Source organism: Cohnella baijiui (assembly GCF_020731285.1).
In the GTDB taxonomy this organism is placed as follows: domain Bacteria; phylum Bacillota; class Bacilli; order Paenibacillales; family Paenibacillaceae; genus Cohnella.
In genome coordinates this window covers 57,672-173,014 of sequence record NZ_JAJFOW010000008.1, presented here as the reverse complement: position 1 = coordinate 173,014, position 115,343 = coordinate 57,672, and the positions used below count along the sequence as shown (strand labels likewise).

The following is a 115,343-nucleotide window of genomic DNA, read 5'->3' as shown; positions in this document are numbered from 1 at the left end:
GCTTTCCGTTCATGTATCACTGGCGGGTGTTGCCAAGGATGAAGAGATCTTCGACCATGGATGATCCCCAGATGATTGCGTTTTGGGGTTCCGATGCAGTGCGGGATCGTCTCGAGAAAATGAAGCAATCCGTGGATTGTGTCGTACTTTTTTGTGAGTACTTCCCCTATAACCTTCATGAATGGCTTATCGAACAGGTCCAGATCGGTGAGGATGCAGCCACCTCGGCGTTCGCCATGGTGGAGTCCAACCTGCGATCCGCTGTCTCCTTTATGAATGCGAACGAGTTGCAGCATTTCGATGCTCACTTTAGAAATATACTAACCGACGGAAATCGTGTTTATATTTCGGACTTCGGTCTTGCAACATCTTCTCGGTTTGAGTTGTCAGATCGTGAATTGGCGTTTCTCGAATGGAACAAAACGCATGATGGGTGTTATGTGGTAACAGAGTTGGTGAACTGGATGGCAAGGGTTTTAGGTGGCGCGACGAAGCAAACAGAAGTGATAGACTTCATACGCCAATATGCGGATGGTGCGAAGTCCCCGGAAATAATTGAATCCGCAACGGCCATCATCAAGAGGTATGCTCCCATCGCCATGGTCATGAATGAGTTCTACATGAGTCTGGTCGAGAAGAGCAGAGATACGCCATTTCCAGCCGAGAAGATTCAAAGCATCTGTGAGAAAACGGGTTTCAGGCCCTGAGATCAAAGGGCGGTATGTGGGGACGGTGAGCCGTGCCACAAGTAACGGCAAGTATTTGACAGAAATTTACTCGTGGCGACAAGGAGTTTTGTTACCGAGGCCAAATTTTATAGAGAAAAGCGAAACAGCAAGCGAGGTTGGCGGAATGTTCGAACATTTGGTCGCGAAATTTGAAAGCGAATTGCGCAGCTATTGCCGGATGCTAACCGGAACACCGTGGGACACCGACGATTTATTCCAAGATACTTTACTGAAAGCGTTTAAAGCAAGGGAAAAGCTTTATCAGCACCCATCGCCAAGGGCGTTCTTGTTTCGAGTCGCTTCGAATGCCTGGATTGACGAATGCCGAAAAAGAAAGGCAGATGTGGGTCTGCCGGAAGGTTACGAGACATTCTCTTCAAATTCCGATGAATATTTGCTTGATATCAAGGATTCTCTGAATCTCTTGGTTTCCGCAATTCCGCCATTCCAAGCAGCCAGTGTTTTATTAGCCGATGTTTTCGGTTATCGTTCCCGGGAAATTGCAGACATGCTGGACACCACGGAAGGAGCGGTGAAAGCCGCGCTTCACCGAGCGCGCAAGCGATTAAATGCTCTCGCGCAAGATGTGGATTTGAGAGATACATACTCTAATCATAAAAATACAGAAGAACAAGATTCATTGATTCAACGGTTTTTGGAAGCGTTTCGAATGCAACAGCCCATGGCAATTGCCGGAGCGTACCGTCTCCTGATCCAGGCCGGGATTCAGGTAGTGCGTCATTCGCTGCAAGGCAAGCTGTATTTTACATTTCATGATCCTGAAGGAAATGCCTTTTCGGTATTGGCTAATTAGTCCAAATTTTTTATTTCCCTGCTGTATCATTTGTTCAAGTTCATTCGTGTATGAAGTGGAAGATCAAAATGGAAGGGAGTTTGGCGGATGAACATCAAAAATCGAATCAACACCTGTTTCATTCATTTGAAAGACTTAAAGAAAGGTAAAGAATGGTACAAGATGGTGTTTCCATTCGAGGTATCGGCAGAGGGCGATGACTTTCTTGAGTTCAAGATGGAGGGCTCAGGTCTGATTTTACTACAGTCGCATCACAAGGACATTACACCACTGCCGTATTCCGTATTTTTCTTCGAAACATCTGATGTTGAACAGGCTTTTCAGGAATTAACGCAAAAAGGCGTAAAAACAGACGGAATTCAGCCGTTTCCGGATGGGATGCGGGGTTGCCATATCTACGACCCTGACGGCAATATGTTGCTTATCTGCACTCCGCCCAAAGTATGACCGAGCAAGGCGAATAAAAATCTATGGCCATCCGTCGCTGGATGGCCATATTCATAACTTGCCGCTACAGACAGCACTGTGAACCGTGTCAAAAGTAGCGGCAAGTTTTATTGGTAGTGGACTGTCATCGACTGAACGGTTCAATTCTAGTGATGAAGCAATCGAGTCAGTCCCTCTTGGACCGTTTGAAATGGCAGATCCGGATAAAGTTCCTCAGCCGCTTTCGAACGGGTGGAGTGCTTGACCGACTCGCCGCGAATCCAGTACGACCTTTTGAGTTGGGCGACGCTGAGAATAACCTTCTGGTCTTGAGAGACGGAGCTTGCAATGATGTTCTCAATATCGTCGGACATCACCGAAATCTTTCTTACCGATCGGCCGCTCATCTTCTCCCACATCTCGATCATTTCGTTCTGAGTGATCGTGTTCGCACCGATATGGATCGCCTGATTCTCCATTTTCGGATCGTTCAGTGCACGGACGGTAACGGTTGCGACGTCCGATTCGCTCACAAACGAGCCTTTAACCTTCCCATCGCCGTACAAGTTGACTTCCTCGGGCGGAAGCGGGCTTCCGAGCTTCGTCATGTCCCCTAATGTAGCTACCCAGTAAGTAAAGAAACCGCCTGTGTGTATGAGTGTGTATGGAAGACCCGCTGCTAGTAAGGATGAGTACACGGCTGAAAAGTTGTCGATAATCAAACTTGAACCCGGAGTCGCCACGGTAAAATCCAATCCGAACGCAGAAGGTATGAAGCGTTTCACGCCAGCGTCCTTGGCCGCTTGAATGAGTGTCCTCTCGTCACCGGACTGCCAATTCACCGATGAAATGACGCAATCGACCGCCTTGCACGCCTTTAGAAGACTATCGTAATCGTCTAGATCGCCCACGTGGATCGTTGCGCCGACTGCTTCCAAAGTCTTCATCTTCTCCGCGTTCAGACGTGTCTTCGATCGTACCAACGCATGAACCTCGTTCCCATACTTCTTACTCGCTCTTAGCAATTCATTCCCAAGCAGCCCCGTAGCTCCCACGATCAACGTTTTGGTCATGACGGTTCCCCCTTTCCGATTAAACGTGTCAAATAGCCCTCTGTTATTCTTCGTACTCGTCGTGTAGGCGCCACCACGTGTACGGCGGGGTTTGAGGCCAACCTTCAGGGGAATCTTCCCAGTCCTCTTGGCGGCCGAAGGGGGTAAGGTCCAGGAAATTGAAATCGACTCTGAGTCTGTCGACGCCGCGCGACGTCGTAAAATAAGTACGAAAGATTCTGTCGTTGTCGCGAAGGAAGACACTAAGGCCAAATCCTTTGCCGACACCGCAGGCTAAGTTGAAATCGTAGCCGTTCGATGAAAACCAAGGCACACTCCAGCCCATGCGTTTCTTGTACGGTTCGATTTGCGACAGCGGCGCGGGGGAGACAAGAACGAAGGTGGTATCACGGGCGTGCAGATGGGCGAGATGGCCGATGTTGTCGACGAAGGATGAGCAGCCGCGGCAACGGTGATCGGAGCCGGGATCCATCATGAAGTGATAGACGATGAGTTGGCGGCGTCCGTCAAAAAGATCCAAAAGGTCCTCGGTACCGTTTGGACCCTCGAAGGCGTATCCGTTGTCGAAGCGGACCATTGGAAGTCTTCTACGCTCAGCGGCAAGCGAGTCTAACGCTCGTGTGAGCTCCTTTTCTTTGACAAGCAGCTTTTCGAGGGCATTCCGCCATTCGTCTTCTGGAACGACTGGCGGAAGCGCCGTTTGATCCGTCGTCATTTCTTTCTCCTCCAATCGATTGTAAGTGCTGGATCAAATACCATCTGAGACGACCACAGCATAACACTATCACTTTTGTAATGCAAGTTAAATTGCTTTTATCATGCAAGCATGATATGCTGTGGTCATGAAACGTTCAGACAATAAATCACATTGCCCGATTAACTTTTCTTTGGAGACCTTTGGCGATACTTGGTCACTGTTGATCGTCCGGGACATCGTCTATTTTGGCAAGAAAACGTATGGAGAGTTTATGGAATCCGAAGAAGGCATTTCGTCAAACATTCTTGCCAGTCGGCTTCTTCTTTTGGAGCAGAAAGGCATTCTTGTCAAAAAACCTCACGAATCCGATAAACGGAAAGAGGTTTACTTCCTGTCCGAGAAAGGACTCGACGTCATCCCGATTTTGCTTGAAATGGCCGGGTGGGGGGCAAAGCACGATCCGGAGACTGACGCGCCGCAGGATTGGATTTCGATCGTGAATGCCGATCGTGCAAAGATAATCGGTCTGATTCGCGAAACCGTGCAAGATGGAGGTTCCATTTTTACGGGCCCCAATAGCGTCATCAGTAAATTAGCTTTGATTTAAGAAGGTTTTTCAACGTTAATTCAACGACCAATCAAAGTCACTCCTACGCTGGGGTGGCTTATTGTTGTCGGTAAGCCGAATATTCCGGTTCGAAAGGAAGTACGCAGAACGTAGAATAAGCTGAACGACTGCCGTACATTCTACCATCCGACAATGGTGTAAAAAGGAGAAGATCATCGATGTCAACCTTTAAGTTTTCCGTTGGTCCCTGGAATGTTCATGAAGGTGCGGATGCTTTCGGACCCGAGATCCGGTCATCATTGACGTTGGAATCTAAGCTATTAAGGTTTAAGGAGATCGGCTTCTCGGGCATTCAATTTCATGATGACGATGCGGTGCCGGAGATGAACGATTTGTCGGAAGACCAAATCATCGCCAGCGCAGACGAACTCAAAGCGCATCTCGACGGGCTGGGACTCGAGGCGGAATTCGTCGCCCCTCGGCTTTGGATGGATCCAAGAACGGCAGCCGGGGGCTTCACGTCCAATTCCCGGGAAGACCGGGAATTTGCCCTATGGCGCTCGCTGCGCTCGATCGATATCGCCAAACGCCTCGGTACGAACCGCATCGTCTTGTGGTTGGCGCGCGAAGGCACGCTTTGCGCGGAAAGCAAGGATCCTGTCGAAGCTCTGGGAAGGCTGCGAGAGGCGGTAAACGCCATGCTGGCCTACGATCCGGAAATCCGGATCTTGATCGAGCCCAAGCCCAACGAGCCCATCGATCGCAGCTTCGTCCCGACCGCCGGGCACGTATTGGGATTCGCGAGCGGCACGACTGACCCATCCAGGGTAGGGGTTCTGATCGAATCCGCTCATGCCGTGCTCGCCGGATTGGATCCCGCGTTCGAAATGGCGTTTTCTCTGGCTCACGGCAAGCTGTGGGGCGTCCATCTGAATGATCAAAACGGCTTGCGATACGATCAGGATAAATCGTTCGGCGCCGAAAATCTCCGTTCCGCCTTCAATCAGGTCAAAGTGCTGATGGAGAACGGCTATGGAGGCGCCGGGGAATATGTCGGATTAGACGTCAAAGCGATGAGAACCCAAACCTTGGAGCACTCCTACCAACATCTGGAGAACAGTCTGCGCATGGTGAAGCTGCTGGAAGACAAGGTCAGGAAAATAGACAGCGTCCGCGTGGGGGAGCTTGTGCAGGCGCGCAATTACGAGGCGGTCGAAATGTACATGCTGGAATTGTTGCTCGGTGCGGCGGAAAAGTGATTCGTTGTGTTCATGAACGGCTGTACCCGGGCGAGGGCTTCATCGACTTGCCAACCTTAAACTGATCACCAACAAACGCAAGATCATCGACTGATTTAATCGATCATAAAGAAAGAAAGTTATTTTGTGGAAAACCATCTTCAATTGGGAAAGGCAATTGTAATTGAAGGCAGTATGGCAGGTTTGATGATTGCTCGCGTAATGGCGGACGTAAATCACAACAAGATGATTACGGAAAATCTGTTTCCTGGCTTCGAGGAGGAATTGGCTGCGCTTGGCTCGCCTTCCTCTCTCAATAAGACAGTGCATATTGTTAATGAAACGAATCCATTTCCTTCCACGTAAACTGTCCGGGGCGGTTTGTCGCATGTCCACAAGCGCCGCGCGGAAAAAAACGGATTCCCTTTACAGAATGCGTTCGACGGGTTTACACTTGGATGGAAATTCGACCGACAGGAGAAGTGGCAATGAACATCCGCTTAGGCATCCTCTCCCGAAAGATCTCGATTCGAAACCAAATCATTTTCCTCATCACGCTCATTTTGATTCTACCGTTTTTATTCACGTTCTATTTTTTGGACAAGCCCTTGGAGAAGACGATCAAAACGAAGATCGGCACTTCCGCCCAGGAAGCGCTCACGCTGGCGGGCCGAAACATCGAATACGCGACGGAAGAGATGTTCGCGGCTTCCAACGAGATCGTCCAAAGCCCGCGCGTCCTTCAATTGTTGCAAGAACCGGAAGCGCTTACGCCTTATGACGTCTATGTGCTGCAGCATACCGAGTTGAATAAAGTATCGAGATCCAACCATACGTCCTACGTCGCGGTACTGGATTACAATGGCGGCATGACGACGTCGAGGTATACGGATCCGCGCGTCTACGCGGATATCATGCGGAGCGACTGGATGGCGCGATTGAACGAGTCGCCGGATTTGCTGCTATGGGTGTACCGCAGCTCGAATTATTCGTTCGCCGACAAGCGCCCGACGATCTCCCTCGCGCAGATCATCCGGGAACCGCAGACGCACCGCAAGCTGGGCGTGCTGCTCTACAGCAAAGCGGAAGAGGACGTGTACAGCTACATGACCGGGCTGGAAGGGGAGGTGTACCTGACCGATGCTTCCGGCACGATCATTTCCGGCGGCGACAAAACGAAGCTGGGCTCCAACTTGCCGAACGCGTATGCGATCATGGACCGGCAGGACGTTTCCCGCGGACAAGCGACGGTCGGAGAAGGCGCGGACAAGAAAATCATCAACTATTACAGAGTGAGCCAGACCGGCTGGACGATCGTGCAGATCATTCCTTACAATACGGTGTTCAAAGAAATTTACGATCTTCGCAAAAGCAATTTCGCGGTGTCCGGCGTGATCGTCGCCTTGTTCGTCCTGCTCACCGTCGCGATCGCCAACGGCATTTCGCGGCCTCTCGTCGTGATGGTCAAGAAGATGACCAGCATGGAGAACAATCAGTTCAACAGTCCGATCACCGTCAACGGGCCCAAAGAAATTTCCGTGCTTCAAATGACGTACAATCAGATGCTCGGGCAGCTCAAAGATTTGCTGCATCGCGTGAAGGACGAATACAAGCAAAAGGAGGAGATGCGTTTTCGCGCGCTGCAGGCCCAGATCAACCCGCACTTTCTCCTGAACACGCTGAACAACATCAAGTGGACCGCCTACATCAGAGGCGAGAAGGAAGTCGGCCAAATGCTGTCGAGCCTCGCGGGACTGATGGAAGGCAGCATCGTACGGGAAAGCAGCATGAACACGCTCGGGGAGGAAGTGGAATACGTCCGGAACTATGTAACCCTGATGAAGCTGAAGTCGGGGGAAAAGCTGCAAGCCGTATTCGACGTGCCGGATGAGCTGCTGCAAGCCGAGACGATCAAGTTCATGCTGCAGCCGATCGTGGAGAACAGCATCGAGCATGGCTTGGAAAAGGCGCCGGGCAAAGGCAGGATCGAGATCAAGGCGACACAGGAAGCAGGTTTGCTTGTGCTGACGGTGATGGACAATGGCGTGGGGATCGACGAACGGCGCTTGGAGGAAGTCCGATGGTGGTTGTCGGAGGACGAGAAGAAAGCCGATCTGGAAGGTACAGCGAAACGAATCGGGCTCAGCAACGTGCACGATCGCATCAGGCTGCAGTACGGCGACGGCTTCGGTCTGTCGATCGACAGCGCCGCCGGCGAAGGAACGACGGTCGTTTATCGGCTGCCGCTTCTCGACGGGAAGGAGGGGACATACGGTGCCGATTAACGTCATGGTGGTCGACGACGAGTTGATCGTCCGCATCGGCATGAAATCCGTCATCGATTGGGAAGGAAACGGATTCCGATACGCGGGAGAAGCGAGCGACGGCTTGGAAGCGCTAGCCATACTCGACGCGGTGAACCCGGACATTCTGTTGACGGACATCAAAATGCCGAACATGAACGGGATCGAATTGATCGAAACCGTCAAGCGAAGCAAACCGGGCGTCCGGATTCTCGTGCTGAGCAGCCACGACGAATTCGACTATGTGAAAAACGCGATGAAGCTGGGAGCCGACGATTATGTATTGAAGGCGTCGGTCGACCCGGACAAGCTGATCCGGCTGCTGCGCGAAGCGGCGGGCAAGCTGAAGCCGGAGCGCCATTTGGAGTCGGTGTCAGTTGCTGCGACATCCGGAGGAGAAAGCCGTACGCAGTCGGCGCCTCAAGTCCTTGCGTCGGAGGCGTTGATGCTTCGCGCCATCGAAGGGCGGCTGGAGCCGGATGAACGCAACCTGCCTTCGCTGGCAGAGGCCTTTTCCGGGCGGTTCGCGTACGTGACGGTCGCGCGAATCGCGGATGACGAAGCCTGGACGGGAAATGGACATGGAGACGAATGGGCGTCATCTCCGGCGGCGCTGGAGACGCTGGTTCACGTGCTCGAACTGAATGCCCGCAAATGGGCACAGGCTTCTTCGGTGAAAGCTTCGGAACGCGAGGTCGCGCTCGTCCTCTGGTTCACCGAGCAACAACCGCGGGACAGATTCGCCGAGATCGGCTCAGACTTGGCGATCGCGGCTGCCCGATTCGCCGGCGCCACGATCGAAGTCGGCTTCGGCGGGCACTGCCGGGAAGCGGGGGAGCTGGCGAGAGGGTACGCGCAGGCCGTGCAAGCGTTGGAGGGCGGCTTTTATGGCGGAGGCGACCGGGTGTTCGTCTTCGGCATACCGGAGCCGGTCGCCGACGCCGGGGTCCGTCTTTCGCTTTCCAAGACGCAGGAGAAGGAACTCGCGCTCGCCGTCGAGCGATTGGACGAGAGGGACATCGCCCGTCTCGTCGGGACGTTCTTCGCGAACCTGAAGGCCATGAAGCCTCCGGTAGCCCAAGCGATCCAAGCGTGCTTGGATCTTTACTACGCGCTGAAGGGCCATTTTCGCAAGCTCGGCGTTTCCGGGGAAGATCCGAAATTCGAAGTCGAAAGGCCCGACTATAGGGCGATTATCGGTTTCTCGAAAGTTTCGCAAGCCGAGCGCTGGTTCGACCGTTACGTCTCCGGCAGCCTGCAGGCGGTTCGTTCCCTATCGCGCGACCGGGGACGGGAAGAAATTCAGTCGCTCGTCGCCTATATGAGGGAACATTATGCCGAGAGTTTCACCTTAAAACAGGCGGCGACGATGACGAGAATGAGCGAAGGGTACTTGAGCTTTGTGTTCAAGAAAGAAACCGGCACGGGCTTTGTCGAGTTTTTGAACGAACTTCGGATCGAACGGGCCGCCCAGCTGCTCAGAGATACGCATCTGCCGAGCTATGCGATCGCGGAGCGGGTCGGTTACGACAATATCAACTATTTCGGCCGCATTTTCAAGAAAGTAAAAGGCATGAGCCCGAAGCGATATCGAGCGAACTATACGATCGGATCGGCGACCTCCATTCCTACGGAATAGGAGGTTTTTTTCTGAAAACGCATGATTGTGAATCAACGTCTAAAAATCGTGAACATAACGCTCCTAGCATCAAGGAATCGTGGTGGTTGTTCGGAATAGCGTTCCTGTTTCTGTCCATCCGGGCTTCCTATACTGAGGATGTAAGCGTTACATCAATCGCTGACATTCAGTCGAGAGAGCGAGGCAGACGATAGTGGGAAAGATCAAAGTAGCGGTTATCGGCCTGGGCGTGATGGGCCAGACGCACGCGCGGATCTATTCGGAAATGGCCGGCGCGGAGCTGGCGGCGGTGTACGACATTTACAGGCCGCACGCGGAAGAGACGGCGAAGAAGTACGGCGCCTGGGCGGCGGACAGCCTGGATGCCTTGTTCGGAATGGCGGAGCTGGACGCGGTAAGCATCTGCACGTCGGATGACCAGCATTACGAGCTCGCGATGCTCGCCTGCAAACACGGCAAGCACGTGCTGATGGAGAAGCCGCTCGCGACCGACTTGGACGAAGCGAAAGCGATCGTCGAGCAGGCGGAGGCTTCCGGGATTAAGCTCATGGTCGGACATACGCTTCGTTGGGACCCGCGATATTACCACGCCCGCGAAACGGTGGCGTCCGGCAAAGTCGGCAGCCCGCTTCACCTCTATGCGAGACGGAACAATTCGTACCAGAACGGGCTCAGACTGAAAGGCCGAACCTCCGTGCTCATGTTCCTCGGCGTGCACGACATCGACGCGATCGAGTGGGTGACCGGGGACCGCATCGTCGAGGTCTACACGGCGGAGGTTCGCAACCGCTTGAAAGAGTTTCAGGTGGGCGATGCCGCGATCACGACATTCAAGATGGCTTCCGGCGCCGTCGGCAGCTACGAGACGAGCTGGGTCATGCCGGATCATTATTACGAGCTGGACGCGAAGCTGGACATCATCGGAACGGCCGGCGCAATCAACATCGACATCACGGGTCAAAACGTACAGCGCCACGCGGACGGGCGGTTTTCCTACCCCGACACGATGTACGGCATGGAAATGTACGGCAGGCTGACAGGCATCATGAAAGAGGAGTTGACCTCCTTCGTGCTCGCGGTGGCCGAAGACGCGCCGCTGCCGATCTCCGCCAGGGAAGCGTACCGCGCGGTGCAAATCGCGGCCTGCATGGAACGATCGCTGTCGACCGGGCTTCCGGTCGCCGTGCCGGCATCCAACGATTCATTCCAAGAGGGGGAGCAATAGATGAATAAAGGGGCAAAATGGGGAGCGTTCTCGCTGCTGGCGGTTTCGGTGCTGGTCGGGGGCTGCGGAAGCAACGGAAGCAATTCAGGCGGGAATGCCGGGGCCAGCGCGAGCGGTTCCGCTGCCGGCGGGGATATGCCGTACAAGGGGAAAGAAATCACCGTGCTGCTCGAAGGACATTCGACGAGCAACGCGATCCAGAAATTATTGCCGGATTTCGAAAAGAAGACGGGCATCAAGGTCAATTTGGAAATCGTCCCCTACAGCGACCTGACCTCCAAGGCGCTGATCAACTTCTCGAGCCGGTCCGGACGATACGACATCGTCATGGACGATATCGTGCATGGCTACGGATACGTTAATGGGGGATATGTCGAACCGCTGGATTCGCTCGCTTCGAACGCATCGATCAGCGGGGACTTTGACCAAGCAGACTTTGTTCCGGAATACTTGAACGCGATGAAGATCGACGACAAGCTGTACGGACTCCCGGTCTACGGCGAGAGCACCTTCCTCATGTACCGCAAAGACCTGTTCGAGCAATACGGCATTCAAGTGCCGAAGACGTTCGACGACCTGATGGAAGCCGCGAAGACGGTCAAGGAAAAGTCGAACGGGGAAATCGCAGGCATCACCCTTCGGGGAGAGCAAGGCATTCAAAACGTCTACGTATGGGCGACGTTCCTGTGGGGCTTCGGCGGCCAGTGGCTGAACGAGCAGGGGATGACGGATCTCGAATCGCCGGAAGCGGTCAAGGCGCTCCAATTCTACAAGGACATTCTCAACCAGTACGGCCCGACCGGCGTGGCGAACTTCGGCTGGCAGGAAAACCGCCTGTTGTTCCAGCAAGGCAAAGCGGCGATGACGATCGACGCGACGGTAAACGGCGCGTACAACGAAGATCCGAAGGAATCCTCGATCGTCGGCAAGGTCGGATACGCGCCCGTGCCGACGCAGACCGACCATCCGAAGGGCGGCGCTTCCTCGCTGGCCGTCCACGGCATGTATTTGTCCAAGGAAAGTCAGAACAAAGAAGCGGCCTGGTTGTTCATGACATGGGCGACCGCCAAGGAACAGCAGATTCAATCGATGTCGATCGACCCGAACTCCGGCGTGTCATCCTTGGCCGCGATGAAGGACGAAGCGTTCCTGACCAAGTTCGGCGCGTTTAAGGACACGATGCTGGAAGCGATCGCGAACGGCAACACGCAATATTTGCCGCAAATTCCGCAATCGAACGAAATCATCAACAACACGGGCGTCGCCATCTCCAAGGCGCTGCTCAACAACAAATCGCCGGCGGACGCGCTGAAGGAAGCCAACGGATTGAATAACAAGCTGCTGTCCGCGAAGTAAGGCGGACGGGAGCGGGAAAAACGGGCCGGGCCTCCGGCGGGCGCCCACGTGGCCCGCGCCGGAAGCCCGGTTCTCTTGAGGGGTGAACGGATGATTCGGCAACTGGTAAATAGATCCCAAGCCTGGATCCTGCCGACGATGCTCGTGCTTGGCGTCATGTCGGCGATCGTCATGGGATATTCGATTTATATGGCCGTGCGGGACATCAATTTGATCAAGTCGGCCAGCTCTTTCGTCGGCGCCGACAACTTCTCGGCCCTCTTTCAGGACGCCAGAGCCTGGGGGTCACTGAGCCGAACGGTCGTGTTCTCCGTGTCGGCAACCGCGGTCGAGCTGCTGTTCGGCCTCGGACTGGCGCTGTATCTGAACCGTCCCTTTTTCGGGCGCAAGCTAGTCCGGACTCTGCTGCTCATTCCCATGATCATGACGCCGGTCGTCTCCGGCCTGATCTGGCGCGTCTTTTACGATCCGAACAACGGCATCGTGAACTATTACTTGGGCCAACTGGGACTCGGCGACAAGCATAATTGGCTGGGCAGCACGGATCTGGCCATGGTGTCCGTCATCATCGCGGATGTGTGGCAATGGACGCCGTTCGTGTTCCTCATTCTGGCGGCCGGCCTCGACGCGATGCCGAGTGAGCCGCTGGAAGCCGCGGAAGTCGACGGCGCCTCGTCCTTCCAGCGATTCTACCACGTTGTGCTTCCGCTGCTCGCGCCGTCGCTGATGATCGCGTTCCTGCTGCGGATCATCGATAGCGTCAAGACGTTCGACATCATCTACGTCATGACCCGCGGAGGTCCGTCGCTCGCGACGGAAACGACGAACATGTACGCCTACATCCAAGGCTTCAACAATTTCAACATCAGCTACGCGACGGTCATCAACCTGACGATTACGGTGATCATTACGTTTCTATTCACGACGTTGTACGCGCGGCTGTCGAAGGCGAGAAGGTGAGGGTGGCGATGAGAAAGAGGAATGCCGCGAGATCGGCTTTGTTTTACGCTGGCGTCGCCTGTCTGCTAGTCTTTTTCATGGTGCCGCTGGTTTGGTTGATATCCACTTCGTTCAAAAACAGCCGGGACGCGTTCGCGATTCCGCCCAAATGGTTGTTCCAACCGACGCTGGACAATTACGCGAACGTGTTCGACCGTTCGGACTTTTTCAAGGCGTTCGGCAACAGCGTGTTCGTTTCGCTCGTCTCCACGCTGCTATGCCTGTGTCTGGCCGCGGTGACGGCCTACGCGCTTGCGTATTTTCAGTTTCCCAGAAAGTCCAAAATCATGACGTTCATTTTGAGCTCCAGAGTCGCGCCGCCGATCCTGATGCTGCTTCCGGTCTATTTCATCTCCGTGCAGCTCGGCGTCAACGATTCGTACGCACTGCTCATTTTCATGTATATGCTGATGAACCTGCCGTTCGCCGTTTTGATGCTAGTCACGTATTTTGAGGATATCCCGTCGGAAATTCGCGAGGCGGCGTTCGTAGACGGCTGCTCGGAGACGAGGACGTTTTTCAAAGTGATTCTCCCGCTGGCCCGGGGCGGGCTGGCGGCCACGTTTATTCTGTCGATGGTGCTGGCGTGGAACGAGTTTCTGATCGGGCTCGTCATGACGGGCAAAATGACGCAGACGCTGCCGGTGCTCGTGACCTCGTTCATGACGTTCCAAGGCACGGAGTGGGGACCGCTCTCCGCCGCAGGCACGTTTATTATGCTCCCGATGCTCGTCTTCGGCATTTTCGTGCAGAAGCACCTCGTAAAGGGCATGACGATGGGAGCCGTGAAATAATGAAACGGGAGGAATCAACGATGAACCAATCCACATCTCTTTTTCCGGACCGGGGCTTGATCGTCTCCGCGCAGGCGCTCGAGGACGAGCCGCTGCACGGCGGGGACGCGATGGCGAAAATGGCGATAGCCGCGAAAGCGGCCGGGGCGATCGGGATCCGGACGAACGGCGTTCATGATATCCGCGCGATCAAGGAAGCGGTGGACTTGCCGGTCATCGGCTTGATCAAGAGAGTCATTCCGGGGTCGGACGTCTTCATTACGCCGACGGCGGACGAAGTGGCCGCGATCGCGGACGCGGGAGCGGAGATCGTCGCGATGGACGTGACGGACCGCGAAGGCCGTCTCGAGAAGGTACGGGAACTGTTCGCGATCGCGCATGGGCGCGGCATGGCGGTCATGGCCGACGTGTCCACATTCGAGGAAGGCGTGGCGGCCGCCCGGCTGGGCGCCGACTTCGTCGGAACGACCCTCTCGGGGTATACGTCCTACAGCGCACAACAGGAAGGACCGGACCTGGAATTGATTCGTCGTCTGAGCACCGAGTTAAGCGTGCCGCTCGTCGCGGAAGGCCGCATCTGGACGCCGGAAGAAGCGGTTGCCGCGCTGAACGCCGGCGCCGATTACGTTGTCGTCGGCAGCGCCATTACCCGACCGCAGCTCATCGCCGCCCGATATGTAAGGGCGATTCGGCAGAAGCTCGGCTAGGAGGGATCCGGCGATGAGGACTTCCATATACGACCCGGGCGCCGATTACGCGATCGGCATCGACGTCGGGGGCACGAAAATCAACGCCGGCATCGTGGGCAGCAACGGCGAAACGCTGTTATCGGTCAGTCTGCCGACGAAAGCCGGATCGAGCACGGTCGGCGATCGGATCGCCGTCGCCGTCCAGCGTCTGCTGGACTGGGTGCGGGAGCAAGGGGAAATCGAGCGCAAGGGCAAGGAAATGTCCATCAGGGGGATCGGCATCGGAACGGCCGGCCAAGTCGACTGGCGGACGGGAGCGATCCGATATGCGTCCGATCTGTTGCCCGGGTACACCGGTACGCCGTTAAAGTCCGACATGGAAAAACGATTCGGCTTGCCGGTCGTCGTCGATAACGACGTAAACGTGCTGTCGCTGGCCGAAAAGCATGCCGGCATCGGGAAAGGCGCGAAGCAGATGATCTGTCTCGCGCTCGGAACCGGAGTCGGCGGCGTCCTCGTCAACGACGGCAAGATCGTACACGGCGTGTGGGGAGGCGCCGGCGAAATCGGGCATCTGAGCGTCGATTACCGCGGTCTCCCGTGCATTTGCGGCGGAAGAGGCTGTCTGGAAGCATACGCTTCGGGCACATCGATCGCCAAGCGGATGAACGAACGGTTGGCGGAGGCCGGCGCGGATTCTCTAGGCGGCCCGCTTGATACGCGGGCTACCGTCGACCGATGGCAGGCAGGCGATCCGCTGGCGACGGCTGTCATGGATGAAGCGATCGAAGCGCTCGGATCGGCCATTTCCGGTTTGCTGCACGTCTTCAATCCCGAGCTGGTCGTGATCGGGGGAGGACTCGCGGACGTTGGGGAGCCCCTGCTTAGTCGAATCCGTGAGGAGACGCGTAAGCGGACGATGCCGTCGTTTTATGACGGGGTGCGGATCGTGCTTCCGAGCCACGGAAATTACGGCGGGATGATCGGGGCGGCGATGCAGCTTTGGGAATATAGATAAACGATGATGAACCTTTCTATTGAATATTAGCGTTTGAAAGCCTGGTTCCAGCTTGTTTGGATTCAGGCTTTTTGCCGTCGGCCGCCGCTATTCGTATGGTGCAGATGAAGGTGGGGAAACTTAAGGGATGGCAATATAGCGACGGAGGGAATTCGATCGTGGATTTTTTCAAAGGCCAAGACACATTAACGGCAATAGAATGGGTGATACGAAGCGTTGTCGGATTTGGATTTCTGATCATCGCTGCCAAACTGATGGGTCAGCGTTCCATCTCTCAACTTCGATTTCTTGATTTCATTATCGCGCTTACGCTCGGCAATATTATCGCCCATCCGCTCTCAGACCAGCATCTAGGGTTAAAGGGCTCCATCATTTCGACCTTTTCGCTTGTTATTCTATACATAGCCGCCATCTGGTTCAGTCTGAAAATCCCGCTGCTCAAACATTTATTTGATCCGCCGGCGATAACCCTTGTTCTGGACGGAAAGCTTGATTATCGGAACCTATCGAAAGCAAAGCTGTCCATTGAATTCTTATATTCCGAACTACGAAAATCGAATGTAGAAGACATCTCGAAAGTCGCCTATGCAGCATGGGAACCGGGCGGTAAACTATCCGTGATCCTAAATACAGCTTATCAGCCTGTAACTCCAGCTGACTTGAAGCTGAACACACCCCCCTTCAATCTAACGAAACCGATCATTACGGACGGCCACATGGCGCATGCGCTGCTGCGCGAGCTCGGCAAGGACCGAACGTGGCTGGAAACGGAAATACGTCCCCATGAAATCAATCGCATCATTTTGGCAACGGTTGACAGCAAGCTCACTGTTCAGGTTCATGTGGTTCGGCAGGAAGGAACAACATGAAGGAATCGTGTCACATTTACGAACAAAGCTATCCATAGACTGGATAGCTTTGGGTCCGGTTATTTTTTGGCGGCTAACCAGGAGACGACCGTGTTAATCTGTTCGTCAGTCAGTGTCCCCTTGAAAGCGGGCATGCCGCCGCCTCCGTTGCTAATCTGCTTGCGAATGTCATCTTCGGACATCATCGAACCGACCTTTGTGAGAGCCGGCCCCATCGCTCCCTGTAACTGATCGCCGTGGCAAGACAGACAATTGCTTTTGTAGATTGCCGTCGCCGCTTCGGTATTGACCCCCGGTGCAGCTTCGCCGGAAGCTGTCGCTGAGGGGGCGGGTTCGTGCGGAACGGAAGGCGTTTCGTCTTTTCGGAGGGAGTTGTACATCAGTAGGACGGCGAACAGACAGCAGGCTGTCAAAAGGCTGGGTACGATCCATTTTCGCATGTTTGATATCCTCCTTCGATGCATCGTCTGAATTAGATTACCCATTTTGATGAAGTTTAAGTTGGATGCCGTTTGTTAACGAGCACTCCATAATCCATCCGAATTAGAAAGTTAATGAGATTAAATATACAATTTCATTGATAATTCAGACTTGTCGAAGAAGACGGCGCCAAGGCGATGAAAGACGATTTGAAAAGTTGGAAAGACGTTTTGGAAGCCGCGCTTTCATACCGTTTTGACTATTCGTTTCGCACTTTTTAAGATTTGGTTGATTGTATTAATCAATCATCGAAACCGTACCTCCGGGTTGGACTCGGGGTAGAGGGCGAGCGTGCGGGAGGGGGGGGTGATGTTGAACTTGCATCGCGAACAATTATGGGGGGGCGTTACGTGCAAGAAATCGGAGGCTACCGGATTCCTTCGATCGATATGCTCATGGGGCTTATCGTATCTCCTCAATAAAACACAGCGTCTTTGGGCGGAGGTTCTTTTCGTGAAGTGAACCTTCTAGATTCCCCATCTGCGACCTTATACATTGATTTGATCATTTGGAACTAGGTGGAAATACAAAATGAAGTAAAAGTGCATCGAATTCTTCATTGAATCAGGCGAAAATGCTCATTTCTTTCCAGAATTCTCCTGTGTTACATTAGGGGCGCCAACCAGTATTGCGGCGATCTGTCGCACAGGAGGGGAACGATGATGAAACTGGCGTTTCGCAAGGCGGCGTGGTTGTTCCTTTGTTTCACGACGTGCTTCATGGTTCCGGCGATCGCTTATGCCGATGATGGCGCACCACAGGCTCGTTTGAAGGAGGTTTATCGCACCGATGGGCAGATACTTGACTTCAACACGGAAAAGGCGCTCGTTTACAAGCCGCAAACTCAGCAAGTCCTGATCGAGCCGTTGGACGGGAGCACAGCGTTTGAGATTGCAACAGGGATTGAAACGAAACCGGATCAGGCTGCACTTACGACGGAGGGAGCTATTTTTCACCTGCCGGGAGTGAAGGGGGAATCGATCGAGTATCGCAACGGTACGCTTCAGAGGCTGCAAGCGTATTATTGGACGGTAAACGGTCCATATGTGGCCTATTATGACAGCTCCGGTACGAACGGCTCTATGGACGGGCCGGGGACGAACGGACTTCGGCTGCGCCACGGCGATACGGTGGAGACAATTGTTAACCCCATTAATCATTATTGGCCGCTTGGAGAGGCAATGATTCTGGATGATGGAACCGTTCTATATTCCTTCGTGGAGCAATTGTTCCGTTACCGGGCTGGCGAGAGTTCGGCCTTGACGGAAAAGCCCGCCTCTCTAAACGAGATGGAGACGGACGACAACAAAATCGCGTCGGATGGCCAATCGATACTATATTTGAACTTGAATCCCGACCCTGTCATTCAACTCCTCACCGATTCGGAGCCCATCACATTATCCGGCCCTTATTCAGACCTCTTCGGTAAATATGCGGATGTCCTTCGCCAGCAGAATCTGGCTATCGCAGGAGGTTGGGCCGCATTTCCGCGATTGGACGAAGATCGGCAGGTTACGCTCTGGCTTCGCTCTCCGGAAGGCGAAGAAAAACAGATCGGTTCAGGCAGCGCCGGGTACAAACTGCAAGCGCTGTCTCCTGCCGGGGATGTGGTCTACAGTCTGACGCAAGCCGGGTCGACCCACTATTTCCTGAACCGCGCGGACGAGGAGAGAGGAGCGCGAGTCGAAACGGAACTTCCGACAGGCGAAGCAAGATGGCTGAATGATGCCTGGTGGTTTTCGACGGATACCGGCGTATATCAACTGTCCGAGGAAGAGCCCTCGATCGAAGCGTTGACGGCTGATCCTGGCGAGCTTCGACTGCTGGCGGGCGAAGAACGGCAGCTTGCCATTACGGCTCATTCCGCAGGCGGCCAGGTGATGGAGGTCACGGAAAGCAGCGGGTATCTATCTTCCGATCCAACGGTTTGCACTGTCGGTCCGGGAGGACTCGTCAAAGGCGTGGCGGCCGGTACCGCTCAGATCACCGCATCCTATGGAGGGAAAGAAGTAAAGGTAGCGGTCCAGGTTGAGAATGCCGCTCCTGCCGTGGAGAGCTTGCACTTCACGCCAAGCGAACTCCAGACCGAAGTCGGCTTAACAAAACCGTTCCAGTTGTTTGCGAAATACAGCGACGGAACGGAGAGGGAAGTGACTGCCGAATCTGAACTAACCTCTTCCGACGCTTCAATTGCAGTCCTGTCTGCGGCGGGGAACGAAGTGAAGGGCGTTGCGACGGGTACTGCGATCATCCATGCCTCCTTCGAGCGTGCTTCAGCAGCGCTGACCGTGAACGTAGTAGCTCCCGGCGGCTACGTGAAGGAACTGTTCACGCTCGGCGAGAAGTGGAAGCTGACGGTAGGGCAGTCGCGAAACCTTGTGGTCTATGCGGACTATAGCGATGGACGTTGGGAGGATGTGACGAGTCGTTCTGCCTATCGCTCCTCCAATCCCGCCGTTGCAAGCGTGGATGCCGAAGGGAGGGTAACAGCGATATCTCCTGGCGTTGCCAATGTGAAAATTACGTTCAATGGCGTGCAGAAGCAAATCAAGATCAAAGTATCAAAATCATGAAAACGAGAACAGGATCCGACCCGCGCACTGATCGCGGGTTTTTCTTTTGGAGGGACGCCCATAATCTTGCCACAAAATCCCTGATCTTGTATGCTGATTCCATTGCGATTCTTGCAGCGTCGTTTCGCCTGCATGTTCGCGAAATTCTCTCTAAGATGAGCAGGTGAATGTATGAAAAGAAGTTTGGTTATCGCGATGCTTGCGATTCTCGCCATCGGCTTCATTTCCGTCCCGGATCAGGCTGCCGAAGCGGCGTCGCCTGCCGTGGCCTCGGGGGATCTGAAAGCGAGCAAGCTTACTTTCGCCTATGCGGATCTAACCGGACAGCGGCTGCTCGGGTTTGAGAGCTCGAAGCCGAAGCGGTTCGTCAAGGCGGTATTCGCCCCGGGCACAACACTCGACACGAAGTATGTGAAACACCAGAAGGAGAGCGACAAGAGCAACGGCCGGCAAACGGCGTGGAACTTCGACGATGACGAAGGAGAGCTGTATTCGATCGCCAAAGGCAAGGTCGCGCCAAACGATTCGGTGCTGCTGGCCGAGAAAGACGCTTTTGAAGACCACGTCTTTCTGAGCTACAAGCCCGTATCCAAAGGTACCTTCTCCAAATCAGTCATTACGCAAATCGAGAAGCAGAAAAAGCGCAAGGTCGCGAAGCAAGGGCTGATCGGGCAAGTTAAACCGGACGTGTCGATCGGGCTCGTCGAATATGTGAAGGCGAAAGGGCAGAAGCCGCTGGCCAGCCTCGTTCTTTCGACAAAAAAGGGGCCCCTGCTGCTCGATTTCGTCGGCAACGACGATCCGAATTCCACCTGGCGGGTGGACGACGGCGGCACGATCACGCCGGACATGTTCCGCATTTTGTTTGTAACCGAGTCCAAGCAAGGTTACAGCTTCGCTTACGAGTGGAGCGGAGCCGAAGGCTACTCGCTTGAGGTACTGCAGCAGCAGGGCGGTAAGTTAAGGAGCGTGCTGCACGGCAGCCGGTACGCCGCGCCGATTTGATCTAGATCTTCAACATTGGGCTCATGACCATACAGTGGAAAGCGATCTTCCAATGCGTACAAAGCGACGAGAAGCTTGAGAAATCAAGCTTCTTTTGTTTTGTCCAAAATCGAAATTTATCATTGACCGTACGTTCAGTCATAAAGTATGATACAGGAGAAGCAAAACAATGAAACACGAGAAGGGAGCAGATGATGGATGAATTTGAGCTATACGACTTATGGAAGCGGCCCTGTTATCGTTTTAATCCACCCCGGCGGCGTTGATTCGAGAGAATGGCAAGGTCTTGTGCCGTTGCTTGCAAAGACCCACCAAGTCGTGATCTTTGACGCTCGCGGAACCGGTCGTTCTCCTGCCCCGCAAGAACCAATGCAACCCGTAAAAGACGTGCTCGAGTTGTTGGATCATCTGAAGCTGGATCGGGTTACGCTCGTCGGCCATTCCATGGGCGGGGAGCTCGCCACGAACTTAACATTGTCCTACCCGGAAAGGGTCGATCGTTTGATCGTTGTCGCCCCTGCATTGACGGGTTTTTCCTTTTCGGACACGTATACGGGTTGGATGCAGGAATTAAATTCATTCGCTCCGGATATCGAGAAAATGACACGGTTTTCATTGGATGCAGCCATCTACAAAAACGTTATGGCGAGCGACTATCGAGATCTTTTTATAGACATGCACACGCAGTACTTTAAGCGCGTCTTTACGGAGTGGCGCAGTTTCGAAGTCATCTGGCCGCAGCCTCCGGCGATTGAACGTCTGGAAAACATTAAAGTGCCTACACTATTCGTATACGGGTCGGATGAATGGAGCGATATGTCCGATATCGCGGCGGAATTCAAGCGTGTCCCCAAAATCTCTTTTGCGAAGCTTGAAGGCGCGGACCACATGATTCCTTTGACGCATTTTAAGGAGCTTTCTTCGCACATTCATTCTTTTTTACACGACCATTTTACCCATTCAGCAGCGTATCAACAGGAGTGATCTTTTCATGCCTCGCAGCCGCGAAGAGAACGAACGTATTCGCCAATTGACGATGACCAATATAGGCGCAGCAGCCATGGAAATCTTTCTGGAACGCGGTTATCATGCTTCTACGATCGAAGACATTGCCAAGCGGGCCAACGTGGCCAAAGGATTGATTTATCATTACTTCAAAGGGAAAGAAGGGCTGTTGGCAGAAATCGTTCGCGGTCGAATGAACGAGATCGCCGAGGTCGTCGAGGCCGCATCCTTGCTGCCGTCAGCAGAAGATCAACTTAGGGGGATCGTCGATGGAGCGCTGGGACTTGTTGAACGGAATCCCAGGGCATATCGCTTCTTCCTTCACCTGCAGACCCAGCCCGATGAAGATGTTGTTTTAGCCAAGTATAGCGAAATGTTAAATCGAGAGATGTCCAAACAGTTCGAAGTCCAGTGCGAAACGTTCAAGCGTATGGGAAACGAAAACCCAGAACTTCGCTCCTTATATTTTTCCTCCGTGCTCCATGGCATCATGCTGTTGAAATCAATCTATCCCGGTTATCCGCTGAAGGAGATCAAGGAGCAAACGATTCGGGATTTCTGCGCGAATGAATCGTGACGGAATCGCACGCGACGGCAGCCGGTCATCACGACCGGCTGCCGTTTGCTGCGTTTCCATCCCTGCTGTCCATACCGCCATCCCATGCTTGACGGGCTTGGGTCCGGGAAGCCGGCGGGCGAAGCGGGCGACTTGTTTTGCAATTTCCAAGGATTGTACTATGATGAATTTGATAGCTTGTAAACCGCATTCGAAGGAGTAGTTTCAATGGCGCGCGTTTTATTTATCAATGGCGGATCCGAAGGACATCTCAACCCCACGGTCGGCGTCGTGCAAGAGCTGATTTCGCGCGGTGAAGAGGTCGTTTACTTTTGTATCGAAGCATTTCGGGAGCGGATGGAGCAGACAGGGGCTACCGTACGCACCTTTGACGATCAAAAATTGATAAAAGCGTTTATTTCGGGCGGGAGAGAGCATGTCCTCCAAAGAATCAACGGTCTATTGCTCACGGCCGACATCGTCATCCCCGACGTGCTGGAGCAGATCCAAGGCAATCGTTTCGATTACATCATCCATGACTCCATGTTCGGCTGCGGACGTTTGCTTGCGCAAATTTTGAAGATTCCCGCCATCAGTTCCTGTACTTCTTTTGCGCAGACTCAAGCATCGTTCGACGACATGTTGAATGCCTTCTATTCGAATGTTCCGGCAGAAATCGCGAAGCCCATTCACGATCAATATGAGAGCCTGGCGAAATCGGTGAAGGAAAAATACGGTGCGGATGTCCGTTCTCCCTACGAAGCGTTTTGCAATCCCGCGCCGCTGACGATCGTTTATACGACGAGGGAATTCCAACCCGACGGAGAAGCCTTCGACCGTACCTATAAATTCGTAGGCCCATCCATTTCTTCGCGCCACGCGCCGGGAAGCTTCGACTTTTCGGCCATCCATGGGAAACACCCGATTTACATTTCGCTGGGAACCGTCTTTAACCGTGCCGCCCATTTCTATAAGCTTTGTTTTGAAGCATTCGGGAACACCGATCATACGATTGTCCTGTCGATTGGAAACAAAGTCCAGCTTTCCGAGTTAGGGGAAGTTCCCGACAACTTCATCGTCCAATCTTACGTTCCGCAAACCGAAGTGCTGAAGTTCGCCAAGTTATTCATTACGCATGGCGGGATGAACAGTACCCACGAAGGCCTCTATTACGGAGCTCCGCTCCTTGTCATTCCTCAAAGCGCGGATCAGCCGCTCATCGCGAGACAAGTCGCCGAACTCGGTGCTGGCCTCGAACTGCAAATGCACAGCTTGACCGCCCATCAACTGCGAGAGGCCGCAGACCTGGTGCTAAGCCAATCCTCCTACAAGAATGCTGCCGAAAGAATGAGCGATTCCTTTCGCCAATCGGGCGGGTATCGGCAAGCCGTCGACGAGATTTTCGAATGGACAAGAGGGAGTTCCATTTCCGGTTGACATGACACCAAATGGTGACCTATAATCAAAGTGTCACTAAATGGTGTCTAATCAACAAACCATGGATGAGGTGACGGGAAAAAATGCCGCCCCCTGTTAATCCTTAGGAGAGGGTGCTGTGAGCGAGAACAACCCGTTGCGGGACGTGTTTGACGCGATTGCGGATCCAACCAGGCGCCGACTGATTCATCTGTTGTCGCAGGCAGAGGAAATCCCGCTTCATGAATTGACGGAACAGTTTTCCATGGGTCGTACGGCGGTTTCCAAGCATCTGACCATCTTGAAAGAAGCCGGACTGGTTCTGGATCGAAAAGTCGGCAGGGAAACGCGATTCAGGCTAAACGCCGCTCCGCTCAGAGAAGTGCAAGATTGGATCGCGTTCTACAGCAAGTTCTGGAGTACGAATATGCTGCGCCTGAACCAACTTTTGGAGGAGGAAGAAGAATGAGTTTGACTTTAAACCTGGATTTTCAGTACAAGACCACGATCGAGAAGCTTTGGTCCGCCATCACCGATTCGAACAAGCTGTCCAAGTGGGTGGTCGACAATCACACCGGTCAGGCGATGGAAAATGATTTCAAGCCAGTCGTCGGACATCGTTTTCAGTTTCGCGCGCAGCCGACCGAATGGTGGAACGGCATTATCGAAGGCGAAGTGCTGATTGTGGAGGAACCGAACCGGTTGTCCTATACGTGGGCCAGCGGAGAGCAGCATACAGTCACCTGGACGCTGCAGGATCTAGGGGGCGGGAAAGTAAACCTTCATCTCGAACAAACCGGCATCTCGAACGAGCAGGCGCTTGGCGGAGCCAAGTTCGGCTGGACGAAATGGTGCGGCGGGCTTGAAAAAGCGTTGGAACAATAACCGCGTGCGAACCTCGGTTGCCCTGCTTGAACCAAACCGGCTGCATCTTCATGCAGCCGGTTTATGCCGTCTTCGATCCGTCTGCCAAGCGCTAACCGTTTCGAATAGATCATAATCGGAAGGATGTCATGCATGAGCGAAGCGAATCAGGAGTACATCGTCATCTCGGGCGCAAGGGAGAACAATCTCAAAAACGTCTCTTTGCGCATTCCCAAGCGGAAGATAACGATCTTTACCGGCGTATCGGGATCCGGCAAATCTTCGATCGTGTTCGATACGATCGCCTCCGAATCCCAACGTTTGCTGAACGAAAACTTCAGTATGTTCGTCCGCAACTTTCTGCCGCGTTTTCCGCAGCCGGACGCAGACGCGATCGAGAACCTGAGCATGGCCGTGATCGTGGATCAGAAACGGTTGGGCGGGGGCTCGCATTCCACAATGGGCACGATTACCGATATTTCTCCCATTCTCCGTCTGCTCTTCTCCCGTGTGGGTCACCCCCATATCGGACAAGTCAATATGTTCTCGTTTAACGATCCTCAAGGCATGTGCCCCGAGTGCAACGGGATCGGGCGCAGTCTGGGGGTCGACATGAGCAAGGCGGTGGACCTGTCGAAGTCGTTAAACGAAGGGGCCATCATGCTGCCAGGCTACGGTGCGGACGGCTTCGATTGGACGATGATCGTGCAATCTGGACCTTTCGATCCCGACAAGAAGCTGAGCGATTATTCGGAGGAAGAATTGGAACAGCTGCTGTACGGAAAAGCGAAAAAAGTGGGGACGCAGTTCGGCGGGAAAACCATCAACATAACGGTGGAAGGCTTCATCGAAAAGTTCACCAATAAATACATCAAGCGGGATTTGAAAACGATGTCCGAGCGCACGCAACAATCCGTTGCTCCATACATCACTGAGGGCCCCTGCTCCAGCTGTCGTGGGGCAAGACTCTGCCAGGCCGCTCTCCATTGCAAAATCCAGGGGCGCAATATTGCGGAGCTGTCCTCCATGGAGGTCGGACAACTGATCCGGGTCATTCGGGAGATCGACGACCCCATCGCCGCCCCGATCGTCCGGACGCTGACGGAACGGTTGCAGCATCTGGTGGACATCGGACTCGATTACTTGACGCTGGATCGCGAAACGGATACGTTGTCCGGCGGCGAGTCGCAGCGCGTCAAGATGGTCAAGCACCTGAGCGGCAGTCTGGTGGACGTCACGTACATCTTCGACGAGCCCAGCGTCGGCTTGCATCCCCGAGATGTGCACCGGTTAAACGAATTGCTGCAGAAGCTGCGCGACAAAGGCAACACCGTCATTGTCGTCGAGCATGATCCCGATGTGATCAAGGTGGCGGACCATATCGTCGATGTCGGGCCTTACGCCGGCAGCCGCGGCGGCAACATCGTGTTCGAAGGAAGCTTCCAAGGCCTGCTTGCGGCCGATACGCTGACCGGCACCCATATGAAGCGGCCGCTCGTATTGAAGCACGATTGCAGGCAGCCGTCCGGCAAGCTGTCCATACGGGATGCCACCTTGCACAACTTGCGGAACGTTAGCGTAGATCTTCCGACCGGTGTGCTTACGGCCGTTACCGGGGTCGCCGGCTCGGGCAAAAGTACGCTGATCAACGATGTATTTCTCAACCAGCATCCGGACGCGATCGTGATCGACCAATCGGCGGTAGGCGTATCCACACGCTCGAATCCCGCGACCTATACGGGCATCATGGATGATGTGCGCAAAGCTTTTGCTTCCGCGAACAAGGTGAACCAAGGCTTGTTCAGCTTCAACTCCAAAGGGGCTTGCGAGAACTGCCAAGGACTGGGCGTCGTGTATACGGATCTTGCGTACCTCGACAGCGTGAAGCTGCCCTGCGAAGTTTGCGGAGGCAAACGGTTCAAGGAAGAAGTGCTTGCGTACAAGCTGAACGGCAAGTCCATTGCCGAGGTGCTGGAGATGACGGTGGAGCAGGCATTGAAATTCTTCGAGCTCAAAGAAGTCGTGCGCAAGCTCCAGGCGATGAGCGACGTAGGGTTGAACTATATCACGCTCGGCCAACCGCTCAGTACCCTCTCGGGCGGGGAATGCCAGCGCATCAAACTGGCTAGCGAGCTGCACAAGAACGGCAGCATCTACGTGATGGACGAACCGACGACCGGGCTGCATATGTCGGATATCGGCCACCTTCTTGCGATCATGAACCGTCTCGTAGACGCCGGCAATACGGTGATCGTCATCGAGCACAACCTCGAAGTGATCAGCCAAGCGGATTGGATCGTCGATATGGGGCCGGATGGCGGCAGCAAAGGCGGCCAGGTCGTGTTCGAGGGCACACCGACGCAGATTATCCATGCCGAGCAGTCGATTACGGGAAAATATTTAAGGTAAGAAGAAAGATATGTTCGCGTTGCGCACGCTGCTTCTTCGAAGAGCCCCTTACGCAGGGCTCTTTTTTATTTCCGAAAAGGAGGTGTCCGCATGGCCAATACCTATTAACGCTTGTGCATGACGTGGCGTCATGCTTTATAATGGACTCACTTGGATAGGTAAAGGAGGAAGGATCGGATATGTCGGAAAACATCGGGACAAACAACGAAATCGGCGCGGCAGAAGCAAACGAATTTGTCGCGACGCGCGAGATCCATGCAACACCTGCTCTCGTTTATGAAGCCTGGACAAACCCCGAGCATTTGGCGCAGTGGTGGGGTCCGAGCGGGTTTACGAACACCTTTCAACAATTTGATTTGCGGCCGGGTGGGGTATGGGAATTCGTGATGCATGGTCCGGACGGGGTCGATTATCCCAACAAAAGCGAATTCGTCGAAGTCAGCCCTGAAAGGATCGTGCTGCGGCACACATGCGCTCCCTATTTCCAGCTAACGGCAACTTTCGAGGATCTTGGCGGCAAAACGAGGCTGACTTGGCGCCAGCGCTTCGAATCGGCCGCCGTGTTCAACTCCGTCCGGAAATTCGCGACTTCGGCCAACGAGCAAAATCTGGACCGGCTCGAAGCGCAACTGCAGAAGATGTCCGTCTAACATTCGGCATTCCCGTTCCGCGGGTTCGCGGCCAGCCGAAAGGGAAGCTGCTTCATTTCAAACCGGAGTCCCGCCAACAAAACGCGGAAATCGAAAGTAAGTAAAGGGGATGAGTTTGATGAAGGTCCATTTTATAAAAGTTCAGGACGTGCTAGAAAATTACAAGTCTTCCGTTTACGATAAAAATGTTGAAGGATTCTTATCGTCCTATGCACCCGAAATACATATTTATGATTGCTGGGGGAACTGGGAGAGCGAGGGTATCTCTCCCTGGAAGGCAAATGTTGAAGAGTGGTTTAACGGATTAAGGGCAGAAGGCGTTTCGCTTCATGTTGATTTCAATGACTTCGTAGTAAAAGAAAACTTGAATCTTGCATTTGTTCATTGTGCCGTTACCTTTGCTGCACACGATATAGAATCAGGAGAGAAGCTTCGTCAAATGACCAATCGTTTCACATTTGGTTTAAGAAAAGAAAATGATTCCTGGCTTATCACTCATGAACATTCATCTTTACCAATCGATATGAAGACTGGAAAGGGTCTTTTTAATTTAAGGTAAGAAAGAAGGATCTCCGGTCCAGGAGATCCTTCTTTGGTTTGCTTCAGGTCGCGCCGGGATTCGACTTGACATCCGGCATCGTCATTTCTTATCGTTTTAATTATGCCGCTTCATCGCAGCTTCACATTCGAAGGAGGCCGTTATGATGGCAAGGCAGGGCAGAAAGCGAATGGACTGGAACGCAGGCGTATGGCTCAATCCCCCGCAGATTTCCCGGGAGGAAGGCGATACGCTGAAGATAGTGCCAGAGAAAGGCAGAGATTTCTGGAAAAGGACGTTATACGGCTTTGAATTCGAAGACGGGCCGGCGTTGTTGGCGCAGTGGGACCGCGACACGGCAGTCGAGGTGTCTTTTCGGCTCGGATCCTTTACAGAGCTGTACGATCAGGCGGGCTTGCTGTTGTATCACGGTCCGGAGCATTGGATTAAAGCCGGCATCGAAATCAACGACGGCATGCCCCAACTTGCCGCGGTCGTGACGGACGGTTATTCCGACTGGTCGCTTGCGGCCGTACCGGAGTGGGCGGGGGAGGAAGTCACCCTGCGCGCTTCGATCATGAAGGATGCCGTGATTATTCGAGCCCGGAGCGGACGACATGTGTGGCGGACAATTCGGGTCGCGCGGTTTCCGTACCCTTCGGGCAATCAAGCCGGTCCTTATGCTTGCTCGCCTACCCGGGAGGGCTTTGAAGTCACCTTTACCCGCTGGGACTTCACCGCGCCGGACCAAGACCTGCATATCGATCCCCCGACGGAATAAACGCGCAATCCGAAACCCGGCTAAGCGATAGGGCTGAAGCCGGGTTTGTGGCTAGTATTCGGAAGAGGACAAGGCGGACATGATATCTCTGTTTTGATCATGATTAGATGCTTGCGTGTTCTCCATACGCAATCTGATCGTGATGTTACCGTTTGCCGGCGTTTAGCGAAGGGCGTTATCGACATGGCCCGAATGGAGGCGCAATTGCGGCGTTCAGGGCTGGACTGGACCGTCGTTCGCCCTCCGCGGCTGACGAACGGACAGAAGACGGGGGCGTACCGGACCGCGATTCATCAACATCTAACCAAAGCGCAGGGCATTACGCGGGCGGATTTGGCCGACTACATGATCAAATCGATTCCGGACGAGGCGACCTATCGAGCCGTCGTGGAAATCTCCAATTAACGTGACCGTCTCTATTTTTCGTGTCGTTTCGCTTCCGATTCATTGCGGCTTGCCGGCCGTTTGCAGAAATTGCTTTAACCCGTTCACGATGGCTTGGGCGGCTTGATCCTGCGTCTTGGGCTCCAGCAGCTTCGCCTCCTCGGCCGGATTCGTCAGGAAGCCGATTTCCAGCAGGGTCGCAGGTACTTGGCTGGTCGTGAGCACCTTCCATCCTTCCTTCTTGACGCCCCGGTCGCGGAATCCGAGCGCTTCCAGCAGGGGGCCATGGATCGCTTGGGCCAGCGCCTGGCTCCCGCTATCGTAATAATAACTCTCCGTTCCGGATACCTTCGGGTCTTCGACGAAGGTGTTGCCGTGAATGGAGATGAAAGCATCCGCATCGATCGCGTTGGCCATGCCGGAGCGGTCTTCCAACTCGATGTACGTGTCGTCCGTTCGGGTCATGTGGACCTCGAACAGCTCCGGTTCCCGGCGGAGCAGGTCGGCCACCTTCGTCGCCAAATTCAGCGTGAAGTCCTTTTCTTCGTCTCCGCTAGCGCCTTCCGCGCCGGGATCGAATCCGCCGTGGCCGGCGTCCACGACGATCTTGTAGCGGCCGGTTCCTGTGGCCGGCAAGGCCGAGCCGTCAGGCCGATCCGCCGAGCCCCCCGGCAGCAAGGCCCGGGACTCGCTGGCCGACGTGGTCGGCAGCACCCGGTTGGAGAAAGACCAAATCAACGCGACAAGCGCGACAGCTGCGAGGAGGAAGAGGAGACGGCGGGAACGGATCCGGGAGCGATTCCGAAGGCGGGGGCGGTGAGCAGGGTCTTGTGTCCATCTATCGCTCATCGCTGGATCCCCCGTCCATTTGCGCCATCGTATCCTGGTATGACCGCTGCATTCGCTGCTTATAAGCCGCGGACAACTCATCGTTCTCAAGGAAGTCGGTGATCGGCAGAATCTTGTACGCATACGTGCTTTGGCCTTGCTCCTTGTCTCTATACACCCAGGTTGGCACATAGTCGACCTTCCGGATCGTCGTTTCGTTCGAGGCTTTGTTTTTCCGGATGCGGAAGTTTAGGATGATGCCGTCTTCGGTGTACGCATTGTCCAGCGTCTCAAGCCGCTGATTGGAGATGAAGTTCCCCATGGAGTAAATGACGAAGCCCTCGTGTCCGCCCGCCGACGAGCGCTCGGACTTCTGAATGACGTGCGGATGGCTGCCGAGGATGAGATCGACACCTTCGCCCACAAGCTGCTTGGCGAGATTCTGCTGCCTGGCGGCGGGTTCGCGCTCGTATTCGTTGCCCCAGTGCATGACGGCGATGATGAGGTCCGCCTTTTGGGCTTTGGCGTACGCGATATCTTCTTTGATCTTGCGCTCGTCGACCACGTTGATCATCGTATCGAGTTCTTCCGGCGTCAGGGTGTTTTCGAGGCCGTTCGTACTCTCGGTGTAGGAGAGGAAGGCGAGCTTGATGCCTTGTACGTCCTTCATCAACACGCGCGTATCCGGCCGTTTGGCGTAGGTGCCGACCGTGTCGATGCCGCGCTTGTGAATCTGTTCCAGCGTGCGGACAATCCCTTGGCTTCCGGTATCCAGGGCGTGATTGTTCGCGGTCGTCAACACGTCGAACCCGGCGTCCCGGACGGCGTCGATCGTCTCGTCGGGCGAGTTGAAGCGCGGATAACCCATGTAGGGCATCGCTTCCAGGCCGCCCGTCGTCGTCTCGAAGTTGGCGATCGCGAGGTCCGCCGCGCTCAGGATGGGCTTCACGTCGGCGAAGAATGAACGGAAGTCGTAACGCTTGGTCGTCTTGTCGTACCCGCTCTTCAGCTCGGTGTCGTGGAACATGATGTCGCCCGCGGCCGCCAGCGTAATCTCCGTATAGTCCTCGCTGGCAGACGAGGGGGAAGGAGGCTGCTCGAGCGGATGCTTCGCGTCGGGAGAGGCGTCTCCCAGACCCTCGTTCCATGCGAAAACGGCCCATCCGGCACAGACGGCGACCAGGAATAGGACGATGGCGACGCGTCGGCTGCTTCGACTTCTCTTTCTCGCGCTCATGCCGGATTCCCTCCATTTTCGGTCTTGGCCACGTATTCGTCGTAGGTCAGGCCGCTCCGGGCGACGTCAGTCGCGAGTTTCGCGCCGAGGTAGCGAAGGTGCCAAGGCTCATACATGTAACCCGTAACATCCTCCTTGTCCTTCGGATAGCGGATGATAAATCCATACTCGGGGGCGTGCTCGCGCACCCATTGGCCTTCTTGGGTGTCGTCGAAGTCCTCGGAGAGCTGGAGCGAGACACTGTCGCTCGTGATATCCATGGCGAGGCCAGTCTGGTGCTCGCTCTGGCCAGCCTTGGCGCTGAAGCGGTTCGCTTCCTTCTCCCCGTGATTTTTTACGTAGCCCGCGAAGAGCGCGGTCTGCGTCTGGTACGATCGGTACCCCGAGCGAGCGTACAGCTTGAAGCCGGCGATTTCCGCTCCGGCAAACAGCGCCTTGAGCGCATCGGCCGCTTCCTTTCGCAACTGGTTCACTTCCTCGTTCTTCAGCACGGTCGGAACGTCGACCCGGACGAGATCGTCGGGCGCATAGTCGGCGTCGAGGCTCCTCATCTTGTTGACGAGGATGCGAATCGATGGATCGGACGCAGGATCATCTGACGATAGGGGCGGCTTGGACGGAGAAGCGGGAATCGCTTGACCGGAAGCGGAGGGAGACGCCATGTTCGCGGCGGCCCGGGTTTCTAGCAGCGGGGTGCAGGCGGATAGACTGAGGGAGAGGGCCATGAGGCCGATGAAAGTATGAATGCGTTTAGGCAAGGCTAGGACTCCTTATCTTCGAATCGAATGGAATTGATAGATTCAAGTGTAGGATAAGGATATATAGGAAGTGCGATCGAGTTGTAACGAAGTTGTAAAAGGTGGGGAGGGGGAGCGAGTGTGTGGCCAAAGCATCGTGCACCGCACGACACATGGTGCTACATCGCCGCGCGAACGTGCGCAAACGCCAAAGAGGGAGTCCAGGACTCCCTCTTCGAGGCGAATTATCGCGCGAACGCCAAAGCGGGAGTCTCGAACTCCCTCTTCGAGACACTTCGTCGTGCGCGCGCCTATACGCGTCCGATTGTGACGGAGCGCGTCCGCGTCATTCGCGTATTTATTTCTTCAAGTATGGATTGTAGAACTGCAAGCCAACCATTTCGTCCTTCATGAAGCTGATGACCTTCTGCGACCGCAAATCCACAAGCAGGTTGACCACGATGTGCTTGCTATCCTTGGCCCGGTAAAAAAATCCCGATATCGTCCCGTAGTAGGCGTAAACGTCATCCGTCTCGAGCTTGGACATGTCATAGCCGATATTTCTCAGATAATCGTCGGCGATCTGCTTGATCTGCGTCTCGCTCAGCTTGGACGGCGCCTGAATGACGCTTGCCTGGGAATCGTGCAAGGCGATCCCGAGCACTTCGCCCGTCTCGGCCTGCAGAATCACGGTGATCCGCTCGGTGTCATGCTCCTTGTAGTTGATGGTAACGAAGTACACGGGACTTTTCATGAGCGATTCCGCCCCCTCGCCGCGAGCCGCGAACTTTGTTCTCGCGTCGTCTTGCAGGCCGTTCAAATTCGCCATCGCTTGATTGATGGACGGCGCGTCGACGGACAGCACCTCGAACGAGAGCGCCTCTTTCTCCGCATGCAAGTCCAGATACTTCGCCATCGCGTTGACGCTAACATTTTTGGCCGCCTCCGTCGAAAGGATGCCTTCGTAAGCGGCGGGCGGATTCGGCTGCTGCTTGTTGATCTTGCGCGCCATGACCGTGTCCTTCTCGATCGGCTGGTAGAAGGCACCGCAGCCCGCCGATAGAAGTGTCAGCGTAGCGCAGCAGGCGAGCAACATGATTTTCAGCATAGTCTTCGTCACGCTTCCACCTCCTGTCGGGATTGCAGAACTCCCTCGAATACGACTCTGATCGTCGTCCCCTCGTTTTCGGTGCTGACCGCCTTCAGCGCGGCATGGTGGATCTCCGCGATGCTCTTGCAGATCGACAGCCCGAGCCCTGCCCCTTCGCGGCTTCTGGTCCTGGACTTGTCCGCCATATAGAAGGGCTCGAAGATCCGTTCCAGATGCTCCTGAGCGATGCCGGCGCCTTCATCGCGCACTTCCAATACGTGAGTAGCGCCGTCCCGATAGGCGCAAATCTCGATGCGTCCACCTTCGGGCGAAGCCTTGATCGCGTTGTCCGCCAAATTGAAGACGAGAATCTTGATCAGGTCCTCGTCCATCGGGAGCTCGCCGTCTTCGGCGGTGATCAAGACCTGTATCCGCTTCTCCTTCGCCCTCATCGCCAAGGCGGGCTCCATTTCGTCCAGAACGGCGGCGAGTCGGCCCGGCGCCAACGGGAACTCGTCGCGGCGCAGCAGGACCAGATCCATGAGCTTGGTCGACAGGGACTCCAATCGCTTGGCCTCCGAATAGATGACTTCCAGGCCGTCGAGGAAAGTTGCCTCGTCGTACTTGGTCAGTCGCAAATAGCTGGAATAGCCGATAATCGAGGTCAGCGGCGTCTTCAGCTCGTGCGCGATGTTGTTGATGAACCGCTGTTTCTCGTTGTTGTTCCATTCCAGCTCGTTGATTTTGCCCTCCACGACGGCAGCCATCTCATTAAAGTTGCTGGCGAGCACGCCGAGCTCGTCCTTCGACTTCAGGGCGACGCGTTCGGAGAAGCCGCCCTTGGCGATGACCCGGGCCGTGCCGACCATATGATCGATGGGCTTGGTCAAGCCGCGGCTGATGAAGTACATCGCCAGTACGAAGAGGAGGCAGGCGCCGATATCCACCTTGACGAAAAATTGATACTGATCTACCCGTTCCGCGTACAAGGAGGTCACGTCCTTGATATAGGTGAAGACATAGTCCTTGTCGTTCACGGTCTTCTTGTTCGTCGTGAAAAGCAGTGTCCGATGGCCGAGATCCCGTAGAATGTACTTTGTCTCGTCGGTCGTTAACCCGGTTAATTCAGCCCGATCCTTCGGCATCGCGAAGTCGAGGTTGCTGTAGACGACGCCTTGAGCGGCGTTCGCGATCTCCAGATAGTTGGCCGCGTCGCCGCTCCGCGCGACGAAGGTGCTCGCGATGTTGGAGAGCACCGTCTTCTCGTAGTCCAGGGAGTCGTAGATCCGGAGCACAGGCACGACCGCGTCCACGCCGGAGAGGATGTTCAGGTGCTCGCTCAGCGTATTGTCGATCACTTGCTGCAGCAGCTTGCTGTGATTCCGTTCGATGACCATGATGGAGGCGGCATTGAAGACGATGACGAACGCGAGGATCGAGAATAGACAGATCTTCTGCCAGAACTTCATGTCGTTAATCCTCCAGCCGGTAGCCAATCTTGTAGATCGTCTTGATTTGCTCCTGCCAGTTGAGCTTTTTGCGGAGCGACTTGATATGCATGTCCACCGTTCTCGTCTCGCCGTAATAGTCCGCGCCCCACACCTTGTCGAGGAACTGCTCGCGCGAGAGGGCGATGTTCTTGTTCTTCAGCAGCACGACGAGCAGATCGAATTCCTTAGGCGTCAGATCTACCGGCGAGCCGTATAGCGTCGCCTCGCGCTTGTCGAGCGACACCCGAACGTCCTGAAAGGCGAGGACGTTCTCTTCCTTGCCGTAGCGGCGGAGCACCGTCTCGATCCGTGCCAGCAGCTCGATCGCTTCGAACGGCTTGACCATGTAGTCGTCGGCACCGAGCTTCAGCCCGTTCACCTTGTCGGTGACGGCGTTCTTCGCGGTGAGGAAGATGACGGGGATGCCGAGCGGCCGGATCTTCTCCATGAGCGCGAAGCCGTCCAGACCGGGAATCATCGCGTCGAGCAGGACGAGATCGAATTTGCGCTGCCGGACGGCGTCGAGTCCGGTCAGCCCGTCGTATGCTTCTTCGGTTTCGTAGCCCACGATATTCAAGTTCATCTTGATCATTTTCGAGATATGAATGTCGTCTTCGACGATAAGAATGGTTCGTCCCACGCGATCACCCTCCTTCTCCAAGATAACCGAAGACGCGCCACATTGCCAAAAATAAAACTGTTTCAAACTTCGCCCTCGTGTTTAATAGAGGGTAAGCACGTCAATTCTGTCCCCTCAATGGGGATAATCAAAGGAGGACATTCATTTATGCAAAGAGCGGTGGATGTCAACTTGGATGCGACAGAAATGGTGCTCATGTTGGAGAAGGAAAAGTCGCCCAGAAAGATCGAGTATATGAAGATCGACCGGTTGGAGAAGGTGAAGGAACCGGTAAGAAAACTGCTGCGGACGGTCGAGGTAGAAGGGATCAAGGTCTCCGTCAGAGGGATGGAGGAGCCGATCGTCATCTCCAGCGACAAGCTTGGGGATTTCGAGAATATCGAGAATTACCTCTTTCATACCGTCGCCGAGAAATATGATGTCGTCGTCGAGCAATAACCGGTTCCCGGTTTCGAAGGAGTCACCGCCCAAGCCGTTTCAGGCTTGGGCTTTTTGTATACGAAAACCCCCAGTTCGACTGGGGGTTCCAAAAGCTTATAGCTATGAGTAAAAATCCCTTGAACTCCATGCTAAGATGATAGCCGGTCTGCCAACCGCTACATCAGTCAAGGAGGACAAGGGAATGGACAAGAGCAGTCTAGCACACACCAAATGGAACTGCAAATATCACGTCGTATTTGCACCAAAGTATCGAAGACAAGTGATATACGGAAAGTTAAAGAGAGAAATCGGAAAGATACTTCGGGAGTTGTGTGAGCGAAAAGGTGTTGAAATCATCGAAGCTGAAGCATGTCCCGATCACATCCATATGTTGGTGAGCATTCCGCCAAAATTGAGCGTGTCGGAATTTATGGGCTATCTGAAAGGCAAAAGCTCACTAATGATTTTTGATAAATTCGCCAATATGAAATATCGATATGGGAGCCGACAATTTTGGTGTAGAGGATACTTCGTAGATACAGTGGGGCGAAATAAAAAGGTAATAGAAGAGTATATCCGTAACCAGATGGTCGAGGACAAAAATTATGAACAACTAACGATGAAAGAACTGATCGACCCGTTTACGGGTGAGTCGGCGAAAAAGGGCAGGTAACGAGGCCCCTTTTCAGGGGCTCGCCCGTGGCAACACGCGGTTGGCAGATCTTCAGTGCGCCTTTTAGGCGCTTGCTTGTAACATGCCCTTATAGGGCTGATGGAAGCCACCGGCTAAGCCGGTGGTTATGACTCTTCTGACCGCATCGAGGGGACCCAACTTGCAAACCATCCGCTTTTCGATCGAATAAAGTATCGTGAAAGGAGTGGATGGGTTGACGAAAATCACCATCGCTGCAGTCGGGGATTTGTTGATGAAAAAGAAGATGATCGCTTCGGCCGCACGGGAAGGCGGATTCGCCCCTATTTTCGCCAAAGTGAAACCCTATCTGCGCAAACCCGATTTAACGATAGGCAATTTGGAGACGACCTTTTCCGGCAGCCATTTTCGCGAGAAACCCGGAAAACTGTTGTTCAGCGCCCCGGACAAATTCGCGGCCACGATCCGGAATCTGGGCTTCGATGTATTAAGCACGGCCAACAACCACTGCATGGACGGGAAAAAGTCCGGATTGAAACGGACTTTAAACGTCCTCGATCGACACGGCCTGCGACATACGGGGACGTATCGTACCGCCCGGGAAGCCCGCCGGCAACTGATCGTAAACGTAAAGGGAATCAAAATCGGAATATTGGCTTATACGAAAGGAACGAACGGGATCCCCGTACCGGAGCCGTGGTCAGTCAACCGTCTAAACCGAAAAAAAGTGATAGCGGACGTGCGCAGCATGAAGAGCAAATCGGATTTTATCATCGCTTGCCTGCATTTCGGGAAGGAATTTCGAACCTCTCCCGACCGCAACCAAATCCGGTTCATGCAGCTGTTGTTCCATCATGGCGTAAATGTAGTGCTGGGGGCGCATCCCCACGTGCTGCATCCGATACGAATGTTTAAGGTGAAGGATGTCGACGGCCAGATTCGAAATCGGGTAGCGGCGTCTTCGCTTGGAAATTTCGTATCCACCGAACTCCCCCGGCATACCGCAAGACTGCGAGGCACCATCTTGAGGTTAACGTTGGTGAAAAACGCAAAAGGAATCACGGATGTGGTGGAAATGTCCCGTGTGCCCACCCGCATTTTGCAAAAGATAGGCAAGAAAGGCGTTTACCGGGTCGTAGCGCCCTGCGATTTGCGCCACTGCAGTGGCGTCATGCCGGTGAGACGCTTGAACGCCGTAGCAAAATGCTGGCTGGATGCATAGCCCAATTCGCCCGATATGACGGTGACCGAATCGTCCGTGCCTACGAGCCGCTCGCACGCTTTCTTCACGCGCGAGCGTTCCAGGTACGCCATCGGACTGAACCCGGTGTAGTCCTGAAAGCATCGGAAAAAGTGCGACGGGCTGATCCGGATGCAAGCGGCCATCTCATCGACGGAGGGGCGCCACTCCGGCTCCGCTTCGATACGCTGAATCAGCGCGGACAGCGGCTGACGCAGGTCGTCGGCGATGCCGGCAGCCAGCTGCTTCGGATGTACGATTTGCAGCAGCAGCCCCAGCAGGGCGTTTCTAATCATCGTCGATTGGAGGAGCGTCGCAGACATCAGCGAACGGCGCAATTCCCCGAAGGAGACAACCGGGTCCAGGCCGGTATGAACGACCCGAGGCAGAGCGGCAAAGGCGCGCGAGAACTGCTTGATCTCTTTCGGCGGCAGGCGCAGCCAATGGTCCTTCTCGGGGGGCGTGACGATGAGCCACCAGAAGCGGCTCGGCTCGATCGCATTGTAGCCGGCGCGATGGAGCTCCCCTGGCGCGGTATGGAACACGTCGCCGGCACCGGTCTCATAAAGGCTTCCGCCCAGCTCCCAGCCGACGCGGCCGCGCTCGACCAGTACGAATTCAAAACCGTTATGCTCATGATAAGGCAGCGGCAATGCCGTACGCGGTTCGTCGAATCCGACGACCAGCAGCTCCGACACGCCGTCGATGATGCCATCTCGATTGCAATCGAACGTCCATCTAATTTGCTGCTTCTCCGTCATCCCGCTCACCTTGATGTATGGATTCATACCATTTGTTTCTGATACTACTCTGCACTCGGATGATCGTCAACGGTATCGGCGATCGATTATGATGAAACCAATCTAACCGAGGAGGTCATCAGGAATGAAGGTAGACGCACAACGTCAATACAAAATTACGCAGCAAGACAAGGAGATTTTCGATCGGGACGGCTATTGGATTTCGCCGAAGCTGATCGACGACGATCAAATCGAGCGGCTTCGACAAGCGCACGAACGCGTCTGGTCGGGCGATTATGACGGAGACGGCTTGACGATGTACGAATATCGGCCGAATCCGAACCCGGATGCGTTGCGGAAGCTCGATAACGGGTGGTGGATCAACGACGAGATTCGCAGCGTCGTGACCGATCCCCATATCGGGGAGCTCGCCGCCGATTTGCTCGGGGCGAGCGAAATTCGCCTTTGGCACGATCAGGTCATCTACAAGCCGGGAGTCGGCGACAAAGAAACGAAGTCCGGCAACGTCGGCTGGCACCAGGATTACGGCTATTGGCAGTGCTCCGACAATCCCGATATGGTCACGGTTTGGATCGCGCTGCAGGATACGGATCTTACGAACGGCGGCATGATGACGATCCTGGGCTCTCACAAGTGGGGGCTTATTCCCGACAGCAATACCTTCTTCAATCCAAATATGGAGGAGCTTAAGAGCAAGTATGCGGGGGGACGCGATTGGGTGGAGGAGCCGTGTATCCTGAAAGCGGGCCAAGCCAGCTTCCATCACGGACTTACGTTCCACGGTTCCGGGGCAAACCGGACGAGCGAGCCGCGTCTGTCCGTGGTCGCCCATCTCATGCCGGGCGGCACGAGCTACCGGGCCGGCGTGCAGCGGCATGACAACATCCGGCTGCTCGGCCCGCGCCCATACAACGGCCAGCCGTTCGCTAACGATTACTTTCCTCAGCTATTCAAAAAGTGATTCGGAAAACTTGATCCGATTCGGGTAAAGCCTCGGCATAGCCGAGGCTTTTTTCGATTTGAAAATGGCCGGCAAGTATTTTCTGCTTCTAAAAAGTCGATTATAATGAGATACATTTGAAAGATTGTCAAATCCGAAGAGGTGTACGTTGATGACCATAGAGAATAGAAACCCCAAGATAGACCCGTATTTTAGCAGGTCCAAAAAGTGGAAGGGAGAATTCGAGAAGTTAAGAGAAATCGTTCTGGACTGCGAGTTGAACGAAGAATTCAAGTGGATGCATCCTTGTTACACGTTTCAGAATAAAAACGTCGTTTTAATCCATGGATTTAAAGAGTACTGCGCGCTTCTGTTCCACAAAGGCGCCTTGTTGAAGGATCCTCATGGGATTCTCATCCAACAGACGGAGAATGTGCAGGCGGCACGTCAGATTCGGTTCACCAACGTTCAAGAAATTGAAGAGATGCAGCTTATGATCAAAACCTATATCGATGAAGCCATTGAAGTTGAAAAAGCAGGTTTGCAAGTGAACTTTAAAAAGGATAAGGAATACGTCATTCCGGAGGAATTGCAAGACAAATTCATGGAAATCCCTGACTTGAAATCGGCCTTCGAAGCCTTAACGCCTGGACGGCAAAGAGCATACATTCTATATTTCTCCGCACCCAAGCAATCCAAAACTCGAACGTCCAGGGTTGAAAAGTATTTGCCGCATATCCTCGATGGAAAAGAAATGGACGACTGACAAGTAAAAACGGCTTTGCCGTCTTCCTAGACGGCGACACGTTTTTATCGTCGGTCATACAGAAATGGAAAGACGTGAAAACTTATAGAATCTGTATGACTCGAAAAGGGGCCGCTCCAAAGCGGCCCCTGATGCAGGCATACCGTTCAATCCGGCCTGCCCGTATACCGTTCAATTGGATGATTTAAAACAGTTCATTGCCGGTCCTTCCATGGTATGCATGAGAATGCGGGTGCCTTCCGTTAACCGTCGTATAACCTTCAAAATAATGAATATGACCGCCCCCCGGAAGATCGACCGCTCCGCCGGTGGTCCCGCGGATGAAATGCGTATGTCCGTCGTTAAAAGTCGTTTCCGCCTGATATTCATGCACGTGCGGAACGCCTGTCGGCGCCGGCGCGGTAACGCCTGCATATTCATGGGAATGACCGACATCGAAAGAAGTAATTCCGGCAAACGCGTGCGCATGCGCATGAACGGCTCTGCCATCCCAAGAAGTAATGTACAACATATGAGAGTGATTGCCGTCCTGATCATCGGATTCATAGAGAAGACCTGTGATTGGGATATCCATAAGCATCTCCTTTTGACGGGGTGAAGTGACGTCCTTTTCCACAGTGTATGGTTAAGAGATGCTTGTGTGCTTGACCCTAAGCCCACTTTACGTGCGCACGATTTTCCACAGGCTGCCCGTGTGGGGTTGAGGCTTCTTTCCTGTGCGGGGGCTGCCCATCATCCCTAAATCAACCACATAGAGCGTTTTCCCGTCCGAGCTGAATTTCACGTCTATGGGACGAAACGGTCCTTCGGCAGCGGACGCTCCATTAGGGTTCACCAGGAAGTTGGAGATTTGCCCCGAATCCGGCTTTACCCTGACGACTTTGAAACCGGGCAGTTCTTCCGTTTTCTCGAATCCGGTTTCTCCGAATTGAGCGACGAATATTTCTCCGGCATGACCGAAGTCGGCATTCGTACAGAAATCGAATTTCATCGAAGCGCTGTGCGGCTGAAATCGTACCATCGGTTGACAGGCGAGCGGGGGATGATCCCGAAGCAAAAAGGTCGGTTTTGCTTGCTCCGATACATGAAAGTGGGGAAGGGTAGCGGGCAGGCCGCTAAAAAAATCCGGAAATCCATACCAACCGCCTGGCGTCACCTCCCACATTTTATCCCAATCCAACCGAATTTGACGGCTTCCTCGCGGGTCTGCTCCGTGATCGATGACAACCAGCTTTCCGTTGAACGGCGAAAACTTTAATCCGAACGTATTCCGGAACCCATCGGCGACGATTTGCAGCTGAGATCCATCCGGATTGCAGCAATAGACGACACCGTTGGCCGACAGTTGGCCGCGAACGATCTCGCCATCATGACTTGCTTTTCCATAGGGCTTGTATGCGCCGGTAACCGCCACATCCGATTGCTCGGCCGAAGGATTTCGCGTAATAAAGTTCGTGCCTTTCAGTACCATGTCGCGGGACGGCATATCGTGAAATGCCGGATGGTATTTCAAAATGAGCGTATTATCATGACCGACGACGGCAGAATTGGTCGCCGTCCCAACCGAGAAATAAAGTTTACCGTCCAGACCGAACAGGATATCACCGGTATAGTGATCTCCGCATGTTCGAAGACCGCTTACGATCGTTTCTCTAATGCCGTCTCTCGAAATGCGAATGATTTGACCGCAACCCTGTCCATGCTCTTCCCCAAGTGCACCTGCAGCGATATACAGATCACCCTTATGCCAAGCCATACCCGTTACGGGGCCGCCGAAACCGCCGGCATATTCGGTTAACGAACCGTCGTTCTCGAGACGCAATACGCGGCCTTTTCCCGGTTCGGTACCGTAAGCGAAGCCCGCTTCCGCGATGTAGATCGTGCCATTCGAATCGAATGCCATCACGGTGGGAAAGGATAATCCCGCGGCGACCCGTTCTAAGCGATACCCTTTTTCCAATGCGTAGCTATGTTTTTCTTTTTGATCTTCCTCCGACTTTTCGGAGAAGATTTGCTTCAACTCTACAAGCGTATTAACTTGATCGATTTGAAGATCGATCAGTTTTTCGATCCCAAGGCGCTGAGCCGATACGGGCATAAAATACGCTTTGTAGCTCAGATACTCTTGCAGCAATTGATATTCCCGGTCATACAGCTCTTTGACACAATCAAGCCTATTTCTCAATTCCACTTTGAACGTTGCCGAAGGGATGCTGATCTCTTGAGCAGCGGCAAGCTTTTGCAGGATAGTCAGTTGCGCTTGTTGATCGTTCAACAGACCGGCTATTACGTCATGTAGTTTGGGAAACGGATTGATCCGCTGAAGGTGTTGGTACAGATAACCATTCACCCACTCCCAACGATATTGCTTTTGAACCATGCCGTTCGGGATATACTCCTTCATGTCTGCCGCCTCCCCGTTCCTGAACGCTTTTAGGTCATCGCTTTGCTTATCGGTTCCGGGGCAACGCCGATATGGAATAAGCCGAACGCCGTATCTTCGTGTACGGTCATCCCGACAATTTGATTTTCTGCATTTTGGAATGCCATATCTCGAAGCGACCAATCCCGACTCGAAGAGAAACGTAAGCAAACGTCTTTCAGGGAAATGACGAGATCCATCGTCCCTCCTGCGAGCCCTACAATATTTGCAAAATATATTCGTGCATCGCGTTCACTAGAACGCGGAAGGCGGCATGAAATGATTCGGCGCGCGATATGCTGAATAAAATCGAAAAAAACGACGAGGATGAGAGCGCTTATGAGAGATGGAAGGCCGTTGAAGTCGGAAGATCTCTTCGCCTTGAAGGCAGTAAGCGATCCGCAAATTTCGCCTGACGGGTCGAGCGTTGTCTATGTAGAGACGACCATGGACCAGACGACGAACCAATACAATAGCCGCATTTGGCTTGTTTCCACCACTGGACAAGAGAAACCGCGCCCCCTAACTTCGGATTCGGAGTTAAACTTTGCGCCGCGATGGTCGCCCGACGGACAATGGTTGGCTTTCATTTCCACCAGATCGGGATCGCGCCAATTGTGGCTCATGCCGGGAACCGGAGGAGAGCCGCAGCAGCTGTCCCGCGTTCATCACTTTTCCGGCGGTCCGGTATGGAGTCCCGATGGAAGGGCGATCGCCTGTATCGTTCGGCTGCGTTCGGACGACAACGAATGGGAAGCGGAACAAGAACCAAGCCCCCAAGAACGATTTTCCAAAGATGTGCTCGTCATCGACCAACTCAGATACAAGCTTGATAGCGTAGGATTTCTCGTGAATCAAAATTGGCATTTGTTCTCGATTCAGGTCGCCGGTCCGGAGAGAGGCGCGTTCCGCCAATTGACCTTCGGCAATTACAACTTCTCTTCGCCGGCCTGGTCGCCAAACGGCCAGTACATCGCGGTATCCGGCAACCGGATTGGGGAGAGGACGGACTTGGAGCTGATCAACGATATTTGGATCGTACCTTCTGCCGGAGGGGAGCCGCACCGAATAACCCGAAGTGCGGGGCCAGCCACGCTTCCGTCTTGGTCGCCGGACGGGCGCTTTGTCGCTTATACGGGTCACAATCGAAGATCGGGCTATTATACCAATCAAGGCATTTGGATCGTTCCGACTGCTGGGGGGGAGCCTTGGGAACTGACGGCCGGATTCAAATATCCGGTAGGCGATTTTGCGATCAAAGATTTCCTCGGGTTTGAGCAACCGGACGTAACGCCGCATTGGTCCCTGGACGGGAGATCGATTTATATGAACGTCAGCGCGATGGGGGCTGTTCATCTGTGGCGCTTTTCCGTTCCGGACGGGCGTGCGAGCCAATTAACGTTCGGTTCGCTGGTGATCTACAACTTGAATATCCATCCCGGATCGCGATGGATAGCGATGGCTGTGACTAGTCCAACGCTGCCTAACGATATCTGGGCGGGAGAGATCGCCGGGGAGGCCGTTCACGAACGTCGGCTTACAAACGTGAATCGCGAATGGTTGGGACAAGTTGCGCTCTCGCAGCCGAATCGATTTACCTTTCGTTCGCGCGGCGGTCCGGAAGAGGAAGGATGGATTCTCCCTCCAACCTTTTCAAAGACAGATAAACCTCCGGCTATCTTGGAAATTCACGGGGGCCCGACTGTGATGTACGGCTATGTATTCTTCTTTGAATTTCAATTGCTCGCGGCGAACGGGTTCGCTGTCCTTTATTCGAATCCGCGGGGCAGCAGGGGTTACGGCGAGGCGTTTGCCAGTGCGATTCGCGGGGATTGGGGGAATCATGACTATGCCGATCTCATGGCGGCAGTAGACGCTGCCTTGTCGCAGGGCACGTTGGATCCGGGACGACTAGGCGTGGCAGGCGGAAGCTATGGCGGCTACATGACCAATTGGATCGTTTCCCAAACCAATCGATTCAAGGCAGCGGTCTCGATGCGGGGAATCAGCAATCTGTACAGTTTCTTCGGCACCTCTGACAGCGGATTCCTGCATGCGGAGGAATACGGGGGTGCGCCCTGGGAACTTCCGATGAGTTATCTTGGGCGGTCTCCGATCAGTTTCGTCGACCGGGTACAAACCCCGATGCTGCTCATTCATAGCGACCGCGATTTCCGGGTTCCCATCGAACAAGGGGAACAATTCTATACCGCTTTGAAGTTTTTGCGTCGCAAGGTCCGCATGGTTCGTTTCCTTTCGGAAACGCATGAACTTTCGCGCGAAGGGAAACCTTGGCATCGGGTGATCCGGTTCGATCATATTTTGCACTGGTTCAGAGCGCATTTGAGTCCCAAGTAACATATGGGCGAATGTCCCTTGGGGGCTGCAGAGCTTTTGGCCACCGGTCAAGGTCGATTCTCCCATTTTCCGTTGGCAGTCGGCTGCATGCTTTCCATCATTCGGTTATGGCAAGGCTTTCCTGAAGCCATTGCCAATCGAAGCGTGCCGCAGGTCCTCGTTACGCAGCCGTCATTGACCAAGCGGAAACCACCTTAAGACAAATGGTGCCATCCACCCAACAAGCATTGTGCATTTGTCAATCGGCGGTAGATCCCATGATTTGGGATGCGACTGTCCGAGCTTCTCGATTGGCGTACGAGGTTCGGGGAAAAGTCGCACAATCGATGGGATAATATCGCCGCCTCATGGCGAATGCCGACTTCGCACATGTCCCTATTTTTGCCGGATTAGGACGATTGTACAGGAGCATTGGCGGTTAGACGCATACATTGTGACGTAACTCAATACCACATGAGGAGTGAGAAAACGATGGGATACGGTGTAGGAGGTAGCTGTGCAGGCTACGGCGGCGGCAGCTCCGCAGCATTTGTCCTGGTACTGTTCATTCTGCTGGTTATCATCCTGGCTAGCACTGCCTTCATCTAATCAGATGACATGGCTTTGAGGTATTGCACTTCTCAGAGGCTTTATCCTTGGGTACCCCAAGAGATAAAGCCTTATTTTTGGTCTTAGAGACGTAGACGACTCACCGAAACGCGGGGTGCATTAGAGAGGACGAGGCTGTCGGAATGGGGCGGCAGTCCATTATTTCAACTACATATGTTCTTCTACATTTCCTGTGAGAGAAAGGAGGAAGGATATGAATCAAAATTGGCGACGGTCGGCGGCTGTGTGGTCCCGAAAATCATGGTTCCTCGGCCGCCCTTAGGCGTCAGCTCGTATTCAATGGTAGGGGGACGGTTGCGAGAACTTCCCGACGCACGACTTCATGATCCTCTAAATGCCGCAGCGTTTCCGTAAGCGATTTGGAGCTAATGCCGTTAATGGAGCTTTTTAGCTCGACGAATCGTTTCTTTCCATGAAAGAAAAGGTAACAAACCATCGATAAAGTGCCTACTCCCGGTCTCTCTCCAAATCCATTATGATAGCAGCAGATCCTGGTTTTACAGAAAAGGAGGCATGGAAGAATGAACGTTCTAGTAACGGGAGCATTCGGAAATGGCGGTCAAGCGGTGAGCCGCGCGCTGCTGCAAGCGGGCCATAACGTTCGTATGGCGGATGTCGTGCGGACGGAGACGGCGGAGTTCGTCGAAGCCGAGTTCGTCCGGTGCGATACGCGTACGGTCTCGGACGTGCGTCGAGCCGTTCAAGGGATGGATGGCGTTATTCATCTTGCGGCCTGGCATTGCGCCCATCAACCGCCGGTTAGCGACGACACGATCTTCGCCGTCAACGTAGACGGCACCTACAACGTGCTCGAAGCTTGCCGACAGGAAGGGATCCGGTCGATCGTTTACGCCTCGTCCATGGCTTGCGGATGGGGTTCCGTGTATGGCGTCAGCAAGGTGATCGGCGAAGAGCTATGCAGAGCCTACCAGGAGATGACAGGGGCGTCTATCGCGATGCTTCGCTATCATGAATTCATCCCGCGACCTTATCTCGAGTTCGGCGCCCGTCTGCTGCGTAACGGCGTCGACCGCAGGGACGTCGCTTCCGCGACCGTTAAGGCGCTTGTTGCAGCGGACAGGCAAGCGTTTAAGCTCTTCCGGACGATCGTGCATACCGATCATGGGATGCCGGAGCCTGTAGTCGGCGACTTTGCCCGCCTGGGACCCGAATGGTGCGAGAGACAAGTGCCCGGGGCCATGGCCTTGCTCGATAAATACGAGATCGCGCTGCCCGAACGAGTGGAGCAGCATGACCTGTCGGAAGCCAAAGACGTGATCGGTTGGCAGCCTCGAGTCGGCTTTGCGGATTTCTTAAGGGATTTGAAAAGAAGGGAGGAGCTCGGACTGGACGTCCGCGGCCTGATCGTTCCCTCCGAGCTTCCGCAGGATAGTCATCTTAACGTATAAAACCATGGGACCCGTATGCTTTACAACTTCTTATAGACAGTCCGGGGCTCGATTCCATCTATCGTTGACTTGACGAATTCCTCTCTAAGACTCCGGAAATAGAGGCAAATAAACGGTAAAGGTCGTGCCCGCATTCGGCCTGCTTTGAACACGAATGAATCCTCCGTGAGCTTTGACGAAGTGATGGGCAATGGAAAGGCCCAATCCCGTCCCCCCCGAATGCCGGGATCGGGCTTCTTCCACCCGATAGAAACGATCGAAGAGATGAGCAAGATCTTCCTCAGGTATGCCAATCCCGGTGTCTTTAACGGATACGCATGCATAAGACTTGCCCTGATCGACGACATGGTCTTCTATGATCAAGGAGATCGTTCCTCCACTCGGCGTGTAACGAATGGCGTTGGTCAGCAAATTAAAGAAAACCTGCGTGATTCGTCTCGCATCGGCCCGCACCAAGACCGGCATGGAGGCCGAAACCAGGCAAACCTCGAGCCCATTTTCCTCCGCCTCGAATTTCACATCCTCAACAATGTGTTCTACGTGCATATTCAGATCCAGCGGTTTCAGATCCAACGAAAGCCGCCCAGCCTCGGCGAGCGACAAGACATGAAGATCCTCGACCAGCAGGTTCAAACGGATGACTTCGTCATGCAGTCGGAGCAGCGTTTCCGGAGAAGCCTGTTGACCGGCGTGTTGCGAATTTTCCAATTTCAGTTGCATGATGGCCAGAGGCGTACGGAGCTCGTGAGCGACATCGGCAACCAAGCGTTTGCGGGCGTCTTCGGCCTCCCGCAGTCGAAGCGTCATTTCATTGAAGGTTTGGCTCACCTTGCCGTATTCATCATTGGTGTTCACCGGAACTTTCACATCTCGATCGCCTTGCGCCACGCGTTCGATGGCGGCAACGAGTTTTCGAAGCGGGAGCGTCAGCATCCCCGAAATCCACAAACTGAAGAGAAGACCGAGAATGAGGAAAAAGACGCCGTTACCAATCCCAATCGGCTTCATTCTTCCCGTTACGTACGTCTTCAAAATCTCGATTTGCTCCCCGGGCGAGGCGTTCAAATAGGAAGCGTCGATTTCCTTGTTGCGAAATTCATTGAATAGAGAGTCCATGTACATCTGATTCGTGATGGCGTGAGAAAAACCAATGATCAGAAGCAGCCCCATAAAGATGAAAATTTTCAGGCGGACGGTCATGACTGTTCACCGAAGCGATACCCAAAGCCATAAACCGTTTGGATATAACGGGGGTTCACTGCATCGTCTTCCAGTTTTCGGCGGAGATTTCGAATATGGGAATCCATCGTCCGATCGTAGCCCGCGTATTCGTCTTCAAGAGCCGCCTTTAACAACTGCAATCGGCTGAAGACAATTCCCGGTCGAGATGCCAGCGTGAACAGGATTTTGAATTCAGTCGGCGTCAATTGGATTTCTCGGCCGTCCTTGAACACCTGGCATTTAGCTTCAAAGATGGAGAGGTTATCCCGCTCCAACACCTTCGGTTGATCATCCGGTCCCCGAAAGCGGCGAAGAACGGCTCTAATCCGAGAAGCGAGCTCGCGTAAACTGAACGGCTTCGTCAAATAATCGTCGGCACCGATCTCTAAGCCTACGATTTTATCCGATTCGTCCGATCTGGCCGTAACCATAATAATTCCGCATTGCGAGGTTTGCCTTAATTCACGGCATACTTCAATGCCGCTTTTCTCGGGGAGCATCCAATCGAGCACGACGAGATCTGGCTGTTCCGAGCGGGCAATCGCGAGCGCTTCCATGCCGGTTCGGGCGGACAATACCCGGAACCCTTCGCGTTGCAGAAATGACTGCATTTCCTCCAGCATGCCGGGTTCATCCTCCACAAGCAACAATTTCGTCTCCATCTCCTCGCTCGCTCCTTTCCGCATTTTTAATTAACCCCATTATAGCTCGATTTATATAGGTCGACGAGGAAATCGATGCAAAGAGAGGAAGATCTGCATAAGTTCTCGACATTTATTTTGTACACTGACGGGGAAAGAGAGAAGGCGGAAGAACAACGAGCTCGGGAGGAAACGATTGATGAAAAGCACTGAGGAGGATTCAAAGATGAGTAACACGGTTCTGAAAGCACGTTTCGTCTTTAAGTTGCTGGCTTGGCTTTTTGCGGTTTGCATTGTGCTGCAAGTGTTTTTCGCGGGTCTTGCCTTGTTTTGGGATTCGGCCCAATGGGCGAGCCACACGGGATTTGCCAAATTTCTGATGATTCCCCCGGTCCTGATGCTGATTACTTCCTTCTTTGCCAAGCTGCCACTGTCCCGACGTCTGTCTAGCGCAGGTTTGATCGTCTTGATTATTCTGATGTTTGTCAGCGCTAAAATGGCGTCTTCCATCGGTTATTTGTCGGCTCTTCATCCGGTAATCGCGCTGATGTTGTTTATGGGAGCCGTGTCAAACGCTCGGAAAACCAATGCCACCATCGAAGCCAAGCAGCAAGAATCAACGGAGCAAGTTGTGATGAAATCTTGATCACCATGCGCAACAGGGTTGGTGAGGCAGTCCTAATCTATTAGTTAACTGCACAAAGGAGGAGAAACCATGTCCCCGATCAGGGTACGATACATTGTCGACGATGTAGATGCGGCAATCGCATTCTACACCAAGCATCTGGACTTCATTGTCAAAGCACATCCTGCACCCGGCTTTGCCGTTTTGCAGCGAGGTGACTTGCATCTTCTTGTGAATGCCCAAAATGGGCCGGGCGGAGCCGCCCAAGCGATGCCGGACGGACGAAAACCGGAGCCCGGCGGCTGGAATCGAATTCAAATCGAAGTCGATGACCTAGGCGCCGTTGTCGAGACCATGCGTATTGAAGGACTACGATTCCGCAACGAAATCGTAACAGGTTTTGGCGGCAAGCAGATCTTGCTGGATGACCCGGCAGGCAACCCTATCGAACTCTTCGAGCCTCCGAAAAATGGATAGGCGTAAGAGATTCGATTCAAAAGGAGGATCGGGAATGAAAGCTCGATGGGGCATTGAAAAATGGGTGGCGGGCCGAACAACCAGATGGGTTACGCTGCTGATTTGGTTAGTCGCCTCATGGCTGTTAAACGTGCTGGCGCCGTCCATTGGCAATGAAGTCGTCAATAATGCGCAGCCCTTGGCCGACACCAAACCATCCGTGCAAGCTCGCGAATTGGTTACGAGAGAATATCCGAATGCGGAAGATGCCTCCGCGCTGTTCGTATGGCACCGCCAGGGAGGACTTACCGACACCGATCTGCAGCGCATCCAACAATTTACCGAACGATTATCGACGCATCCGGTACCGTATCAGACATCCGTACCGCCATTGCATCAAATGCCGCTACAGGATTTGAAAACGAGACTGTCGGAGAACGGGAGCACCATCGTCTCGCCGGTATTCTTCAGCAAAAGCGCGCAATCGAATGAGTGGAAGGAAGGCGTAGATCAAGCGAAAGATGAAGCTGCAGCGCTATTCGGTTCAGATCCGTTCGCCGTCGCCATCGATTCCCCGACGGACTTGAACGCAAGAGTTACAGGTCCGGTCGGCATACAGATCGACGCAACCGGCGTATTCGGACAGGCCGACAAAACATTGCTCTTTGGCACCGTACTACTTGTGCTCGTGCTGCTGCTGCTCATTTACCGCTCGCCGATTCTGGCTATGCTCCCGCTGGTTGCCGTAGGCATCGCATACTTCGTAATCAGTCCGATTTTGGGCTGGATGGTGCACAGCGGCATGATAACGGTGGAAAAGCAAGGAACCAATATCATGACGGTATTATTGTTCGGCGCCGGCACGGATTATTGCTTGTTCCTCATTTACCGGTTCCGTCAATTGCTCAAGACCGAACCGGACAAGGGCAAGGCCCTTCGCGGCGCCATTACCGGATCCTCAGGTGCGATCGCGATGAGCGGTCTAACCGTTATTCTCTCACTCCTTACGATGCTCGCAGCGGAGTACGGTTCGTTTCGATTGCTCGCCGCGCCGTTTGGGATTTCCATCTTCATAATAGGACTGGCCAGTTTGACGCTTGTACCTGCCTTGCTCGCCATTATGGGGCGCGCTTCCTTCTGGCCGTTCATTCCGAGGACGCCGGACATGCTGGCCGAACGAGCCATGCGCAAGGGACGTGCGGCCCCGGCTTCCAACAAGCGCTCGCGCAATGTGATCGGTTCTCTTGTTGTAAGCCGACCTTTGCTCATTATCATCCTGACCTGCATCGTGCTTGGCGGATTTGCCGTATTCTCAACTCAGGTGAAGTTCACGTTCGATAAGCTGGCCATGTTCCCGAAGACGATGCCATCCATAGAAGGATTCTCCGTCCTCGGCGAGCAGTTCACGCCCGGCGATCTCGCTCCCGTTAAAGTGATCGTAGATACCGACGGGAAGGATCGGGACGTTGCACAGACTTTGGCCGCGCTTCCATACGTGTCGCAAGTATCCGAGCCGCAGGCAGGGAAGATGAACCCTGCAATGATGGCGTATGACGTACGCCTAAACCTGAATCCTTATTCCATGGAAGCGATGAATTTGATTCCGGAACTCCGCCAATCGATCGAAGGCGCGCTGATTCAGTCAGGCGACACGAACGCTGCGAACCATGTATGGATTTCCGGAGAGACAGCGGAGCAATATGACACGAAAGAAACAAACGTACGGGATATGAGCATCATATTGCCGCTGATCATTATCATGATCGCAACGCTCCTGATCGTGTATCTACGTTCTTTGGTCGCCGCGGCTTATCTTATTTTAACCGTGTTGCTCTCTTATTTGTCGGCTTTGGGATTAGGGTGGCTCGTCTTGCACAACTTCATGGGCATGGATGTGATTCAAGGGACGGTACCGCTATATTCGTTTGTATTTTTGATCGCGCTGGGCGAGGATTACAACATTTTCGTGATCTCTGCCATATGGCAGAAGAGCAAGCGCATGCCGCTCAAACAAGCGGTCTTGGAAGGCGTGGGGGAGACGGGATCCGTCATTACCTCGGCAGGCCTCATTCTTGCGGGTACGTTCGCTGTTCTGATCACGATGCCGGTTCAGTTGATGATGCAAATGGGAGTCATCGTCTCGCTCGGAATTCTGCTCGATACGTTCGTTGTGCGTCCATTCCTCGTGCCGGCCCTTACGCTGGTCTTGGGCAAGTGGGCTTTCTGGCCCGGGCGGCGCAACACCGATATAGACACTGATCTTACATTTATCGAAAAACCTAGCGAGGTTGTTTGAATCCCATGCGACAAAGACGAGGCTGCCGATCACGATCGGCAGCCTCGTTGTTCTATCGGAAAGTCTGGGACCTGTTCCGCTCCCGTTCAGGGAGTTTGCCAATCACGATGGATGGAGATTGAGCAGCCTCGCCGTCCGCTCAGGCAAGCGCTGCCGCTTGACCGCGGATCGTCAACACCTGACCGGGCTCCCACGCGACATTGGCCGAGAACTGCAGCTCGAGCGCTTCCCCGTCCAACCGGCACACAAAATCATAGGTGAAAGGCGTTTCCACAAGCATCAGCCGAATGAGGAGCTTATCACGGTCCTTCCACGTAAAGCAGCCTTCCAATCGCTGCGAAACGCCTCCCTTGACGCTATCGATGCGAATCCGATCGGATTTCCACGCGCCGCGACCCAATTGAACGACCTGATCTCCGAGGCGGTCGTTGCCGAGCACAAGCTCGGCGCTCTGGTCCGCGAAGCGTACCGCAAACGACGAGAGATCTATTTCATTGGAATCCATACGGAAGGTCTTGCCTTGCATCTTCGCCTCATTCGGAGAGGAGGGATCATCCTGCGGCGGATCGATCCGAAGGTCATCCAGGCGCTCGGCAAGCTCCATCCGGGCTGCCTCGTCCTGTTCCAACTTACCGATTGAAAAGGCCGGCAGCAGCTTGCTCCATACGATATCCAACACGGCCTGCATGTCGGCTACGCCGGAAGTGATGGCCAACACCGCCTCCTGCTCCGGCATGACGATGCAATACTGGCCGAATGCCCCGTCGCCTCGGTACGCGCCGTGACGGCAGCGCCAGAACTGATAGCCGTAGCCCTGCGTCCAATCGTTCGCCCTGCCGTCGTCGTTGTCGATCTGAAAGCTCGTCGCCTCTTCGACCCAAGCGGCCGGAAGAATCTGCTCGCCTTCCCATTGCCCGCGCTGCAAATACAGTTGGCCAAACTTGGCGATATCCTCGGTCGTCAAATTCAGACCCCAGCCGCCGGTCGCGATCCCGCGCGGACACGTTTCCCACGTGGCTTCCGACAGACCGAGCGGAGCGAACAGACGCGGCTTTAAATAGGCAAGCAGAGACTCGCCGGTAACCCGCTGAAGAATGGCGGCAAGCATATACGTCGCAGCGCTGTTATAGGCGAAGTGCGTGCCCGGGGCATGCTCGACCGACTCGCTTAGAAACCCCTTGACCCAGTTGTCTTCTTTTTGCACGCTGTCGGTCACGTCGGCGGCATGCCCGGTTCCCATCATGAGAAGATGCCGGATCTGCATCGCGGCCAGGTTGTCGGATATCGTCTCGGGGACATCCTCCGGAAAGAAGCCAATGACCGGATCGTTCACGGACAGCAGCCCTTCCGCCACCGCGAAGCCGATCGCGGTCGACGTGAAGCTTTTGCTTAACGAAAACAGCATATGCGGGTATTCCGGGCGATACGGTGCCCACCAGCCTTCGGCTGCAACCTGACCAAACCGAAGCAGCATAAAGCTGTGCAATTCCAATTGTCGCTCCCGGACGGCGTCCAGGAATTCGATGACAGCTTTGGACGAAATCCCTTGCGCCTCCGGCGTCGTTCTTGGCAGACGAACCAGTTTTTCCATTGCCCGATTCCTCCAGAATGAGATGAAGTATGAATGGCATTTCGTGAATCCGCTTTCAAAGCGAGCGATTCCATGATGGAAACTTCCTGTCGGAATGGATCTCTCGCATGCGGGCTCTAGCATGAATATTACAGGAATTGGATTTTTGGTGCAAATCTATTCGAACCCAGTCCGTTCATGAGAAACGTGAACATCCTCTCATTTAAGCTTCCTTTAAGGTTCGTTTAAGCTAACGTTCAGCCTCGATGCGTAATTTAGGAACCTAAGAAGGGAGGAGAGAGACCCTGTAAGGGGAGAACATTATTCAAATCGCTTAAGGAGGTTTCTACACATGAAACGAAAATATTCGATTATGCTCGCAATGGCGCTTAGCGTCCTACTGCTGTTCGCTGCCGGATGTTCCAGCAATACCGGAAATACGCCTGCTGGAGACGGTACGAGCGCGGATAACATACAAGGAGATGCGCCTGCGACTCCGGCTGCGGGCGGAGACGATTCGGTCGATCCGGGAGCGTCGCAGGACGGCGCCGCATCGGGAAGCGCGGACGAAGACGGAAGCGGCACGGCGGACGAAAGCGGCGCAGCCGACGGCTCGTCTCCGGATGCCGGTGCCGATGCGAGCCCGGACAGTCCGTAACGTCATTTTGAATTGCTCGTAAGGTTCAAAAGAAATCGCTGAACAAAAGCCGACCCTGCTAGTAGGGTCGGCTTTTCGGTGTTCCCAAAAGGACAATTACCAAGGTTCGATCGTAACGGAAACCGGGGAAAAAGGAGACGCGATGTACGGGATCGCAGTCCTATATGAGAACAAGGGCAGTCAGCTTGTCGCCCAGGAAGATAAACGTCGCGTTAGACGGCGACCGGCGCATGTCCCGATCGGAGCGGGCCGGACAACTGTTCTGAGCTGCGCAAGAAGAGCAGAAGCGTAGAATCAAAAAGAACCTGAGCAATGTACTCAGGTTCTTTGTATTGCATATCGACAGAGAGAATGATACAATCGGATTACGACTGTCGCAATTTCATGGACATAAATATCTTATCTTACACTTTAAGTGTACCATGCAGGCGGAATCTTGTCAAATGTTTTTCTCAATTTATTTGGTGAGGAGAGAGATGGCATGGGCGATTTGGTTCTCGGTTTTCAGGAAATGGAACAAACGCAGATTTCGCTTGTCGGCGGAAAAGGGGCAAATCTAGGGGAATTATCAAAAATGGAAAGCGTGCATGTGCCCGAAGGATTTTGTGTGACAATCGTAGGCTTTCAAAAAGCCATTGAACAAAACGAAACGTATCATGCGCTGCTAGATCGGTTAACCATGCTTAAAGCAACGGATCGAGATCTAATTGGCGAAATCAGCGGGAAGATCCGACAAGTCCTTATGGAAGCAGAAATCTCTTCCGATGTGGCGAAAGCAGTTACTCGCTATCTTTCCCAGTATGGCGAGGAACATGCTTATGCCGTGCGTTCCAGCGCGACTGCCGAAGATTTGCCGCATGCCTCTTTTGCCGGTCAACAAGACACCTATTTAAATATCATCGGCAAAGAAGCGATTTTGCAGCATATCCGCAAATGTTGGGCTTCTCTATTTACGGATCGAGCGGTCATCTACCGTATGCAAAACGGATTCGACCACAGCCAAGTTTATTTATCCGTCATCGTTCAAAGGATGGTTTTCCCGCAGGCTTCGGGGATTTTATTTACCGCCGATCCGATGACCGGAAGCCGAAAGCTGCTTTCCATCGATGCCAGTTTTGGACTTGGAGAAGCGCTGGTCTCCGGCTTGGTATCTGCCGATGGTTATAAAGTGCGGGAAGGGGAAATCGTCGATAAGCGGATAGCCACCAAAACATTGGCGATCTATGGAAGGGAAGAAGGCGGAACGGAGACCCGGCAAATCAATCCTGATCAGCAAAAGACGCAAACCCTTGCGGATGAGCAAATTTTACAATTGGCGGGTATCGGAAGACAGATCGAAACTTATTTCGGCCAGCCGCAAGATATCGAATGGTGCTTGGCTGATGATACATTTTATATTGTCCAGAGCCGTCCCATCACGACTTTATACCCGATCCCAGAAGCGAATGATCAGGAAAATCACGTTTACGTATCTGTCGGTCACCAGCAAATGATGACAGACCCCATGAAACCATTGGGATTGTCTTTTTACCTGTTGCTAACTCCTGCGCCCATGCGTAAAGCCGGCGGAAGGTTGTTTGTTGATGTTTCACTTATGCTGGCTTCACCTTCCGGCAGGGAAACTTTAATAAATGTCCTGGGAAAAAACGATCCGCTCATCAAAGACGCATTGACGACCGTCATCGAGCGGGGGAATTTTATAAAGTCGGTACCGGATGATAAGAAAGAACAGAGTTACGGTAAAGACAATCAAGGTCCGGCGCCTGCGGATTATCAAACACTAAACGATTACGATCCGACAATCGTTTCCGATTTGATTAAGCGAAGTGAATCATCGATCGAGGAGTTAAAATATAAGATCCAAACGAAATCAGGAGCCGATCTATTTGATTTTATTCTGGAAGATATCCAGGAATTAAGGGAGAGGAAGAGCGTATCGGATCCACGAAGCTTTGGTGTGATTATGACTGCTATGAATGCTTCGTCATGGATCAATGAAAAAATGATGGAGTGGTTGGGTGAAAAAAACGCAGCAGATACGCTGTCTCAATCCGTACCAAACAATATCACTTCGGAAATGGGTCTGGCTCTAATGGATGTCGCAGATGTGATACGTCCTTATCCGGAAGTCATTCATTATTTACAACATGTAAAAGACGATCGCTTTTTGGATGAATTGGTTACATTCGACGGCGGACAGGAAACCCGAGACGCGATCCGTGCTTATCTCAACAAATACGGAATGCGATGCGCCGGAGAAATCGATATTACCAGAACCCGTTGGAGCGAAAAACCAATTACACTTGTCCCCATGATTCTGGGTAACATCAAAAACTTTGAACCTCATGCCGGAAAGCGGAAATTTGAGCAAGGGCGACAGGAAGCTTTGAAAAAAGAACAAGAGTTATTAGATCGATTGAAGCAATTACCGGATGGCGAACAAAAAGCCAAAGAGACAAAACGAATGATCGACCTGGTCCGGAATCTCATTGGATATCGGGAATATCCCAAATACGGTTATATTAATCGCTACTTCGTTTATAAGAAGGCGTTGCTGAAAGAAGCCGAACAACTCGTACAAGCGGGCGTTGTTCGTGAAAAAGAAGATATCTATTACCTCACTTTTGAAGAGCTTCACGAAGCCGTACGCACCAATAAATTGGATGACAAGATTATCGGCAAACGAAAGGACGAGTACAAGTTGTATGAAAAACTAACTCCACCACGTGTTATCACGTCGGATGGCGAAATCATTGCAGGCAAGTACAAACGAGAAAATCTCCCAGCTGAGGCTATTGTAGGTCTGCCTGTTTCCTCCGGAATGATCGAGGGGCGAGCACGTGTCATCTTAAATATGGAAGATGCCGATCTCGAAGAAGGAGATATTTTAGTCACCTCGTTTACTGACCCTAGCTGGACACCGTTGTTTGTATCCATCAAAGGCTTAGTCACCGAAGTTGGCGGGCTGATGACCCATGGAGCCGTTATTGCTCGTGAATATGGCTTGCCGGCCGTAGTCGGAGTGGAGAATGCTACCAAGCTGATTAAAGACGGGCAGCGCATTCGCGTGAATGGAACGGAAGGGTATATCGAGATCTTGTAAAGTAAATGCATCCAATGTTCAAAGCCCCAAATCGATGGATCAGATTTGGGGCTTTTAATTAAATGTATATTCAATTAATGAATTGAATAAGTATTGACGAAACGAAGTGATCCTGATTATAATTCAAGCAATACATTGAATAGTCAAGAAAGGGTGGGGGACATGAAGCAAGAACTTCCCGTTCGCGATTTTAAAGACGGCGTGTATCGGCAGTTTGCCCGGATAGGGAAATGCTTGTCCAGCGATAAACGATTGGAACTCATGGATTTGTTATCCCAAGGGCCGAAATCCGTGGAGAAAATGGCCGAGGCCACAGGAATGAGCGTGGCTAACGTTTCGCGTCATCTTCAAATCATGCTGGATGCCAACCTGGTGAAGTTTAACAAGAAGGGAACGTATGTCATCTACTCTTTGGCCAGCCCAATTATTGAGGGCTTTTTGAATTCCCTATGGCGAATTTGCGAAATGCAGCTTGGTGACGTAACGCGAATCAAAAACGACTTTTTAAGTCAATTCGAGGATTTACAGACGCTTTCTATGGATGAAGTGCTAAGCAAAATGGAGGAGGGAAGTATTATTTTGCTGGATGTGCGCCCGGCCGATGAATATGAGGCGGGTCATATCCCGGGAGCCATTTCCGTCCCGATGGAGGAATTGCATCATTGCATGGATCGTCTCCCCAAAGGAATTCAGATTGCCGCTTACTGCCGCGGACCCTATTGCGTCTATGCGGCTGAGGCGGTGGAGACGTTGCGGAGAGAGGGATTTACAGCTTTTCATATGGAAGAAGGAGTGTTTGAATGGCGGGCGTATCAAACGCAGCGGTCATGAAGTTGGACCGGTACACGTCAATGGAAGAAATTCAGCGAATGATTCGTTTCATTAAAGGAGAATCCTTATGGCAGAAGAACCCTTGCCGCTCGCACATCAATCGAAATTCCTCCCCGATCCGATAGAGGAGTACGCGGCGAACCCCGAGAAGCAACGGCAGTTGTACAAGAGAACGATGATAATCGTCATGGTTTCGCAAATTTTTGGCGGGGCGGGCTTGGCTGCGGGAATTACGGTGGGTGCGCTGCTTGCCCAAGAGATGCTCGGCACGGACAACTATGCCGGAGTTCCTTCCGCTCTGTTTACGTTAGGCTCCGCTGCCGCAGCGTTATTCGTCGGTCGCCTTTCCCAGCGTTTGGGACGACGGACGGGGCTTGCTGCCGGTTTTTTGGCGGGGGGGATCGGTGCTGCAGGTGTCGTCCTGGCAGCTCTCCTTCATAGCGTACCACTTCTCTTTATTTCCTTGATCGTCTACGGTGCAGGTACGTCAACAAGCTTGCAGGCGCGATATGCCGGTACGGATCTGGCGCTGCCTACGCAGCGGGCAAAAGCAATTAGTGCTGCCATGGTCTTCACGACCTTTGGTGCGGTAGCCGGACCGAATCTAGTCAAAGTCACAGGTGTTGCTGCGGTTTCCATGGGCGCTCCTGCGCTGTCGGGTCCATTTATGCTGGCTGCGACAGCCTTTATTTTGGCGGGAATGGTGATTCTCTTGTTTCTCCGTCCCGATCCGCTCGTGGTCGCCAAGGCTATTGCAGATGCAACGCGGGCTAAGGAAGGGCAAAGCAGCGGCGCGGGGACGCATGAGGCTGATCTGCGCGTCCACAAGCCAGGAATCATCGTAGGCGCAACTGTCATGGTGTTAACCCAAATCGTCATGGTTGCCATTATGACCATGACGCCGGTTCATATGAAGCATCACGGGCATGGCCTAGGCGATGTGGGCATCGTAATCGGCATCCATGTTGCCGCGATGTATTTGCCCTCACTCGTTACCGGCGCTCTCGTCGATAAATTCGGGCAAATGATGATGTCCTACGCCTCCGGCGTTACCTTGCTCTTGGCAGGCTTATTGGCCGCATTTGCTCCTGGCGATTCAATGGTTCTGCTCATTTTGGCGCTGACTCTGCTTGGTTTGGGCTGGAATTTCGGCTTTATTAGCGGGACAGCGGCCATCGTCGATGCGGCGCCGCCGCAACTCCGGGCGAAGACGCAAGGCACGGTAGATGTGCTAATCGCTTTGGCTGGTGCCTCCGGTGGCGCGTTGTCCGGCATGGTCGTGGCCCAATCCAGTTATTCCACGCTCTCTCTGGTCGGAGGGTTCTTGTCCTTGCTTTTGATTCCGGTTGTCGTTTGGTCGCGGAGTCAGCAGAAGGCATGACTTTTGGCGGCTTATGATTCTTCAAAAGACCGTTTGTGATTTGACGGAAGTCGGCCAGATACCTCTGTCGAAGCTCTCGCATTACTTGAAGATCGAAGATCTTGCTTGAAGCAGGCTTGAGTTGTTCATAAAAATAAACAGGTGGAACGAAGACAACTGAAAGTTAAAAAATGCCAATCCCGCCCTGGAGCGGAATGGCATTTTTTATGATTAGATATTATGGACTTATCGGTTCAGAATGAGTATACGGCTGTCCAACTACATTTTACAAAACTGCGAAACTCCCTCAAACGTGCCATTTATAAATCTATGATAGATTGAATCGTAGACTGATGCAGCTTGAGGGGGAACGCTCCATGGATATCAAAATCGAAGCAGCCGATCGGGAAGATTTTCTTCAAATGATCGAATTGGCGGATCTCACGATGCCCGACCGCATGAATTTGCACGAATTGAAAAAGTATTTTGAGCTGTTCCCCGACCTCATCTTTAAAGCCACACATCGCAATCGACTAGTAGGTTTCAGCTGCGCGGGAATCGACATGCATCAAACGACGGGCTGGCTGCTGTTCAGCAATGTAATCGAGGAATACAGAGGCCGGGGCATCGGCAAAATGCTGATCCAAGCCCGTCTGCAAGTTCTTCAGCAATTTCAAACCCTAGAGCAGGTACTCGTTACGGTCAATGCAACGAATACGGCTTCCATTAGCGCCTTGCGGTCGGCCGGATTCGAAATGAATCGAACGGAACCTGATTATTACGGCCCGGGCAAGCACCGAAATATTATGCGATTGACCGTTGCGTCCAGTTCTTCTCCAAAGAAAACGGAGCCTCCCGTTGATATAACAAGATGACGTTCCCTTTGTCGATTAATGCCGTTAACAATTGGGTCGGATCATGCGCCGTTCTCAGCGAAGCGAACACGATATCTCCACTGCGTCGGAATCCTTAATCGCATGAAATAGATGTCTCTTAGCATGCACCGGATCGCTCTAGGGGGCTTTCCAATGTCCATTCTATGGGATGCACTTTAGTTATATCGACTGACTTGATCAATCATTATTTAGCTATCGACACAATGGACTAGGGTTAAGACCCGTAATCAATCGCTATTTAGCTATCGCCACAATGGACTGGGGGTTATGACCCGTAAGTACTGTACAATCGTAAAGTGATGCAGGCGGAAGAAGGGGCGGTGAAGCTCAGCAACGGCAATCGACTGCCGTTCGGTCTTTGTATCTGGACCATTGGACTAATTCCGAATTAATCCGTTCGGGGAACGAAACGGTAGCTGTTTTGTTCATGCAACTCCGGCGCGGTAAGCTTGCGAGAATGTATGCCCTGCGTAACCCGGATAAGCTGGCGGGTTTAGGTAGTTAAATCAACAGGCCGCGAATGGCATTTTGCGCCATTTGCGACCTGTTTTTTAGTCACTCCAAATTGTAATTCAATCTAGACATCACTTCTTTTCCTTCGCTTGGCTTCGCGGCCTTTGGATGGCCGCCGGGCAATCAACAGGATTAATTCCACAAGAAGAATGGGGAGCGCCACGCGCCTGGGATATGCCAGGTAACGAGGCTCCCATGTCGGATGGTATTTATCTTTATATTTACGAAGACCTTTAAAGCCATACCACTGCCCTCCGTATTCATAGACACGGTTCGCCAACTTTTCCTCACGCATGGCAGACCGTGCCTCGCCGACGCTGGATAGCGGGGCCATCCCCAGATTAAAGACGGAATATCCCTGGTCGCGCGACCATTCCAACAAACGAACGAACAGAAAATCCATCGTTCCGTTCGGGGTACCGGCCAAATGGCGCATAAGGTCGACAGACATGGTGCGGCAGTCGTCATAACCGGGCGCAAGCGAAGCGAATGCGACCTCTTGACCGTCAGGAGCAAGAAGAACCGCAATCGGGGATTCCTGCAAATAAGCCGGCTCAAACCATCCCAGCGAAAACCCTTTTTCCCGCCGCATCTTAAGCCAATCATTCGAGATTCGGCGCAGACGATCGAGAATTGGCATGTCATGCGGAGGCTGAAGGACCTCAAACCGATAGCCGTCGCGTTCAAAGCGATTTTTGACATTGCGAAGACTGGTATTGGGTTTTCCGGATAGCGTAAAGGTCGACAGGTTCACGAGCGCTTCTTCCCCCAGCTTGAAAAACCGGTAGCCGTTTTCGTGATAAATCGGAAGATGCGCCGGAGATACTTGGTAGAACACGACCTCCAGATCGTATAAATCGGCCTTGCGCTGGCACTCCTGAATACCGTCGCTAATTAGCGTTGGATCGCCGATCGGATCGCCAAGCACCACAAACTTGTTACGGATCACCGAATAGGGAAAGAGGACTCGCTTGTCGCAAGCCCAGAAAAAGCTTTTGTCGCCGGCAAATAGCATGTGCGTCAGCAAATTCCCGTGTTGTGTTTTCAAAAAGCCGCGTACTTGATCCAGGTCGTCTGCCGAAGCTCCGCGTACAACAAGCCTGTTCGGCCGAAGCAAGAGAGCGAGCGATAATAGGAGCCAAGTCACACCGAGTCCCGTTGCAACTGCAACGGTATGTTCAGTCGGGTTCAAGAAAAGGTGAAGATGGCGATTTGCCGGAAGGCGATGCAAAAATGGGGGCACGGTGCCGGCGGCAATGACATCGTAGATATAAGCAATAACAAGGGTGGTCGCGGCCCAAGCGGCAATGCGTTCGCGGTTGAACCTCGCCCCTAATCGGTAAAAACGCGCCCGCGATAAATAAAGCAAAACGGCGACAAGGAGCAGAAAGATCCCTTCTTCGAAATCAAAAGCTTTGGTGAATGTAAACAAGGCGCCGGCGCACAGCAGACCCAACGTCCAGTGGTATGCCCGTTTGATCCGGCGGGAGATGCCCCACGATAGCACGATCAGCATAAGGCCGATAATGACGCTCAATTGATGGGACAAGCGCATGAGCGGCGCGGATAGCAGCTCCTCGGCGAAACGCAGCCGATGAAGAAGGCCGGGAGTCGCGGCGGATATAAGCAGGACTACTCCGCTGAGGAACACCAGTTTACCGAGCGCCCATGCGCCGAATTCGGTGATCCAGGCATACTGGCCGGGAAATTCCCAGAATCGCTGCCAACCGTTTAGCGACTTATCAACGGTCTCTGTATCGGTCTCTGTATCTGTCTCCGTGTCTTTGCGACGGTCCTGCGTAAACTCGAAGGCGCCCATACCCAGTCCGATGATCCAAGGGACCAGATAATACATCAAACGAAATAATACAAGCACCGCGGCTGTTTTTTCAGGCGGGTAGCCCAGCGCCTGAAGGCCCAGCAACGCAATCAGATCAAAGCCGCCGATTCCGCCGGGCGCCAGGCTTACAAGGCCGGCTGCGGCCGCGACCGTGTAAATGCCCAATGCCGATCTGACCGGAAGATCCGGAAGCAGGGTGGACGCGATCATCCAGAAGGCCATGCCGGACAGCGCCCATTCCACGACAGAGACTCCTACGGATGCAGCGATCGTAGAGACATTCATTTGCGGAAGGTTGCGGTTCAGCCATTTGGCATAAAAGGGCGTCCGCTGAAAAAGCATGTAGCAGGGAAGGTAAAGCGCGATCGCCCAAACGGCATATAACGTCCAGCGATGAGATCGAATCACGGCATCGATCGGAAAAAGCCCAACGAGATCTCCCCAAGCCAGCAACGAAATCCCCGAAATCGTAATGGTGGATAGAAAAGCGATGGAAGCCGTTATGGTCGGAACTGAAATCCCGCGGCTCCGATACAGGTAAGTACGCAGCGCGGCTCCCGCAATGCCGGCGAATCCAATGACATTGTTTGATGTATTTGCAATCCACGCAAAGCGGAACGTCGTCCAGATCCCGATCGGCAGCCGGAAATGGCGCCGAAGCACGAATTCATAGCCGCTAACCGACGCGACTGCGAGAAGGGACAGGGCCATGAGCAGGAGAAGCCTTGACGGTTCGAGATGCCGCAGCGTATGCAGCGTGGCTGTCCAGTCCATTCGGCGAAACTCGGCATGGCCTTCCCAAATGATCAGCGCGATGATGGCGATGGGAATCAAAATTTGTACGATTTTTAAGCGATACAGCGTGGACAGGAGCTTAAGCGCATTTAGGCGCGGACGCTCCCTTTTTATTTCTGCCATCCCTGTTCTCCCCAAATGTATGTCGTACACAGAGTATACCCATCTTGACCGTGTACCTAAAAGTCGACTAAAAACGCTGAAATCTCAACGTTATAAAAATCTTTTAAAACTGAAATGAACAATTTCTTCGCAACTGCGGTCTTTTCATTCATACACGGAACGTTTGGCCGTGAAATACAAAGTCGATCCGATCCAGGTAATCATAGTTCCTTAGAAAAGAGGAGATGTTTGCGATGAAGAAGTTGATCGAAGCCGTCATGCAGCGCGCGGCCATCCTGAGCATCGTTGTTGTACTGCTGCTGGCATGGGGAGCGTATGCCGCGGTCCAAATGCAGCGGGATTATTTGCCGGGCATCAACAACACGACGCTTATGGTATCGCTGCGCGCATCATCCTACCAGGCGGATCAGGTGAAACGCGATATGACAACGCCGCTTGAGCAGGCCATCCGCAAAACGGACGGGATCGTCCATCTCGAAACGACATCCTATGACGGCGGTCTGCTGATGAATCTGTATTACCCGATGAACTACAGCATGGTCAAAGCCGAGCAGGACATTCGGATGGCACTGGGTGACGCCGATCTGCCGGCCGGCGTCAACGCGCCGACCGTGACGAGGCTCACAACCAGCACGTTCCCGATTCTCAGCTACAGCTTGACGGCCAAAAACGGGAACGTCGATGATAATACCTTGCGTTCGACGGTTCAGACCGATATCGCGAACCAGCTAAAATCCGTGCCTGGCGTTGCAGACGTTCAGACCGTTGGGGGTGCAAAGAGCGGCTACGTGGTCCTGGTCCGCACCAAGGACCTTGCTGCAGCCGGGATGTCGCCGGACGATTTCAACAAGTCGGTAACGGCTGCTGTACCGACCCTGCAGGGGAATATACAGAATGTGAAATCGCCTTTCCCTTTTCGGGTGGAAGGCTGGGATATGACGGAGCAAGACCTAAACAACATCGCCATCAAGAACAGCGACGGCGTCAGCGTGCCGTTGTCAGCCGTAGCTTCCGTTTCCCGTGCGCTCAACGACGTACAAACGATATCTCGTACGGACGGCAGGGCCAGCGTTCTCCTTCACGTGATCAAAACGCCGGGCGCCAACATTACGGACGTCGCAAACCAGGTTAAAGCGCGTGTAGCCGCCCTGCCTGCCGCTCAGAGCGGCGATGTTGCCATGGCGCTTATCGCAGACCGCGCTCATGATTTGAATGCATCCCTGATGGGTCTTGTTCGTGAAGGCCTTCTGGGCTGCGCATTCTCCATGCTGTGCGTACTGATCTTCTTCCGAAACGTTCGTTCGACGCTGCTGATCGCCGTGTCGCTGCCGATTTCGCTGCTGGCGACGACGGCGATCCTGAAGGCCATGGGTGTCACGCTCAATATTTTGACCGTCTCCGGTCTCATCGTGGCAATGGGCCGGATTGTGGACGACGCCATTGTTATTTTGGACAACATGCACAGGAAGATGCAGGAAAAAGGGAAGGAGAGCACGCTTCATGTGCTCGCTTCGTCCGTGGTAGAGATGCTTCCGGCCATCTTCGGCTCCACGGCGACAACCGTCGCAGTATATGCGCCTATCGCACTGGTCGGCGGCATGATCGGAGCTTCGTATTCCGGCTTTGCCTGGTCGGTCGTCATCGCGCTCGCCGTTTCGTTTCTCGTCGCCATGCTTGTCATTCCGGCGTTCGCCTATATGGGCTGGCACAAGCCGGGCGGCAAAGCGCTAACGCTTGAACCGGCCATGAAGCCTTTTCTGACGGCTGCGCTCAAACATCGGAAAACCGTACTGGGCGTATCGCTGATCATCTTTATCGGCGCGGCGCTGTTTGCTTCGCAACTGCCGTTCAGCTTGTTGCCGAGCATGACCAGCGGTCAGGTTGCCGTTCAGTTGGAGCTTCCGAAAGGCACGCCGCTATCCGAGGTGGATAAAGCGGTGCAAGGTGTGGAATCGGTACTGAAGCAAGATCCGCAGGTCGCCTCATTCTCGGCGACGTTCGGGTCCTCGTTTACGCCGCAGGCGGACGACGTATTCGACCAGGGCGGCGGCTACATCCAGCAGCCGAATATCGCGAACTTGTCTGTATCCCTCAAGAATAAGAAGCAGGTGAGCGACTATATCACTTCACTGCAGGAAAGATTGGGCAGCCAGCAGGGTGCGGCGGCGGTGACGATCACCAACCAGAACATCGCGGGCGATGATTCCACCATCAATATCATGCTTAGCGGCGCAGATGCAAAGACGCTGGATCGGGCGGCATCCTCCGTCCGTGCCAAGCTCGCGGGAATCGACAGTTTGAGTGTGGCGGGGAAACCGGATCTGACCAACGGCATTCCCAAGTTTTCGATTGCGCTGGATCGGGGAAAAGTGTTAAAAGCCGGCGTGAGCAGGAATGATATCAATAAGGTGCTCGCCCGTTATACGACCAAGGGAAAAGATTTTGATGTGTCGGTCTCCAGCGGAACAGGCATCATTCCTGTCGACGTCTATCTCGATCCGGTGAAGACGGGGCAAACGCAGGGTGACGGCTCGCTTCCCGTCTATACGCCGGACCAGGTGCTGGCTTCGCTCGCGGCTGAAACCGTGAAGGGGGCGGACGGAACGGGATACCGGCTCGATCAGCTCGGAACGATTCAAAGAAGCGATGCCGTGCCCTCTATTCAAGAGCGAGATGGCAAACCTTATATGGTCGTGCAGGCACGAATCGTTGCCAACGATATCAGCGGCGTATCGAAAGCGGTGGATAAGTCGCTTCAAACTACGGAACTTCCGGCTGGCGTGACCTATTCGCTCGGCGGCATTACGCAGCAGGTGACCGAGATGATCGTTGAGATGACAATTGCCGTTGTCGTATCCATACTGCTGGTATTGCTCATTACCAGCTTCGTGTTCCGCGGCTGGCGCGCTCCTATCGCCGTCCTCATCAGTATTCCGCTCGCGCTCTCCGGGGTGGTTCTTGCCCTCTATGCGGAGCATGGGCAGTGGAATCTCGCTGCGCTGATCGGCGTGTTAATGTTGACGGGCATCGTGGTTACGAACGGTATCGTGCTGATTGACAAAATCGAGCGCAACCGCCGCGAGGGGTTGATTTTGCGGGAAGCCGTCATGCAGGGCAGCTTGTCCCGGGTGCGTCCGATCTTGATGACAGCCGCCACAACCGTGCTGACGCTGATCCCGCTGGCTCTGTCCGGGGATGACGGTACAGTCATCTCCAAGGTGCTGGGCGCCGTCGTCATCGGCGGCATGATCACTTCAACGCTGAACAGCTTTGTAGTCATTCCGATTTTGTATGAAGCGATGAACCGCAAGAAGTTCCGGGAAGCCGGCATCACGGGTCAAGGCGCCTCGGTATAATCCAACAGAATAGGGCGGATTGCAGATTCTCCAGTCCGCCTTTCTTTGCATCCGGAGGCGATCCCTTGGACATCTTGACAAACTTGCTAACGCATTACGGATATGGCCTTATGTTCCTGTTTATGGGTCTGGAAATGCTTGCATTGCCGCTTCCCGGCGAGATGATGATGAGTTATATCGGTCTATTCGTTTATGAACACAAGCTGAGCTGGCTGTTCAGTATAATGTCTGCCGGCTCAGGCGTCTTGATCGGCGTAACGCTCTCCTATTGGATCGGCTATCGACTGGGAAGGCCTTTCATCGCGCGATATGGGCATCGTGTTCATCTGACGGAAGAACGGGTAAACAAGCTGACCCTTTGGTTTGAGAAATACGGAGACAAGCTGCTTTTCGTGGCTTATTTTATCCCGGGCGTCCGACATATTACGGGTTATTTTTGCGGCGTTACGCGTATGCCGTTCCGGCGATACGCGCGATTTGCCTATACCGGCGCGATTTTTTGGGTGATCTTGTTCATCACCTTGGGCAAAGTGCTCGGTCCCAAATGGGAGCAATATCATTCGACTGTCAATCGGTACATGATCATTTTTGGCATCGCTTCGGGACTCCTGACAGCAGTGATCTTTGTGTACCGCAAGTACAAACGGCAGGTCGTTGAGGCGCTTATGCAACTGCTCACGCAGGGTGTCCGCCGCTTTAACTCTTTCGGCAAGGTTCGGTTTCTGCTGTTGGCTTCATTCACCGTATTCGTTCTCTTTTTCTCGCTCATGCTCGGCGTGATCCAGGACTTTCTGGCGCAGGAATTCGGGCAATTTGACGAAATCGCATTCTATCTGGTTGCAACCCTATTCGGTCCCGAATGGCGCGGATGGATGCATGCCTTCACGGAGCTTGGCACGCTTTATCTCTACGGTCCCGTCCTTGCGCTGACGGCGCTCTGGATCGTCCTGCACAGCAAAGAACGAAGGTTGGACCTTACCTTTCTCGTGTGGGTTGTTGCCGGCGGGGAATTGGTTGACGAGATTTTGCGCCGAGTGTTTCATCGTCCGGGACCGGTTGCGGCCGGTGTACAACTGTTCAATACCTTTCCAAGCGAGGAAACGTTGATCTCGCTTACGGTATGCGGGTTTTCGGCTTACCAGTTGCTGCGCTATTACCAATTTCGTTATATCCGTGTGCCCGTCAGTTTGGGTGTCATCCTGATCTGCCTGGCAGTAGGCCTAAGCAGGGTTTATTTCCATATGCAATATCCTAGCGACGTCTTCGCAGGGTATGTGTTCGGCGGCGTATGGGTCAGTCTCCATGTGATGCTTTTGGAGATTCTCCGAAAGTTACGAACCGTTGGGAGGTAAGGACGCGCTAATTCCCGAACTGAACGCACGCATTATCATAAACAAATGGCGGGCCGTGGCGATCGCAGTTATAATCATGACAGTCTTGGCAAATCAACTAATTCTCAAAGCCGAACATTTACGGAAGCATAAGCGTATGGCATGATGGGGAAAGCTTCCTTCTTGGCAGGAGTTGAAAAAGCGTGGTGGATGAGGAGCTTAGCCGGATCATAGATCGGGCAAGACAAGGCGACCAGAATGCGTTCGCAGAGCTCGTTGTCCGCTATAAAGGCCATGTCTTTCGCCATGCATACGGTATGCTGGGCGATCGCGGAGAAGCGGAGGACGCTGCGCAGGAAACCTTCATCAAAGCGTATCTTGCTATTCGCAGCCTTGGTGATGTTCATGCGTTCTCCAGTTGGCTCATGCGAATTGTATCGAATCTATGCAAGGATAAATTGAAACAGCGTACCAAGGTTGTGGAGACCGAAGATATGCCGAAAGATTCGATTCCGGACCTTCATGCCGGAGATCCTTCGTTAAAGATTTCGATGCAAGAAGCGCTGGCACGGCTTTCGGTCGATCACAGGGAAATTCTGCTTTTGCATGATGTGCGGGGCTTTCGCTATGAAGAGATTGCCGAATTGACGGGAATCCCGATGGGAACCGTGAAATCTCGTTTATTCTCGGCAAGGATGTCGCTTCGGAAGATCTGGAACAAAGGGGAGGGGGAATAACATGCACCCCGATGACGAATTGTCGGCTTACCTTGACGGGGAACTTAGCCGAGATGAGCGGGCTCGGATCGATGCGCACTTGGAAGACTGCTCGTCCTGCCAATCGTTGCTGGAACAATTGATGGAGCTCAAAGAGACATTTTCGTCCGCAATGTTCGCGATTAACGAGCCTGACGGCTTTGAGAGCCGGGTCGCTCAGGCAATTGCACGTGAGAATAGGGTACGGAATCTGGGGATGCTATGGCTTGTTGTACCGATGCTTGCAGCGATGCTTTTCGGACTGCTAGCTCTCGCATTCGGACCGCTCGTACTCCATCTCATGCAGGGCGTATTGGCTATCGGCAGGGCACTGGTGTACACGATTTCGTTTGCAGTCGTTGATATGCCGCTCTTCTCGGGTGTTGCGGTGATGATCTCGCTGATCATTCTTATTGCTTCCATCCTGTCACTTCGCCGGTTGTTGCGATCGACGGCCGTGTGAGAGGGAGCGGGAACATGAAAAAATACGATTTACTTATTGGATTGCTTGCCGCAGCCATGCTGCTTCTTTTGCCTCAAGACGTATCCGCTCGCAGCTTGTTTGAACATTCGCAGACGGTAGTCCCCGCGGAACAAACGGTTGACGACGTATATGTTGTCGGGGGAGATGCCGATATTCTTGGTCATGCAACAGGGGCTGTTGTTGTCATGAACGGGAACTTACACCTTGGCGCAGCCGCGCAGGTTGACGGAGCCATTGTCGTGATTGGCGGGCGGATTACGCAGGATGAGGGCGCGCGAATCGGTGACAATATATATAATATTACGTTCGATACCGCAACGCAGAATAGCCTTCTCATCGGAGGCGGATTGGTTGCCGGATTATGGTCAGTTCAACTTGCAGGCAGTCTTTTGCTGATTGTAATACCGGTCCTGGTTCGCTTAATCGGATGGCGCAAAGCTGCAGGGTGGGTGAAGCGACAGCCGGAATCGTCCTGGCGCAAACAGTTGTATTTGGGAGCTCTGAGCGGCACAACCCTGATTGCGTTCGGCTTACTGTGCATTGTGACGCTAATCGGTATCCCGCTGCTGCTAATTGTTATTTTGATCTTGTTTGCCGCCTTCGTCATGGGGATTACTTCCTTGAGTTATCAGATCGGAGGCCTGTTACAGGAGAAGTGGACTCCTAATGAGTGGGTTAGATTGGTTATCGGAGCGTCGCTACTTACGGCATTCGCGAACATTCCGTTCATCGGGTGGCTTGTGCTGCTGCTCATCATGGTATATTCGCTTGGGACAATCACACAGTGGTTGTATAAGCTTCGTAGCCGAAAGAAGCCTACGACCGATGCGAGCTCCTAAATCGAATCACTTCAAACGAACGGGCATCAAAGTGACGTCGGAACCTGGCGTCGCTTTTTTGTATCTATTTCGATACGTGCCTATGGACCCTAACTTTAACGAGTGTCCATGGGAATAAACAACTTGACAATAGGGTGGGGGGCTATACTATAATCAAGGCACGCTCCGGAAATCATTGACTTCTTAGCAAGCTCGTTTAATGACGGCCGTCACGAGCATATAACACCTGGTGAAATCCTACGGAGAACTTTGATAAGGTGGAGGATTTAACATGTCTGCTCATTCTCGGGCTTTACCACAAACCGATCCAAGACGTTGGCGAGCCTTGGCGCTGCTGTGTCTTGCCAATTTTATGGTGATTATGGATACCTCGATTATCGGGGTCGCCTTGCCGGCCATTAAAGAAGCGCTTGGCTATACGCAGGAAAATTTGCAGTGGGTATTTAATGCTTATGTCATTTTCTTTGGCGGACTGCTGCTGCTCGGTGGAAGATTGTCCGATATATTCGGTCAACGCAGCATCTTCATGTGGGGGTTTGCCATCCTGACTTTAGCTTCCTTGCTTGCAGGTCTGGCTTGGAGTGATATGGCACTGAATATAGGCCGCGCATTGCAGGGTTTCGGTTCCGCCTTGATCGCGCCGTCGGCACTAACGATCGTCATGATGTTGTTTAGCGGAAACCCGAAGGAATTGGGCAAGGCTTTGGGTTTCTGGGGAGCTTCCGCTGCAGCCGGAGGATCAGCCGGCGTGTTTCTCGGCGGCGTGATTACCGAGTGGCTGAGTTGGAAATGGACGTTTTTAATCAATGTGCCCGTCGGAGGATTGGCACTCCTCCTGGCTCCCGCATTATTGTCGAAAGGAATACGCAGAAAAGGGAGCATCGACGTCGTGGGGGCTATTTTCGTTACAACAGCTTTGGTCCTGGTTGTCTACGGCATTGTAACGGCGGAACACAATGGGTGGGGATCGGCATCCACTTTAGGGACAATCATATTGGGTGCGGCTCTTTTCATCCTTTTCCTTATCATTCAAACCGTTAAAAAAGAACCGCTTGTCCCGCTTCGAATTTTTAAAGCCCACAATCTGGCAGCCGGCAATATCGCGCTTATGCTGCTATCCGGAGGCTGGATACCGCTTTGGTATTTCCTCAATCTTTACATGCAGCAAGTCCTGAAATTTTCCGCGTTCGCGGGTGGTGTCGCCTTGCTTCCCATGACCATTCTCATTGCCGTCTTTATGATGTTCATAACGGGAAAATTAATTGGCAAATTTGGTATGAAAGCGAATTTGGTCATGGGACTCTTTGCGCTTGGGGCATCGATGCTCATCTTCTCCGGAAATACGCCTGTTAATGGAACCTTCGTTAGCCATGTACTCCCGGCATCCTTATTAGGGGCCTTGGGAATGGCGCTTGCCTATATCCCGGCAACGATGGCAGCCATGTCAGGGGCCAAACCGGAAGAGGCGGGGCTGGCTTCCGGACTTGCCAATACGAGCTATCAGATCGGATCGGCCATTAGTCTGGCCATCATGGTGGCGATCGCTTCGCGAGTGACGGCAACCCAAATCGGTGTCGACTCCTTAATCGCATTAAATGCCGGTTTCCATAAAGCCTTTTTCTGGTCCGGAATCGTTGCCCTTGCAGGAGCAATTTTAGCTCTCCTGTTTATCCGTTCGCCAAAACCAGAAGAGCAAAGCGGAACCGTCGCCATGTAGATTCGCTACTTCTCCGGCCAAAGTACGTTTATTCAATTTGAGGAGGATACCCATGGGGGAAACATTAAAAATAGCCATAAGCCCCTCGATTCAACTTGGCGGCAGCTTATTCACGCCGGATCAGCTAGTGAAAATCGGATCCGTTGTTGGTGCCGATGCCAAAATCGAAATGACCTCATTCAAACAACTCTACGCAGCCGTTTCCGCAGAAGAGCTAGAGGCCATCAAAGATGAACTTGAGCGTAACGGTCTGGAAGTGTATCCGGCGGGTTTCGCGACCAAGAGTCTGATTGCTTGCAATTTTTGTAAAGGGGCAGACATAGCGGGACTCGAAACGGCAAAATCGTTAAACCAAGCAATCGCCGGCATTGAAACGCCTACACCGCTGAAGATTGGTTACGCGGGATGCGCGCTAGGCACCAGCGAACCGTTAATTAAGGATATCGGCGTTGTCAAAATGCGCGAGCGGTTTGATATCTATGTCGGCGGGGAACCGAAAGGGCTTAAAACAGCCTTTGCCCAGTTGCTTGTATCCGGAGTTACGGAAGACCGACTCGTTCCTGCCATTACCGCCATTATCGATTACTATAAAGAACATGCGAATGGCAAAGAAAAGTTTAGCAAATTCGTGGAGCGGGTTTCGCTTGAACAGCTGCAGCAAATCGCAGGTTAAGGAGTCTGAGTGAGCAAAGGAGCGTACTTAACATGAAGGAACAGGTTAAAATTTATACGATCCCATCCTGCAGCGACTGCAACTTTGCCAAACGCTATTTCAAAGAACATCAGATCCCCTTCACGGATTTCAACTGTGAAGAAGATGTGAAGTATGCAGAAGAGGTTTGGAACTTGACGGGAAAACAAGTCGTTCCCACATTAGTGATCGGAGAAAAGGTATTTGTCGGCTTTGCCGATCATCTTCATGAAATAACCAACCTATTGAAATAAACGCGAACCCGGCCGATCTGGCCGGGTTTGTCGAGGGATTATGAATTCGCAGGATTCGTGGGTTACTTAGCGCCATCTAAAATTCCCGTAGTCAATGACAACAATTCGACTGCGCTTCTTACGTATATTCCCATAGTTGGGTATTCCATTGTTTCTTGTAACTTCGTACGGGATAACCCCGAATCTTCTGAATTTTGATTTCATTTGATAGAGTTTCCGCATATTTTTTTTGTTTTCTTGAAATGGTAAGTATAATATTTCATTTTCAACCAACTATACCTTTTGTCATATTTCTGAATCCGACCTAGATGTTTTTTGATCCTCGGATGCGCAAATTTGAACATCATCACTTCTCTTTTATTACTTTTAACCCCATATCTTGATTTCGATTTTTTTAGAACATAGCCATTCCCAAGATCATAAACCACTCTCCTGGCACCTACACCGACGATCCTTTTGCCACGGATCATTTTCTTTATTTTCATGTTCAGTGGACAAGTCGCCTCCTTTCGGGGAATTTATTGGAACATCATATTCGAACTTGCTCAGGGGTTGTATGCGGTTAACATGGCCCTTACATAATGTGCCATAGTCGGGGGTTGCGATGTCACTTCATTCATTCGGAGTATCGAGCATTAATGTCCGGGGTGAGTATCAAAATCCTGCAGCATTGGAAAGCAAGGAATGCTGTGCGGGTTGTTGAACTGAACAAATCAGGTTTCTTTCATTAATACATTCGGTACCAAACGAATATAAATTAGTTCCCCAATCAGTTCAATGACTGTTTGCGTTACAATAACAGCTGACACTAATCCGTTTATCGGTTCAGGTAAAGCCAACGCAAAAGGGAGAACGGCAAGAGAGTTGCGTGTACCAGCGCTGAAGATTAAGGCTCGCCCAGCTCCGATTTCTAAACGGAAAAGACGGGAAACGATGCGTGCAACAACCGGTGCAATTACCATATACGCTGCATAAATCGGGATCACACGGCTAATGAATTCAAATGAGGTATACAGTTTAGAAATTTGTGATGCAACGATCACAAAAAGAGTTAATGCCATAAAAGGTACTGGAAGCCAGGAAGTGGTATCAAGGATACGCGTGCCGAGTGGTTGCCGTTTCGCCCACAATTGAGTTAGTAGAGCAAGTAGCAGCGGAAGCACAATGAGTTCAATAAATGCTTCAAGAAACGGTTTGACACTCATGATTTCTGCTGCTTGCTTCCCCATAAAAGCCCATAAATAAAACGGTAGTAAAAGCATCTGGGTAACAAAGAGTAATGGAGTTGAAATTAAGACGAGTTTTGCATCACCACGGCCCAGATGTGTAAAGACAATGACGTAATCAATGCACGGCGTAAGCAAAACCAGAAAAACACCTAATAATAAGGCCGGATCGGCTGGAAGAAAGCGCGTTAGCCCCCAAACGATAATCGGGACGGCTATGTAATTCACAATGAGAAGCGCATAAATAAACTTTCGGTTGGATCGTGCTTCTCTTAAGCGAAAAAACGGTATTTGTGCAAACATCCCATACATGAGAATGGCAAGTACGAACGAAATAAAGGGATCTAAATTTGCGGTGGCATTGGGCCATAACAAACCTATACCAGCAGCAAAAGGGAGTACGCATGCATAAAGCCATACTTGATTCTTTTCTAATTGCTCTCTGAAACTCAATTTTCTCTCCTCATTTCACCTCAAAACGCAACAATGCGCTCAGGTAAGGGAATAAGCCCAACGGATTTATTTATCACGGCCATTGTTATTTCCCCTTATAAACGAACTGCTCGATCCGTACCTTAATGGCGTCGCGAACTGCACGAAATTGCTCCATTATTTCCTCTTCAGTGCCCGATGCCTTGGCCGGATCCCCAAAGCCCCAATGCCATTTGATGACGTTCGGATTCATGATGACCGGGCAGTGTTCATCTGCATGACCGCACAATGTAATGACGTACGCAGCACGATTCAAGGTTTCGGGATCAATCACATCCGAAGAGTTGTGGCTTATATCAACGCCGACTTCTTTCATCACTTGAACGGCACGCGGATTCAAGCCATGCGCCTCGAGTCCAGCGCTTTTGACTTCGTACTTCTCTCCGCCTAGTGCTTTTAAGAATCCATCCGCGATTTGACTGCGGCAAGAGTTGCCGGTGCACAAGAAATAGACGAGTGGTTTGTTTTCCATGATAGTTAGCTCCTTTGAAATATCGTTTTAACCGACGACTTTAAGCCATAAAAACAATCCCGCGAGCGTAATGAACAAGACAGGGACCGTAAGAACGATACCCGTTTTGAAATAAGCACCCCAGGTGATCTTTACGCCTTTGCTGGATAAGACATGCAGCCAAAGCAGCGTAGCGAGCGAACCGATTGGTGTAATCTTCGGTCCCAGATCCGACCCGATGACGTTGGCATAGATCAGCGCTTCGCGGATGACGCCGGTGGGGTTGGTCCCGTCGATCGCCAGCGCGTTGATCATAACCGTCGGCATGTTGTTCATGATGGAGGAGAGGATCGCAGCGACAAAACCGGAACCTATCGTAGCCACGAACAAACCTTGCTCTCCAAGCCACTTATACACCGCTCCCAGTTCGTTTGTAAGGCCCACATTCCGTAGTCCGTAAACGACAACGTACATCCCAATGGAGAAGGTCACGACCGCCCAAGGAGCCCCTTTAACAAGCTTCCAGGTGTGAATCTCACTGCTTTGACGGGCCAGCAAAAGAAACGCAAGGGCAGCAACGCCGGCAATAATGGAAACCGGAACATGGATGAACTCGCTTAACAGATATGCGGCGAATAATACGCCTAATACGAACCAAGCGATCTTAAACAACCGCATATCCTTGATGGCCGCTCTAGGCGTTTTGAGCTGACTTAAGTTGATCTGCTTAGGAATACTTCGTTTGAAGAACATGATGAGCACCAGCAAGCTTGCAGCGATTGAGAAGAGGGTAGGGATGATCATGCGGCTCGCATATTCCACGAACCCGACGCCGAAAAAGTCCGACGAAACGATGTTGACCAGGTTACTAACGACCAAAGGCAGGGAGGCTGTGTCCGAGATGAATCCACTCGCCATAATAAACGGAAGAATCATGCGTTCATCGAACTTCAGAGCACGGACCATTGCCAATACGATTGGCGTTAGAATCAAGGCTGCTCCATCATTCGCGAAGAACGCGGCAACCGCAGCTCCGAGCAGAATGACATATACGAACATTAGATTGCCATTCCCTTTTGCAAACCGCGCCATATGCAGCGCCGCCCATTCGAAAAATCCGATTTCGTCCAAAATCAGAGAGATCAGAATAACAGCGACGAATGCGAGCGTCGCGTTCCACACGATCTGGGTGACATCCCAAACGTCGTTAAAATTCACCACACCACAGATTAAAGCAATGATTGCTCCGCCGCATGCGGACCACCCAATGTTAAGTCCCTTGGGCTGCCAAATGACAAATACAAGCGTAACTATAAAGATGAGCGAAGCGACCGCGAGCATAACTGCCTCCTAGTTAACAGCAATCATTACAATGAAGTGACTGTATTTTCCCCCGCATGGAAGGGAGTTGTTCGATGATTTCTTTTAAATAAGGCTTATCTTCCACGCTTAAAGAATAAAAAATCCATTGACTGCGCCGAGTCTCATTGATCAAGCCCCCGCCTTTTAGTTTTTTCAGATGCTGACTGGCATTTGGCTGTGTCGTCTCAAGGATATCTACGATATCGCATACGCACATTTCCTTTTCCTTTAACAACGCCATTATGGTCAGCCTCATGGGGTGGGCGAGCAATTTTAAGGTTTCCGCCATTTCATCAATGGAAATCGTGGTAGTAACCATTGTGTTCGCTCCCTTCAGAACATCCAGATCCTTAGTCGGGATCATTATATAAGTATTTTATTATATATTCAATACCTCATATTGAATCATGTAGAATTCCTTCCGCAACCCCTATGAAGAAACATATGAAGATCTTCCTTAAATCAAATATATTTGGTTACTACTTCATTGCCTTATGCGTGATTATTGTAGACCATGCGGCCAAACGGCTTGTGTCCGTCATTTTCACTCGCTAATTTTTCCGGTCGGACACGATATGTCAGGGGACCTATCCTATACTGGAATGGCAAGACACCTTCAGGAGGCGATAGGAATGAAGCTTACCATCAGTACGCATGACGATCAACGGATGGCGGTCATTCAGGAAGCGGTCAAGCAATTCCGCAAGATGAACCCGGACGTATCTGTGGTACTGGAACTCGTACCGAATAAAGCGGAGTTGATTCGCAGAATCACGAGCGGGGAAGGCCCGGACATTGTGGAATGGGAAGGCACCAACATGGGGCAATGCTTGGACGCCGGGATCTTGTCCGATCTGCGGGAGTTTATCCAACGAGACAAGGTCGACATGCGCGACTATTTTCCCCGCATCGCCCAGTCCGTCGAATCGAACGGACGGATCGGGGCGCTGCCGGTCATGACCGAGACGCTCGGGGTCTTCTACAACAAGCGGCATTTTGACGAAGCGGGGTTGCCGTATCCGCAAGACGGATGGACGTGGGAGGACTTCATGGATACGGCGAGGAAGTTGACGGTACGGGATGAGGGTGGAAACGTGATCCGGCACGGTGCCTTTACGAGCTTCGGATATATGCTCTACGTCGAACCGGTTGTCTGGAATTGCGGTGGATCTTTCCTATCGGAAGACGGCGTCGAACTGGAAGGGTATTTAAACCATCCTTCGACCATCGAAGGGTTCCGGCAATACTTGTCCCTGATCGACGAGGACGTGTCGCCGAGGATGGAGGTGGGGCAGGATTCCTGGATCGCTTGCTTCATTCATGAGAAAATGTCTATGTATCTGGATGCCAACTGGGCGATCAAACCCATGTCTAAAGAACAGAAGGAAAAGTTCGGAGTCGTGGGTTTCCCTGGCGGCAAGAAGCAGCCTAAATCAAACATCTTCCAAGTGTATGGGTATGGCATCTCTACGACTTGCCGCAATCGCGAACTTGCCTGGGCTTTTCTCCGCAAGCTGGCTCTTCCGGGGGAAGACGTCGACAAGCTGTGGACCGTTCTGAACCTGGCGGCAAATCGGAAGACGGCGGAGCAAAGCGGCCACAAGGCGGACGCCATGTATGCCATTTTCTACAACGAACTGCAATACGGTCGAGACGGCGCGTACCAGTACCCCAACTACATTCCCGCCTTCCATCACAACGAGACCTTCGACAGGCTCGTTCATGCCGAGGATGCGGAACAAGTCATTCAAGAGGCGGTACGCCGCACTCCCAAGATTACGCCTTATGATTTCAAGACGCCGGGTTGGTGGTGACTCTCCATGAGCAACATGCATCGCATTCTTTGGTTTGACGAACAAATTCGCAGCCACCGTTATCCGAATGCCCGATCGCTGTCGGAACGGTTCGAGATCTCGGTCCGACAGGCCGGTCGGGATATCGAATATATGCAGAACTCCTTACTCACCCCGATGAGCTACAATGCCAAAGAGCGTGGGTATGAATACTCGAATGAAGCCTACATTTTGCCGTCCGTTTTTCTGTCCGAGACCGATCTTCGGATCTTAAGCTTCCTCATCTACAAATACGAGGAAGCCGCGGAATCCATAGGATACGTCGAAGGCCTCGACCGCGTCGTACAGACGCTGAAACGATTCGTACCGTATCAACCGGAGAACATGACCAAATTGCCGGTATTCCATGCGGATCCCGCGCTTGCCGACCGGAAGCATGAGGTGGACAAAGCCATCCGTCAGAGCCATAAGCTCCGCATCGCATACGTGGACGAGGAAGAGGAGTATGAAGTGGTGGTGCATCCTTTTCGCACGTATTCCCAAGCGAGCGGGGTCTACCTCATCGCCTTATGCGAGCAGTCCGGAGAGGTCGAGTATTACCGGCTGGAACGGATGACGAGGGTGGTCGACACGGGGGAAGAGTACCGAAAGGAAGTCGAAGGGGGGACCCCAGGCAAAGACAGAGGTTCCTAGGCAGGAAGGCAGCCGGGCCAAAAAGTTCGGCTGCCTTCGTTGCGGTTATGGGCGCTTTAGGTTAGTAGATTGGTTGCGCTTGACCCCCTTGCTGAAGCCGGCAAACGCTTGCGATACTCGCCCGGAGTGACGCCTGAGCAACGCTTGAACATGCGGATGAAGGAGTTGACGTTCTGATAGCCGACGTAACTGGCCACATCCTGAATGCGCAGCTCCAAATTCATGAGCAGTTCCTTGGCCCGATGGATTCTCAGCTCGTTCAGATGATCGCTAAAGTTGATTCCTGTTTTTTCCTTAAAATAGCCTGACAGATAACCGGGCGTCAGATTTAATTTGTCGGCGATGGAATCGAGATTCATATCCTCGCAGAAATGGGCTTCCATGTACTCGAGGACAAAGGAGGCGATCGGATCCTTCGTTTCGTTTTTCTCCGCAATGGCGGCAAGGGCGGGGCGGATCAGCTCCCGGAACCAGTCCTGGTACTGCTTCACGGAATAAAAGCGGCTCAGGGCATCGAAGGAAGAGGGGAGCAGCTTTTCCGTCAACGCAAGCATGTTCAGCTTCGCGAATGTTTTCTCCACTTGATCCGCAGCCCCCCGGGCAAATGCCTGAAACTCTCCGACGGCCGCATCCTTGCGCTTTAATAATTCGAGATGCCGGTCGATCCACTCGAATACGGCATTCTCGTTGCCGGTCAGAAGAAGCGTGAGCAGATCCTCTCCAGTCGTCAGCTTCAAACGGTACGAATTCGGCAGCGAAGCCCCAGGTCCCGTGATGATTTGCGTATCTCCGTTTAGTCTTCGCTCCTTGAGCATAGAGGACAATTGCCCGTAAGCCTCGGTAAACGAAGTTTTTGCCGTATAAACAGGACTGGCGGCAATCGTCAGGTAAAGATAGTCGTCGGCGCGCAGCAGCTGCTTCAGCGTATCGAGCGTATGCAAAATTTCGCTTCGAGAGCCCGGATCGAAAATGAACGACATGAAACGGTTCTGCTCGATTTGCAGCGTAACTCCGTCTCTGGAAGAGATCAGATTGTGAATGAGTTTGCGGAGCAGCAGCATTTCTGCCTCGTATTCCCGTTCGGGATTTTTGAAGGCGATTTCATAAAGGACGGCGACATAGGGTCTGTCAGATTGAACGAGTTCTTCCCTATCGGCGAGATTCGGGTTCATCGGAATGTTCTTCACCTTGTTGGTATAAGCGAACTGCTGCACGAGCGTGTTCTTTCGATCGAGATCCGTTCGAATGAGCTCGTTCATTTGCAGGATGCGGCTCATCCGGTCGCTCAGAATGGCGTACTCTCGGATGCTGCTTGTCGGCAGCGTCGAGGCGGAATTGCGCTCCAGCATCTCAATGATTCGGCGCAGTGGATTGTTGAGCCTCAGGCTGAACAGAACCGAAGTGACGACGCCGACCACGACAGCGGCAGATAGCAACGAAACCAGCAGCACGTTTAGCTTCATCATTTCGGAAGAGATGCTGGCAATGGGGACGACGCGTACATAAGTGAAGCCGGTGTCTGCTCCTTTTTTATAGAAATAATAAAAATTACCGTTCCGTTCATGAAACGTTTCTTCCTGGAGAGAAGCGGGCACCCGCATTTCTTTGGATGGCGCGGACGCGAACAGAATGTTCCCATTCTGATCCATCATGTAGAACGACGAATCCCCCGATCGGCCAAAGGCGGAATACAGCTGCTGCGGATTCACCAGCAGGAGGCCGTATACGTCCCCATAGGGCGCCGCTTTGAACAGAATCGGCATCAAGGGTCCCATCGGACGAGCCTGACCCATCGTTTTCTCGTAAAATTCGGCAACCGGCAATACTTGCATAAAGGAGTGGCCGATGGATGCCTCGATCCAGTAATGAGGCGGGTAAACATTGCTGGAGTAATACTTGTCGAACATGTCTTCGATGCTGCTGGTCCCGTCCTTTTCCAATACGTAGCCGGCCTTCCGGAAGACGAGGATGAAGTTGTTTAAATGAAGAAACGGATTCGAGTACAGTGCGCTCAAGTCCTCTTTGACTTCGGGAATGATGTCATAGCGCTTGTTCTCTTTCACGCGATTCAGAATTTCGAGTTTGACGTTCCATCTGTCAGATCGCATAAGGGAGATCAACATCGTCTGCGTCATCCGGAATTGATTCTCGTAGCTCTCGACCGTCTGCTTCATCCCCAGCTCGTTGTAGCGGACGATTTCGTTGTATAGCTTTTGGCTTAAATAGATATAGGCGAACAGATTGCAGGAAACAAGCAAGATAATGACGCACAAGAAACTGACCATCAACTTCACAAACAATGTATTGAAAGCAAGCTTGAGTCCGGCCCGTCTATTCATTCAACGTTTCCCCCCGGTATACAGCCTCGCGGTCCCCGTTTTACATTTCGATAATCGTATCATACCGGTTTGAATCCGACGCGAACAATATGCACTTTTCCATTTTCGTATTCATTTCCTTTGCTTTCCGCAAAAGTGACGATCGAATGGAACACGTGGAGATATATTTCCCCTGACTAGGCCGGCTATAATGCGGGTACAACGATCAAAGGCACCGCGATCTGCATCCTGACTTTCAAATGACTTCAAGGGGACATGCGAATGGCACAAGCAAGTGCGACTCCTCGCCCGATCGGGAAGGGGAAGCCGATATCCGCGCCGAAGGCGCACCGGTTCAAGCGGCTCTGGCAAAACAACAAATACCTGTGGCTGCTTTTTTTACCTTGCCTGATCTATTATCTCGTGTTTCGTTATGCCCCCATGTTCGGGTTGGTGATTACGTTCAAAAACTATAACCTGTTCAAGGGGGTTTGGAACAGCGATTGGGTGGGCCTCAAGTATTACCGGTTGTTTCTAAACAATCCGGATTTTTGGCCGCTGATGAGAAACACGTTCCTGCTCGGTCTTTATAGGCTCATATTCGGATTCCCTGCTCCGATTATATTGGCGTTGCTGCTCAATGAGCTGAGAAAGGCGGCGTTCAAGCGGTTCGTGCAAACGGTCAGTTACCTTCCTCACTTTATTTCCAACGTCATCGTCGCCAGCATGGTCATTATGTTTCTGTCTCCGACAGGAGGGCTTGTTAACAACATTCTATCGGGGCTCGGCTTCGAGCCGATCCATTTTATGAACAAACCGGAGATGTTTCGGGGAATCTACGTGCTCTCGGAAATCTGGCAGCATATCGGCTGGGAAACGATCATTTACTTGGCGGCGTTGACCGCCGTCGACCCCCAGCTTTACGAAGCGGCCAGCATCGACGGAGCCAGCAGACTTCGCAAAATTTGGCACGTTACGCTTCCCGGCATTTCCTCCGCCATCGTCATTACGCTAATTCTCAATATCGGCCAAGTGCTGGAGATCGGATTCGAGAAAGTGTACTTGATGCAAAACCCGGCCATCTACGATACGGCGGATATTATCAGCACTTACGTCTACCGGATCGGGTTGTTGCAGGGCAACTTCAGTTACGGATCGGCGATCGATCTCTTCATGGGCATCATCAGCTTAATCTTCATTTACGGTGCCAACTGGATCAGTCGGCGCGTCAGCGAAACCAGCCTATGGTGAAAGGAGCCGTTCGATGATCAAATCACCGAAGCTGGGACTATTCCCGGTTGTCAGTGCCGTCATCCTGACGATCGTTGTGGTAGCGACGCTGTATCCGTTCGTGCATATGATTGCCGTCTCACTCAGCGGAGACGTTTATGTGATCAAGAACGAGATCACCGTTTGGCCGAAAGGGTTCAATGTCAACATGTATAATCTTGTTCTCGGGGACCCTAAAATCTGGACGGCATTTCGAAATACGATCTTATATACCGCGCTGGGAACCGCCATTTCGCTTGCGGTCACTTCGATGGGGGCTTACGCGCTCTCGCGGAGCCAAATGGCGTTTCGAAAATCGCTTACGATGCTTATCGTTTTTACGATGTTTTTCGGCGGGGGAATGATCCCCACGTATCTGGTCGTCCGGTCGCTGGAGTTGGTGGACACGATCTGGGGAATGGCGCTTCCCGGCGCGGTCAGCACCTGGAATCTGATTCTGATGCGTACTTTCTTCGCCGGCATCCCGAAGGAGCTGGAGGAGTCCGGCCGCTTGGACGGGCTGAACGACATCGGTATCTTCTTTCGAATCATGGTACCGCTTTCGAAGGCCTCCTTCGCCACTATCGCCCTCTTCTACGCGGTGAGCATGTGGAATAACTTTCAGCTTCCGCTATTGTACTTGCGTTCGCCGGATTTGTTCCCGCTGCAGGTTCTGCTGCGCAATCTCATTCTCGCCGGCACCGCGAGCTCGGGCGACGTGACCCGGATCGGAGGTGATAACCTTATCGTCGAAGAATCATTGAAGTACGCCACGATCATGGTGTCTACACTTCCGATTCTGATCGTGTATCCTTTCGTGCAGAAGTACTTTGTCAAGGGGGCCATGATCGGGGCAGTCAAGGGCTGAGCCCGATCGGGCCGAGCTGCGTCCGGCCTGCATACGGTTTGCGTGAAGACGTAAACAAACGACGTTGCTGTACAAACGAACAAAGAGGAGCTGATCGATTTTGTTGAACGTTCTGAAAAAGCACGCTGTTCTGCTGTTGCTCGCCGCCATGACGGCAACGATGCTTTCCGCCTGCAGCGGAAACGCTTCCAAAGACGGCGCTTCTGCCGGAGCAAGCCCTAAGGCTTCCTCCGCGGGAGGCGGAGAAACGTCCGGGCTGCCGAGCTTGAAGTTTACGGCGCTGCTCGACAACAACCCGACCTTTCCGTACTCGAAGGATTGGCCGATCTGGAAATGGATCAAGGAGAAAACGGGCGTCACGCTCGAAGTTCAAACCCCGTCCGGCAATCTGGGGGAATCTTTGAATCTGGCCGTCGCTTCCAAAGAGATGCCCGACTTGATGTACATGCCCAATCGCGAGGAGTCCAACAAGTTCGGTCAGCAGGGTGCGCTTGTGGATATTTTGGAATACATCGACGATATGCCGAATCTGAAGTCGTGGATGGAGAAATATCCGGAAGAAGCGCGGGCCGCCTTGTCCTCGGACGGCAAGATGTACATGTTCCCGAATCAGGGCTTCGGCGAGACCAACCGGACGATTTGGATGTATCGGAAAGACGTCTTCGACAAAGAAGGGCTTAAAGCCCCCTCGACTTTCGATGAGTTGTACGAGACGCTGAAAACGCTGAAAGCCAAATATCCCGGCACCTATCCGCTAACCATCCGCTTCGGCGAAATTCCGGACGAGATGCTTGCGAATATGACCGTGGATTTCGAAACGGGGGAAGATGGGTATTACGATTTCGACAAGGAGGAATGGCGCTTCGGCCCGACTGAAGATCATTACAAGGCGATGGTCGCGGCATGGAAAAAGTTGTATGACGACGGTCTCATTCCGCCGGATTTCCTCTCGCTCCAGACGAAACAATGGCAGGACATGCTGTCCACCGGAAAATCGTTCATTACGATCGATTACATCAGCCGAATCGACTTCTACAACAACGCCATGCAGAAGGAGAATCCGGCGTTCAACATGCAGTTCATGGCCCCTCCGGCCGGCATTCCGGGCGGCAAGCAGCATAATCCGTATCTCCACTATCTCATAAGCGGATTGACGGTGGCTTCCACTTCCAAACATATTAACGACATCATGAAGTATATGGATTTCTTCTATTCAGAGGAAGGCCGCACGCTTGTCAGCTGGGGGAAGGAAGGCGAGACGTACGAAAAGGATGGCGGTACGCTCAAGTTCAAGACGAACTACACGGACATCATTGAGCTGCGCAAGGCAACCGGCCTGAAGACAAGCGGCACGTATACGTGGATCGATTTCGATTCCGATCTGTCGCTGTCCTCCGACAACCTCAAATATGCGTTCAAGGAAGCGACCAAATACGATCCGCCGGCGATGCAGCCGCGTCCGGCCTTTTCGGAGCAAGAGACCGAAGTGGTTGCGCTGACCGGTCAGGCGATCAAAAAGCATCGGGACGAAAGCTTCGCCAAATTCGTGACGGGATCGAGAAGCTTGGACGAATGGGATCAATACGTAAAGGAAATGAACAACCTCGGCGTTGACAAGCTGCTCGCGACGTATCGAGAAGCCTATCGGCGCATACAAAATATCAAACTGGACGTCAACTAAATAAACTTACCGATAACGAAAAAAATGTTAAAGCAGTTCGAAAGAAGCGTCAACGATACCCTACCGGGAATTGCTATAATGGGGGCAACAGAAGGGAGGGGATCAAAATGGCAAGCGCAAATTCCGTATTGGACAGATTGGGCGTTCTGACCGACGAAGTGTCCGAGCGCCTCGATGAAGCGCTGGATTGGACGAAGGAGCAGGGCTTAAAGCACGTGGAGCTCCGCGTCGTCGATGGGTTAAACGTCACGGCGCTGAGCGACGAACAAGCGATGGACATCCGGCGTCGAGTCGAAGCCCGGGGGCTGTTTGTATCAACAGTCGCCTCGCCATTGTTCAAATGCGCGCTCGATCCGGGCAGGCGTGTCGCAGCGGGGGATACGTTCGGGCAAACCGAAGAGACGGTCGAGGAGCATTTTGCCAAGCTGGATCGCGTCATTCATTTGACGAAGCTGCTGGGAACGACACGCATCCGCATTTTCTCGTTCTGGCGCGAAGCGGAGCCGCTGACCTATCGGGAAGAAATCGTACGCCATCTGAAAGAGGCGGCCCGGATCGCGCAGCGGGTCGGCGTCCAGCTTCTGCTGGAGAACGAACCTTCTTGCAACGGCGGATTTTCGGAAGAAGTCGCCGCTATCGTTCGTGCCGTCGATTCCCCTGCGCTGCGAGGATTATGGGATCCCGGGAACGAGGCTTACGGCGGTCGCGAATCGTTCCCGGCCGGCTATAACTACATGAAAGAGCTGATGTCGCACGTCCATTTGAAGGATGCTTATCTAAATGCGGAAGGCAACCCCAGGTGCGTGCCGCTCGGATCAGGTAATGTGCCGGTCATAGCCCAGCTCAGGGCACTGGCGGAGGACGGTTATGAAGGCCTCTTCACGATCGAGACGCACTTCCGGCCGGAGGGCGGCAGTCGGGCGACGGGAACGCGCATGTCGCTCGATGCGCTGCGCGCGCTGCTAAGAGAGGTGTGAGACAAGGAATGACGATCAAAAAGTTCGGCATCATCGGATGCGGTTCGGTTGCCGATTTCCATATCGCCGCCTTGCGCGGCATCGAAGACGCACGGCTCGCTTATGTATCCAGCCGCAACGAGGCAAAAGCGAAAGGGGTTGCGGAACGGGAAAGCTGCGCATGGACGACCGATTATCAAACGCTGCTCCTCAGCCCCGAAGTGGAAATCGTATGCGTGACGACTTCAAGCGGCAGCCATTTCCGAATCGGGATGGATGTGCTGGAAGCGGGAAAGCACCTGCTGCTGGAGAAGCCGATGGCGATGAACAGCCGGGATGCGGCGACGCTTGTAAGGACGGCCAGGGAGCGGGGAGTGGCGCTGTCCGTCGTCTCGCAGCGGCGCTTCGAGGCTCAGCACCAAGCGGTCAAGCGGGTGCTTGAGGAAGGCGCGCTCGGCAAGCTGCTGCTTGCGGAAGTATCCTTGCCCTTCTATCGATCGCAAGACTATTACGATTCCGCCGAATGGCGCGGAACGCTTGCCGAAGACGGCGGGGTACTGATGAACCAGGGCATTCACAGTCTCGATCTGCTGCTGTGGTTCGCCGGCGAGATCGATACCGTGTTCGGGAAGACGGCGACGCAGACGCATCGGATGGAGGCGGAGGACTTGGGCCTCGCGATTGTCCGATTCAAGAGCGGAGCCTTCGGCACGATAACCGCCTCCACCAGCATTCGTCCGGGCTTTCCCGCTTCTTTGTATCTGTACGGGGACAAAGGTACGATCAAGCTGGAAGGCTCGTCCATCGTCCATTGGGAGGTTCCCGGCGTGCAGGAGCCGAAGTGGGACCAGGAGCCTGCATACGGAGGCGTATCCGATCCCCGCAGCATCGTTTGCGACTTCCATCAGAGCCAGATCATCGATATGATCACCGCCATCGATACCGGGACGGAGCCGCTGGTCACCGGAGAAGACGGCCTTAAGGCGGTCCGGCTGGTCGAAGCGATCTACGAGAGCTCCGCCGGCGGGACAGAGGTAAGGCTGGGTTGAACCAGTTGAATTGAATCGAAGGGAGATGAACCGATGACGGATGGTTCCGCCATTCGGAAATTAACAGTCGATCGACTTCAGATCGAGATTTACGAGAACCGCGAGGCGCTTGGCCAAGCGGCGGGGCGGGCCGTGGCGGCCCGTATCCAAGATTTGCTGGGACAACAAGCGCATGTCCGCATGATATTCGCCGCAGCGCCTTCGCAGAACGAACTGCTTGACCAACTGGTCCGAGACTGGACCATCGATTGGTCGCGGGTTACAGCTTTTCATATGGACGAATACATCGGTCTGCCGGCCGACGCGCCGCAATCGTTCAGCCGATTCCTTCGCGAGCGACTGTTCGATCGGGTGAATTTCCGCGACGTGCATACGATCGATCCTTCAAACGATCGTCGGAGGGAGTGCGACCGATACGGCGGCCTGCTGCGGGAAGCCCCGATCGATATCGTATGCCTCGGCATCGGGGAGAACGGGCATTTGGCGTTTAACGACCCGCCGGTTGCCGACTTCCGCGATCCGGCATCCGTCAAAGTCGTCGAACTGGACGAAGTCTGCCGCAGACAGCAGGTGAACGACGGCTGCTTCGCCCGGCTGCAGGAGGTGCCGACGCATGCGATCACGCTGACGATTCCGACGCTGCTATCGGCGTCTCATCTGTTCTGCGTCGTGCCGGGACCCTCGAAACGGCAGGCGGTAACCGCAACGCTCCAAGATCCGATTGGCGCCGCATGTCCTTCGACCATTCTGCGCACCCATCCGGATTGCACGCTGTACGTGGATCGCGATGCTTTTGGGGAACCGTAGCATGCTGCAATTGACAGCGCTGCATTATGCAACAGGCAAGCCGGTCGACATTCGGATCGCGGACGGCATCATTCGGCAGGTCGAAGAGACAAACCGCCCCGGTACCGGCAACGCGGATAGGAGCGGACTTTGCGTTGCTGCGCCCGGATTGGTCGATTTGCAAATTAACGGCTATCGCGGAAACGACTTCAATCAATTGCCTTATTCGGAAGACCTCGTTGCCGACGTGACCCGTGGGTTGTGGGCGGATGGCGTAACGACTTACTTCCCGACCGTTATTACGCAGACCGAGTCCCATCTAACGGAAGCGCTAGCCTCGATCGCGCAAGCTTGCCGGAGAGATCCGGCGTCGGACCGGGCAATAGCCGGCATCCACCTGGAAGGTCCGTTCCTGTCCCCGGAGGACGGCGCCCGCGGAGCCCATCCCAGATCATGCATCAGACCGCCGGACTGGACGCTGTTCTGCCGCTGGCAGGAGGCGGCGGAAGGCCGCATTCGGATCCTCACGCTGTCTCCCGAGTGGCCCGGCAGCGCGGATTTTATCTCCAAGTGCGCGGACAGCGGCGTGACGGTATCGATCGGCCATACGTCCGCTTCGCCGGAGCAAATCCGCGAGGCGGTCCGGGCGGGGGCCCGCATGTCTACGCATCTGGGCAACGGAGCGCATCTGATGCTGCCCAGGCATCCCAACTACCTGTGGGAGCAGCTCGCGCAGGATGAATTGTGGAGCTGCGTCATTGCGGACGGCTTCCATCTGCCGGATGCCGTGCTGAAGGTGGTGATGCGCATGAAGGGGCCCCGCGCGATGCTGGTCAGCGACGCCGTTGCGCTTAGCGGAATGCCGCCGGGCGCCTATACGTCGCCAATCGGCGGAGAAGTCGTATTGACGAAGGCAGGCAAGCTGCATCTGGCGGCAGATGAGAACCTTCTTGCAGGCTCGGCGCAGATGCAGCTGCGGGGGGTCGAACGGCTGGCGGAACGCGGACTCGCTTCCCTGGAGGAAGCTTGGGACATGGCCTCGGTCCGGCCGGCCGGCTTCATGAAGCTGCCGAGCTCAGCCGGACTTGCCCCGGGAGCCCCTGCCGATCTCGTCCTATTTCGCAGGGAACGGCATGACATCGAGATGGAACGAGTTTACAAAGCCGGTACCCTTGTATTCGGGAAGGAGTCCTACCATTGAAATTCGCAGCGTTCAGCGGCGTGTTAATCGATCACAGCATGCAAGAGGCGATGCGGCTCACGAAGCAATTGGGCCTCGACGGAATCGAGATCGCCGCCCGCGAACATCATTTGTCGCCAACGACGAGCAAAACCCGACTCAAGGAATTGCGCACATTGTCCGAAGAGCTGCAGCTTGCCATCCCTGTCCTGGCCACCTATACGGGCAGATTCTCATCGATCAGCGATCAGGAAGCCTCGGCGACTTTCGACGACTTCCGGCGGCTGCTGGAGGCGGCCGGCCAACTGGGCGCTTCCATGATGCGGGTATTGACGGGAGGGCCGAACGCATTCCTCGCGCACGATTATCATTATTCGAAGATCGCCTATTGGCTGGATCGTTGCGCCGAAGAAGCGGAGGCCCATCACGTGGATGTGCTGGTGGAGCTGCATAACGAATCCCTCGTCGAGACGGCGGACGATGCGCTAAAGCTTATCAAGCTCGTGAACAGCGAGCGGATCGGCTTCATTCACGATGCCGGCAACATGTTCATTACGGGTACCGATTACGGCTCCGAATCGGTGAAGAAGCTGGGCAAGCATTTGAAGCACGTGCATGTCAAGGACGAACGCAGAACCTCGGACGCCAGCGCGCCGGGCGCTTTCACGAACAGAACCCGCAAGGGGGTCGGGACGTTCGTGCCCTGTCTGTTGGGCGAGGGCGAGGCGGATCACGGACCGTTGTTTCAGGCGTTGCGGGAGACCGGATACGAGAACTGGGTGACGTTGGAATGCCATACGCCGGAATCCGGGTTCGAACGTCTGAAGCATGATTTTCAATATGTCCGGCAGCTCGCCGGCGGCCGATCATGAACCCATTTCCCGAGTTTTACAGCGAAGCCCAACAGGATCCGTCGTTTCCGTTCGCCATTTTGCGCTACTCCAGCCAACAGTTGAACCAACCGATGCACGTTCACAATTACATTCAGTTCGTTTATGTTCTGCGCGGCGTGTGTCACCATCAAATGCGAGGCAAGCTGCTGAAGGTGAGCCGGGGCGATTTGTTCATCATCGCCCAACATACGGAGCATAGCTTGCGCGCGATTGAAGGAACGGATTTTGAAGTAGCGGTAATCGACTTCATGCCGTCTATGGTGAGGGAGTACCTGCGGCCTTATACGGACACTCTCCATCCACTGCTGGAGCCGATCGACCTTGACGAGCCGTTGTCCCCCGAATACCAGTCCTGGATTCACCTGAGCAAGGAGAAGCAGGCTTTCGTGGAGCTTATTCTTCAGGATATGCAGGAGGAGTACGAGCATCGGGAGGTCGGCTACAGGTCGTCCATCCTGCTGAATTTGGCGAGGCTTCTCATTCTGATCGACCGCCATAGCCGGAAGATAAAGCGAACGTCTGCCCGTCAAGCACCCGGTGCGGGAACCAGCCCGATCGAAGCGGTAAAGCGTTATATTTACGACAATTACAGCGGAGATATTCCACTCGAGCAGGCGGTGTACATCGCGAATATGGCGCCGGCGTATTTCAGCCACCAATTCAAGAAGGAAACCGGCCAGAACTTCGTCGATTTCGTAAACGAAGTGCGAATCGAGAGAGCGATGGAGCTCATCCGCCGCGGCACTCACACGATTACGAGCATCGGATTCTTGGTGGGCTTTCGCCATCTGAGCCATTTTATCCGGACGTTCAAGAAGCGATGCGGGATTACGCCGACGGAGTACAAGAAAACGTTTGGAAAATGACTGACATTACTGGAAAGAAAGGGGACGTGCGTGTGCGAAATTTGAAGGTAGGCATCATTGGCCAAGGCCGCAGCGGACGCGACATTCATGCCCAATTACTCGCGAAGCTCGGGGAATACTACACCATCGCGGCCGTCGCGGATTCGATGCCGGAGCGGCAGCGGCTTGCGGAGAAGGAGTACGGCTGCAGGGCTTATGCTACCTGGGAGGACATGTTGAACGGTGAGGAGCTTGACCTGGTCGTCAACGCTTCCCCGAGCCATCAGCATTATCCGATCACGCTGGCGTTATTGAATCGGGGACTGCATGTGCTGTGCGAGAAACCGCTGGCGAAGACGACCCGGGAAGTGGACGACCTGATCGAAGCGGCGAACCGTTCGGGCAAGAAGCTGGCCATCTTCCAAAATTCGCGGTATCAGCCTGCTTACGTTCAGATCCGGAAAGTGATCGAATCCGGCGTGCTCGGGCGCATCGTGCAGATCGATCTGACCATGAGCGGGTTTGCCCGCCGCTGGGACTGGCAGACGCTGCAGAGCAATAACGGCGGCAATCTGATGAACACGGGGCCGCATCCGCTGGATCAGGCGCTGCAACTGCTCGGCACCGATGAGTTGCCCGATGTGACCTGCATCATGGAACGGGCGAATACGTTCGGCGATGCCGAAGATTACGTGAAGCTGATTCTGAGAAAGCCCGGCCTGCCGACGATCGATCTGGAGATTTCGTCCTGCGACGCCTTTCCGCACGCGCAGTTCAAAGTGCAGGGGACGAACGGCGGGCTGCACGGAACGGCGGATCGGCTGGAATGGAAATACTTCAAGCCCGAAGAAGCGCCGGATCAGAAGCTGACGACGGAACCGCTGTTTGACAACAAAGGGATGCCGGCGTATTGCAAGGAGTCGCTGACCTGGCATACCGGTCAATGGGCGATCTCGGTTCCCGAGGACCGGACGGCGTTCGAGTTCATGACGGAGAGCTTGTACATGATGCTGCATCGCGCGCTGTGCGGCGGCGAGTTGGAGATTACCCCGCAGCAGGTTCGCCAGCAGTTGTGGGTCATGGAAGAATGCCGCCGTCAGAACCCGCATATTTACGAATAGTCAGCGGATCGCATTGAAATGAGAAGCATCGCGGCTCCTTTGGGCCGCGATGCTTCTCATTTCATATCGCATGAAGTGATTCTATCTTGCATTCCGGCTTGAATCCGACACGAACTATATATTCACGCTCGCTTAAAAGCGTCCGATCGCAACAAATAAAGCTAACGCTAATAAAATGACGTTTACCCCGGCACCCTGGTATTCTTTTCTCTTCACGTGAAATAAGGCAGCAAATAACATGACGATTGCAAGAGCGACCGCGGCAATCGGCGTCAATATAGGCAGAATTCCCATGGCATAAGCTATAATTAAAGCTAATCCGCCTAGCAGTTCTGATACTCCGATAAACGTGACTAATCCTTTCGATGTATCTTTTACCCAAGGCAATGCAGCTTCAGCTCTTTCATACTGAAATGCTTTCATCGAGCCTGCTAAAATAAAAATGAATGCTAAAAGTCCTTGCACGATCCATAATGCGATATTCATATCGTGTGTCCCTCCGCTAATAATTCATCCTTGGCTTCTACTTTGGGTTTGCGAAGAATGATGCTGATTACCACCCCGACAATGGCTAGACCAGCCGACAGCAGGAAGGTATCTCCATAGGCTGCTATTGCCGCTTGTAGCGTATGATTGTTCGGTCCAGCATTCATTGCATGCTCCCCCGTTCTGAATGTGAGAAAACCGGTTAGTCCCGCCACCGCAAACGAGGTTGCTACTTGCAGCGTAGCCGTTGTCAGTGGTGTGACACGGTTGACGAGAGTAGGAGGGGCTGAACTGAGCACATAGGTTTCCAACGTCATAACCGTTAGTCCCATTCCTGTCCCCATCATAAATAATGGCACAAGGACCATGATGATAGGGGTATCCAGATCGATTAACGAAAATAAAAACAATGCACCAGCTACAATCGAAAACCCGGATATCGTGAGCGGACGCGCACCGAATTTATCGTACAAGGTACCTCCGATCGACATGAAAATCATCGCGGCGATAGCCTGTGGCAGAACGGTCAAGCCTGTCTGCAAAGGTGTGAAATGTTTAACGGATTGCAAAAAGAGCGGAACAAGAATCGTCACAGAGAATAAACAAATTTGAGCAATCCACATCAACAGGATGCCGCGCGTAAAACCGGAAGATCGGAACACGCGCAGTTCAAGCAACGGCTGCTTGTGGCGAAGCTCGACGAAAATGAAGAGCAGAAGGGCTATTCCGCCGATAAGGAGTCCGGATAACGCCAGATTGGACGTCCAGCCTGTTCTCCCGCCTTCGCTGACGCTGAATGCTAACATTGTGAATGCGACCGGGGCAAGAATCATGCCGGGTATATCCAATGCAAGTGCTTTATTCTGCTCGAACATCGGCAAGTGCTTGATTCCGATCAGCACGCCAATGACCCCAATCGGCACGTTAATCCAGAATAACCAATGCCATGATGCAAATCCGATCAGCCAACCGGAGAGGACCGGACCAAGCGCAGGAGCGACGAGCATCGGTATCCCAATCATGGCCATCACAGCCCCACGTCTTTCAGGAGGCGCAAGTCGGAATATGATCGCCATTCCGATCGGTATGACCATCCCGCCGCCGAGACCTTGAATGATCCGGTAAATAATGAGTTGCTCGATCGATTGGGCCGTTGCGCAAAGGGCCGATCCGATTGTAAACAACGCGATCGTGAACAGGAAAATACGTTTGGTTCCGAACTTATCCATCATCCAGCCGGCGATCGGAATAACGGCAGACAGCGCGAGCGTATAACCGGTAACTGTCCATTGAATGGTGGACAATGAGCTTCTCAATTCTTGTTCCAATTCGTGCAAAGCGACGTTCACGAGCGTGCTGTCTAAAATGACCATGAACATTCCAATGATCACGGTTATTAGCGGCGCGAGGATCGATCTTATGGAGAAGGGCGAGTCGGAAGCGGACGGCACTGCTTGTTGGGACGACATGTATTCTAACCTTCCTTTCATCCTATTTTTTGCACAGAATGACTTATAAGTTTTTTTGCGAACTCATTGGTCACATGGCAAGTATGTGTGACGCAAGAGCGCTTTGTCAATACCTTCCTGAAAATAATTTTAGGGGGTGAGGGGACATCCACAGCATTCGATCAAATTGTTTCATTGCATTTTTGACCGATTGGTTTTACAATGAACCACATGGTCATTTCGAGCGCGAATGACGTTAGTACATGCATTTGTATTCGTAGAAGGAGGGAAGGGAAATGATAAAATACATCCAACCGCCCCCAGTCTCTGCAGCCAATGGGATGCTGCACGAAATGTATGGACAAATTCGGAACGACTTTGGCTTTGTAGGGGATATTTTCACCATCCACTCCCTCTCGCCTTCGTTGCTGGCGGGTTTATGGTCATCCATGAGAGAAACGGAAATGGTCGGCAAAGTACCGAGAAGCATCAAAGAGGCAGTGGCTGTCGCGGTAGCCAAATCCAATCAGTGTCCCTTTTGCGTGGACGCGCACAGTATGATGCTTATGGCTACCGGAAACAATCAGGTTGTCCAAAGAATTAATAGCGATCAGGCGGAACTGATCCCGGATGAGAAGATGAGATCGGTCGTGCAATGGGCGTTAGCCACACGGTCGCCCGGCTCGTCCTTGTTGCTGAATCCGCCCTTCACCAATCTGGAAGCGCCTGAGATCATCGGGACAGCTGTAACGAACCATTATATTACGCGAATGATCGACGTACTTTTGTCGAATCAATCGCCGATACCTGTCAGAAACGCATTTTTGAAAAAGCTGTTGCAGCGGGCAGTGGCTCTCGTTTTTGCTTCCTCCGTCCGAAAAAGCAGAAATCAAGGAGCGTCGCTGGTGTTTACGACCGAATCCGAGCTTCCAAACGACTTTTGGTGGGCGGAACATCACCCGTATATCCGTTTTGCGCTCGCTGCTTTTGCCGATGCCGTGAATCGGGCGGGGGAACAATCATTGACGGAAGATTCTCGCACGGTTGTCAAGCAACATATTGATGCTTGGACAGGCGAAGAACCTGGCATTAGTCGTCAATGGGCCGAGAAAGCGGTATCATCGCTATCCGGAGGATCCAGAACCGCAGCCCGACTCGCACTGCTGACCGCCATTGCGCCCTATCAAATCGACGACGAACTGATCCATGAATTTCAATCCGTGCATCGAGAAGGCATACATCTTCTCAATGTCCTATCCTGGTCCAGTTTTATGGCTGCCCGTCGAATCGGTACGTGGCTTTCGGCTCCATTCAAGGCGGACGAAGAGGGAAATCCGTGATATGATCCAGGTTGAAGCGTTAATTACCATTTTGAAAAGAGGTTTATTGGTGAGTTTACTAAAGCAGAAAATTATGGAGTCCGCTATGCGGTTTTTCTCAGAGAAAGGATACATGTCGACTTCCATGCAGGATATTGCGAATGATTGCGGGGTCGCTAAGGGATCGTTGTACAAATTTTTCGCATCGAAAGAAGAGCTGCTGATCGAGGTCTATGATACACGATTCCGGGACATGTATGACAAAGCCGAGGCGATTCTAGCAGATCAAACTCGACCGCCAAGAGACAGACTTATCCACGGCACTTTGCTTCAACTGCGGTATTTTGCCGAATTGAATTTCAGCCTCGAACAATTTAAGGACCTTCCCACGCAAGAAAGCGGGAAGTTGATTCCCTTCTGCTCCCGACTGAGAGCCCGTCAGTTGAATTATTATAAGGAGTGCTTGATCTCGACGTATGGACAGCAGTTGGAAGGGCATATATGGGATGTCATTGCCGTCTATCTCGGAATCATGAAAGAATTAACGCATTTCGCGAACGTGATGAACCAACCATTGAACCTGGAAAACGCCGCAGTATTTATTGTCGACCGGATGGACGATATTGCGGCAAGCGTGATAAAAAACGGAGGTCCCGAACTTATGCAGTCCTTGGTAATGAACGAATACGTACAAAGCGGATTGCAAGGAGTATCGATCCCCGATGCCAAACAAAAAAGAAATTTATTTGATTCCCTAACCTCAGCCATACAGGAACTAACGGTGCAGAATACGCGAAAAGAGGAATTGAACGGAGCTGTCCAGCTGCTTCAGGAGGAAGTAGAGAAAGATCAGCCGAAGCGGATTTTAATCGATATCTTGTTGGGGCATTTGCAGTCGCAGCATGAGTTAATAAGCATAGTTGGCCCTTTGAGAAAACTACTGGGTACTCAAATGATGAGTTAACTGCGGTTCCAATTGACCCCTGAAATGATAAGCCTAGCCCGTAAGAACGCATCCACGAGTGGGTCTAGTCTTAAGTTTCAGGAAGAAATTCCTTGATTCTAAGGCACTTCAGATAACGAGCCGTTCCCCTAAGAGGAACGGTTATTTATTTGTTGAACTTAGAAAAAGGAATTAAATCGATTTGCAGTGTCGATTTTGCTTTTTCTTGTTCGTTGTATTGATATAGCAGCCGATTATGAATGGTAATGGAACCTGACTCAAAAAAAGGAGGAAGATGGATGCTATTTATGTTGATTGTCAAAGCCTCGAACAATTCGGAAGCCGGAAATCTCCCGAGCTCGGAGCTCATTGAAGCCATGGCGAGGTACAATGAGGAATTAGTGAAGGCAGGCGTGCGGGTTATGGCTAAAGGACTTCATCCAAGCTCAAACGGAATTCGCTTTACGTTTCCGAATCCGGGGGAAAAGCCGGTGGTTACGGATGGCCCATTTACGGAAACGAAAGAATTGATTGCCGGGTTCATTCTGATTGAAGTGAAGTCGAGGGAAGAAGCCATCGAGTGGGCCATGCGGATGCCGGACCCGCAGGGACATGGCGAAGGCCAGATTGAATTGCGTCAAGTATTTTGATGTGCCGTGGCAAAAAGAAGGAGAAGCTTCAATGAAGCGACGCCTTCTTTTTGTTTATTTAAAGGCAATGGTGATCTATTTATTTGTACGAAGCGCCAACAATCGTTTTAGGTTGTCATCAATAAATTGATTATCGGCCCTGTTTATTCCGCGACCGGCAAAATGGCCCCAGATCGACTCGATTGGATTAAGATCAGCATTAGGCATACGTTTAGCCTCGTATTTGTTATCGTCCGCCGTACAGAAGAGATCCGTGCTCCCCGGCATAATATAGGCGAGCGCTTCAATGCTTCTGAGGGCTTTATTGAAATCACCGTTATAGGTTGGGTTTGCACTAATATCTGCATATTGGCCTGTCCATAACATGGCCAGGACATTGTGCGGATCCATCTTCCTAAAGCTATCTTCCCAGACGCCGGCTATAAAATCTTCCAAAGCGTTAAATCCCAGCTCACGATAAAGTTCCTCTCTGTAAAACGCTTGCGATAAGCCCCATCCTGCATAGGTACGACCAACGGCACGCATATCTGAAGCAGTCAACTCGTTTAGTCTACTTGAATCGAAGCCCACTGCAGCCATTAGCGCAGCTTTCATTCCGTCCAGGACCACATACGTATGAGGCCAAGTCTTGGCAATTCCGGCGAAAGGTGCGATTCGTTCCACCATGTCGGGATAACTTGCCCCCCATTGGTAGGACTGAATGCCTCCCATTGACCATCCAACCACGAGAGCGATCTTCTGAATGCCGAATTTCTCGGTCAACAAGCGATGCTGGAATTGAACGTTGTCATAGATCGTTACCTGCGGAAAATGAGCCCGGTCGAATGGGGGAGGCGTGTTGCTGGGAGACGAAGATAATCCGTTGCCCAGCAGATTTGGCACGATAATGAAATATTTCTGCGGATCCAGTGCCATGCCGTTTCCAATCAACCATTCATTCTGAACATGCTGGTCGCCAAAAGCAGTCGGATAGACGATGACATTATCTTTCTTTTCATTTAATTTTCCATAAGTTTGATAAGCAAGAAAAGCGCTCGGCAACGTCACTCCTGATTGCAAGGTTACGTTACCCAAATCAAAAACTTCATAATCCATCGTATTATCGCTCCCTTCAAAATGAATCCAACCATTTAGAATGTATTTCTTGTGCTTAGTATAAGGTTGTGATACTTTCAATGAAAGTGATTGAAAATCGAAATAAGTTTCAATAATATTGAAAGCAAGAGGGGTGTCGAATGATGGAATTACGCCAACTGAATACATTCCGCACGGTTGCATCCACTTTAAATTTCAGTCGTGCTGCGGAGGCTCTGAGTTACGTCCCTTCCAACGTCACGATGCAAATAAAAGCGTTGGAGGATGAGCTTGGTGTTCGTCTCTTTGACCGCTTGGGCAAGCAGCTCGCTCTTACACCGGAGGGTAAGCGCTTTTTAACTCATATCCAAAGCGTTCTAGACAAATTGGACGAGGCTCGCAGCGTCGTTCATGACAATGAAAATCTAAACGGCACCCTAACGATCAGTGCTAACGAGGTTCTTTGCGCCTATCGGCTTCCAGTTGTTTTTCGCCTATTCCGCTTGCGCCAACCGAGGGTTCGTCTCATCTTCCGCTCCGTTCCCAATCAGCAACTCAAGCAAACGCTCTTTGAAGGAGCTGCGGATGTCGTCTTTATGTTGGACGAACCCATTCGCTCAACGGGACTTGCAGTAGAACCGCTACTGGAGGAAACTTTCTGCCTTTTCGCTGCTCCAGACCATCCTCTCGCGAATCGAACTGAACTACAGCTGGAAGATTTTCACGGAGAAGTGTTCCTGACGAATGAAAAAGGCTGTACTTATCGAACCATGTTTGACCGGTCATTCGAGAAAGAAGGTATTGATAGTATTACGTATTTAGAGTTTCAAAATGCCGAAGCGATCAAACAATGTGCAATTACGGGAATCGGTATTGCATTCCTTCCTGAGATCGTAACAAAAGCCGAAGTTGAACGGGGCGAACTAGTTGCTCTTCCTTGGCAAATTCCGGATTTGCACGTATATACGCAAATGTTATGGCATAAAGACAAGTGGCTTTCACCAATCATGTTATCTTTCATTGAAGCAGCTAGGGAGGTTCTCGTACAGGGGAGGGGGATATAACCTTTAAGCTTATTCAGCGCCGACGCTGCCAGCGATTTTGCTTCAAAGGAGTTGACCTGGAGTTATCTCCAGCTTGTAGAATGCGGTATGAAGGGAGGCGAGCTCGTTGTACACGATCGGTCAAGCCGCAGAGATGACGGGGTTCGGACACGATACGCTCAGGTTTTACGAGAAAATGGGGCTGCTCAAGCCGCAGCGCAAACGGCCGGGCGGCGCGCGCGTGTTTAGCGACGACGATCTCCGACTGCTATTCGGACTGAAATGTTTGAAACGGATGGGGTTGTCGTTGGAGGAAATCAAGTCGTTCACGATTTCGAACCGCTGCATGACTGAACGCTCATCAATGAGCGAAGGAGACGAAGCCGTTCTCCGGGATCGAATCGGCCTGCTGACGGATCACTTGGCCCGGATGGAGATGCAGCGCCGCGAACTCGATGAGCTGATCAATCGGACGAAAAACAACATCCGCCTGTACAACGAGCTGTTGGACGGGACGCCGTAAATTTTACGAATGTTCCGGCGTTCAAGCAAAAACACTTGTTGAGGAGATGAGCGCGTGAACATTGCGATAATCGGGTCAGGACACATCGGCGGTACGTTGGGAAAAGCGTGGGCGACGAAAGGTCACAGGGTGATGTTCGGCTCGCGGGATCCGCAAAGCGAACGGATGCAAGCGCTGCTCGAGTCGATCGGCCCGAACGCCGCGGCGGCGTCCGTTAAGGAAGCGTCCGCGTCCGGCGAAATCGTCGTATTGGCCGTTCCCGGCACGGAAATCGAGCGAGTACTGGAAGAGATGGGAGACCTGCAGCGGAAAATCGTCGTCAATGCGACGATATTGTTCGACGGGCGGTCAGCGGACGCGGTAGTGAGGAGGCTTGCGATTGGCGCGCGCGTCGTGCGGGCGTTCCATACGTCGACGTGGGAGGCGCTCGCGAACCCGCGGTTCGGCGGTGCGAACGCCACGCTCTTCATGAATGGCGAGGACGAAGAAGCCAAGATGACCGTCCTTCGGCTGGGCGCAGAAGCCGGATTCGACATGGTGGACGCTGGCGGTGCAGAAGTGATGGGCGAGATCGAAAAGGCGCTCTTTTCGTTCTGGACCGCGCTCTCGCCGCAGTTCGGCCGCGACTACGCAATCCGGGTGCTGAGAAGGGAAGAAGCGCAGCCGTCTTAAACCGGGGCCGCGCGAAAAATATGGACCGCCGCGGTCATCCGGATGCGGCGGTCTGTTTATGTTGCGGCGAAACGTTGCTAAACTGCCAGGTTGACCGCCTCTTCGAGATTACTTGATGGAATCCGCTTGGATAAATGAACTCGACCAAGGTCCAGTTGCAGAATAATGTCCGGTAGTGAATAATATTCAGTAGTGAATGATGTGCAGGTGAGGTGAGTATCTTTGAATGTGCAATTTAAGAAAGGCGTACTTGAGCTGTGCGTACTCGTTATGCTAGCCAAGAAAGACCGCTACGGCTTCGAGTTGGCGGAGAGCATCTCCAGGCGAATCGACATTGCCGAGGGCTCGCTATATCCGTTGCTGCGCCGATTGAAGGAACAGGACTATTTATCGACTTATCATGTGGAGTCGACAGAAGGGCCGTCACGCAAATATTATTCAATGACCGAAAAAGGGAGGACGTATATGGAGGAGTTGTTGGAGGAGTGGAAGCAATTTTCCGGAGCGATCAACCGTCTTATCGAAGGGGAAATGACGAATGGATAAAAGGGATTATCTGCTTCGTCTGGAAGCGGGATTGAAACGGCTGCCGGAGAGCGAACGGCAGGATATCATTAGCGATTTCGAGGAGCATTATGCGACCGGACTCGAGAAAGGATTGTCGGAGCAAGAGATCAGCCGCAAGCTCGGCGACCCTGGCACGATCGCTAAGGAATTGGTGGCGGAATACCGGATTGCGGCGGCGGAACGCGACAGGTCGTTCTCCAGCGCGGTGCGCGCAGTGACAGCAACGACGGGAATCGGGATAGGCGCGGTAGTTGGGCTGTTTCCGGTATTAGCGGCGATCTGCGGGTTTTTGCTCCTATGCGTAGTACCGATTCTATTTATACTGTCGCCTTTGACGCTGCTTAGAACGATGCCTTTTTACGACCGTACCGACGTGTTGCTTTACCTTTTTCTATCGATCACGACGTTCAGCCTAGGCGTGCTGATGGGAGCGGGCTTGTATTCTGCCGGTAGGAAGCTGGCCGGATGGGCATTGAGCTTGACCAAAAGCCAGCTTGAAAGCGTAAAAGGGGACCAGCGATGATGAAAAAATGGATATACGGGGCATTGGTGCTTTTTGTTATCGGGATAAGCGGGATGATTTATACGTTAACGATTACCGGCGTTAATGAGCTTCATTCCGTTTGGAGCAGGCAGCTCGATTCCGGCCAATTGATTCGATCCGTCAAGATTCATTCTCCGGATGCGGACGTCTTCGTGAAGCCGGCGGAGCAGGATGCCGTTACGGTGGATCTGCAAGTAAGCAAAGGAAGCCGCAGCCAGCTGTATCGCGTCGAGGTTTCGGCCGACGGCGGGCAGCTTAAGGTGGATGTGAAGAGGAAAGACCCGTACAAGTTCAATATCGGCGTTCTGTTCTATCGGGAGCGGATCGAGATTCGTATACCCCGCAAACTGTATGAGTCCATCGACATTACTACGAAACTGGCGGACGTCAAACTGAACGGCATCGACGGCAAGCGCACCGACGTTCGCACAGAGACGGGGGATGTTCGGATTACAGGCTACGAACTTACTGGCGATTATGCGGTGGAGACGACGAAAGGGGACGTCAGCATTCGTTTTGAAAGCATTCCCGTATCGATGCAGCTGGATTTCAAAAGCGCGAAGGGGAAAGGCCGTGTTGATTGGACCGGCCTACAGTATGTGAAACAGACCGACAACCGCATAATCGGGCAGTTGGGCTCCGGCGGACAACGGATTCAAGTTACGACGGAGTCCGGAGGATTTCATCTTGCCCAGACCAAAGGAGAGGAGCAGTAAGATGGCGGTTCAACAGACGCTTCGGCGGTTCATATGGGCACCGTTTGAGCTGATATCCTGGGGGTTCAGATTCTATTTTTCACATACGGTGCTGATCATCTTGGCGCTAGTTCCCTCGATGATTCGCGGTTATCAGATGTACACGGGCCATACCCCGGAGTCGCTTGAGATTATTCTTTGGGTGATGCGAATCGCGTTATTCGCGGCTATCGCCAGGATCGGCTGGAAAGAGCGCGACAGAATCAATTGGAAGCAGATCACCGTCCCCGCAGCGCTGGAATTGATCGTAACTGCATTATGGCAATATGTATGGTTCCTCTATGCGATTATCCCGGGAATCAAGCTGGTTACGGAATGGATCGGCAGCGAAGAGGTGATGGGTGTGATCGTCCGGCTGCTTCATGTTTCGGCTATTGACGTGCAAGCATTGGCGAAATCGGTGTTGTTCGTATTGAAAAACATTTTCGTTATCCCCATGTATATTATGTTTCTTCTTCGGATGATCAAAGTCATTTGAGGGACGAAAAAGGAAAATAAATTTTTATTATACCTTAATTGGTATATTCCGAATGAAGTATATTCATATCATGCATCCAGACTTAACATATAAATCCAAAACGAGGGAGAATGTTTATGAGAAAAGTAGTGGTATCTGAGTTCGTAACGTTGGACGGCGTGATGGAGGATCCGCAATGGACATTTGCCTTCGGAAGCGATGAGCAGCAGCAGTTCAAGTTCGAAGAACTGAAGGCAAGCGACGCTCTTCTGCTTGGCCGTGTCACGTATGAAGGTTTTGCGGCAGCATGGCCGAATATGATCGAACAAACCGGTGAGTATGGGCAATGGATGAACGGATATCCGAAACATGTCGTCTCGACGACGCTCGATCAAGTGGAATGGAATAATTCTTCTCTGATCAAGGGTGATCTCAAGGAAGAAATCGCCAAGCTGAAGCAACAACCGGGTAAAGATATTCTCGTATTCGGTAGTTGCGCTCTTGTGCAGGCGTTGACTCAGCTCGACCTCGTCGACGAATACCGGCTCATGGTTTTTCCGGTTGTGCTGGGCAAGGGCAAGCGTCTTTTCGAGGAAAGGCTCGATAAGAAAACGTTGAAGCTCGTAGAAACGAAATCGTTCAATTCCGGCGTTGTCGTCCTTACGTATCAGAAAGTCGAGTAAGCGACATCTAAGGACTAAACACCGCTGATCTGTAACCCAAAAAGCGACTTACTGCTTCACGCGGAAGTCGCTCTTTTCAGATGCCAATGACGAATTGGCCTTGAAAAATATTGACATAGGTTTCCGAATTTTATATGTTGTTACAATGCCCTACAAAGGTCGTAATGAAGTCGGAAAGATAAATAAGCGAGGAGGAAATGAAATGAATATCAAAGTTGTAGAATACGATCCAAATTGGAAAACAGAGTATCTGAAAGAAGAACAAGCCATTAAGGGAATTCTTCAAGATGAACTGGTGAAAAGTTTCCATATCGGGAGTACTTCCGTTCCGAATTTAAAAGCAAAACCGATCATTGATATTTTGCTCGTAGTCAACGATATCGGAAAATTGGATCAGTACACTGCTCCATTTGAAAACTTTGGCTATGAAGTGATGGGCGAATTCGGAATGAAAGGAAGGAGGTACTTCCGCAAAGGCGGAGATGATCGCACTCATCAAATCCATGCCTTTCAATACGATTCTATTCAAGAAATCGAAAGGCATTTGTCGTTCAGAGATTATCTTTGCGAAAATCCTGAAATATGCAAAGCGTACGGGGAATTAAAAAGCAAATTGGCTGACAAATATCCAACCGACATTGAAAGCTACGGTGACGGCAAAGACGAATTTGTTAAAAAAATCGAAAGAGCAGCGCTCAAATGGCATTGGACTATTCGCTGAGGAAGAAGCGCAGCCGTCTTAAACCGGGGCTGCGCGAAAAAGATGGACCGCCGCGATTGTCCGGATGCGGCGGTCCGTTTATGTTGCGGTGAAACGTTTGCCAAACTACCAAGTTGATTGCCAATTCGCGACTGATGACAAGATAAAACAAGTTATTCAGTGACCTCGTTGCGCGGAGGGCTTCTTTTTATTTCACGATCGACGGGCTCCGTTTCGCCCCGCCAGCATCAATGCTAGCGGCAGGATGAGGGCAGCGGCGGCGGCCAGCACATATAGGCATATTTTAAATGCATCGGGATAGGCGTTGGCCGAGCCGGTATGGGCTTCAAGAGCGCTAAGCCAAACAATGCCGATCAGGGCGATTCCAATCGTTGAGGCGATCTGTATGCTGGTCGTCATAACACCGGATGCGGAGCCGATGTCCGTTGTGCGGATTTTCGCCAAAACGATATTCGTCAGTGGCGCGGCAACGAAACCTTGACCGATGCCGAGCGCAGCTAGAGCCGGGATCCACACGCCGATATCGGATGAAACCCCGGTCGTTTGGACCGCCCAGCTAAGCAGCAGGTACCCTGCTGTCGTCAAGATAGAACCGACGGTCAGCACGTGGGCTCCAAGCTTCGCAGCGACTCGGGAAGAGAACAGCGATGCGAGGAAATAGCCCATTCCCATCGACCCGATTACAAGACCTGCTTGCAGAGCCGAGAAATGAAGTCCAAGCTGAAGCATGTAGGCGGCGACCAGGAAGAAGGCCCCTTGCGACGACATCAACAGCAGCACGACGAGAATGCCGAACGCGAACACCCGATGTCTAAAGAGATCGACATTCATAAACGGGAGCCGACCGCGGCGCAGCAGTCGCCGTTCGTACCACGCGAACAAAACCAACACAGGGGCCGACAAGAGCAAACTGACGACGAGGCCGGCTGGCCATCCTACACGATGTCCCTGCACGAGCGGATAGACGAGCATCAGCAAGCCGGCAGCTGCGAGTGCGGCTCCAATCCAATCCAGTCCGGCGCGGTCCGGCGAGCCGGATTCCGGAATAAACGGAACCAGGACCAATATTAGAGCCCCGAGCAAGACGCTGATCAGGAACACCGCTCTCCAATCCAGATCCCACAAATTCATACGGAGAAGCAGCCCGCCGATGATCTGCCCGGCCGTCGCCGCGATTCCCTGGGTCGCTCCGTACATGCCAAAGATCGCACCTCGACGTTCCGGAGAATAATTGGCTTGAATGAGGGACAAAACCTGCGGCATGAACAAAGCGGCGCCGACACCTTGCAAAACGCGCGACGCAATAAGCATCGTGACTTGGGCAGATAAGCCGCACAACAGAGAAGCGATCGTGAATAAGGCCACTCCGATGAACAACATTCTCCGGCGTCCAAACCGATCGCCCAGCCGGGCGCCCATAATCAGCAGAACGGCGAACGTAAGCGTATACCCGGTAAGCATGAATTGTACATCGGCGAAGCTGGCCCCGAGCCCTTTCTGGATCGAAGGCGTGGCTACGTTCACGATGAACACGTTAGATACTGCCATAAATACAGGCAAAAGCAGAGCCGGCAGCATCAGACGCGATCCGCGTCCGTCTCCGTTGGAGACGGGGTCGCGAGTCCGCTCCAATTGGGCGGAAGCATCCGAAAGTGTATTGGACATAGAAAGTTCCCCTTTCTCACTACTCGTCCGATTGACAGGAGGCGAGAGCATTTCATACAATGGAGTAGACAGGTCTGTCTCTTCTCGGTGAAATGATACAGACAGATCTGTCTCAAGTCAATACTCTTTTTTCCAAACCGATAGAGGTGGGGTCGAGGATGAATAAAGAATCGGCTAAAGATCGCATACTGCGAGTCGCCTCCGAATTGTTCTACATGGAGGGCATACGGGCGGTTGGCATCGATCGGATTATTAAGGAATCCGGCGTTGCCAAGGCTAGCTTCTATCGAAGCTTCGCGACAAAAGACGATCTGACGGTTGCTTATCTGGAGTCCAGAGATGAACTAAAGGTGGAAAAACTGGAAAGATTGCGGCAGATGTATCCGAGCTCCCCTAAGAAACAGCTCGTCACCCTCATTCACGATGTGACCGAACAGATGGGGATGCGGGATTACAGGGGGTGTCCGTTCTTGAACGCAGCGGTCGAATTCCCGGATCCGAATCACCCCGCCCACATCAAATTGCTGTACATTCAGAGGAGCTTCTGGTCTCGCGTTCAAGAGCTTGCAGCGGAATGCGGGGCACGTCAGCCCGATGAGTTTACTGCGCAGCTGAGAATGTTGTATGACGGATTCGTCATGAAGAGATACCTGGACAAGTCCGATTTGGATCCGGCGTATTTCCGGAATGCTGCGGAGCTGCTCTTGGAGAAGCAGCTCGACAACCATCGCGGGTAACGGACGATTTTCAACTCGCAGGAACACCATATACGCACACCAAGCGCCGCTTAGGAATCAGAGCGGCGCTTTTAGTAACCAAATAGGTGTCGATGAGTCGTGACCGTCCAGACCCATTTGTTTTTAATCATCTTTTCCTTTCCCTTCTACAGGATCACTACTTAAGCTTTATATACAAAGGAGGTTATTTGAATGGTTGATGTTTTCGCGAGGAAGACAAGTGGAGTGCCAATTTATCATCGACGGCATCAGTTTTGATTTCTGGCCAATCGGATATGATCGTGCGGAGAGAATGGCAACCTCTGAGGAGTGGAGCACGACGATTATAGCGGACTGCGAGCTGTTATATGTCCGATCAGAAGATGATCTGGCAAGGTTCATGGAGCTTCGTGAGACATATCCAACATGGGCAGTGAATCCAAAGCACCTGATTTGATTGGCAAAGCCGAATCTGCATTAAAGGATTGCCTGATCCATATGGCTAAAATGCGGCTTATCCGTAATTCCAAGGAGTTGTCCTATTGTCGAACCCAGGCTAAAGAAATCGCAGTAAACATTTTTAAGTCGCTAGGCTTCTTGAACCAAATTTACTATAAGCGCATGTGGGGCCACTATCGCGAGCAAGTCAGAAATCTCCCGATAAAGCCAGACCGACTGGATCAATACCTAGATACCATGATGTTCAGCCATACTGCGGATGAGATTATGTCGGCGTGCGAGAAACTGACTGCAGATACACTTCGGCTTTTCCGGATCTTGTCGCGCTTTTGGATCCAACAGACTTTGAACCGCTGCGATTAGCCGTGCTGCAGCTTATTGAAAAATTAGAAAATCAGCTCCAAACAGAAGGTGTATCTTTGAACCGGTTCGACTCAGTTGCTGAAGGATCATGGAACAAGAAAAGAATGTACAATTTCGGTCATTTTTTAATGAACAGGATTACTCAGCACTTCGCGCTCTAATTGCCAAAAAGTTTGTGAACCCAAAGAAGCGGTTTTACCCCAGCCTTGGAGATTTGGATTATATCCGTTCTTTCGACGAGGAATTCACAAGAAAAGTGACAATATGTGAATTAATAGACGGTACAATAATAGGGGCCATTTGGCCAGGGCATTATCGAATTCTTTATTGCGTTACAGGGCCTGATTATGTTGGATATGAAGATGAAATACTAGCCTGGGCCGAGCAGCAGTATTGCGCACCGTCGTTATTAGAGGATCGTACAGCGACTGAAGTGTATATTTGGGCTTATGAAGAAGATTCGGTGCGTATGGAGATCTTGGAAGCACGGGGGTACACCAAACATACCTGGTACATGTACTCTGGCGTGATTGATCTCGATTCCGAAATACCAACACCGCAATTTCCAAAAGGCTTCCGGGTTCGACCGCTCGCAGATAGCGATATAGAGCAAAAAGTAAATATCATGGGAGATTCAGCGGGGCTGACAGCACCGAACATGGATGTATACCAGCGACTGATGAGTAGCCCGACGTATAATCGGGAACTGGATTTCGTGGTTGTTGATGAGGACGATCAGGTTGTTGGGTTTGCTAACGTGTGGCATGACACTGTAAATCATATAGCTCTTATTGAACCGTTCGGAACAGTACCAAGCTACCGAAGAAAGGGTTTGGCCACGAACTTGCTTTATGAATGCATGTACCTCTTGCGAGAGAAGGGCCTTTCAAAGCTTTACATCAATCATGGTGGTTTATGGAACCTACATCCAGAGCCTGATGACGCAATGCGGGTGTATTACAAGGCAGGGTTCCAATTACTTGGCAATATGTTTGTGTGGTATAAGTCTTGTGAGTGCTAACAGGTAATTAAGTCTGCCTTGATGACGACAGTCGGCCGTAGCCGGCACGAACGTCGCTGCGACGTCCGGCGTCCCGTTCGGACATCCGATACCGAAGCCGACGAGGACTGCGGTGGAGAGGACGTCGCATCCTCCGCCGAGGTCTGTCGGTGGGACTTGGCCTATGCCGCCATAGGCATCTTGTGAACAAATGTCTCCTGAGAGGAACTATTCGACGAGGAGGGGGCAGTCAAGGTTCCTTCTGTATGGTCATGTCAAGCTGCTTGGAACGTGCATTGACGCACAGGCCGGAGGATCGCTGGTGCATCCAAAAAAACAAGCGAATCGAAGTACTTGATCCTTACCTCCAAAGGATGTATATTGTTTTTACATTGACATTACCGCAGGTCTAAAAAAGGAGGAGCCATGTCCCCACGTACCAAAGAACAGAATGACGCGATCCGGGAGCTGCGGATGAACCAAATCATGCAAGCGGCTACGGAAGTATATTTGGAAAAGGGCATTCAATTGGAAATACGCGATGTTGCTGTTAAGGCAGAGCTCGGCTACGGAACCGTGTATCATTACTACAAAAATAAGATCATGCTCTTGGAAGATTTGCTGTGGGATGCCCTGAATCGAATGGAGTCGGCAGTACTGCCCGCTTTGACGGGAGACGGCGGCAGTTTGCTTCAAGCAGAGTCGTTCTCCAGGCTGCTCCTGCGGAAGTGCATCCAGGATCCTTCCGTATTTATTTTGCTTAAAACGGTTGCGGATAATTTTCATCACTTCCCGGGAAACCGGTTCAACAAGTTGTTTGCCGAATTTCAGGAACGGATCTATTTGCCGTTTGTGAAAATGATTCGTGAAGATATCAGTTCCAAATCACCGGAGAAAACAGCTAATCTAATCTATGGCTCGCTTGTTGGCTGCACAACATTGAACATCCACCACAATATGCGTAACGAGTTGGATGTGGACGGGATCGTCGATATGATTTTTTCAGGCATACAGTCAAAGGAGAAATGAATGGAATGGTCATCCTGAAATCGAGAGCAGAAATCGATGAAATGAGAAAAGCCGGCCAAATAGTCGCTGCTTTTCATCAAGCAATCGCAAGCATGATCCGGCCGGGTGTCACGACGCTCGATATCGAGTCGTTCGCGGTGCGGTTCCTGAAGGAGAATGGCGCCAAGGCTTATACGGTAGGCTACAACGGCTATCCTTTTGCGACATGTGCATCTGTCAACGACGTCATTGCGCATGGTTTTCCGAACCGGAAGCCGCTCCAGGAAGGCGATATCGTCAAAATCGACATCGTCGCGGAAGCGGATGGCTGGATCGGCGATTCAGCTTGGTGCTATGCGGTCGGCGAGGTGTCGGAAGAAGCCCGCAATCTGATGCGGGTAACGAAGGAATGCTTGTATCTTGGAATCGAAAAAGCTGTCGTCGGAAACCGGATCGGCGATGTGATGCACGCGGTTCAAACCCATGCCGAGCAAAACGGATATTCGGTGGTGCGCGATCTGCTCGGTCATGGCGTAGGAAGGGAGATGCACGAGGAACCTAATTACCCCCACGTCGGGTATCCGGGCAAAGGATTCCGTTTGAAGGAAGGGATGGTTTTTACGATCGAGCCGATGCTAAATGCCGGTAAAGCGTTCATGAAGGTTGATGCCGACGGATGGACCGCCAGAACCGTTGACGGCTCGCTTTCCGCACAGTATGAGCATACGATCGCCATTACTGCGGATGGCCCAATTATTTTGACCGAACAATAGAACTCAAAAATCGGCTACTGTTCGCAAGTTTGCGAAAGGGCCGATTTTTGTTTTTCTTGTGGACTATGCGGATACCTATATTGGAGATGACGTAGGCAGAAGCCGCTCCTTTTTTCTTCCGCCAATATACAATAAACACATGGTAAATGTGGAGATAGCCCTTATGCAGGAGGCAGATACATTGAAAAAAGCAACATACAAAATGGGTAAATTAGGTAAATATAATTTCATGCGAAAATACAGCAACATTAAAACGTTATTGCCTGATACGCAAGCAGCAACAATATCAAATATCTATAAAATGATCATGAAATATGACTCCCTTTACTTAAAACCTGACGAGGGAACCGGAGGTCATGGCATATATAAGATAACGAAAACCAATAATGGATTCGTTCTAAGAAGTGGCACTACTTCAAGAAAATATCATACATTTGATGCACTATGCAGTTCTCTCGGCAAGTTCCTATATAAAAAGAAATATGTTGTTCAAAAAGGGATTCATCTGTTGAAGCATGATGGACGCTCGTTTGATATAAGGGTCATGGTGCAAAAGAACAGAAAAGGACAACTCGAAACAACAGGGATCATTGGGCGGTTAGCTAAACCGGGCAAGATCGTGACTAATTTTCACAGTGGAGGTACACCATTGCCCATAGATACTTTACTCCAATCTCATCTCAGTAGATCCGCGAGGGCAAACTTTATAAAGAAGATGGAAGCTTTAGGGAGAGATGCGAGTCTTGTTCTTCGAGAAAGTTATAGAAGAAAAAAAGCTTTCGGCGTTGATATTGCAATTGATTCAAATTGGAAGCCATGGATTCTAGAGATTAATACGGGTCCAGATAAGAGTATTTTTAACACGATTAAAGACAAATCCATGTATAGAAAGATTTTGAGGTATTCAAAATTCTGAAGATGGATGATCGATCCGTAGGGAACCGAAGTGTTGGATAATCTTTACCGAGTACATTTGGTGGGCGGACTGCCGTCAGGGAATGATCATATTATCCATCAAGTTGTTTTTATTATCATCTCTCATCTGGGATTAGTACTTCCATTTAGACAATTCTTCCGCTAAAAACCGTCTTGCCTGAACCGCCCATGGGGCGGTTTTTCTTTTGGTCAAAGACTTGTTAATAACAGGTCGGTAACGCTGCTAAACAAAATCCGTTTCACCAATAAATGAAACGAACGTTGCATATTTGCGGTCGTGATGATAGGCTAAAGACACATAAGCAGGGCGGCATGAACCAGAACGTATCGATGAGAAGGAGTCCATTTATGAGTGCAAAAAAATGGGCAGAGTTAATCATGTGGCATGCAACATCCCGAGAACAAACGATTCAAATACTGGAATCCCATTTGGACGCAGGATTATCCACTGAGGAGGTGGAGAGAAGAAGGGGGAGCGTTGGTTTTAACCATTTAGCCACGGCTCCAGGGAAGCCATGGTGGAAGGAAATCATAGAGGAGCTCACCGAACCGATGATTCTGCTCCTGTTTCTGGTCGGTGTGTTATATGGTTTGCTTGGTGAACTTCGAGATGCGATTACAATCATCGTTATTATTATTGCCGTTCTTGCCATCGAAATTGGAAATGAAAGCAGGGCAAAAGGGGCAATAAAAGCTTTATCGAAATTTTCTGCCATCCGCACACCTGTTATTCGTGATGCAAGCTATCAGGAATGTCTTCCGTCCGAATTGGTACCGGGGGATATTGTCATTCTACAGCCTGGTGAGCGTATACCGGCAGATCTGCGTTTGTTGGAATCGATCAGCCTTCACGTCGATGAATCCAGTCTTACGGGCGAATCCGTTCCGGTGTTGAAGAACGCGGAGGTTATACTGGACGAAGAGGCTGAATTGGGAGATCGGCGTAATCTTGCTTATTCCGGAACATTGGTCACAGCAGGAAAGGGAATCGGGGTCGTTATCCGTACAGGGATGGCGACGGAACTTGGCAAAATGGTTGGTTTGGTAAAAGAAGCGCGCGAACCCCGGACACCTCTGCAGCTTCATATGAAAGAATTGACTCGTTGGATGGTCTGGATAGCACTCGGGTTTAGCGCATTGGTGGCGATTGCGGGATGGCTTCAAGGGTCAGGTTGGAGAGAAACGGTATTCGACGGACTGACGCTTGCGTTTGCAACCATACCTGAAGAACTTCCCATCTTGATTGCCATGGTCCTCGGATTGGGGGCTTACCGACTTTCGAAGCAGAAGGCGATCGTTCGTCGGTTGCGCACGGCCGAAATACTGGGAAATGTAACCGTCATTGCGACTGATAAAACGGGAACGCTTACTGAAAACCGGATGCAGATCAGCCATTGGTTCATCCATGATCAGCTATGCGATAAAGAAAAGTGGCAGCGGTCCGAATGGACGAACATGATCGTTCATGTCGGTTGCCTTGCAAACGATGGCTTTGTTTCGGGACAACAAGAAGGAAAGCCGGTATTTGAAGGTGATCCGACAGACACTGCATTTTTACATGCAGCTGAAGACCTGGGATATGATGTTGAAACGATCAGAAAGCAATTTCGCGTACGGGAACAATTTCCGTTCGATAATGCGACAAAACGGATTACCGTAACCGCTATGTATGGGCAAAACCTTTATACACTTTCCAAAGGGGCAACCGAGGAATTGCTGGATGTTTGCAAAACCATCGTCTGGCATGATGAGATCGTGCCGTTAACTTCCGAAGTTCATGCTAGAATGATCGAGAATGCGGAAAAGCTCGCAACGGAAGGTTATCGGGTCATCGGTCTTGCTTGCAAAGAAATGCCTCTAGACCATGCCATGACAACGCGCGAACATGCCGAGTCCGATCTTGTCTTTTTGGGTTTGGCCGCGTTATACGACCCTCCGCGTACGGAAGTCGCCGCGGCAGTGGAAACATTGCAGCAAGCAGGGGTGAGAGTCATGATGGTGACCGGCGATCACGCGGCAACGGCCGGTTCGATCGCCGCTCATGTCGGGTTGGAATCCTCCCGCATCCTACTGGGTCGCGATATCGAATCGATGTCCGATTCAGAGCTTGCAATGCGGCTGCGGGATGCTTCCATCTGCGCAAGAACGACAGCCGAGCATAAGCTTCGTATTGTTCGCGCCCTGCAACAGCATGGCGAAGTAGTGGCGGTAACCGGTGATGGAGTAAATGACGGTCCTGCGCTAAAGGAAGCCGCCGTTGGAATCGCCATGGGAAAATCGGGAACCAATGTGGCCAAAGAGTCGGCAGATCTGGTGCTTGCCGACGATCATTTCGGAACGGTGACGATCGCTATAGGCGAGGGTAGAAAACTGTTTGCCAATTTGCAAAAGGCAGTCCGTTATTATTTGGCGGCCAAAGTCGCTTTGATTTTCAGCACGTTAATTTCTGTCGCAGCCGGCCTTTCCCTTCCTTTTGCGCCGATTCAGATCATTTTGATGGAACTGTTTATGGATTTGGGGGCTGCAACCAGCTTTCCTGCTGAGCGGCCGGAAGCCGATGTGATGAGGCGTGGTCCTAGAAGTACGTCACTGCGCTTTTTGGATCGCGCCATGGTTTTAGGTATCTTTTCGGGAGGGTTTTCCCTCGGACTCGCTGTGTTAGCTGCTTATTTGTGGGCTTTGTCGACGGGAGCCGTTCCCATTCAGGCGCAATCAGTAGCCTTTGCAACCTGGATGGTGGGTCACTTGGTTCTGGCCTTGTTCATGCGTTCTGAAAGAGAACCTCTCGTCAAACTCGGACTATTATCTAATCGGATCATGCTGCTCTGGATCGCATCGGCTATCGTTTTTCTTTTGGCAGCTGTTTATGTGCCTTATCTACAAGCTCTGCTGCATCTGACATCACTGCATGTCATCGATTGGTTTGCCATTTTGGTGTGTTCCTTGGCGACTACGGCATGGATCGAGATCGGAAAATGGGTTCGGTGGCAAAAATATGGATCAGCCAAGAAGGAGAGAGGGAGTTGGCTATGAGTCACTATTCCTGGTTCGTCCTATCCTATAAAGTTCCCTCAGAGCCGTCGACCTTACGCGTCCGTATTTGGAGACAGCTGAAATCATTGGGAGTCGTGTATATTCAACAATCCGTCTGCGTTGCTCCCGACACACCTGAAATCCGTAAAAAAATACAGCAAATCAAGAAAACGATAGATTCGGGCGGGGGAGAAACCCTGTTACTTGAAGTCACTAAATTTTCTTCCATTTCTGAAGAACAGTTGATTCAGTTATTCAATCAACAACGCACCAAAGAATATGAAGAATTTCTGGATGGATGCGGGGTATTATGGAAAGAAATTGAACATGAAACGCAGAAAGGGAATTTCACGTTTCATGAAGTGGAAGAAAATGAAGCGGATTTAGGCAAACTTAAAAGATGGTTCAGAAAAATCATGAAAAGGGATTTCTTCCAAAGCTCGTTAGAAAACAGGGCGAAAAGCCAATTGGATCTGTGTGAGGCGAAATTAGCCGAGTTTACGGATCGGGTATATCGATCGGAAGGTCAGATGGAAGGAAAAATAATGAGCGAAGATACCGGATTCTGAAAAAAATGACCGATCTAGCCGCTTTCTTACGGAAACGAATGCTGCAATTGCGGTGGTATACACAGAACATCTAAGTCCTCAGCATACATGTCAGGATCGTTTCTATCGAACCGCTTAACGCCTCCGGCAAAAATTCGGTAGAGGGTATAGCCGGGGATTATCATGATTATGAAAACAGCGATAAAATAAACAAGTTTCGAAAGCCTCTCCCGCGGAGTTGACCGCGGATCTGGTGCCATCCGGACGCTATTGATTGGTATAAGCGATGGTTTGATCGACTTACAACAAATCCCCATTTTCTAATCGTGAAAGCCCGGAAATAGCATAATAAATCTACTGCGAAAGATCCCATTATTCAGCGGTCTTTTCTATTATAGCAAGGACTTGGCGGCGTTGTGCAACTCTTGGGCAGGTTGCCCTTTAAAAGGAGAAAAGGTGCATGATTGTTATCCCTGATGAATTTATTAATCGCATGAACCAGCTCTACGGTGAGGAAGGCGTGGCATGGACTAAGGCGCTGCCCGGGCTGATTGCCGAATATGCAAGCCGCTTTGAATTTCACCCGGAGGCCCCATACTCCAATTTGTCTTATAACTTTGTTCTTCGAGTAAAGTGTAGAGACGGTAAGCCAGCTGTCTTTAAATCGTCCTTTATGAAGGACGAGCTTTCTAGGGAAGTAAGTGCGCTTCGCGCCTATGAAGGCTGTGGAGCAGTTCGTGTGCTTGACGCAGACGAGGAAGGTGGTGTGATCTTGCTGGAGAGTGCTAACCCTGGCACGCCGTTGTCGATTGTAGAGGATGATTCGCGTGCGACGGCAATCTTTTGCGATGTATTTCGCCGTCTTCATCTTCCAGCAACGCCCAGCAGTCCGTACCCTTCCATAAAGCAACACTTCGCTGCCA

At 52.4% G+C, this 115,343-nt stretch carries 109 protein-coding genes (2 of these 109 cut by a window edge); 82 read left to right on the top strand and 27 right to left on the bottom strand.

Going from position 1 to position 115,343, the window contains the following annotated elements; translation table 11 throughout:
- The 3 genes from LKX83_RS11455 to LKX83_RS11445 form a co-directional block, all read left to right on the top strand.
- Window positions 1-707 carry the 3' portion of a protein kinase family protein gene (locus LKX83_RS11455; RefSeq protein WP_227882366.1) on the top strand. Its footprint begins 370 nt before the window's first position, so only the last 707 of its 1,077 coding nucleotides appear in the window; its start codon lies beyond the left edge, outside the window; its stop codon occupies window positions 705-707.
- Window positions 682-1,542, top strand: a complete 861-nt coding sequence (locus LKX83_RS11450) for an RNA polymerase sigma factor (protein WP_227882364.1) — start codon at window positions 682-684, stop codon at window positions 1,540-1,542. The genes LKX83_RS11455 and LKX83_RS11450 overlap by 26 nt, the downstream gene beginning before the upstream one ends.
- 87 nt (window positions 1,543-1,629) lie before the next feature.
- Window positions 1,630-1,989 (top strand): VOC family protein, encoded by a 360-nt coding sequence (locus LKX83_RS11445; RefSeq protein ID WP_227882362.1) that lies wholly within the window; start codon window positions 1,630-1,632, stop codon window positions 1,987-1,989.
- Window positions 1,990-2,135: 146 nt separating this feature from the next.
- Here LKX83_RS11445 and LKX83_RS11440 read toward each other — a convergent pair whose 3' ends face one another.
- Window positions 2,136-3,041 (bottom strand): aromatic alcohol reductase, encoded by a 906-nt coding sequence (locus tag LKX83_RS11440; RefSeq protein ID WP_227882360.1) that lies wholly within the window; start codon window positions 3,039-3,041, stop codon window positions 2,136-2,138.
- A 43-nt stretch (window positions 3,042-3,084) separates the two neighbouring features.
- Window positions 3,085-3,756: a DUF899 domain-containing protein gene (locus tag LKX83_RS11435; protein ID WP_227882358.1), complete on the bottom strand. Its 672-nt coding sequence runs from the start codon at window positions 3,754-3,756 to the stop codon at window positions 3,085-3,087.
- Between the two features lie 127 nt (window positions 3,757-3,883).
- On the opposite strand from LKX83_RS11435, the gene LKX83_RS11430 reads away from it, so the two are divergent.
- The 12 genes from LKX83_RS11430 (at window position 3,884) to LKX83_RS11375 (ending at window position 16,436) form a co-directional block, all read left to right on the top strand.
- On the top strand, window positions 3,884-4,345 hold the full coding sequence (locus tag LKX83_RS11430) for a winged helix-turn-helix transcriptional regulator (protein ID WP_227882357.1): 462 nt from the start codon (window positions 3,884-3,886) through the stop codon (window positions 4,343-4,345).
- Between the two features lie 260 nt (window positions 4,346-4,605).
- The gene (locus LKX83_RS11425) at window positions 4,606-5,565 is read left to right on the top strand and encodes a TIM barrel protein (protein ID WP_227882356.1); all 960 of its coding nucleotides are present in this window, start codon (window positions 4,606-4,608) and stop codon (window positions 5,563-5,565) included.
- Between the two features lie 126 nt (window positions 5,566-5,691).
- Window positions 5,692-5,910, top strand: coding sequence for a hypothetical protein (locus LKX83_RS11420; protein ID WP_227882355.1), 219 nt, complete (start codon window positions 5,692-5,694; stop codon window positions 5,908-5,910).
- A 122-nt stretch (window positions 5,911-6,032) separates the two neighbouring features.
- Window positions 6,033-7,829: a sensor histidine kinase gene (locus LKX83_RS11415; protein WP_227882354.1), complete on the top strand. Its 1,797-nt coding sequence runs from the start codon at window positions 6,033-6,035 to the stop codon at window positions 7,827-7,829.
- On the top strand, window positions 7,819-9,486 hold the full coding sequence (locus LKX83_RS11410) for a response regulator transcription factor (protein WP_227882353.1): 1,668 nt from the start codon (window positions 7,819-7,821) through the stop codon (window positions 9,484-9,486). The genes LKX83_RS11415 and LKX83_RS11410 overlap by 11 nt, the downstream gene beginning before the upstream one ends.
- A gap of 193 nt (window positions 9,487-9,679) precedes the next feature.
- On the top strand, window positions 9,680-10,711 hold the full coding sequence (locus tag LKX83_RS34310; protein ID WP_227882351.1) for a Gfo/Idh/MocA family protein: 1,032 nt from the start codon (window positions 9,680-9,682) through the stop codon (window positions 10,709-10,711).
- Window positions 10,712-12,067, top strand: coding sequence for an ABC transporter substrate-binding protein (locus LKX83_RS11400; protein WP_227882348.1), 1,356 nt, complete (start codon window positions 10,712-10,714; stop codon window positions 12,065-12,067).
- Window positions 12,068-12,157: 90 nt separating this feature from the next.
- A complete protein-coding gene (locus tag LKX83_RS11395; RefSeq protein WP_227882347.1) occupies window positions 12,158-13,027 on the top strand; it encodes a carbohydrate ABC transporter permease in 870 nt (289 codons plus the stop codon).
- Between the two features lie 8 nt (window positions 13,028-13,035).
- Window positions 13,036-13,860 (top strand): carbohydrate ABC transporter permease, encoded by an 825-nt coding sequence (locus LKX83_RS11390; RefSeq protein WP_227882346.1) that lies wholly within the window; start codon window positions 13,036-13,038, stop codon window positions 13,858-13,860.
- Between the two features lie 20 nt (window positions 13,861-13,880).
- Entirely contained in the window at window positions 13,881-14,567 is a 687-nt protein-coding gene (locus tag LKX83_RS11385; RefSeq protein ID WP_227882344.1) for an N-acetylmannosamine-6-phosphate 2-epimerase, read from the top strand.
- 13 nt (window positions 14,568-14,580) lie between these two features.
- Window positions 14,581-15,567, top strand: a complete 987-nt coding sequence (locus LKX83_RS11380) for an ROK family protein (RefSeq protein WP_227882342.1) — start codon at window positions 14,581-14,583, stop codon at window positions 15,565-15,567.
- A gap of 158 nt (window positions 15,568-15,725) precedes the next feature.
- Entirely contained in the window at window positions 15,726-16,436 is a 711-nt protein-coding gene (locus LKX83_RS11375) for a DUF421 domain-containing protein (protein WP_227882340.1), read from the top strand.
- 59 nt (window positions 16,437-16,495) lie between these two features.
- Here the strand turns inward: LKX83_RS11375 and LKX83_RS11370 are convergent, their stop codons facing one another.
- Window positions 16,496-16,876 (bottom strand): c-type cytochrome, encoded by a 381-nt coding sequence (locus LKX83_RS11370; RefSeq protein WP_227882338.1) that lies wholly within the window; start codon window positions 16,874-16,876, stop codon window positions 16,496-16,498.
- Window positions 16,877-17,575: 699 nt separating this feature from the next.
- Between LKX83_RS11370 and LKX83_RS11365 the strand changes: the two genes are divergently transcribed.
- From LKX83_RS11365 to LKX83_RS11310, 12 genes are all read left to right on the top strand, one after another.
- Window positions 17,576-19,489, top strand: coding sequence for an Ig-like domain-containing protein (locus tag LKX83_RS11365; protein ID WP_227882336.1), 1,914 nt, complete (start codon window positions 17,576-17,578; stop codon window positions 19,487-19,489).
- Between the two features lie 171 nt (window positions 19,490-19,660).
- Window positions 19,661-20,494 carry a hypothetical protein gene (locus LKX83_RS11360; RefSeq protein ID WP_227882335.1) on the top strand — a complete coding sequence of 278 codons (834 nt, stop codon included), beginning with the start codon at window positions 19,661-19,663 and terminating at the stop codon, window positions 20,492-20,494.
- A 198-nt stretch (window positions 20,495-20,692) separates the two neighbouring features.
- Window positions 20,693-21,478, top strand: a complete 786-nt coding sequence (locus LKX83_RS11355) for an alpha/beta fold hydrolase (RefSeq protein ID WP_227882333.1) — start codon at window positions 20,693-20,695, stop codon at window positions 21,476-21,478.
- 7 nt (window positions 21,479-21,485) lie between these two features.
- The gene (locus LKX83_RS11350) at window positions 21,486-22,076 is read left to right on the top strand and encodes a TetR/AcrR family transcriptional regulator (RefSeq protein ID WP_227882332.1); all 591 of its coding nucleotides are present in this window, start codon (window positions 21,486-21,488) and stop codon (window positions 22,074-22,076) included.
- 207 nt (window positions 22,077-22,283) lie between these two features.
- A complete protein-coding gene (locus LKX83_RS11345; protein WP_227882331.1) occupies window positions 22,284-23,492 on the top strand; it encodes a macrolide family glycosyltransferase in 1,209 nt (402 codons plus the stop codon).
- Window positions 23,493-23,610: 118 nt separating this feature from the next.
- On the top strand, window positions 23,611-23,940 hold the full coding sequence (locus LKX83_RS11340) for an ArsR/SmtB family transcription factor (protein ID WP_227882330.1): 330 nt from the start codon (window positions 23,611-23,613) through the stop codon (window positions 23,938-23,940).
- Window positions 23,937-24,356 carry an SRPBCC family protein gene (locus LKX83_RS11335; protein WP_227882329.1) on the top strand — a complete coding sequence of 140 codons (420 nt, stop codon included), beginning with the start codon at window positions 23,937-23,939 and terminating at the stop codon, window positions 24,354-24,356. Before LKX83_RS11340 ends, LKX83_RS11335 begins: the two co-directional genes overlap by 4 nt.
- 132 nt (window positions 24,357-24,488) lie before the next feature.
- Entirely contained in the window at window positions 24,489-26,744 is a 2,256-nt protein-coding gene (locus tag LKX83_RS11330; protein WP_227882328.1) for an ATP-binding cassette domain-containing protein, read from the top strand.
- 179 nt (window positions 26,745-26,923) lie between these two features.
- Window positions 26,924-27,394, top strand: coding sequence for an SRPBCC family protein (locus tag LKX83_RS11325; RefSeq protein WP_227882326.1), 471 nt, complete (start codon window positions 26,924-26,926; stop codon window positions 27,392-27,394).
- Between the two features lie 118 nt (window positions 27,395-27,512).
- Window positions 27,513-27,953: a YybH family protein gene (locus LKX83_RS11320; RefSeq protein WP_227882323.1), complete on the top strand. Its 441-nt coding sequence runs from the start codon at window positions 27,513-27,515 to the stop codon at window positions 27,951-27,953.
- Window positions 27,954-28,098: 145 nt separating this feature from the next.
- Complete coding sequence (locus LKX83_RS11315; protein ID WP_227882402.1) at window positions 28,099-28,713, top strand: DUF1349 domain-containing protein; 615 nt, start codon at window positions 28,099-28,101, stop codon at window positions 28,711-28,713.
- Window positions 28,714-28,758: 45 nt separating this feature from the next.
- On the top strand, window positions 28,759-29,118 hold the full coding sequence (locus LKX83_RS11310; protein WP_227882321.1) for an NAD(P)-dependent oxidoreductase: 360 nt from the start codon (window positions 28,759-28,761) through the stop codon (window positions 29,116-29,118).
- 39 nt (window positions 29,119-29,157) lie between these two features.
- Here LKX83_RS11310 and LKX83_RS11305 read toward each other — a convergent pair whose 3' ends face one another.
- The 6 genes from LKX83_RS11305 to LKX83_RS11280 all read right to left on the bottom strand — a co-directional run bounded on the left by LKX83_RS11305 (window position 29,158) and on the right by LKX83_RS11280 (window position 35,119).
- Window positions 29,158-29,946, bottom strand: coding sequence for an N-acetylmuramoyl-L-alanine amidase family protein (locus LKX83_RS11305; RefSeq protein WP_227882319.1), 789 nt, complete (start codon window positions 29,944-29,946; stop codon window positions 29,158-29,160).
- Window positions 29,936-31,162 (bottom strand): CapA family protein, encoded by a 1,227-nt coding sequence (locus tag LKX83_RS11300; protein ID WP_227882318.1) that lies wholly within the window; start codon window positions 31,160-31,162, stop codon window positions 29,936-29,938. Before LKX83_RS11300 ends, LKX83_RS11305 begins: the two co-directional genes overlap by 11 nt.
- Window positions 31,159-31,920, bottom strand: a complete 762-nt coding sequence (locus LKX83_RS11295) for a M15 family metallopeptidase (protein ID WP_227882316.1) — start codon at window positions 31,918-31,920, stop codon at window positions 31,159-31,161. Before LKX83_RS11295 ends, LKX83_RS11300 begins: the two co-directional genes overlap by 4 nt.
- A gap of 337 nt (window positions 31,921-32,257) precedes the next feature.
- Entirely contained in the window at window positions 32,258-33,019 is a 762-nt protein-coding gene (locus LKX83_RS11290; protein ID WP_227882314.1) for a hypothetical protein, read from the bottom strand.
- Window positions 33,016-34,458 (bottom strand): HAMP domain-containing sensor histidine kinase, encoded by a 1,443-nt coding sequence (locus LKX83_RS11285; protein ID WP_227882311.1) that lies wholly within the window; start codon window positions 34,456-34,458, stop codon window positions 33,016-33,018. Before LKX83_RS11285 ends, LKX83_RS11290 begins: the two co-directional genes overlap by 4 nt.
- Window positions 34,459-34,462: 4 nt before the next feature.
- Window positions 34,463-35,119, bottom strand: a complete 657-nt coding sequence (locus LKX83_RS11280) for a response regulator transcription factor (RefSeq protein WP_227882310.1) — start codon at window positions 35,117-35,119, stop codon at window positions 34,463-34,465.
- Window positions 35,120-35,266: 147 nt separating this feature from the next.
- Here LKX83_RS11280 and LKX83_RS11275 point away from each other — a divergent pair, with 147 nt between their 5' ends.
- The 3 genes from LKX83_RS11275 (at window position 35,267) to LKX83_RS11265 (ending at window position 37,413) form a co-directional block, all read left to right on the top strand.
- Window positions 35,267-35,557, top strand: coding sequence for a hypothetical protein (locus LKX83_RS11275; protein ID WP_227882309.1), 291 nt, complete (start codon window positions 35,267-35,269; stop codon window positions 35,555-35,557).
- Window positions 35,558-35,741: 184 nt separating this feature from the next.
- Window positions 35,742-36,212, top strand: a complete 471-nt coding sequence (gene tnpA / locus LKX83_RS11270) for an IS200/IS605 family transposase (RefSeq protein WP_227882308.1) — start codon at window positions 35,742-35,744, stop codon at window positions 36,210-36,212.
- Between the two features lie 214 nt (window positions 36,213-36,426).
- Window positions 36,427-37,413, top strand: coding sequence for a CapA family protein (locus tag LKX83_RS11265; protein WP_227882307.1), 987 nt, complete (start codon window positions 36,427-36,429; stop codon window positions 37,411-37,413).
- On the opposite strand, the gene LKX83_RS11260 is transcribed toward LKX83_RS11265, so the two are convergent.
- Window positions 37,317-38,219, bottom strand: a complete 903-nt coding sequence (locus LKX83_RS11260) for a helix-turn-helix domain-containing protein (RefSeq protein WP_227882306.1) — start codon at window positions 38,217-38,219, stop codon at window positions 37,317-37,319. The genes LKX83_RS11265 and LKX83_RS11260 overlap by 97 nt on opposite strands.
- Window positions 38,220-38,316: 97 nt before the next feature.
- Here LKX83_RS11260 and LKX83_RS11255 point away from each other — a divergent pair, with 97 nt between their 5' ends.
- The gene (locus LKX83_RS11255) at window positions 38,317-39,153 is read left to right on the top strand and encodes a phytanoyl-CoA dioxygenase family protein (RefSeq protein WP_227882305.1); all 837 of its coding nucleotides are present in this window, start codon (window positions 38,317-38,319) and stop codon (window positions 39,151-39,153) included.
- A 151-nt stretch (window positions 39,154-39,304) separates the two neighbouring features.
- A complete protein-coding gene (locus tag LKX83_RS11250; protein WP_227882304.1) occupies window positions 39,305-39,898 on the top strand; it encodes a YdeI/OmpD-associated family protein in 594 nt (197 codons plus the stop codon).
- 184 nt (window positions 39,899-40,082) lie between these two features.
- Here LKX83_RS11250 and LKX83_RS11245 read toward each other — a convergent pair whose 3' ends face one another.
- From LKX83_RS11245 to LKX83_RS11235, 3 genes are all read right to left on the bottom strand, one after another.
- Window positions 40,083-40,472, bottom strand: a complete 390-nt coding sequence (locus LKX83_RS11245) for a YmaF family protein (protein WP_227882303.1) — start codon at window positions 40,470-40,472, stop codon at window positions 40,083-40,085.
- Between the two features lie 87 nt (window positions 40,473-40,559).
- Window positions 40,560-42,302 (bottom strand): PQQ-dependent sugar dehydrogenase, encoded by a 1,743-nt coding sequence (locus LKX83_RS11240; protein ID WP_227882302.1) that lies wholly within the window; start codon window positions 42,300-42,302, stop codon window positions 40,560-40,562.
- A 29-nt stretch (window positions 42,303-42,331) separates the two neighbouring features.
- A complete protein-coding gene (locus tag LKX83_RS11235; protein WP_227882301.1) occupies window positions 42,332-42,520 on the bottom strand; it encodes a hypothetical protein in 189 nt (62 codons plus the stop codon).
- 598 nt (window positions 42,521-43,118) lie between these two features.
- Between LKX83_RS11235 and LKX83_RS34305 the strand changes: the two genes are divergently transcribed.
- Entirely contained in the window at window positions 43,119-44,678 is a 1,560-nt protein-coding gene (locus LKX83_RS34305; RefSeq protein WP_227882300.1) for a S9 family peptidase, read from the top strand.
- An 874-nt stretch (window positions 44,679-45,552) separates the two neighbouring features.
- On the opposite strand, the gene LKX83_RS11220 is transcribed toward LKX83_RS34305, so the two are convergent.
- On the bottom strand, window positions 45,553-45,723 hold the full coding sequence (locus LKX83_RS11220) for a winged helix-turn-helix transcriptional regulator (RefSeq protein WP_227882298.1): 171 nt from the start codon (window positions 45,721-45,723) through the stop codon (window positions 45,553-45,555).
- A gap of 85 nt (window positions 45,724-45,808) precedes the next feature.
- Here LKX83_RS11220 and LKX83_RS11215 point away from each other — a divergent pair, with 85 nt between their 5' ends.
- A complete protein-coding gene (locus LKX83_RS11215; RefSeq protein WP_227882297.1) occupies window positions 45,809-46,696 on the top strand; it encodes an NAD-dependent epimerase/dehydratase family protein in 888 nt (295 codons plus the stop codon).
- Window positions 46,697-46,780: 84 nt separating this feature from the next.
- On the opposite strand, the gene LKX83_RS11210 is transcribed toward LKX83_RS11215, so the two are convergent.
- Both LKX83_RS11210 and LKX83_RS11205 read right to left on the bottom strand, forming a co-directional pair.
- On the bottom strand, window positions 46,781-47,896 hold the full coding sequence (locus tag LKX83_RS11210; protein WP_227882296.1) for a sensor histidine kinase: 1,116 nt from the start codon (window positions 47,894-47,896) through the stop codon (window positions 46,781-46,783).
- Window positions 47,893-48,579: a response regulator transcription factor gene (locus LKX83_RS11205; protein ID WP_227882295.1), complete on the bottom strand. Its 687-nt coding sequence runs from the start codon at window positions 48,577-48,579 to the stop codon at window positions 47,893-47,895. The genes LKX83_RS11210 and LKX83_RS11205 overlap by 4 nt, the downstream gene beginning before the upstream one ends.
- A 205-nt stretch (window positions 48,580-48,784) precedes the next feature.
- On the opposite strand from LKX83_RS11205, the gene LKX83_RS11200 reads away from it, so the two are divergent.
- The 3 genes from LKX83_RS11200 (at window position 48,785) to LKX83_RS11190 (ending at window position 51,935) form a co-directional block, all read left to right on the top strand.
- The gene (locus LKX83_RS11200; RefSeq protein ID WP_227882294.1) at window positions 48,785-49,204 is read left to right on the top strand and encodes a DUF6220 domain-containing protein; all 420 of its coding nucleotides are present in this window, start codon (window positions 48,785-48,787) and stop codon (window positions 49,202-49,204) included.
- Between the two features lie 69 nt (window positions 49,205-49,273).
- Complete coding sequence (locus tag LKX83_RS11195; RefSeq protein ID WP_227882293.1) at window positions 49,274-49,660, top strand: VOC family protein; 387 nt, start codon at window positions 49,274-49,276, stop codon at window positions 49,658-49,660.
- A 34-nt stretch (window positions 49,661-49,694) separates the two neighbouring features.
- On the top strand, window positions 49,695-51,935 hold the full coding sequence (locus LKX83_RS11190) for an MMPL family transporter (RefSeq protein ID WP_227882292.1): 2,241 nt from the start codon (window positions 49,695-49,697) through the stop codon (window positions 51,933-51,935).
- A 139-nt stretch (window positions 51,936-52,074) separates the two neighbouring features.
- Here the strand turns inward: LKX83_RS11190 and LKX83_RS11185 are convergent, their stop codons facing one another.
- Window positions 52,075-53,526, bottom strand: coding sequence for a serine hydrolase domain-containing protein (locus tag LKX83_RS11185; protein WP_227882291.1), 1,452 nt, complete (start codon window positions 53,524-53,526; stop codon window positions 52,075-52,077).
- 331 nt (window positions 53,527-53,857) lie between these two features.
- Here LKX83_RS11185 and LKX83_RS11180 point away from each other — a divergent pair, with 331 nt between their 5' ends.
- The 5 genes from LKX83_RS11180 (at window position 53,858) to LKX83_RS11160 (ending at window position 60,332) form a co-directional block, all read left to right on the top strand.
- Entirely contained in the window at window positions 53,858-54,163 is a 306-nt protein-coding gene (locus LKX83_RS11180; RefSeq protein ID WP_227882290.1) for a hypothetical protein, read from the top strand.
- Between the two features lie 481 nt (window positions 54,164-54,644).
- Window positions 54,645-57,266, top strand: a complete 2,622-nt coding sequence (gene ppsA, locus LKX83_RS11175) for a phosphoenolpyruvate synthase (RefSeq protein ID WP_227882289.1) — start codon at window positions 54,645-54,647, stop codon at window positions 57,264-57,266.
- Between the two features lie 162 nt (window positions 57,267-57,428).
- On the top strand, window positions 57,429-58,097 hold the full coding sequence (locus tag LKX83_RS11170; protein WP_227882288.1) for an ArsR/SmtB family transcription factor: 669 nt from the start codon (window positions 57,429-57,431) through the stop codon (window positions 58,095-58,097).
- Window positions 58,098-58,164: 67 nt separating this feature from the next.
- Window positions 58,165-59,478, top strand: a complete 1,314-nt coding sequence (locus LKX83_RS11165) for an MFS transporter (RefSeq protein ID WP_227882287.1) — start codon at window positions 58,165-58,167, stop codon at window positions 59,476-59,478.
- Window positions 59,479-59,834: 356 nt separating this feature from the next.
- The gene (locus tag LKX83_RS11160; protein ID WP_227882285.1) at window positions 59,835-60,332 is read left to right on the top strand and encodes a GNAT family N-acetyltransferase; all 498 of its coding nucleotides are present in this window, start codon (window positions 59,835-59,837) and stop codon (window positions 60,330-60,332) included.
- A 598-nt stretch (window positions 60,333-60,930) separates the two neighbouring features.
- On the opposite strand, the gene mprF is transcribed toward LKX83_RS11160, so the two are convergent.
- Entirely contained in the window at window positions 60,931-63,624 is a 2,694-nt protein-coding gene (mprF, locus tag LKX83_RS11155) for a bifunctional lysylphosphatidylglycerol flippase/synthetase MprF (RefSeq protein WP_227882283.1), read from the bottom strand.
- A 233-nt stretch (window positions 63,625-63,857) separates the two neighbouring features.
- On the opposite strand from mprF, the gene LKX83_RS11150 reads away from it, so the two are divergent.
- From LKX83_RS11150 to LKX83_RS11115, 8 genes are all read left to right on the top strand, one after another.
- The gene (locus tag LKX83_RS11150) at window positions 63,858-66,980 is read left to right on the top strand and encodes an efflux RND transporter permease subunit (protein ID WP_227882282.1); all 3,123 of its coding nucleotides are present in this window, start codon (window positions 63,858-63,860) and stop codon (window positions 66,978-66,980) included.
- A 65-nt stretch (window positions 66,981-67,045) separates the two neighbouring features.
- Entirely contained in the window at window positions 67,046-68,332 is a 1,287-nt protein-coding gene (locus LKX83_RS11145; protein WP_227882281.1) for a VTT domain-containing protein, read from the top strand.
- Window positions 68,333-68,514: 182 nt separating this feature from the next.
- A complete protein-coding gene (locus LKX83_RS11140) occupies window positions 68,515-69,048 on the top strand; it encodes an RNA polymerase sigma factor (RefSeq protein WP_227882280.1) in 534 nt (177 codons plus the stop codon).
- A 1-nt stretch (window position 69,049) separates the two neighbouring features.
- Entirely contained in the window at window positions 69,050-69,529 is a 480-nt protein-coding gene (locus tag LKX83_RS11135; RefSeq protein ID WP_227882279.1) for an anti-sigma factor family protein, read from the top strand.
- A 14-nt stretch (window positions 69,530-69,543) separates the two neighbouring features.
- Window positions 69,544-70,389 carry a hypothetical protein gene (locus tag LKX83_RS11130; RefSeq protein WP_227882278.1) on the top strand — a complete coding sequence of 282 codons (846 nt, stop codon included), beginning with the start codon at window positions 69,544-69,546 and terminating at the stop codon, window positions 70,387-70,389.
- Between the two features lie 271 nt (window positions 70,390-70,660).
- A complete protein-coding gene (locus tag LKX83_RS11125; RefSeq protein WP_227882277.1) occupies window positions 70,661-72,106 on the top strand; it encodes an MFS transporter in 1,446 nt (481 codons plus the stop codon).
- 52 nt (window positions 72,107-72,158) lie between these two features.
- Window positions 72,159-72,779: an NAD(P)/FAD-dependent oxidoreductase gene (locus LKX83_RS11120; RefSeq protein WP_227882276.1), complete on the top strand. Its 621-nt coding sequence runs from the start codon at window positions 72,159-72,161 to the stop codon at window positions 72,777-72,779.
- A 32-nt stretch (window positions 72,780-72,811) separates the two neighbouring features.
- Window positions 72,812-73,051, top strand: coding sequence for a glutaredoxin family protein (locus LKX83_RS11115; RefSeq protein ID WP_227882275.1), 240 nt, complete (start codon window positions 72,812-72,814; stop codon window positions 73,049-73,051).
- Between the two features lie 713 nt (window positions 73,052-73,764).
- Here the strand turns inward: LKX83_RS11115 and LKX83_RS11110 are convergent.
- The 4 genes from LKX83_RS11110 to LKX83_RS11095 all read right to left on the bottom strand — a co-directional run bounded on the left by LKX83_RS11110 (window position 73,765) and on the right by LKX83_RS11095 (window position 76,901).
- On the bottom strand, window positions 73,765-74,730 hold the full coding sequence (locus LKX83_RS11110; protein WP_227882273.1) for an arsenic resistance protein: 966 nt from the start codon (window positions 74,728-74,730) through the stop codon (window positions 73,765-73,767).
- An 85-nt stretch (window positions 74,731-74,815) separates the two neighbouring features.
- Window positions 74,816-75,241, bottom strand: a complete 426-nt coding sequence (gene arsC / locus LKX83_RS11105; RefSeq protein ID WP_227882272.1) for an arsenate reductase (thioredoxin) — start codon at window positions 75,239-75,241, stop codon at window positions 74,816-74,818.
- 27 nt (window positions 75,242-75,268) lie between these two features.
- Entirely contained in the window at window positions 75,269-76,561 is a 1,293-nt protein-coding gene (locus LKX83_RS11100; RefSeq protein ID WP_227882269.1) for an arsenic transporter, read from the bottom strand.
- Window positions 76,562-76,574: 13 nt separating this feature from the next.
- Window positions 76,575-76,901 (bottom strand): ArsR/SmtB family transcription factor, encoded by a 327-nt coding sequence (locus LKX83_RS11095; protein WP_227882268.1) that lies wholly within the window; start codon window positions 76,899-76,901, stop codon window positions 76,575-76,577.
- Between the two features lie 313 nt (window positions 76,902-77,214).
- Here LKX83_RS11095 and LKX83_RS11090 point away from each other — a divergent pair, with 313 nt between their 5' ends.
- The gene (locus LKX83_RS11090; RefSeq protein WP_227882266.1) at window positions 77,215-78,396 is read left to right on the top strand and encodes an ABC transporter substrate-binding protein; all 1,182 of its coding nucleotides are present in this window, start codon (window positions 77,215-77,217) and stop codon (window positions 78,394-78,396) included.
- A 6-nt stretch (window positions 78,397-78,402) separates the two neighbouring features.
- Entirely contained in the window at window positions 78,403-79,068 is a 666-nt protein-coding gene (locus LKX83_RS11085; RefSeq protein ID WP_227882264.1) for a helix-turn-helix transcriptional regulator, read from the top strand.
- 56 nt (window positions 79,069-79,124) lie between these two features.
- On the opposite strand, the gene LKX83_RS11080 is transcribed toward LKX83_RS11085, so the two are convergent.
- The gene (locus LKX83_RS11080; RefSeq protein ID WP_227882262.1) at window positions 79,125-81,407 is read right to left on the bottom strand and encodes a helix-turn-helix domain-containing protein; all 2,283 of its coding nucleotides are present in this window, start codon (window positions 81,405-81,407) and stop codon (window positions 79,125-79,127) included.
- A 261-nt stretch (window positions 81,408-81,668) separates the two neighbouring features.
- Here LKX83_RS11080 and LKX83_RS11075 point away from each other — a divergent pair, with 261 nt between their 5' ends.
- The 10 genes from LKX83_RS11075 (at window position 81,669) to LKX83_RS11030 (ending at window position 92,034) form a co-directional block, all read left to right on the top strand.
- Window positions 81,669-82,637: an ABC transporter permease gene (locus LKX83_RS11075; RefSeq protein WP_227882260.1), complete on the top strand. Its 969-nt coding sequence runs from the start codon at window positions 81,669-81,671 to the stop codon at window positions 82,635-82,637.
- Between the two features lie 13 nt (window positions 82,638-82,650).
- Window positions 82,651-83,523: a carbohydrate ABC transporter permease gene (locus LKX83_RS11070; RefSeq protein ID WP_227882258.1), complete on the top strand. Its 873-nt coding sequence runs from the start codon at window positions 82,651-82,653 to the stop codon at window positions 83,521-83,523.
- Between the two features lie 103 nt (window positions 83,524-83,626).
- Window positions 83,627-85,204: an extracellular solute-binding protein gene (locus LKX83_RS11065; protein WP_227882257.1), complete on the top strand. Its 1,578-nt coding sequence runs from the start codon at window positions 83,627-83,629 to the stop codon at window positions 85,202-85,204.
- A 107-nt stretch (window positions 85,205-85,311) separates the two neighbouring features.
- Window positions 85,312-86,181: a sugar phosphate isomerase/epimerase family protein gene (locus LKX83_RS11060; RefSeq protein ID WP_227882254.1), complete on the top strand. Its 870-nt coding sequence runs from the start codon at window positions 85,312-85,314 to the stop codon at window positions 86,179-86,181.
- An 8-nt stretch (window positions 86,182-86,189) separates the two neighbouring features.
- Window positions 86,190-87,209: a Gfo/Idh/MocA family protein gene (locus LKX83_RS11055; RefSeq protein ID WP_227882253.1), complete on the top strand. Its 1,020-nt coding sequence runs from the start codon at window positions 86,190-86,192 to the stop codon at window positions 87,207-87,209.
- Window positions 87,210-87,242: 33 nt separating this feature from the next.
- On the top strand, window positions 87,243-88,016 hold the full coding sequence (locus tag LKX83_RS11050; RefSeq protein WP_227882252.1) for a glucosamine-6-phosphate deaminase: 774 nt from the start codon (window positions 87,243-87,245) through the stop codon (window positions 88,014-88,016).
- Between the two features lies 1 nt (window position 88,017).
- Window positions 88,018-89,196, top strand: coding sequence for an N-acetylglucosamine-6-phosphate deacetylase (locus tag LKX83_RS11045; protein WP_227882251.1), 1,179 nt, complete (start codon window positions 88,018-88,020; stop codon window positions 89,194-89,196).
- Window positions 89,193-90,047 (top strand): sugar phosphate isomerase/epimerase family protein, encoded by an 855-nt coding sequence (locus LKX83_RS11040; protein WP_227882249.1) that lies wholly within the window; start codon window positions 89,193-89,195, stop codon window positions 90,045-90,047. Before LKX83_RS11045 ends, LKX83_RS11040 begins: the two co-directional genes overlap by 4 nt.
- On the top strand, window positions 90,044-90,934 hold the full coding sequence (locus tag LKX83_RS11035; protein WP_227882247.1) for an AraC family transcriptional regulator: 891 nt from the start codon (window positions 90,044-90,046) through the stop codon (window positions 90,932-90,934). Before LKX83_RS11040 ends, LKX83_RS11035 begins: the two co-directional genes overlap by 4 nt.
- 32 nt (window positions 90,935-90,966) lie before the next feature.
- Window positions 90,967-92,034: a Gfo/Idh/MocA family protein gene (locus LKX83_RS11030; protein WP_227882245.1), complete on the top strand. Its 1,068-nt coding sequence runs from the start codon at window positions 90,967-90,969 to the stop codon at window positions 92,032-92,034.
- Window positions 92,035-92,166: 132 nt separating this feature from the next.
- Here the strand turns inward: LKX83_RS11030 and LKX83_RS11025 are convergent, their stop codons facing one another.
- The gene (locus LKX83_RS11025) at window positions 92,167-92,520 is read right to left on the bottom strand and encodes a DoxX family protein (protein WP_227882244.1); all 354 of its coding nucleotides are present in this window, start codon (window positions 92,518-92,520) and stop codon (window positions 92,167-92,169) included.
- A complete protein-coding gene (locus LKX83_RS11020) occupies window positions 92,517-93,989 on the bottom strand; it encodes an MDR family MFS transporter (protein ID WP_227882241.1) in 1,473 nt (490 codons plus the stop codon). The genes LKX83_RS11025 and LKX83_RS11020 overlap by 4 nt, the downstream gene beginning before the upstream one ends.
- 275 nt (window positions 93,990-94,264) lie before the next feature.
- On the opposite strand from LKX83_RS11020, the gene LKX83_RS11015 reads away from it, so the two are divergent.
- From LKX83_RS11015 to LKX83_RS11005, 3 genes are all read left to right on the top strand, one after another.
- A complete protein-coding gene (locus tag LKX83_RS11015) occupies window positions 94,265-95,308 on the top strand; it encodes a carboxymuconolactone decarboxylase family protein (protein ID WP_227882239.1) in 1,044 nt (347 codons plus the stop codon).
- Between the two features lies 1 nt (window position 95,309).
- A complete protein-coding gene (locus LKX83_RS11010) occupies window positions 95,310-96,251 on the top strand; it encodes a TetR/AcrR family transcriptional regulator (RefSeq protein ID WP_227882235.1) in 942 nt (313 codons plus the stop codon).
- 278 nt (window positions 96,252-96,529) lie between these two features.
- On the top strand, window positions 96,530-96,880 hold the full coding sequence (locus LKX83_RS11005) for a YciI family protein (RefSeq protein ID WP_227882234.1): 351 nt from the start codon (window positions 96,530-96,532) through the stop codon (window positions 96,878-96,880).
- A 75-nt stretch (window positions 96,881-96,955) separates the two neighbouring features.
- Here the strand turns inward: LKX83_RS11005 and LKX83_RS11000 are convergent, their stop codons facing one another.
- A complete protein-coding gene (locus LKX83_RS11000) occupies window positions 96,956-97,975 on the bottom strand; it encodes an alpha/beta fold hydrolase (protein WP_227882401.1) in 1,020 nt (339 codons plus the stop codon).
- 143 nt (window positions 97,976-98,118) lie between these two features.
- Between LKX83_RS11000 and LKX83_RS10995 the strand changes: the two genes are divergently transcribed.
- From LKX83_RS10995 to LKX83_RS10955, 9 genes are all read left to right on the top strand, one after another.
- Entirely contained in the window at window positions 98,119-99,018 is a 900-nt protein-coding gene (locus tag LKX83_RS10995; protein WP_227882400.1) for a LysR family transcriptional regulator, read from the top strand.
- A gap of 106 nt (window positions 99,019-99,124) precedes the next feature.
- Window positions 99,125-99,520, top strand: coding sequence for a MerR family transcriptional regulator (locus LKX83_RS10990; RefSeq protein WP_227882233.1), 396 nt, complete (start codon window positions 99,125-99,127; stop codon window positions 99,518-99,520).
- A 54-nt stretch (window positions 99,521-99,574) separates the two neighbouring features.
- Entirely contained in the window at window positions 99,575-100,192 is a 618-nt protein-coding gene (locus LKX83_RS10985; RefSeq protein WP_227882232.1) for an NADPH-dependent F420 reductase, read from the top strand.
- Window positions 100,193-100,414: 222 nt separating this feature from the next.
- Entirely contained in the window at window positions 100,415-100,738 is a 324-nt protein-coding gene (locus tag LKX83_RS10980; protein ID WP_227882231.1) for a PadR family transcriptional regulator, read from the top strand.
- Complete coding sequence (locus LKX83_RS10975) at window positions 100,731-101,282, top strand: HAAS signaling domain-containing protein (protein ID WP_227882230.1); 552 nt, start codon at window positions 100,731-100,733, stop codon at window positions 101,280-101,282. Before LKX83_RS10980 ends, LKX83_RS10975 begins: the two co-directional genes overlap by 8 nt.
- A complete protein-coding gene (locus tag LKX83_RS10970; RefSeq protein WP_227882229.1) occupies window positions 101,282-102,019 on the top strand; it encodes a DUF4097 family beta strand repeat-containing protein in 738 nt (245 codons plus the stop codon). The genes LKX83_RS10975 and LKX83_RS10970 overlap by 1 nt, the downstream gene beginning before the upstream one ends.
- Before the next feature lies 1 nt (window position 102,020).
- Window positions 102,021-102,536 (top strand): hypothetical protein, encoded by a 516-nt coding sequence (locus LKX83_RS10965; RefSeq protein WP_227882228.1) that lies wholly within the window; start codon window positions 102,021-102,023, stop codon window positions 102,534-102,536.
- A gap of 116 nt (window positions 102,537-102,652) precedes the next feature.
- The gene (locus LKX83_RS10960) at window positions 102,653-103,198 is read left to right on the top strand and encodes a dihydrofolate reductase family protein (RefSeq protein ID WP_227882227.1); all 546 of its coding nucleotides are present in this window, start codon (window positions 102,653-102,655) and stop codon (window positions 103,196-103,198) included.
- 202 nt (window positions 103,199-103,400) lie between these two features.
- Window positions 103,401-103,919, top strand: coding sequence for a GrpB family protein (locus LKX83_RS10955; RefSeq protein WP_227882226.1), 519 nt, complete (start codon window positions 103,401-103,403; stop codon window positions 103,917-103,919).
- 192 nt (window positions 103,920-104,111) lie between these two features.
- On the opposite strand, the gene LKX83_RS10950 is transcribed toward LKX83_RS10955, so the two are convergent.
- Window positions 104,112-105,584, bottom strand: a complete 1,473-nt coding sequence (locus LKX83_RS10950) for an MFS transporter (protein ID WP_227882225.1) — start codon at window positions 105,582-105,584, stop codon at window positions 104,112-104,114.
- Between the two features lie 158 nt (window positions 105,585-105,742).
- On the opposite strand from LKX83_RS10950, the gene LKX83_RS10945 reads away from it, so the two are divergent.
- The 8 genes from LKX83_RS10945 to LKX83_RS10910 form a co-directional block, all read left to right on the top strand.
- Window positions 105,743-106,321: a TetR/AcrR family transcriptional regulator gene (locus tag LKX83_RS10945; protein ID WP_227882224.1), complete on the top strand. Its 579-nt coding sequence runs from the start codon at window positions 105,743-105,745 to the stop codon at window positions 106,319-106,321.
- An 889-nt stretch (window positions 106,322-107,210) separates the two neighbouring features.
- Window positions 107,211-108,143 carry a GNAT family N-acetyltransferase gene (locus tag LKX83_RS10940; RefSeq protein ID WP_227882223.1) on the top strand — a complete coding sequence of 311 codons (933 nt, stop codon included), beginning with the start codon at window positions 107,211-107,213 and terminating at the stop codon, window positions 108,141-108,143.
- Between the two features lie 405 nt (window positions 108,144-108,548).
- On the top strand, window positions 108,549-109,151 hold the full coding sequence (locus tag LKX83_RS10935; protein WP_227882222.1) for a TetR/AcrR family transcriptional regulator: 603 nt from the start codon (window positions 108,549-108,551) through the stop codon (window positions 109,149-109,151).
- A 5-nt stretch (window positions 109,152-109,156) separates the two neighbouring features.
- Entirely contained in the window at window positions 109,157-109,903 is a 747-nt protein-coding gene (gene map / locus LKX83_RS10930) for a type I methionyl aminopeptidase (RefSeq protein WP_227882221.1), read from the top strand.
- 181 nt (window positions 109,904-110,084) lie between these two features.
- Window positions 110,085-110,819, top strand: coding sequence for a YheC/YheD family protein (locus LKX83_RS10925; RefSeq protein ID WP_227882220.1), 735 nt, complete (start codon window positions 110,085-110,087; stop codon window positions 110,817-110,819).
- Between the two features lie 368 nt (window positions 110,820-111,187).
- Window positions 111,188-113,872, top strand: coding sequence for a cation-translocating P-type ATPase (locus LKX83_RS10920; protein ID WP_227882219.1), 2,685 nt, complete (start codon window positions 111,188-111,190; stop codon window positions 113,870-113,872).
- Window positions 113,869-114,441: a Chromate resistance protein ChrB gene (locus LKX83_RS10915; RefSeq protein WP_227882399.1), complete on the top strand. Its 573-nt coding sequence runs from the start codon at window positions 113,869-113,871 to the stop codon at window positions 114,439-114,441. Before LKX83_RS10920 ends, LKX83_RS10915 begins: the two co-directional genes overlap by 4 nt.
- A 439-nt stretch (window positions 114,442-114,880) precedes the next feature.
- Window positions 114,881-115,343, top strand: partial view of an aminoglycoside phosphotransferase family protein gene (locus LKX83_RS10910; protein ID WP_227882218.1) — the 5' portion only. Its footprint extends 449 nt past the window's final position; only the first 463 of its 912 coding nucleotides appear in the window; the start codon lies at window positions 114,881-114,883; the stop codon falls past the right edge of the window.

Bases quoted from the DNA above. Each gene is read 5' to 3' on its own strand.
- LKX83_RS11370 (WP_227882338.1), bottom strand. From the start codon at position 16,876: ATGCGAAAATGGATCGTACCCAGCCTTTTGACAGCCTGCTGTCTGTTC.
- LKX83_RS11160 (WP_227882285.1), top strand. From the start codon at position 59,835: ATGGATATCAAAATCGAAGCAGCCGATCGGGAAGATTTTCTTCAAATG.
- LKX83_RS11050 (WP_227882252.1), top strand. From the start codon at position 87,243: ATGACGGATGGTTCCGCCATTCGGAAATTAACAGTCGATCGACTTCAG.
- LKX83_RS10940 (WP_227882223.1), top strand. From the start codon at position 107,211: ATGGAACAAGAAAAGAATGTACAATTTCGGTCATTTTTTAATGAACAG.
- LKX83_RS11035 (WP_227882247.1), top strand. From the start codon at position 90,044: ATGAACCCATTTCCCGAGTTTTACAGCGAAGCCCAACAGGATCCGTCG.
- LKX83_RS11255 (WP_227882305.1), top strand. From the start codon at position 38,317: ATGAAGGTAGACGCACAACGTCAATACAAAATTACGCAGCAAGACAAG.
- LKX83_RS11100 (WP_227882269.1), bottom strand. From the start codon at position 76,561: ATGCTCGCGGTCGCTTCGCTCATCTTTATAGTTACGCTTGTATTTGTC.
- LKX83_RS11115 (WP_227882275.1), top strand. From the start codon at position 72,812: ATGAAGGAACAGGTTAAAATTTATACGATCCCATCCTGCAGCGACTGC.
- LKX83_RS11150 (WP_227882282.1), top strand. From the start codon at position 63,858: ATGAAGAAGTTGATCGAAGCCGTCATGCAGCGCGCGGCCATCCTGAGC.
- LKX83_RS10915 (WP_227882399.1), top strand. From the start codon at position 113,869: ATGAGTCACTATTCCTGGTTCGTCCTATCCTATAAAGTTCCCTCAGAG.
- LKX83_RS11415 (WP_227882354.1), top strand. From the start codon at position 6,033: ATGAACATCCGCTTAGGCATCCTCTCCCGAAAGATCTCGATTCGAAAC.
- LKX83_RS11440 (WP_227882360.1), bottom strand. From the start codon at position 3,041: ATGACCAAAACGTTGATCGTGGGAGCTACGGGGCTGCTTGGGAATGAA.
- LKX83_RS11165 (WP_227882287.1), top strand. From the start codon at position 58,165: ATGGCAGAAGAACCCTTGCCGCTCGCACATCAATCGAAATTCCTCCCC.
- LKX83_RS11125 (WP_227882277.1), top strand. From the start codon at position 70,661: ATGTCTGCTCATTCTCGGGCTTTACCACAAACCGATCCAAGACGTTGG.
- LKX83_RS11315 (WP_227882402.1), top strand. From the start codon at position 28,099: ATGGCAAGGCAGGGCAGAAAGCGAATGGACTGGAACGCAGGCGTATGG.
- LKX83_RS11245 (WP_227882303.1), bottom strand. From the start codon at position 40,472: ATGGATATCCCAATCACAGGTCTTCTCTATGAATCCGATGATCAGGAC.
- LKX83_RS11090 (WP_227882266.1), top strand. From the start codon at position 77,215: ATGAAGCTTACCATCAGTACGCATGACGATCAACGGATGGCGGTCATT.
- LKX83_RS10965 (WP_227882228.1), top strand. From the start codon at position 102,021: ATGGCGGTTCAACAGACGCTTCGGCGGTTCATATGGGCACCGTTTGAG.
- LKX83_RS11135 (WP_227882279.1), top strand. From the start codon at position 69,050: ATGCACCCCGATGACGAATTGTCGGCTTACCTTGACGGGGAACTTAGC.
- LKX83_RS11210 (WP_227882296.1), bottom strand. From the start codon at position 47,896: ATGACCGTCCGCCTGAAAATTTTCATCTTTATGGGGCTGCTTCTGATC.
- tnpA (WP_227882308.1), top strand. From the start codon at position 35,742: ATGGACAAGAGCAGTCTAGCACACACCAAATGGAACTGCAAATATCAC.
- LKX83_RS11400 (WP_227882348.1), top strand. From the start codon at position 10,712: ATGAATAAAGGGGCAAAATGGGGAGCGTTCTCGCTGCTGGCGGTTTCG.
- LKX83_RS11020 (WP_227882241.1), bottom strand. From the start codon at position 93,989: ATGTCGTCCCAACAAGCAGTGCCGTCCGCTTCCGACTCGCCCTTCTCC.
- map (WP_227882221.1), top strand. From the start codon at position 109,157: ATGGTCATCCTGAAATCGAGAGCAGAAATCGATGAAATGAGAAAAGCC.
- LKX83_RS10920 (WP_227882219.1), top strand. From the start codon at position 111,188: ATGAGTGCAAAAAAATGGGCAGAGTTAATCATGTGGCATGCAACATCC.
- ppsA (WP_227882289.1), top strand. From the start codon at position 54,645: ATGGGCGATTTGGTTCTCGGTTTTCAGGAAATGGAACAAACGCAGATT.
- LKX83_RS11180 (WP_227882290.1), top strand. From the start codon at position 53,858: ATGAAACGAAAATATTCGATTATGCTCGCAATGGCGCTTAGCGTCCTA.
- LKX83_RS10995 (WP_227882400.1), top strand. From the start codon at position 98,119: ATGGAATTACGCCAACTGAATACATTCCGCACGGTTGCATCCACTTTA.
- LKX83_RS10975 (WP_227882230.1), top strand. From the start codon at position 100,731: ATGGATAAAAGGGATTATCTGCTTCGTCTGGAAGCGGGATTGAAACGG.
- LKX83_RS11195 (WP_227882293.1), top strand. From the start codon at position 49,274: ATGTCCCCGATCAGGGTACGATACATTGTCGACGATGTAGATGCGGCA.
- LKX83_RS11390 (WP_227882346.1), top strand. From the start codon at position 13,036: ATGAGAAAGAGGAATGCCGCGAGATCGGCTTTGTTTTACGCTGGCGTC.
- LKX83_RS11045 (WP_227882251.1), top strand. From the start codon at position 88,018: ATGCTGCAATTGACAGCGCTGCATTATGCAACAGGCAAGCCGGTCGAC.
- LKX83_RS11235 (WP_227882301.1), bottom strand. From the start codon at position 42,520: ATGGATCTCGTCATTTCCCTGAAAGACGTTTGCTTACGTTTCTCTTCG.
- LKX83_RS11395 (WP_227882347.1), top strand. From the start codon at position 12,158: ATGATTCGGCAACTGGTAAATAGATCCCAAGCCTGGATCCTGCCGACG.
- LKX83_RS11075 (WP_227882260.1), top strand. From the start codon at position 81,669: ATGGCACAAGCAAGTGCGACTCCTCGCCCGATCGGGAAGGGGAAGCCG.
- LKX83_RS11335 (WP_227882329.1), top strand. From the start codon at position 23,937: ATGAGTTTGACTTTAAACCTGGATTTTCAGTACAAGACCACGATCGAG.
- LKX83_RS11320 (WP_227882323.1), top strand. From the start codon at position 27,513: ATGAAGGTCCATTTTATAAAAGTTCAGGACGTGCTAGAAAATTACAAG.
- LKX83_RS11015 (WP_227882239.1), top strand. From the start codon at position 94,265: ATGATAAAATACATCCAACCGCCCCCAGTCTCTGCAGCCAATGGGATG.
- LKX83_RS11060 (WP_227882254.1), top strand. From the start codon at position 85,312: ATGGCAAGCGCAAATTCCGTATTGGACAGATTGGGCGTTCTGACCGAC.
- LKX83_RS11220 (WP_227882298.1), bottom strand. From the start codon at position 45,723: ATGGTTTGTTACCTTTTCTTTCATGGAAAGAAACGATTCGTCGAGCTA.
- LKX83_RS11120 (WP_227882276.1), top strand. From the start codon at position 72,159: ATGGGGGAAACATTAAAAATAGCCATAAGCCCCTCGATTCAACTTGGC.
- LKX83_RS11250 (WP_227882304.1), top strand. From the start codon at position 39,305: ATGACCATAGAGAATAGAAACCCCAAGATAGACCCGTATTTTAGCAGG.
- LKX83_RS10935 (WP_227882222.1), top strand. From the start codon at position 108,549: ATGTCCCCACGTACCAAAGAACAGAATGACGCGATCCGGGAGCTGCGG.
- LKX83_RS11285 (WP_227882311.1), bottom strand. From the start codon at position 34,458: ATGAAGTTCTGGCAGAAGATCTGTCTATTCTCGATCCTCGCGTTCGTC.
- LKX83_RS11070 (WP_227882258.1), top strand. From the start codon at position 82,651: ATGATCAAATCACCGAAGCTGGGACTATTCCCGGTTGTCAGTGCCGTC.
- LKX83_RS11360 (WP_227882335.1), top strand. From the start codon at position 19,661: ATGAAAAGAAGTTTGGTTATCGCGATGCTTGCGATTCTCGCCATCGGC.
- LKX83_RS11000 (WP_227882401.1), bottom strand. From the start codon at position 97,975: ATGGATTATGAAGTTTTTGATTTGGGTAACGTAACCTTGCAATCAGGA.
- arsC (WP_227882272.1), bottom strand. From the start codon at position 75,241: ATGGAAAACAAACCACTCGTCTATTTCTTGTGCACCGGCAACTCTTGC.
- LKX83_RS11170 (WP_227882288.1), top strand. From the start codon at position 57,429: ATGAAGCAAGAACTTCCCGTTCGCGATTTTAAAGACGGCGTGTATCGG.
- LKX83_RS11205 (WP_227882295.1), bottom strand. From the start codon at position 48,579: ATGGAGACGAAATTGTTGCTTGTGGAGGATGAACCCGGCATGCTGGAG.
- LKX83_RS11325 (WP_227882326.1), top strand. From the start codon at position 26,924: ATGTCGGAAAACATCGGGACAAACAACGAAATCGGCGCGGCAGAAGCA.
- LKX83_RS11080 (WP_227882262.1), bottom strand. From the start codon at position 81,407: ATGAATAGACGGGCCGGACTCAAGCTTGCTTTCAATACATTGTTTGTG.
- LKX83_RS10970 (WP_227882229.1), top strand. From the start codon at position 101,282: ATGAAAAAATGGATATACGGGGCATTGGTGCTTTTTGTTATCGGGATA.
- LKX83_RS11260 (WP_227882306.1), bottom strand. From the start codon at position 38,219: ATGAATCCATACATCAAGGTGAGCGGGATGACGGAGAAGCAGCAAATT.
- LKX83_RS11435 (WP_227882358.1), bottom strand. From the start codon at position 3,756: ATGACGACGGATCAAACGGCGCTTCCGCCAGTCGTTCCAGAAGACGAA.
- LKX83_RS11300 (WP_227882318.1), bottom strand. From the start codon at position 31,162: ATGAGCGCGAGAAAGAGAAGTCGAAGCAGCCGACGCGTCGCCATCGTC.
- LKX83_RS11010 (WP_227882235.1), top strand. From the start codon at position 95,310: ATGATCCAGGTTGAAGCGTTAATTACCATTTTGAAAAGAGGTTTATTG.
- LKX83_RS11445 (WP_227882362.1), top strand. From the start codon at position 1,630: ATGAACATCAAAAATCGAATCAACACCTGTTTCATTCATTTGAAAGAC.
- LKX83_RS11275 (WP_227882309.1), top strand. From the start codon at position 35,267: ATGCAAAGAGCGGTGGATGTCAACTTGGATGCGACAGAAATGGTGCTC.
- LKX83_RS11215 (WP_227882297.1), top strand. From the start codon at position 45,809: ATGAACGTTCTAGTAACGGGAGCATTCGGAAATGGCGGTCAAGCGGTG.
- LKX83_RS11190 (WP_227882292.1), top strand. From the start codon at position 49,695: ATGAAAGCTCGATGGGGCATTGAAAAATGGGTGGCGGGCCGAACAACC.
- LKX83_RS11005 (WP_227882234.1), top strand. From the start codon at position 96,530: ATGCTATTTATGTTGATTGTCAAAGCCTCGAACAATTCGGAAGCCGGA.
- LKX83_RS11380 (WP_227882342.1), top strand. From the start codon at position 14,581: ATGAGGACTTCCATATACGACCCGGGCGCCGATTACGCGATCGGCATC.
- LKX83_RS11365 (WP_227882336.1), top strand. From the start codon at position 17,576: ATGATGAAACTGGCGTTTCGCAAGGCGGCGTGGTTGTTCCTTTGTTTC.
- LKX83_RS11130 (WP_227882278.1), top strand. From the start codon at position 69,544: ATGAAAAAATACGATTTACTTATTGGATTGCTTGCCGCAGCCATGCTG.
- LKX83_RS11330 (WP_227882328.1), top strand. From the start codon at position 24,489: ATGAGCGAAGCGAATCAGGAGTACATCGTCATCTCGGGCGCAAGGGAG.
- LKX83_RS11355 (WP_227882333.1), top strand. From the start codon at position 20,693: ATGAATTTGAGCTATACGACTTATGGAAGCGGCCCTGTTATCGTTTTA.
- LKX83_RS11430 (WP_227882357.1), top strand. From the start codon at position 3,884: ATGAAACGTTCAGACAATAAATCACATTGCCCGATTAACTTTTCTTTG.
- LKX83_RS10945 (WP_227882224.1), top strand. From the start codon at position 105,743: ATGAATAAAGAATCGGCTAAAGATCGCATACTGCGAGTCGCCTCCGAA.
- LKX83_RS11055 (WP_227882253.1), top strand. From the start codon at position 86,190: ATGACGATCAAAAAGTTCGGCATCATCGGATGCGGTTCGGTTGCCGAT.
- LKX83_RS11345 (WP_227882331.1), top strand. From the start codon at position 22,284: ATGGCGCGCGTTTTATTTATCAATGGCGGATCCGAAGGACATCTCAAC.
- LKX83_RS11200 (WP_227882294.1), top strand. From the start codon at position 48,785: ATGAGTAACACGGTTCTGAAAGCACGTTTCGTCTTTAAGTTGCTGGCT.
- mprF (WP_227882283.1), bottom strand. From the start codon at position 63,624: ATGGCAGAAATAAAAAGGGAGCGTCCGCGCCTAAATGCGCTTAAGCTC.
- LKX83_RS11025 (WP_227882244.1), bottom strand. From the start codon at position 92,520: ATGAATATCGCATTATGGATCGTGCAAGGACTTTTAGCATTCATTTTT.
- LKX83_RS11305 (WP_227882319.1), bottom strand. From the start codon at position 29,946: ATGAGCGATAGATGGACACAAGACCCTGCTCACCGCCCCCGCCTTCGG.
- LKX83_RS11095 (WP_227882268.1), bottom strand. From the start codon at position 76,901: ATGGTTACTACCACGATTTCCATTGATGAAATGGCGGAAACCTTAAAA.
- LKX83_RS10950 (WP_227882225.1), bottom strand. From the start codon at position 105,584: ATGTCCAATACACTTTCGGATGCTTCCGCCCAATTGGAGCGGACTCGC.
- LKX83_RS11185 (WP_227882291.1), bottom strand. From the start codon at position 53,526: ATGGAAAAACTGGTTCGTCTGCCAAGAACGACGCCGGAGGCGCAAGGG.
- LKX83_RS11385 (WP_227882344.1), top strand. From the start codon at position 13,881: ATGAACCAATCCACATCTCTTTTTCCGGACCGGGGCTTGATCGTCTCC.
- LKX83_RS10960 (WP_227882227.1), top strand. From the start codon at position 102,653: ATGAGAAAAGTAGTGGTATCTGAGTTCGTAACGTTGGACGGCGTGATG.
- LKX83_RS11350 (WP_227882332.1), top strand. From the start codon at position 21,486: ATGCCTCGCAGCCGCGAAGAGAACGAACGTATTCGCCAATTGACGATG.
- LKX83_RS10955 (WP_227882226.1), top strand. From the start codon at position 103,401: ATGAATATCAAAGTTGTAGAATACGATCCAAATTGGAAAACAGAGTAT.
- LKX83_RS11085 (WP_227882264.1), top strand. From the start codon at position 78,403: ATGAGCAACATGCATCGCATTCTTTGGTTTGACGAACAAATTCGCAGC.
- LKX83_RS11240 (WP_227882302.1), bottom strand. From the start codon at position 42,302: ATGAAGGAGTATATCCCGAACGGCATGGTTCAAAAGCAATATCGTTGG.